Source organism: Stutzerimonas degradans (genome assembly GCF_024448505.1).
Taxonomy (GTDB): Bacteria; Pseudomonadota; Gammaproteobacteria; order Pseudomonadales; family Pseudomonadaceae; genus Stutzerimonas; species Stutzerimonas degradans.
Genome location: NZ_JAMOHV010000008.1, coordinates 57,672 through 169,373 on the forward strand (window position 1 = coordinate 57,672; position 111,702 = coordinate 169,373).

At 65.0% G+C, this 111,702-nt stretch carries 103 protein-coding genes, 3 tRNA genes and 2 pseudogenes (2 of these 108 running past the window's edge); 52 read left to right on the top strand and 56 right to left on the bottom strand.

The window, feature by feature from the left end; genetic code table 11:
* From NAV27_RS11935 to rpsA, 3 genes are all read left to right on the top strand, one after another.
* On the top strand, positions 1-536 hold the end of the coding sequence (locus NAV27_RS11935) for a bifunctional prephenate dehydrogenase/3-phosphoshikimate 1-carboxyvinyltransferase (protein ID WP_102828506.1). The gene continues 1,708 nt to the left of window position 1, outside the view; the window shows 536 of its 2,244 coding nt (coding positions 1,709-2,244); the start codon falls outside the window, past its left edge; its stop codon occupies positions 534-536.
* On the top strand, positions 533-1,219 hold the full coding sequence (cmk, locus tag NAV27_RS11940; protein ID WP_102828505.1) for a (d)CMP kinase: 687 nt from the start codon (positions 533-535) through the stop codon (positions 1,217-1,219). The genes NAV27_RS11935 and cmk overlap by 4 nt, the downstream gene beginning before the upstream one ends.
* A 185-nt stretch (positions 1,220-1,404) precedes the next feature.
* The gene (rpsA, locus tag NAV27_RS11945) at positions 1,405-3,087 is read left to right on the top strand and encodes a 30S ribosomal protein S1 (RefSeq protein WP_003289660.1); all 1,683 of its coding nucleotides are present in this window, start codon (positions 1,405-1,407) and stop codon (positions 3,085-3,087) included.
* Positions 3,088-3,166: 79 nt separating this feature from the next.
* On the opposite strand, the gene NAV27_RS11950 is transcribed toward rpsA, so the two are convergent.
* On the bottom strand, positions 3,167-3,613 hold the full coding sequence (locus NAV27_RS11950) for a MarR family winged helix-turn-helix transcriptional regulator (RefSeq protein ID WP_102828504.1): 447 nt from the start codon (positions 3,611-3,613) through the stop codon (positions 3,167-3,169).
* Between the two features lie 80 nt (positions 3,614-3,693).
* Between NAV27_RS11950 and NAV27_RS11955 the strand changes: the two genes are divergently transcribed.
* Positions 3,694-4,860 carry an aminotransferase-like domain-containing protein gene (locus tag NAV27_RS11955; RefSeq protein ID WP_102828503.1) on the top strand — a complete coding sequence of 389 codons (1,167 nt, stop codon included), beginning with the start codon at positions 3,694-3,696 and terminating at the stop codon, positions 4,858-4,860.
* Between the two features lie 33 nt (positions 4,861-4,893).
* Positions 4,894-5,496 carry a glutathione S-transferase family protein gene (locus NAV27_RS11960; RefSeq protein WP_102828502.1) on the top strand — a complete coding sequence of 201 codons (603 nt, stop codon included), beginning with the start codon at positions 4,894-4,896 and terminating at the stop codon, positions 5,494-5,496.
* 78 nt (positions 5,497-5,574) lie between these two features.
* On the opposite strand, the gene folE is transcribed toward NAV27_RS11960, so the two are convergent.
* From folE to NAV27_RS11980, 4 genes are all read right to left on the bottom strand, one after another.
* On the bottom strand, positions 5,575-6,120 hold the full coding sequence (gene folE / locus NAV27_RS11965; protein ID WP_008567122.1) for a GTP cyclohydrolase I FolE: 546 nt from the start codon (positions 6,118-6,120) through the stop codon (positions 5,575-5,577).
* 113 nt (positions 6,121-6,233) lie between these two features.
* On the bottom strand, positions 6,234-6,794 hold the full coding sequence (locus tag NAV27_RS11970; RefSeq protein ID WP_102828501.1) for a Smr/MutS family protein: 561 nt from the start codon (positions 6,792-6,794) through the stop codon (positions 6,234-6,236).
* 79 nt (positions 6,795-6,873) lie between these two features.
* Positions 6,874-7,191 carry a hypothetical protein gene (locus NAV27_RS11975; protein WP_102828500.1) on the bottom strand — a complete coding sequence of 106 codons (318 nt, stop codon included), beginning with the start codon at positions 7,189-7,191 and terminating at the stop codon, positions 6,874-6,876.
* A gap of 85 nt (positions 7,192-7,276) precedes the next feature.
* Positions 7,277-7,873 carry a cysteine hydrolase family protein gene (locus NAV27_RS11980; protein ID WP_008567125.1) on the bottom strand — a complete coding sequence of 199 codons (597 nt, stop codon included), beginning with the start codon at positions 7,871-7,873 and terminating at the stop codon, positions 7,277-7,279.
* Positions 7,874-8,158: 285 nt separating this feature from the next.
* On the opposite strand from NAV27_RS11980, the gene prmB reads away from it, so the two are divergent.
* Complete coding sequence (prmB, locus tag NAV27_RS11985; protein WP_102828499.1) at positions 8,159-9,082, top strand: 50S ribosomal protein L3 N(5)-glutamine methyltransferase; 924 nt, start codon at positions 8,159-8,161, stop codon at positions 9,080-9,082.
* Here prmB and NAV27_RS11990 read toward each other — a convergent pair whose 3' ends face one another.
* Positions 9,083-9,844 carry a hypothetical protein gene (locus tag NAV27_RS11990; protein WP_102828498.1) on the bottom strand — a complete coding sequence of 254 codons (762 nt, stop codon included), beginning with the start codon at positions 9,842-9,844 and terminating at the stop codon, positions 9,083-9,085. It abuts the gene before it with no gap.
* Between the two features lie 55 nt (positions 9,845-9,899).
* On the bottom strand, positions 9,900-10,883 hold the full coding sequence (locus tag NAV27_RS11995) for an alpha/beta hydrolase (protein WP_102828668.1): 984 nt from the start codon (positions 10,881-10,883) through the stop codon (positions 9,900-9,902).
* A gap of 158 nt (positions 10,884-11,041) precedes the next feature.
* Between NAV27_RS11995 and aroC the strand changes: the two genes are divergently transcribed.
* From aroC to NAV27_RS12025, 6 genes are all read left to right on the top strand, one after another.
* Positions 11,042-12,133 carry a chorismate synthase gene (gene aroC, locus NAV27_RS12000; protein WP_054094793.1) on the top strand — a complete coding sequence of 364 codons (1,092 nt, stop codon included), beginning with the start codon at positions 11,042-11,044 and terminating at the stop codon, positions 12,131-12,133.
* Between the two features lie 68 nt (positions 12,134-12,201).
* On the top strand, positions 12,202-13,350 hold the full coding sequence (locus NAV27_RS12005; protein ID WP_102828497.1) for an MFS transporter: 1,149 nt from the start codon (positions 12,202-12,204) through the stop codon (positions 13,348-13,350).
* 61 nt (positions 13,351-13,411) lie between these two features.
* A complete protein-coding gene (locus tag NAV27_RS12010) occupies positions 13,412-13,957 on the top strand; it encodes a 1,2-dihydroxy-3-keto-5-methylthiopentene dioxygenase (RefSeq protein WP_043298555.1) in 546 nt (181 codons plus the stop codon).
* Positions 13,958-14,118: 161 nt separating this feature from the next.
* Positions 14,119-14,427: a hexameric tyrosine-coordinated heme protein gene (locus NAV27_RS12015; protein WP_232249119.1), complete on the top strand. Its 309-nt coding sequence runs from the start codon at positions 14,119-14,121 to the stop codon at positions 14,425-14,427.
* A gap of 129 nt (positions 14,428-14,556) precedes the next feature.
* Positions 14,557-14,760, top strand: a complete 204-nt coding sequence (locus tag NAV27_RS12020; protein ID WP_043298557.1) for a PLD nuclease N-terminal domain-containing protein — start codon at positions 14,557-14,559, stop codon at positions 14,758-14,760.
* A 7-nt stretch (positions 14,761-14,767) separates the two neighbouring features.
* A complete protein-coding gene (locus NAV27_RS12025) occupies positions 14,768-14,959 on the top strand; it encodes a PLDc N-terminal domain-containing protein (RefSeq protein ID WP_054094791.1) in 192 nt (63 codons plus the stop codon).
* On the opposite strand, the gene NAV27_RS12030 is transcribed toward NAV27_RS12025, so the two are convergent.
* Positions 14,956-15,861 carry a DNA-3-methyladenine glycosylase family protein gene (locus NAV27_RS12030; protein ID WP_102828496.1) on the bottom strand — a complete coding sequence of 302 codons (906 nt, stop codon included), beginning with the start codon at positions 15,859-15,861 and terminating at the stop codon, positions 14,956-14,958. The two genes, NAV27_RS12025 and NAV27_RS12030, sit on opposite strands and share 4 nt — an antisense overlap.
* 241 nt (positions 15,862-16,102) lie before the next feature.
* Between NAV27_RS12030 and speE the strand changes: the two genes are divergently transcribed.
* Entirely contained in the window at positions 16,103-16,951 is an 849-nt protein-coding gene (gene speE / locus NAV27_RS12035; RefSeq protein ID WP_102828495.1) for a polyamine aminopropyltransferase, read from the top strand.
* Between the two features lie 164 nt (positions 16,952-17,115).
* Complete coding sequence (locus NAV27_RS12040) at positions 17,116-17,457, top strand: ribonuclease E inhibitor RraB (RefSeq protein ID WP_008567138.1); 342 nt, start codon at positions 17,116-17,118, stop codon at positions 17,455-17,457.
* A gap of 16 nt (positions 17,458-17,473) precedes the next feature.
* On the opposite strand, the gene NAV27_RS12045 is transcribed toward NAV27_RS12040, so the two are convergent.
* Positions 17,474-18,430: a LysR family transcriptional regulator gene (locus NAV27_RS12045; RefSeq protein WP_102828494.1), complete on the bottom strand. Its 957-nt coding sequence runs from the start codon at positions 18,428-18,430 to the stop codon at positions 17,474-17,476.
* 105 nt (positions 18,431-18,535) lie between these two features.
* On the opposite strand from NAV27_RS12045, the gene NAV27_RS12050 reads away from it, so the two are divergent.
* A complete protein-coding gene (locus tag NAV27_RS12050; protein WP_102828493.1) occupies positions 18,536-19,291 on the top strand; it encodes a sulfite exporter TauE/SafE family protein in 756 nt (251 codons plus the stop codon).
* 91 nt (positions 19,292-19,382) lie between these two features.
* Positions 19,383-20,480: a cell division protein ZapE gene (zapE, locus tag NAV27_RS12055; RefSeq protein ID WP_102828492.1), complete on the top strand. Its 1,098-nt coding sequence runs from the start codon at positions 19,383-19,385 to the stop codon at positions 20,478-20,480.
* A 1-nt stretch (position 20,481) separates the two neighbouring features.
* Here zapE and NAV27_RS12060 read toward each other — a convergent pair whose 3' ends face one another.
* Positions 20,482-20,760 (bottom strand): peptidylprolyl isomerase, encoded by a 279-nt coding sequence (locus NAV27_RS12060; RefSeq protein ID WP_003289747.1) that lies wholly within the window; start codon positions 20,758-20,760, stop codon positions 20,482-20,484.
* A 186-nt stretch (positions 20,761-20,946) separates the two neighbouring features.
* Between NAV27_RS12060 and NAV27_RS12065 the strand changes: the two are divergent.
* A pseudogene (locus NAV27_RS12065) lies at positions 20,947-21,423 on the top strand (gluconokinase); the annotation flags it as partial.
* Between the two features lie 19 nt (positions 21,424-21,442).
* Here the strand turns inward: NAV27_RS12065 and NAV27_RS12070 are convergent.
* Positions 21,443-22,360, bottom strand: a complete 918-nt coding sequence (locus tag NAV27_RS12070; RefSeq protein ID WP_043298575.1) for a LysR family transcriptional regulator — start codon at positions 22,358-22,360, stop codon at positions 21,443-21,445.
* A gap of 146 nt (positions 22,361-22,506) precedes the next feature.
* Here NAV27_RS12070 and NAV27_RS12075 point away from each other — a divergent pair, with 146 nt between their 5' ends.
* The gene (locus NAV27_RS12075) at positions 22,507-23,733 is read left to right on the top strand and encodes an acyl-CoA dehydrogenase (protein WP_102828490.1); all 1,227 of its coding nucleotides are present in this window, start codon (positions 22,507-22,509) and stop codon (positions 23,731-23,733) included.
* 56 nt (positions 23,734-23,789) lie between these two features.
* Here the strand turns inward: NAV27_RS12075 and NAV27_RS12080 are convergent, their stop codons facing one another.
* Both NAV27_RS12080 and xthA read right to left on the bottom strand, forming a co-directional pair.
* Positions 23,790-25,160 (bottom strand): phosphate ABC transporter substrate-binding/OmpA family protein, encoded by a 1,371-nt coding sequence (locus NAV27_RS12080; protein WP_102828489.1) that lies wholly within the window; start codon positions 25,158-25,160, stop codon positions 23,790-23,792.
* Positions 25,161-25,305: 145 nt separating this feature from the next.
* On the bottom strand, positions 25,306-26,118 hold the full coding sequence (gene xthA / locus NAV27_RS12085; protein ID WP_102828488.1) for an exodeoxyribonuclease III: 813 nt from the start codon (positions 26,116-26,118) through the stop codon (positions 25,306-25,308).
* Between the two features lie 175 nt (positions 26,119-26,293).
* On the opposite strand from xthA, the gene NAV27_RS12090 reads away from it, so the two are divergent.
* The 6 genes from NAV27_RS12090 (at position 26,294) to NAV27_RS12115 (ending at position 36,129) form a co-directional block, all read left to right on the top strand.
* Positions 26,294-26,941 carry a GNAT family N-acetyltransferase gene (locus NAV27_RS12090; protein WP_054094780.1) on the top strand — a complete coding sequence of 216 codons (648 nt, stop codon included), beginning with the start codon at positions 26,294-26,296 and terminating at the stop codon, positions 26,939-26,941.
* 120 nt (positions 26,942-27,061) lie between these two features.
* Entirely contained in the window at positions 27,062-28,786 is a 1,725-nt protein-coding gene (locus NAV27_RS12095) for an autotransporter assembly complex protein TamA (protein WP_102828487.1), read from the top strand.
* On the top strand, positions 28,783-32,451 hold the full coding sequence (locus tag NAV27_RS12100) for a translocation/assembly module TamB domain-containing protein (RefSeq protein WP_102828486.1): 3,669 nt from the start codon (positions 28,783-28,785) through the stop codon (positions 32,449-32,451). Before NAV27_RS12095 ends, NAV27_RS12100 begins: the two co-directional genes overlap by 4 nt.
* Positions 32,452-32,717: 266 nt before the next feature.
* Positions 32,718-34,061 (top strand): alanine/glycine:cation symporter family protein, encoded by a 1,344-nt coding sequence (locus NAV27_RS12105; RefSeq protein ID WP_102828485.1) that lies wholly within the window; start codon positions 32,718-32,720, stop codon positions 34,059-34,061.
* Between the two features lie 90 nt (positions 34,062-34,151).
* A complete protein-coding gene (gene tpx, locus NAV27_RS12110) occupies positions 34,152-34,652 on the top strand; it encodes a thiol peroxidase (protein WP_102828484.1) in 501 nt (166 codons plus the stop codon).
* A 301-nt stretch (positions 34,653-34,953) separates the two neighbouring features.
* Entirely contained in the window at positions 34,954-36,129 is a 1,176-nt protein-coding gene (locus NAV27_RS12115) for an NAD(P)-dependent oxidoreductase (RefSeq protein ID WP_102828667.1), read from the top strand.
* A gap of 82 nt (positions 36,130-36,211) precedes the next feature.
* On the opposite strand, the gene NAV27_RS12120 is transcribed toward NAV27_RS12115, so the two are convergent.
* Positions 36,212-37,450: an ABC transporter substrate-binding protein gene (locus NAV27_RS12120; RefSeq protein ID WP_102828483.1), complete on the bottom strand. Its 1,239-nt coding sequence runs from the start codon at positions 37,448-37,450 to the stop codon at positions 36,212-36,214.
* A 289-nt stretch (positions 37,451-37,739) separates the two neighbouring features.
* Here NAV27_RS12120 and NAV27_RS12125 point away from each other — a divergent pair, with 289 nt between their 5' ends.
* A complete protein-coding gene (locus NAV27_RS12125; protein WP_102828482.1) occupies positions 37,740-39,512 on the top strand; it encodes a PQQ-dependent methanol/ethanol family dehydrogenase in 1,773 nt (590 codons plus the stop codon).
* Between the two features lie 50 nt (positions 39,513-39,562).
* Here NAV27_RS12125 and NAV27_RS12130 read toward each other — a convergent pair whose 3' ends face one another.
* The 6 genes from NAV27_RS12130 to NAV27_RS12155 all read right to left on the bottom strand — a co-directional run bounded on the left by NAV27_RS12130 (position 39,563) and on the right by NAV27_RS12155 (position 45,995).
* Positions 39,563-40,549 carry a lysylphosphatidylglycerol synthase domain-containing protein gene (locus tag NAV27_RS12130; RefSeq protein WP_102828481.1) on the bottom strand — a complete coding sequence of 329 codons (987 nt, stop codon included), beginning with the start codon at positions 40,547-40,549 and terminating at the stop codon, positions 39,563-39,565.
* Positions 40,546-41,811 carry a cardiolipin synthase ClsB gene (gene clsB, locus NAV27_RS12135; protein WP_102828480.1) on the bottom strand — a complete coding sequence of 422 codons (1,266 nt, stop codon included), beginning with the start codon at positions 41,809-41,811 and terminating at the stop codon, positions 40,546-40,548. Before clsB ends, NAV27_RS12130 begins: the two co-directional genes overlap by 4 nt.
* Positions 41,808-42,560 carry an endonuclease/exonuclease/phosphatase family protein gene (locus NAV27_RS12140; protein WP_155552010.1) on the bottom strand — a complete coding sequence of 251 codons (753 nt, stop codon included), beginning with the start codon at positions 42,558-42,560 and terminating at the stop codon, positions 41,808-41,810. The genes clsB and NAV27_RS12140 overlap by 4 nt, the downstream gene beginning before the upstream one ends.
* A gap of 50 nt (positions 42,561-42,610) precedes the next feature.
* A complete protein-coding gene (locus tag NAV27_RS12145; RefSeq protein ID WP_102828478.1) occupies positions 42,611-43,528 on the bottom strand; it encodes a DUF72 domain-containing protein in 918 nt (305 codons plus the stop codon).
* A gap of 20 nt (positions 43,529-43,548) precedes the next feature.
* Entirely contained in the window at positions 43,549-44,826 is a 1,278-nt protein-coding gene (locus NAV27_RS12150; protein WP_102828477.1) for a zinc-dependent alcohol dehydrogenase, read from the bottom strand.
* 248 nt (positions 44,827-45,074) lie between these two features.
* A complete protein-coding gene (locus NAV27_RS12155) occupies positions 45,075-45,995 on the bottom strand; it encodes a LysR family transcriptional regulator (protein ID WP_102828476.1) in 921 nt (306 codons plus the stop codon).
* 104 nt (positions 45,996-46,099) lie between these two features.
* Here NAV27_RS12155 and NAV27_RS12160 point away from each other — a divergent pair, with 104 nt between their 5' ends.
* The 3 genes and pseudogenes from NAV27_RS12160 (at position 46,100) to NAV27_RS12170 (ending at position 48,586) form a co-directional block, all read left to right on the top strand.
* Positions 46,100-46,936 (top strand): DODA-type extradiol aromatic ring-opening family dioxygenase, encoded by an 837-nt coding sequence (locus NAV27_RS12160; RefSeq protein WP_102828475.1) that lies wholly within the window; start codon positions 46,100-46,102, stop codon positions 46,934-46,936.
* 10 nt (positions 46,937-46,946) lie between these two features.
* Positions 46,947-47,742, top strand: a pseudogene (locus NAV27_RS12165) (SDR family NAD(P)-dependent oxidoreductase).
* Entirely contained in the window at positions 47,726-48,586 is an 861-nt protein-coding gene (locus tag NAV27_RS12170) for a DUF2218 domain-containing protein (protein ID WP_102828474.1), read from the top strand. Before NAV27_RS12165 ends, NAV27_RS12170 begins: the two are co-directional and overlap by 17 nt.
* A 3-nt stretch (positions 48,587-48,589) precedes the next feature.
* Here NAV27_RS12170 and NAV27_RS19150 read toward each other — a convergent pair whose 3' ends face one another.
* The 7 genes from NAV27_RS19150 to glgA form a co-directional block, all read right to left on the bottom strand.
* Entirely contained in the window at positions 48,590-49,459 is an 870-nt protein-coding gene (locus NAV27_RS19150) for a M23 family metallopeptidase (protein ID WP_102828473.1), read from the bottom strand.
* 194 nt (positions 49,460-49,653) lie between these two features.
* Positions 49,654-51,807 (bottom strand): glycogen debranching protein GlgX, encoded by a 2,154-nt coding sequence (gene glgX, locus NAV27_RS12180; RefSeq protein ID WP_102828472.1) that lies wholly within the window; start codon positions 51,805-51,807, stop codon positions 49,654-49,656.
* Between the two features lie 81 nt (positions 51,808-51,888).
* Positions 51,889-52,227, bottom strand: a complete 339-nt coding sequence (locus NAV27_RS12185; protein WP_102828471.1) for a DUF2934 domain-containing protein — start codon at positions 52,225-52,227, stop codon at positions 51,889-51,891.
* Complete coding sequence (locus tag NAV27_RS12190) at positions 52,224-55,034, bottom strand: malto-oligosyltrehalose synthase (RefSeq protein WP_102828470.1); 2,811 nt, start codon at positions 55,032-55,034, stop codon at positions 52,224-52,226. Before NAV27_RS12190 ends, NAV27_RS12185 begins: the two co-directional genes overlap by 4 nt.
* Positions 55,031-57,106 (bottom strand): 4-alpha-glucanotransferase, encoded by a 2,076-nt coding sequence (gene malQ / locus NAV27_RS12195; protein ID WP_102828469.1) that lies wholly within the window; start codon positions 57,104-57,106, stop codon positions 55,031-55,033. Before malQ ends, NAV27_RS12190 begins: the two co-directional genes overlap by 4 nt.
* The gene (treZ, locus tag NAV27_RS12200; RefSeq protein ID WP_102828468.1) at positions 57,099-58,871 is read right to left on the bottom strand and encodes a malto-oligosyltrehalose trehalohydrolase; all 1,773 of its coding nucleotides are present in this window, start codon (positions 58,869-58,871) and stop codon (positions 57,099-57,101) included. The genes malQ and treZ overlap by 8 nt, the downstream gene beginning before the upstream one ends.
* A 24-nt stretch (positions 58,872-58,895) precedes the next feature.
* A complete protein-coding gene (gene glgA, locus NAV27_RS12205) occupies positions 58,896-60,446 on the bottom strand; it encodes a glycogen synthase GlgA (protein WP_102828467.1) in 1,551 nt (516 codons plus the stop codon).
* A gap of 278 nt (positions 60,447-60,724) precedes the next feature.
* On the opposite strand from glgA, the gene NAV27_RS12210 reads away from it, so the two are divergent.
* The 3 genes from NAV27_RS12210 to NAV27_RS12220 all read left to right on the top strand — a co-directional run bounded on the left by NAV27_RS12210 (position 60,725) and on the right by NAV27_RS12220 (position 62,246).
* Positions 60,725-61,225 carry a CinA family protein gene (locus NAV27_RS12210; protein ID WP_102828466.1) on the top strand — a complete coding sequence of 167 codons (501 nt, stop codon included), beginning with the start codon at positions 60,725-60,727 and terminating at the stop codon, positions 61,223-61,225.
* Positions 61,226-61,322: 97 nt separating this feature from the next.
* Complete coding sequence (locus tag NAV27_RS12215) at positions 61,323-61,853, top strand: ferritin-like domain-containing protein (protein ID WP_102828465.1); 531 nt, start codon at positions 61,323-61,325, stop codon at positions 61,851-61,853.
* A 105-nt stretch (positions 61,854-61,958) separates the two neighbouring features.
* Entirely contained in the window at positions 61,959-62,246 is a 288-nt protein-coding gene (locus tag NAV27_RS12220) for a DUF2061 domain-containing protein (RefSeq protein ID WP_102828464.1), read from the top strand.
* Here NAV27_RS12220 and NAV27_RS12225 read toward each other — a convergent pair.
* On the bottom strand, positions 62,230-62,505 hold the full coding sequence (locus NAV27_RS12225; protein ID WP_102828463.1) for a DUF1652 domain-containing protein: 276 nt from the start codon (positions 62,503-62,505) through the stop codon (positions 62,230-62,232). The two genes, NAV27_RS12220 and NAV27_RS12225, sit on opposite strands and share 17 nt — an antisense overlap.
* 265 nt (positions 62,506-62,770) lie before the next feature.
* Here NAV27_RS12225 and NAV27_RS12230 point away from each other — a divergent pair, with 265 nt between their 5' ends.
* From NAV27_RS12230 to NAV27_RS12240, 3 genes are read left to right on the top strand one after another with little or no spacing between them, the layout of a single operon-like run.
* Positions 62,771-63,073 carry a hypothetical protein gene (locus NAV27_RS12230; RefSeq protein WP_102828462.1) on the top strand — a complete coding sequence of 101 codons (303 nt, stop codon included), beginning with the start codon at positions 62,771-62,773 and terminating at the stop codon, positions 63,071-63,073.
* Complete coding sequence (ligD, locus tag NAV27_RS12235; RefSeq protein WP_102828461.1) at positions 63,070-65,646, top strand: DNA ligase D; 2,577 nt, start codon at positions 63,070-63,072, stop codon at positions 65,644-65,646. The genes NAV27_RS12230 and ligD overlap by 4 nt, the downstream gene beginning before the upstream one ends.
* Positions 65,647-65,683: 37 nt before the next feature.
* A complete protein-coding gene (locus tag NAV27_RS12240) occupies positions 65,684-65,953 on the top strand; it encodes a cold-shock protein (protein WP_102828460.1) in 270 nt (89 codons plus the stop codon).
* A 75-nt stretch (positions 65,954-66,028) separates the two neighbouring features.
* Here NAV27_RS12240 and NAV27_RS12245 read toward each other — a convergent pair whose 3' ends face one another.
* A complete protein-coding gene (locus NAV27_RS12245; RefSeq protein ID WP_102828459.1) occupies positions 66,029-66,265 on the bottom strand; it encodes a DUF2790 domain-containing protein in 237 nt (78 codons plus the stop codon).
* A gap of 271 nt (positions 66,266-66,536) precedes the next feature.
* On the bottom strand, positions 66,537-67,472 hold the full coding sequence (locus NAV27_RS12250) for a LysR family transcriptional regulator (protein WP_102828458.1): 936 nt from the start codon (positions 67,470-67,472) through the stop codon (positions 66,537-66,539).
* A gap of 174 nt (positions 67,473-67,646) precedes the next feature.
* Between NAV27_RS12250 and NAV27_RS12255 the strand changes: the two genes are divergently transcribed.
* Positions 67,647-68,045, top strand: a complete 399-nt coding sequence (locus NAV27_RS12255) for a YkvA family protein (protein WP_102828457.1) — start codon at positions 67,647-67,649, stop codon at positions 68,043-68,045.
* Between the two features lie 21 nt (positions 68,046-68,066).
* Positions 68,067-68,393, top strand: a complete 327-nt coding sequence (locus NAV27_RS12260; protein WP_178099679.1) for a YnfA family protein — start codon at positions 68,067-68,069, stop codon at positions 68,391-68,393.
* Between the two features lie 4 nt (positions 68,394-68,397).
* On the opposite strand, the gene NAV27_RS12265 is transcribed toward NAV27_RS12260, so the two are convergent.
* Genes NAV27_RS12265 through NAV27_RS12280 form a run of 4 tightly spaced genes read right to left on the bottom strand, consistent with a single transcriptional unit; the run spans position 68,398 to position 73,010 of the window.
* The gene (locus NAV27_RS12265) at positions 68,398-69,852 is read right to left on the bottom strand and encodes an efflux transporter outer membrane subunit (protein WP_102828456.1); all 1,455 of its coding nucleotides are present in this window, start codon (positions 69,850-69,852) and stop codon (positions 68,398-68,400) included.
* On the bottom strand, positions 69,849-70,751 hold the full coding sequence (locus tag NAV27_RS12270; protein ID WP_102828455.1) for an efflux RND transporter periplasmic adaptor subunit: 903 nt from the start codon (positions 70,749-70,751) through the stop codon (positions 69,849-69,851). Before NAV27_RS12270 ends, NAV27_RS12265 begins: the two co-directional genes overlap by 4 nt.
* Before the next feature lie 4 nt (positions 70,752-70,755).
* Entirely contained in the window at positions 70,756-70,959 is a 204-nt protein-coding gene (locus NAV27_RS12275) for a DUF1656 domain-containing protein (protein WP_043296772.1), read from the bottom strand.
* On the bottom strand, positions 70,956-73,010 hold the full coding sequence (locus tag NAV27_RS12280; protein ID WP_043296770.1) for an FUSC family protein: 2,055 nt from the start codon (positions 73,008-73,010) through the stop codon (positions 70,956-70,958). The genes NAV27_RS12275 and NAV27_RS12280 overlap by 4 nt, the downstream gene beginning before the upstream one ends.
* Before the next feature lie 183 nt (positions 73,011-73,193).
* Here NAV27_RS12280 and NAV27_RS12285 point away from each other — a divergent pair, with 183 nt between their 5' ends.
* Both NAV27_RS12285 and NAV27_RS12290 read left to right on the top strand, forming a co-directional pair.
* Complete coding sequence (locus NAV27_RS12285; protein WP_102828454.1) at positions 73,194-74,081, top strand: helix-turn-helix domain-containing protein; 888 nt, start codon at positions 73,194-73,196, stop codon at positions 74,079-74,081.
* Positions 74,082-74,383: 302 nt separating this feature from the next.
* Positions 74,384-74,887 (top strand): copper chaperone PCu(A)C, encoded by a 504-nt coding sequence (locus NAV27_RS12290; protein ID WP_102828453.1) that lies wholly within the window; start codon positions 74,384-74,386, stop codon positions 74,885-74,887.
* 58 nt (positions 74,888-74,945) lie between these two features.
* Here the strand turns inward: NAV27_RS12290 and gorA are convergent, their stop codons facing one another.
* Positions 74,946-76,304: a glutathione-disulfide reductase gene (gene gorA, locus NAV27_RS12295; protein WP_008568724.1), complete on the bottom strand. Its 1,359-nt coding sequence runs from the start codon at positions 76,302-76,304 to the stop codon at positions 74,946-74,948.
* 72 nt (positions 76,305-76,376) lie between these two features.
* On the opposite strand from gorA, the gene NAV27_RS12300 reads away from it, so the two are divergent.
* The gene (locus tag NAV27_RS12300) at positions 76,377-76,799 is read left to right on the top strand and encodes a VOC family protein (RefSeq protein WP_102828452.1); all 423 of its coding nucleotides are present in this window, start codon (positions 76,377-76,379) and stop codon (positions 76,797-76,799) included.
* 54 nt (positions 76,800-76,853) lie between these two features.
* Here NAV27_RS12300 and galU read toward each other — a convergent pair whose 3' ends face one another.
* The gene (galU, locus tag NAV27_RS12305) at positions 76,854-77,693 is read right to left on the bottom strand and encodes a UTP--glucose-1-phosphate uridylyltransferase GalU (protein ID WP_008568722.1); all 840 of its coding nucleotides are present in this window, start codon (positions 77,691-77,693) and stop codon (positions 76,854-76,856) included.
* Between the two features lie 558 nt (positions 77,694-78,251).
* On the opposite strand from galU, the gene NAV27_RS12310 reads away from it, so the two are divergent.
* The 5 genes from NAV27_RS12310 (at position 78,252) to NAV27_RS12330 (ending at position 85,891) form a co-directional block, all read left to right on the top strand.
* Positions 78,252-79,874, top strand: coding sequence for a methyl-accepting chemotaxis protein (locus tag NAV27_RS12310; protein WP_102828451.1), 1,623 nt, complete (start codon positions 78,252-78,254; stop codon positions 79,872-79,874).
* Between the two features lie 193 nt (positions 79,875-80,067).
* Complete coding sequence (hemN, locus tag NAV27_RS12315) at positions 80,068-81,456, top strand: oxygen-independent coproporphyrinogen III oxidase (protein ID WP_102828450.1); 1,389 nt, start codon at positions 80,068-80,070, stop codon at positions 81,454-81,456.
* Positions 81,457-81,589: 133 nt separating this feature from the next.
* On the top strand, positions 81,590-83,233 hold the full coding sequence (locus NAV27_RS12320; protein ID WP_102828449.1) for a VRR-NUC domain-containing protein: 1,644 nt from the start codon (positions 81,590-81,592) through the stop codon (positions 83,231-83,233).
* On the top strand, positions 83,230-85,491 hold the full coding sequence (locus NAV27_RS12325; RefSeq protein ID WP_102828448.1) for an ATP-dependent DNA helicase: 2,262 nt from the start codon (positions 83,230-83,232) through the stop codon (positions 85,489-85,491). Before NAV27_RS12320 ends, NAV27_RS12325 begins: the two co-directional genes overlap by 4 nt.
* A gap of 154 nt (positions 85,492-85,645) precedes the next feature.
* The gene (locus NAV27_RS12330) at positions 85,646-85,891 is read left to right on the top strand and encodes a PA2433 domain-containing protein (protein ID WP_102828447.1); all 246 of its coding nucleotides are present in this window, start codon (positions 85,646-85,648) and stop codon (positions 85,889-85,891) included.
* Between the two features lie 38 nt (positions 85,892-85,929).
* On the opposite strand, the gene NAV27_RS12335 is transcribed toward NAV27_RS12330, so the two are convergent.
* The 10 genes from NAV27_RS12335 to NAV27_RS12380 all read right to left on the bottom strand — a co-directional run bounded on the left by NAV27_RS12335 (position 85,930) and on the right by NAV27_RS12380 (position 94,184).
* Positions 85,930-86,145 (bottom strand): TOBE domain-containing protein, encoded by a 216-nt coding sequence (locus NAV27_RS12335; protein WP_102828446.1) that lies wholly within the window; start codon positions 86,143-86,145, stop codon positions 85,930-85,932.
* Positions 86,146-86,181: 36 nt separating this feature from the next.
* Positions 86,182-86,997, bottom strand: a complete 816-nt coding sequence (gene ssuB, locus NAV27_RS12340) for an aliphatic sulfonates ABC transporter ATP-binding protein (protein ID WP_102828445.1) — start codon at positions 86,995-86,997, stop codon at positions 86,182-86,184.
* Complete coding sequence (gene ssuC / locus NAV27_RS12345) at positions 86,994-87,779, bottom strand: aliphatic sulfonate ABC transporter permease SsuC (RefSeq protein WP_102828444.1); 786 nt, start codon at positions 87,777-87,779, stop codon at positions 86,994-86,996. Before ssuC ends, ssuB begins: the two co-directional genes overlap by 4 nt.
* A 116-nt stretch (positions 87,780-87,895) precedes the next feature.
* Entirely contained in the window at positions 87,896-89,044 is a 1,149-nt protein-coding gene (gene ssuD, locus NAV27_RS12350; RefSeq protein WP_102828443.1) for an FMNH2-dependent alkanesulfonate monooxygenase, read from the bottom strand.
* A 66-nt stretch (positions 89,045-89,110) separates the two neighbouring features.
* Positions 89,111-90,094, bottom strand: coding sequence for a sulfonate ABC transporter substrate-binding protein (locus NAV27_RS12355; RefSeq protein ID WP_102828442.1), 984 nt, complete (start codon positions 90,092-90,094; stop codon positions 89,111-89,113).
* Between the two features lie 133 nt (positions 90,095-90,227).
* Positions 90,228-90,821 (bottom strand): NADPH-dependent FMN reductase, encoded by a 594-nt coding sequence (gene ssuE, locus NAV27_RS12360; protein ID WP_008568710.1) that lies wholly within the window; start codon positions 90,819-90,821, stop codon positions 90,228-90,230.
* Positions 90,822-90,845: 24 nt separating this feature from the next.
* Positions 90,846-91,484 (bottom strand): peroxiredoxin, encoded by a 639-nt coding sequence (locus NAV27_RS12365; RefSeq protein WP_102828441.1) that lies wholly within the window; start codon positions 91,482-91,484, stop codon positions 90,846-90,848.
* 96 nt (positions 91,485-91,580) lie between these two features.
* Positions 91,581-92,135 (bottom strand): aminotransferase-like domain-containing protein, encoded by a 555-nt coding sequence (locus NAV27_RS12370; RefSeq protein WP_232249120.1) that lies wholly within the window; start codon positions 92,133-92,135, stop codon positions 91,581-91,583.
* Positions 92,136-92,238: 103 nt separating this feature from the next.
* Positions 92,239-93,462: an MFS transporter gene (locus tag NAV27_RS12375; protein WP_102828440.1), complete on the bottom strand. Its 1,224-nt coding sequence runs from the start codon at positions 93,460-93,462 to the stop codon at positions 92,239-92,241.
* Positions 93,463-93,602: 140 nt separating this feature from the next.
* Positions 93,603-94,184, bottom strand: coding sequence for an alpha/beta hydrolase (locus NAV27_RS12380; RefSeq protein ID WP_102828439.1), 582 nt, complete (start codon positions 94,182-94,184; stop codon positions 93,603-93,605).
* 256 nt (positions 94,185-94,440) lie between these two features.
* Between NAV27_RS12380 and oscA the strand changes: the two genes are divergently transcribed.
* The 7 genes from oscA (at position 94,441) to NAV27_RS12415 (ending at position 101,521) form a co-directional block, all read left to right on the top strand.
* The gene (oscA, locus tag NAV27_RS12385) at positions 94,441-94,620 is read left to right on the top strand and encodes a sulfur starvation response protein OscA (protein ID WP_102828438.1); all 180 of its coding nucleotides are present in this window, start codon (positions 94,441-94,443) and stop codon (positions 94,618-94,620) included.
* A 169-nt stretch (positions 94,621-94,789) separates the two neighbouring features.
* Positions 94,790-95,788 (top strand): sulfate ABC transporter substrate-binding protein, encoded by a 999-nt coding sequence (locus NAV27_RS12390; protein ID WP_102828437.1) that lies wholly within the window; start codon positions 94,790-94,792, stop codon positions 95,786-95,788.
* 166 nt (positions 95,789-95,954) lie between these two features.
* Complete coding sequence (cysT, locus tag NAV27_RS12395; RefSeq protein WP_102828436.1) at positions 95,955-96,773, top strand: sulfate ABC transporter permease subunit CysT; 819 nt, start codon at positions 95,955-95,957, stop codon at positions 96,771-96,773.
* Positions 96,774-96,783: 10 nt separating this feature from the next.
* Complete coding sequence (cysW, locus tag NAV27_RS12400) at positions 96,784-97,659, top strand: sulfate ABC transporter permease subunit CysW (protein WP_102828435.1); 876 nt, start codon at positions 96,784-96,786, stop codon at positions 97,657-97,659.
* The gene (locus NAV27_RS12405) at positions 97,656-98,651 is read left to right on the top strand and encodes a sulfate/molybdate ABC transporter ATP-binding protein (RefSeq protein ID WP_102828434.1); all 996 of its coding nucleotides are present in this window, start codon (positions 97,656-97,658) and stop codon (positions 98,649-98,651) included. Before cysW ends, NAV27_RS12405 begins: the two co-directional genes overlap by 4 nt.
* Before the next feature lie 169 nt (positions 98,652-98,820).
* The gene (locus NAV27_RS12410) at positions 98,821-100,749 is read left to right on the top strand and encodes an alkaline phosphatase D family protein (RefSeq protein WP_102828433.1); all 1,929 of its coding nucleotides are present in this window, start codon (positions 98,821-98,823) and stop codon (positions 100,747-100,749) included.
* 163 nt (positions 100,750-100,912) lie between these two features.
* Positions 100,913-101,521 carry a DedA family protein gene (locus tag NAV27_RS12415; RefSeq protein WP_102828432.1) on the top strand — a complete coding sequence of 203 codons (609 nt, stop codon included), beginning with the start codon at positions 100,913-100,915 and terminating at the stop codon, positions 101,519-101,521.
* A 21-nt stretch (positions 101,522-101,542) separates the two neighbouring features.
* Here the strand turns inward: NAV27_RS12415 and NAV27_RS12420 are convergent, their stop codons facing one another.
* From NAV27_RS12420 to NAV27_RS12430, 3 genes are all read right to left on the bottom strand, one after another.
* Entirely contained in the window at positions 101,543-101,836 is a 294-nt protein-coding gene (locus NAV27_RS12420; protein ID WP_102828666.1) for a hypothetical protein, read from the bottom strand.
* A gap of 84 nt (positions 101,837-101,920) precedes the next feature.
* Positions 101,921-103,021, bottom strand: a complete 1,101-nt coding sequence (locus NAV27_RS12425) for an HD domain-containing phosphohydrolase (RefSeq protein ID WP_102828431.1) — start codon at positions 103,019-103,021, stop codon at positions 101,921-101,923.
* Positions 103,011-105,899: an ATP-binding protein gene (locus tag NAV27_RS12430; RefSeq protein WP_102828430.1), complete on the bottom strand. Its 2,889-nt coding sequence runs from the start codon at positions 105,897-105,899 to the stop codon at positions 103,011-103,013. Before NAV27_RS12430 ends, NAV27_RS12425 begins: the two co-directional genes overlap by 11 nt.
* Before the next feature lie 433 nt (positions 105,900-106,332).
* On the opposite strand from NAV27_RS12430, the gene NAV27_RS12435 reads away from it, so the two are divergent.
* Positions 106,333-107,157 (top strand): MinD/ParA family protein, encoded by an 825-nt coding sequence (locus NAV27_RS12435; RefSeq protein WP_102828665.1) that lies wholly within the window; start codon positions 106,333-106,335, stop codon positions 107,155-107,157.
* A 21-nt stretch (positions 107,158-107,178) separates the two neighbouring features.
* On the opposite strand, the gene NAV27_RS12440 is transcribed toward NAV27_RS12435, so the two are convergent.
* The 7 genes from NAV27_RS12440 to uvrC form a co-directional block, all read right to left on the bottom strand.
* Positions 107,179-107,991, bottom strand: coding sequence for a response regulator (locus tag NAV27_RS12440; protein WP_102828429.1), 813 nt, complete (start codon positions 107,989-107,991; stop codon positions 107,179-107,181).
* A 38-nt stretch (positions 107,992-108,029) separates the two neighbouring features.
* A complete protein-coding gene (locus NAV27_RS12445) occupies positions 108,030-108,656 on the bottom strand; it encodes a response regulator transcription factor (RefSeq protein ID WP_102828428.1) in 627 nt (208 codons plus the stop codon).
* Positions 108,657-109,066: 410 nt separating this feature from the next.
* Positions 109,067-109,153, bottom strand: a tRNA-Leu gene (locus tag NAV27_RS12450).
* Positions 109,154-109,348: 195 nt separating this feature from the next.
* Positions 109,349-109,422 (bottom strand) — tRNA-Cys (locus NAV27_RS12455).
* Between the two features lie 46 nt (positions 109,423-109,468).
* Positions 109,469-109,544 (bottom strand) — tRNA-Gly (locus NAV27_RS12460).
* 68 nt (positions 109,545-109,612) lie between these two features.
* Positions 109,613-110,167 (bottom strand): CDP-diacylglycerol--glycerol-3-phosphate 3-phosphatidyltransferase, encoded by a 555-nt coding sequence (pgsA, locus tag NAV27_RS12465; protein ID WP_102828427.1) that lies wholly within the window; start codon positions 110,165-110,167, stop codon positions 109,613-109,615.
* A 33-nt stretch (positions 110,168-110,200) separates the two neighbouring features.
* Positions 110,201-111,702: the 3' portion of an excinuclease ABC subunit UvrC gene (gene uvrC / locus NAV27_RS12470; RefSeq protein ID WP_102828426.1), read on the bottom strand. Its footprint extends 322 nt past the window's final position; the window shows 1,502 of its 1,824 coding nt (coding positions 323-1,824); its start codon lies beyond the right edge, outside the window; its stop codon occupies positions 110,201-110,203.

A 111,702-nucleotide genomic window follows, 5' to 3' on the forward strand; every position in this document is an offset into this window, starting at 1 on the left:
GCATCAACCCGACGCGGACTGGCGTGATCGATATCCTCAAGCTGATGGGTGCCGATATCACACTGGAAAACCAGCGTGAGGTCGGTGGTGAGCCGGTCGCCGATATTCGCGTGCGGGCAGCCGAGCTCAACGGCATCGATATTCCCGAGGAACTGGTGCCGCTGGCGATCGACGAGTTCCCGGTGCTTTTCGTGGCCGCGGCCTGCGCCCAAGGTCGTACCACGCTACGTGGTGCCGAGGAGCTGCGGGTCAAGGAATCCGACCGCATCCAGGTGATGGCCGACGGTTTGCAAACCTTGGGCGTACAGGCGCAGCCGACGCCCGACGGGATCGTCATCGAAGGCGGCCCGATGGGTGGCGGTGAAGTCTGGGCGCACGGCGACCATCGTATCGCCATGTCCTTCAGCGTGGCCGCGTTGCGAGCCAGCGCGCCGATTCGAATTCATGACTGTGCCAACGTCGCCACTTCGTTCCCCAATTTTCTCGTCCTGGCCGAACGCGCCGGGATGCGCGTACACGCGGAGGGTGGATCATGATTGCTGCGGCTCCCGTCATCAGCATCGATGGGCCGAGCGGCTCCGGCAAGGGCACGGTCGCGGCGTTGCTGGCCGGCAAGCTCGGCTGGAAGTTTCTCGACTCCGGTGCGCTGTATCGGCTGCTGGCGTTCGCCGCGCGCAACCACGGCGTCGATCTGACCAATGAGGAAGCGCTGAAGGTCCTGGCGGCGCACCTGGATGTGCAGTTCGATAGTGCACACGACGGACATGGCATGGTCATCATTCTCGAAGGCGAGGATGTCACCGAGTCCATTCGCAACGAACAGGTCGGCGCCGGCGCCTCGCAGGTCGCTGCGCTGCCGGCGGTCCGCGAAGCGCTGTTGCAGCGACAGAAGGCATTCCGCGAAATGCCCGGCCTGGTGGCCGACGGTCGGGACATGGGCACGGTGGTATTTCCCGACGCGCCACTCAAGATTTTCCTTACCGCGAGCGCCGAAGAGCGTGCACGCCGCCGGTACCTGCAGTTGAAGGCACGTGGCGATGATGTTAACCTCGCGAGTCTTCTCGAGGAGATTCTGGCTCGCGACGAGCGCGATACCCAGCGTGCGGTGGCACCGCTGAAACCGGCAGTCGATGCTATTCAGCTGGATTCCACTACACTTTCCATCGAGCAGGTGCTGGAACAAATTATGGCCGAGGTCGCCAAGCGCGATTTGGCCTGATGAACGGAACGCCGAAAGGCGGCCAGACAGACCGGCGAGACGAGTGATTGCCGCACCGGCTGTTAACAAGGAGGCATGTGGGAGACCAGACCCAGTCCCACAGGCCTTTTTTTATATGAATGAACCCATATCGTCTGGGATGTGGAGATTGGGCGGATCCTCGTCCGAAAACAGCAGGAATCAACATGAGCGAAAGCTTCGCAGAACTTTTTGAAGAAAGCCTGAAATCCCTCGACATGCAGCCGGGTGCCATCATCACCGGTCTGGTGGTCGACATCGATGGTGACTGGGTCACTGTCCATGCCGGTCTGAAATCCGAGGGCGTCATCCCGGTCGAGCAGTTCTATAACGAACAGGGCGAGCTGACCATCAAGGTGGGTGACGAGGTCCACGTTGCTCTGGACGCGGTGGAAGATGGCTTTGGCGAAACCAAGCTGTCCCGTGAAAAGGCCAAGCGCGCGGAATCCTGGATTGTTCTGGAAGCGGCTTTCGCTGCAGAAGAAGTGGTCAAGGGCGTCATCAACGGCAAGGTCAAAGGTGGCTTCACCGTCGACGTCAACGGCATCCGTGCGTTCCTGCCGGGTTCGCTGGTCGATGTCCGTCCGGTGCGCGATACCGCTCACCTGGAAGGCAAAGAGCTGGAATTCAAGGTCATCAAGCTCGACCAGAAGCGCAACAACGTTGTCGTTTCCCGCCGCAGCGTCCTGGAAGCCGAGAACAGCGCCGAGCGCGAAGCTCTGCTGGAATCCCTGCAGGAAGGCCAGCAGGTCAAGGGTATCGTCAAGAACCTCACCGACTACGGTGCGTTCGTTGACCTGGGCGGCGTCGATGGTCTGTTGCACATCACCGACATGGCCTGGAAGCGCATCAAGCATCCGTCCGAGATCGTCAATGTTGGCGACGAGATCGATGTCAAGGTACTGAAGTTCGACCGCGAGCGCAACCGCGTATCGCTGGGTCTGAAGCAGCTGGGCGAAGATCCTTGGGTTGCCATCAAAGCCCGTTACCCGGAAAACACCCGCGTAATGGCTCGCGTCACCAACCTGACCGACTACGGTTGCTTCGCCGAGCTGGAAGAAGGCGTCGAGGGTCTGGTGCACGTCTCCGAAATGGACTGGACCAACAAGAACATCCATCCGTCGAAGGTCGTACAGGTCGGCGACGAAGTGGAAGTCATGGTTCTGGACATCGACGAAGAGCGTCGTCGTATTTCCCTGGGCATCAAGCAGTGCAAGTCCAACCCCTGGGAAGACTTCTCCAGCCAGTTCAACAAGGGCGACCGCATCTCCGGCACCATCAAGTCGATCACCGATTTCGGTATCTTCATCGGTCTGGACGGCGGCATCGACGGTCTGGTTCACCTGTCCGACATTTCCTGGAACGAAGCCGGTGAAGAAGCCGTGCGTCGCTTCAAGAAGGGCGACGAGCTGGATACCGTCATTCTGTCGGTCGATCCGGAGCGCGAGCGCATCTCCCTGGGCATCAAGCAGCTGGAAGACGATCCGTTCTCCAACTACGCCGCCGTCAACGACAAGGGCAGCATCGTTCGTGGCACTGTGAAAGAAGTTGACGCCAAAGGCGCCATCATCGATCTGGGCAACGACATCGAAGCGACCCTGAAAGCGTCCGAAATCAGCCGTGATCGCGTCGAAGATGCGCGCAACGTACTGAAGGAAGGCGACGAAGTCGAAGCCAAGATCATCAGCATCGACCGCAAGTCCCGCGTGATCAGCCTGTCCATCAAGTCCAAAGACGTCGAAGACGAAAAGGATGCGATGAAAGAGCTGCGCACCAAGCAGGAAGTTGAAAGCACCGGCCCGACCACCATTGGTGATCTGATCCGTGCTCAGATGGAAAACCAGAACTAAGTTCAGGCTTTTCGTTAAAAAGGGCGACCTCGGTCGCCCTTTTTTGTGGCTGTGATTTCGCCATCTAGTGACTGGTGGGTCAGTGCGTCTTGTGTGCGCGAGCTGCCAGCGCGTGATTGACTTGCAGCCAATTCTCCACGGCTTCAGCGCCGATTTCGCCGAACACCTTCTCCAGCAAGCGAACCTGTTCGCGCCGCAACTGCTGTTCCAGTTTTGCGCCCTCGTCGGTGAAGCGCAGCATGCGCTTGCGCTTGTCGTCCTCGGCAGTAAGGCTTTCCACCAGATGCATTTCGACCAACTGGCGCAAGGGCGTATTGAGCGCCTGCTTGCTTACGCCCAGATAGCCGAGCAGTTCCTTCACGCTGAGTCCTGGGTAGCTGCCGATGAAGAAGAGAATGCGATGGTGCACGCGTGAAAGACCGCGGCGAGCGAGGATCGTGTCAGGTTTGGCGGTGAAGGCCTGGTAACCAAGAAAGAAGGTTTCCATGATTCGTCGCTGGGTGTTGCTTTTTTTTAGGTCAGTCATATTGACGTATTTATTCTGACGAGAGTAGTTTTGGTCAAGAAGTTTGACTCATTTTGCTTGCCTTCGCATCTGGTGCCCCAATGGCCTTCTCCGAACGTATCGACCGCCTGAAAAGCTCTCTCATCCGCGAAATTCTTGCTGCTGCGCAACGACCGGAAGTCATGTCGTTCGCCGGCGGTCTTCCGGCCGAACCGATGCTGCCGAAAGTCGACTGGGCGCAGATGCCGACCAGCATGGGGCAGTACGGCATGAGCGAAGGCGAGCCCATGCTGCGCGAGCTGATCGCGGCACAGGCGCGTGAGCTGGGCATTCAATGCGAAGGGAGCCAGGTGTTGATCGTCAGCGGTTCTCAGCAGACCTTGGACCTGGCATCGAAACTGTTCATCGATCCCGGCACCGAGGTGCTGGTCGAAGCGCCGACCTACCTTGCCGCGCTGCAGGCTTTCCAGCTGTTCGGCGCGCACTGTCTGGAGGTGCCGCAGGAGGCCGATGGTCCTGAGTTGGGCGTCTTGCGACAGCGGTTGGAGCAGCACAAGCCGGCTTTCGCTTACCTGATTCCGACCTTTCAGAACCCATCCGCGGTGCGTTATAGCGAGGCCAAGCGGGAGGCCGTGGCTGCTCTGCTCGACGAGTTCGGTGTAACGCTGATCGAGGATGAGCCATATCGCGAGCTGGTGTTCGACCAGGGTAGCGCCACCCCGATCGTCAGCCGTTTGCGCAGTGCCAGCTGGATCTATACGGGTACAGTGTCGAAGACGCTGCTGCCAGGCTTGCGCGTTGGTTATCTGATAGCCAGTCCGGACCTGTTTCCCTACCTGTTGCGATTGAAGCAGTCGGCGGACCTGCACACCAATCGCATTGGCCAGTGGCAGGCTTTGCAATGGCTGGGAAGCCAACGCTACAACGAACACCTGGCCGAGCTGCGCGACTTCTACCGTCTGCGCCGAGATGCCATGCAGGCCGCGCTTGTCGAATACTTCTCCGACCTCGCAACTTGGGAAACGCCGCAGGGTGGTCTGTTCTTCTGGCTGGCTCTCAGGCAACCGCTGGACACCCGCACGTTGCTTAAACCCGCGCTGGAGCAGGATGTGGTTTTCATGCCGGGCGAACCGTTCTTCAGTGAGCCGGATCGGCACCCGGGTTATCTGCGGCTGAATTTCAGTCATGTTGCGCCGGAGCGGCTCGGAGAAGGTCTGCGCCGCCTGGCCGGGGTAATTCGCGACGCGTTGGCTGTCGAGGCGGCTTGAAAGGTCGCCGTGGTGATTTTAGGGGATGCGAGCATGTACAAGGTTTATGGCGATTACCGTTCCGGCAACTGCTACAAGATCAAGCTAATGCTGCATCTGCTCGATCAGCCGTACGAGTGGGTGCCGGTCAACATCCTGCGCGGGGAGACGCGCTCTGAGGAGTTTCTGAAGAAGAACCCGAACGGCAAGATTCCCGTGCTCGAGCTGGAAGATGGCTCATGCTTGTGGGAGTCCAATGCGATCCTGAATTATCTGGCGGAAGGCAGTGAATTCCTGCCCAGCGATCCGCGGTTGCGCACTCAGGTGTTGCAGTGGCAGTTTTTCGAGCAATACAGCCATGAGCCCTTCCTCGCCGTGGCCCGTTACATCAAGGTGTATCTCGGCATGCCGGAGGAGCGCCGCGAAGAGTACGAAGCCAAGCAGCTGGACGGCTACCACGCGCTCAATGTGATGGAGCAGCAATTGCTGCGTACCCCGTACCTGGTCGGCGATCGTTATTCGATTGCGGATGTCGCGCTCTATGCCTACACACACGTGGCGGAGGAGGGAGGCTTCGATCTTTCAGGCTATCCGGCGATTCGTGCCTGGCTGCAGCGCGTTGCCAGCCATCCCCGGCATGTGGGGATGTTCGACTGATCGATACCTGAGCCGAATTGGATGGGTGGTGAGCAGGCAGCCCTGAGCGGGCTGCCGATGCTCTGCTGAAGCAGGGACTTACTTGACCAGGCCGAGGAACTCGGCGCGGGTTGCAGCGTTGTTGCGGAACTGTCCGAGCATCACCGAAGTGACCATCGACGAATTCTGCTTCTCCACACCACGCATCATCATGCACATGTGCTGCGCCTCAATGACCACCGCTACGCCCGCGGCATTGGTGACCTGCTGCACGGCTTCGGCGATTTGGCGGGTCAGGTTTTCCTGAATCTGCAGGCGTCGCGCATACATGTCGACGATCCGAGCTACCTTCGAAAGCCCCAGCACCTTGCCGTTAGGCAGGTAGGCGACGTGAGCCTTGCCGATGAAGGGCAGCATGTGGTGCTCGCATAGCGAATACAGTTCGATGTTCTTCACCAGCACCATTTCGCTATTGTCGGAGCTGAACAGCGCGTCGTTGGTGACTTCCTCGAGGGTTTGCTGGTAGCCCTTGCACAGATACTGCATGGCTTTGGCGGCACGCTTGGGCGTGTCGAGCAAGCCTTCGCGGGTAACGTCCTCGCCAAGTTGGGCGAGAATCTCGGTGTACTGTTGTTCCAGGGACATTGAACTACCTGTCAGGCTGCATGGGAGCGCAAACGCGAAAGGGTAGGCGGCAGTCGTTCGGCTGGCAAGTGCCAAGCAGGTTACGAATCGGCCATTACTCTGTGGCAATGGCGCTATTCGTCCCGGCCTTCCAGCATCGTGCGCTTGAGCATGACGTAGACCGCGCCGGCACCACCGTGGCGAGGCGTGCAGGAAGCGAAGCCGAGCACCTGGGGGTGCTGGCGTAACCAGGTGTTGACGTGGCTCTTGATCAGCGGGCGCTTGCCATCAAGACGCGCCGCCTTGCCGTGAGTGACGCGAACACAGCGGATTTCGTATTTGCTGGCTTCGGCGATGAAATCCCAGAGCTGCTCGCGGGCACGTTCAACTGAAAGACCATGCAGATCGAGGCTGCCCTCGAACGGAATCTGTCCCGCCTTCAGTTTGCGCATCTGCGCATCCTGCACACCCGGGCGAGCCCAGTAGAGTTCATCTTCGGCGCCCACGTCGATGACGAACTGATCGGATAGGCCGTCGATGCGGACTTGTTCGACGCTGACCTGCGCGTTGGCGCGGCGTTTGGCGATCTGCTCGCGATTGTCGCGCGGCTTGCCGGTTTCGGCGCGCGCATGGGTGATCGGTTTGACGCCCTTCACGGCGGACTTGAACAGGGAAAAATCGTCGTCTTCTTGCATGGGACCTCCGGCAGCGCGTCAGTTTATCCCAGGTTGCGGGCCAAGGGGTCGGCCTGGCCTGGAACGGGCCGCCTCGAGGTTAGTCGCGTCTTTTCATCAGGCCGGGAGAAAGACTCAACTCGCTTGAACGACGGAGCCGGCTTCGGCACCAGCGCCAGAGAAGCATGGCAATTGCGATCAACACCAGGCCAAGCACCAGCGCCGTCAGCGCGGCGTCTCTGGCTGCCAGGGCGCCGAGCGAGCCGCCATAGCCAGCCAGAGATGCCCCACCGGCGACAAGCAGCAGCACACCGACAACGGCGAGCAGCGCAGCAATCGCGACGATCAGGCGTCGGCCCCAGCTCTTTCGTTCGGACGGGCGCAGGCGGCGGGCATCGAATCCATCGGAAAGCTTCATTGCGGTTACCTCTCGATGAACAGGCTATGACCGGCATGCAACCGGTCAGGTTCATTCGCCAGGGCGGTACCGCCGGCCGCGGCGTTCAGCGGGCCAAGGCCTCGACGTTCGGTACGCAAACCGCGAAATTGTCGGCCAGGATGGTCATTTCCATGCGATGGACCTGATCGGCATCCACGCTGCCTTCACCCATCGGCAGATTGCGCGTCGCGCATGCGCTATCGACCAGCGTGCAGCGGTAGCCATAATCCTTGGCGGCCCGCACCGTGGTGCTGATGCTGGAATGGGTCATGAAGCCGCATACGATGAGGTCCAGACGGCCGTGCTTCTGCAGCAGGTCATGCAGGTCGGTGCCGGCGAACGCATTGGGCAGGCGCTTCGCAACTACTGCTTCGCCCGGCAGTGGTGCGGCTTCCGGCATGATCTGACCGCGAAAGCCCTGCGGATCGAACAGGCCGCCAGTGATGCCCAGATGATGAACGTGTACCACCGGAGCACCGGCTTCGCGGGCGGCTGCCAGCAGGCGGGTAATTTCCGGCAGCGCGGTGGGCAGCGCCGGCAAAGCCAGCACGCCAGTGCGATATTCCTCTTGAGCGTCAATGACCAGCAGAGTGGCGTTCGCCAATGTTGCAGGCGCGTAGCTGCGGCCACTGAGTTGAAGCATGGTCTGTGGCGTGGTCATTATCGACTCCTTTTAAATGGGGGGCTGATTGTGGCGCCAGAATGCGGCGATGTGAACCATCTTGACCGCACGCGGGGCAGGATGGGGCCGCCCGGCGCTGATCAGCATGGTTTGCCGGAGGCGGGCAGGGTACTGCGCGGCGGCACGATAGTGGTGCAATCAAAGTGCGTATTTACAAAGCCGTGCGCGTCGCGCCGGCACTTCACGGGCAGGGTATCGAGCACGCGCTCGCAGCCGCTCGCGGGGCCCTGTTAAACTCCGCGCCCTTTTACCGGAGATGTCGTCATGAGCGCTTCGCCCTCACGTCTGCGCACCCTGCGCGACTACGTTCGCTGGGCCGTCAGCCAGTTTCACCGCGCGCAGCTGTTCTTCGGTCATGGCACCGACAACGCCTGGGATGAGGCACGCCAATTGGTGCTCGGCGCTCTGCATCTGCCGTGGGCTATGTCCGATGCCTATCTGGATTGCCGCCTGGAAGACGATGAATGCGCGCATCTTGAGGCGCTGCTGCGCAGGCGCATCGAGGAGCGCGTGCCGGCGGCGTATCTGCTCGGCGAGGCCTGGTTCTGCGGCTTGCCGTTCATCGTCGATGAGCGTGTGCTCATTCCGCGCTCACCCATCGCCGAGCTGATCGAGCAGCGCTTCCGTCCCTGGCTCGCGCACGAACCCACGCGGATTCTCGACCTATGTACCGGCTCAGGCTGCATCGGCATCGCCTGTGCCTACGAGTTTCCTGAAGCCGAGGTCGTGCTCGCCGATCTCTCTTTCGATGCGCTGGAAGTGGCCAACCAGAATATCGAGCAGCACGAACTGGAAGAGCGGGTCTATACGGTGCAGAGCGATGGCTTCGATGGCCTGCCGGGGCAGCGTTTCGATCTGATCGTGTCCAATCCGCCGTATGTCGATGCGGAGGACTTCGCCGACATGCCGGCCGAATACCATCACGAGCCCGCGCTGGGGCTAGCCTGCGGGGATGACGGCCTGAATCTGGTGCGTCGCATGCTGGCTGAAGCGGCCGATCACTTGAGCGAGCACGGCACGCTGATCGTCGAAGTGGGCAACAGTCAGGTGCATGTCGCCGAACTGTATCCGGAAGTGGATTTCACCTGGCTGGAGTTCGCCAAGGGCGGGCATGGCGTATTCCTGCTGGCCGCCCGGCAATGTCGGGAGCATCAGGCGTTGTTCCGCGAGCGCCTGACGCAGCGCTGATCAGCGCGTCGCCATCCAGATCAGCAGACCGGCCTGGAACAACGCGAAGACGATCAGACAGACGATGGTGAAGCGCAACGCGCCGTCTTCGCGACGCAAACGGCTCATGCGTTCCTGCATCTGGCGAATGTGCGTGTCCTGCTCCTGCAGATTGCGATCGGCCTGTTCGAGCATCGCCGCCGCGTCGAGCAGCTCGATGATCTGCACCTTTTCGGCATTCCAGTCGCCACGCAGTGCACTCACGCGTGGTGCTCCGTAGGTGGCTTTCGGCGATGTCTGCGGGTAGTCGACGTCGAAGCCCTGGGTACGCAGGCAATGATCGCGGCGCAGCCGTGCGTCCTCGCTGGCCGAGTCGTTCGCCAGCGAACCGCCTTCGACGAGGTAGTGCGACCAGCGTTTCTGCGCCCAGGCGATGCCTTGGGCGAGCAGAAAACGGCCCAACCCGCGGTTGACGGGTTCGAGATTCAGTCCGCTGTCCGGGCCGAAGCGCAGCTCCTTGCTGCGATGGTCCGCCCAGACTTCCAGCACGTTGCGCTTTCGCGAGAGGACCTGCCCCGGCAAATTGATGTGCAGGCGCAGCAGGCTCTGGTCCGCGCTGTGTCGCTCCACTCGTGCCAGCTCCACGAAACGCAGCGGCCGCGGCCCGCCATCGCGCTCGGTCGGCAGCGGCGCCAGACGTAGCAGGTGGAATCGTTCGGGCACTAGATCGGCCCACGGATGCTGTGGCAGCGGCGTGGTGTCGGGGGCGTTGGTATCAGTCATCGGCGCGTTCCTTGGCTGCGCTGACTCGCAAGCGGTTTGCGGTTGAGTCGCCGACTTATCGGCCGGTAGCGCTCGGACTGGATACTGGCAGGATGCCATTTCGCTCCAGAAAACGCGTGATGCCCTGCAATAGCGCATCGGCGATAGGCAGTTGCGGCGCATCGTAAGAGGCCAGTTGCTGGTGCCCGGTCGCCGGGACGATACGCAACACGTGGTTCATGCTCTCGATCAGCGCGAGCTCGGCATCCGGCTTGGCGCGCTTGAGCGCCTGCGCGTCACGTGCGCCCACCTGGATGTCGTGTGTGCCCTGGACGATCAGCGTCGGCACCTCGACGGCGGCGATAGCGGCGGCCGGGTCTTGGGCAAACAGCGAAATCAGATAGGGTTGCACGCTGGGCCGGAACAGCACCTGCAGCGGTTCCGGGATATCGGCATGGCTGCGGCCGGCCTCCAGTTCATCGATGAGGAAATGGCTGGTGGCCAGCAACGCCGGCGGCAGGCGCCCCTGCAGCTGTTCGCGCAGCACGTCGCCGATGGGGCGGCCACTGCCGGCGATGCTGATCAACGCCGCGGCGTCTGACTGCGGCGCCGCGAGGCTGGCGATCAGAGCACCTTCGCTGTGGCCGATGAGGATCAGCTTGCCCAGACGCGGATCCTCGCGCAGGCGAGCGCTCCAGGCCAGCACGTCGCGGACGTAGGCATCTACGCTGAGGTCGCGTTCCAGCGGGGCTGCCGACAGGCTGGCGCCGACGCCGCGCTTGTCATAACGCAGGCTCGCCACGCCTTGTTTGGCCAGCCCTTGCGCCAGTCGCTTGAGGCTGTCGTTGCGGCCGGCGGGGTTGTTGCCGTCACGGTCGGTCGGCCCGGAGCCGGCGATCAGCAGCGCCACCGGCACCGGTTGCACGCTTTTCGGCAATATCAGACTGCCTTGCAGCACACCGTGGCCGGTATCCAATGTCAGCGTCTGGTTGAGCAGGGTGCGCGCCTGGACGAGCGGGGTGATCAGGGTCATCAGCAGTACGATCAGCAGGATGCGCATGGAAAGGGGCTTCGCCGGAAACGGAGGCGGTTCGATGCGGCCGCTGCCGCAAGGTTCACCGTTACGCCAGTATGCGCGCCCATCGGGGGCGGTGAAACCGCGCATGGCTCAGGTATACTCCGGCGCCTGTTTTCAAGGTCGATCGCGGAGCGTCCTGCATGTCCGGCAATACCTACGGCAAGCTGTTCACCGTCACCACCGCTGGCGAAAGCCACGGCCCTGCGCTGGTGGCCATCGTCGACGGCTGCCCGCCTGGGCTGGACCTGTCGCTGGAAGACTTGCAGCGCGATCTCGACCGCCGCAAGCCCGGCACCAGCCGGCACACCACCCAGCGCCAGGAAGCCGATGAAGTGGAAATTCTCTCCGGCGTATTCGAGGGTAAAACCACCGGTTGCCCGATCGGCCTGCTGATTCGCAACACCGACCAAAAGTCCAAGGACTACTCGGCGATCAAGGACCTGTTCCGCCCGGCCCATGCCGACTACAGCTACCACCACAAGTACGGCCTGCGCGACTACCGTGGCGGCGGCCGCAGCTCGGCGCGCGAGACAGCCATGCGCGTCGCCGCCGGCGCCATCGCCAAGAAGGTCCTGGCGGGCATGGGCATCAGCGTACGCGGCTACATGAGCCAGCTCGGGCCGATCGAGATTCCGTTCAAGACCTGGGATTCGGTGGAAGAGAATGCTTTCTTCAGTCCCGATCCGGACAAGGTGGCGGAGCTGGAGGCCTACATGGACCAGCTGCGTCGCGACCAGGATTCGGTCGGCGCGAAGATCACTGTGGTCGCCGAGGGCGTGCCGCCGGGGCTCGGTGAGCCGATCTTCGATCGCCTCGACGCCGAGCTGGCCCATGCGCTGATGAGCATCAACGCGGTGAAGGGCGTGGAGATCGGCGCCGGTTTCGCCTGCGTCGCTCAGCGCGGCACCGAGCACCGCGACGAACTGACCCCGCAAGGCTTCCTGTCCAACCATGCCGGCGGCATCCTCGGTGGTATCTCCAGCGGCCAGCCGATCGTCGCGCATCTGGCGCTCAAGCCGACATCCAGCATCACCACACCCGGCCGTTCGATCGATATCGACGGCAACCCGGTCGAGGTGATCACCAAAGGTCGTCACGATCCGTGCGTGGGCATCCGCGCAACGCCGATTGCCGAGGCGATGATGGCCATCGTGCTGCTGGATCACCTGCTGCGTCATCGCGCACAGAACGCTGACGTGCGGGTGACCACGCCAGTGCTGGGGCAGCTCTAAGCGCCAGGTTCCGAGCTGCGGCCGGCGGTCTGCAGCTCGACTCACCCGTCGCTTGAGGCTCGCGACTCATGGCTAGACTCCCTTACTGGCGCCTCTCCGGTTTCTATCTGTTCTATTTCGCCCTGCTGGGCGCGACGGCGCCGTTTCTCGGTCTGTATTTCGAGCACCTGGGGTTTTCGCCAGCGCGCATCGGCGAGCTGGTGGCGATTCCCATGCTGATGCGCTGCATCGCGCCCAATCTGTGGGGGTGGCTGGGCGACGTCACCGGCCAGCGCCTGCGCATCGTGCGCCTCGGTGCGCTGTGCACGCTGTTGTCGTTCGGGTTGATTCTGGTCGACAAGAGCTACGCCTGGCTGGCGTTGGTGATGGCCTTGCATGCGTTCTTCTGGCATGCGGTGCTGCCGCAGTTCGAGGTCATCACGTTGGCGCACTTGCACGGGCAGGCCGCGCGCTACAGCCAGATCCGCCTGTGGGGTAGCATCGGTTTCATCCTGGCGGTGGTCGGTCTGGGCCTGGCCTTCGAGCGGTTGGGGCTGGACGTCTATCCGGCGGTGGTGCTGCTGATCATGGCCGGCATCGTCACGAGCAGCCTCTGGGTGCCCAATGCCGAGCCCGTGCAGCAAGCGGAGGCGGCCGGGCAGGGCGGTTTCCTGCGTCAGCTGTGGCGCCCCGGCGTGCTGGCGTTCTACCTCTGCGTAGGGCTGATGCAGCTGTCGCACGGGCCGTACTACACCTTCCTCAGCATCCACCTGGAGGCGCTCGGTTACACGCGCACCACCATTGGCCTGCTCTGGGCGCTGGGCGTGGTGGCGGAAATTCTGCTGTTTCTGGTGATGGTGCGGCTGCTCGAGCGCTACAGCCTGCGCCAGGTATTGGCCGCGAGCTTTCTGCTGGCGGCGTTGCGCTGGCTGCTGCTGGGCAACTTGGCCGATCATCTGCTGGTACTGGTGATCGCCCAGGTAATGCATGCCGCCACCTTCGGGAGCTTCCATGCCGCGGCGATCCATTTCGTCCAGCGCAGTTTCGGCCATCGCCAGCAGGGCCAGGGGCAGGCGCTGTACGCCACTCTCGCCGGTGTTGGCGGCGCGCTTGGCGCGCTCTACTCCGGCTATGCCTGGAACAGCCTCGGTCCGGCGTGGACCTTCACCATCGCCAGCCTGGCGGCGCTGGCCGCAGCCGTTATCATTGCCGCACGTATGCGGGACCAGCCGACGTAAAAACCATGCCGTCAATGGCAGTCCCCCCGCATCCCCACACCTGCCTCCCGGAGAGTCGTACATGAGCGTCCTCAGCGTCTATCACCAGAATCGCCCCGAACAACCGCTCAAGGTGTTGACCCACCACGACGATATCGCCGCGACCCTGGCCGAGGCCGGAGTGCGCCTCGAGCGTCTGGATGCCCGCGCGGCGCTCGACGCGGATGCCGGCCCGGATGAGGTGCTGCTGGCCTACCGTCCGCAGATCGACCGCCTGCAGGCCGAGCGTGACTTCGCCAGCGCCGACGTGCTGCGCGTGACCGGCAATGATCGTCAGCAGAATGAGCTGCGTGCGCGCTTTCTCGAGGAGCACCGCCATGCCGAGGACGAGGTGCGCTTCATCGTCGCTGGCCGCGGCTTGTTCTCCTTGCGTTTCGGCGAGCTGGTTTACGCCGTGCTTTGCGAAAAGGGCGACCTGTTGACGGTGCCCGCCGGCATTCGTCATTGGCTCGATATGGGTGAACACCCGCATCTGGTCGCCATCCGCCTGTTCCGCAACAGCGAAGGCTGGAGCGCCGAGTTCACCGGTGACGACATCGCCAGCCGTTTTCCGCGGCTGGAAGACTGACCACCGCCGAAAAGCATAGAGCGGAAGGGCCTAAAGAGGTATTGAGCGCCTGATCGTTTCAGTCCACTAATGCCTGACTTCACTCCGTATTGGTGAAGCCAGCGAGGCGATGATGCCTTCGCGCAGATCTGCCCCATGACAAAAAAATGGAGAGAAACGGTATGACAATAAAAACCAAGATTGCCGCTGGAATTGCCGTCCTGGCGCTGGGAATGCCACTTGCGCTCCACGCGCAGGACAAGGCGGCTGAGAGCTGGCTGCCGAGTCTGATCACCTCCACGCCCCAGGAGGGATTCGAGCTGGCCGTCAAGCTATCCAGGATGGGCGTCAAGAGCACTCAGCCAAACAAGGAGGTGCTGTTTCGCGAGCGCGGCAAGTACGCTGAGAGCGGCGAAGCACTGATCCAGGCCTCGCATGTAGTGGCCGTGCATTTCCAGACGATCGCCGCGGCGAACGACTACTGGAAATAATTCAATCCGCCGGGTGGATGTGGATCATCCACCCCTCCCGAATCACCACTGGCGATCCGTTCCGCACGCTGAACCCTCGAACCCTTCCGGCATCTCAAGTACATCGTCACCGTAATCAGGAGCCATCCCATGAGCGATGCTTTCGGCGGCCTATTCGGCCTGATCATCCTCGCGCTGGATATCTGGGCGATCGTCAGCGTGGTCCGTAGCGACGCCAGCAGCGGCAAGAAGGTGATGTGGGTGCTTCTGATCGTCATCCTGCCCGTGCTTGGCCTGGTCCTTTGGGGCCTGATGGGGCCGCGCGGCAACCGTCCGGACCAGCGCGCACTCTGAGGTCGCGATGGACAACTGGAATACGCTGCTGGCCGTTCTGCTCCTGCTGGTCGACCTGCTGGCCATCCTCCACGTCTGGCGCCAATCGATCGAAACCGGACGCAAGGTGGTCTGGAGCCTGGTCATTCTGCTGCTGCCGGTCGTCGGGCTGATCATGTGGGCGATAGCTGCGGCGCCCTTTGGCAAGGTGCGACTCTAGAGCGTGCCGCTCGTGCGCGCTTCAGGGGTACGTGAGGTCGCATAGTCCTGCCAGATGTGGACGGCCGCATAGGCGCGCCACGGCCGCCACGCTTCGGCGCGTGCGGCCAAAGCCTTGGCGCTGATGCCGGTGGCGCCCCACAGCGGGGCCTTGAGCAGGCCGAGATCGCCTGCGGGAAAGGCATCGGCCGCGCCGAAACCACGTAGCGCGATGTATTCGGCCGTCCATGGGCCGATGCCGGGCAGTTCGCGCAAACGTCGCACCAGCGCCTCGGCGCCATCCTCCACATGCAGACCCAGAGCACCTTCGGCTACCGCTGCCGCCAAGCGCCGCAACGCCTGCACCCGCTTGAGCGGCATGCCGATGCGCTCCAGCGGGTCTTCAGCGATGGCCCGCGGGGTAGGAAACAGTACAGACAGCCCGGGCGGTCCGTCTGCCAGCGGCTCGTCGAGGCGTTCCAGCAGGCGCCGGGTGATGGTCACCGCGGCCTTGACCGTCACCTGCTGGCCGACGATGGCCCGCACCGCCTGCTCGAACGGATCGAACGCGGCCGGCAGGCGCAGTCCGGGATTGGCCGCCACCCGTGGCCCCAGCAGCGGATCGGCAGCGAAATGCTCAGCGATGGCGCGCGGATCGGCATCGAGGTCGAACATCTTGCGCACCTTTTCGACGAGCAGTCGCCGATATGGCTGCAGCCGCTCGCTGCAGGTCAGTTCCAGCGCTGGCTGTTCGGTCAGCGGCCGCACGCTGAACCAACCCTCGACGCCGCCCAGGCGCAGGCTGCGGCTGTAGCGATCCACCGCGAGATGTTCGACTCCGGGCAACAGCCGCAGGGCGAAATGCTGCTGGAACTGCTGCCAGTCCCACGGCGCGAGGTAGGGCAACAACAGCGGTGCGGACATGCGGATACTCCTGGCTATGACGGTGCGTGCCCGGCGGGACGGTCGCTCTGCCCACCCTAGCCGGCGGCGCGTCGCTTGTCGTTCCAAAGTGTGCTTACGAACCCGATGGTTTCCGCTGTCACAAAGGCCAACGTAGAATTCCGGTCCTTTTCGGGGGTGGCGCTGCTGTGCCGCCCGTCACGCCAACCCGCCACGGACCGTCGATGCGCTGTACGCTCGACGACCAACCAAGGGGACTCCCATGAGCGAATTCCAGGAAACTCTCTACGAGGGATACGGCCAGCGCCTGCAGATGGATCGTCTGCTGCACGAAGTACGCAGCGAGCAACAACACCTGGTCATCTTCGAGAATGCCCGCATGGGCCGTGTGATGGCGCTCGATGGCGTCATCCGTACCGCCGAGGCGGACGACTTCATTGGCCACGAAATGCTTGCGCATGTGCCGATCTTCGCTCACGGGCTGGCGCGCCGCGTGCTGATCATCGGCGGTGACGACGGTGGCATCCTGCGCGAGGTTGCGCGTCATCGCGATATCGAAAGCATCACGCTGCTCGGGACCGACCCGGCCGTGGTGGCGCTGTGCCGGGAGTTTCTGCCGAATCATTCGGCCGGTGCCTTCGATGATCCGCGGCTGCAGATATCGCATGAAGATGTCCTGCAGTTTCTCGCCACCACCGAACAGCGCTTCGACGTCATTCTTGGCGCATCCACGGCGGGTGAAGTCCTCTCTTCGGAGGAGTTCTACCACGCCAGCCGGCGCTGCCTGAACGACGACGGCATCCTGGTGGTGCGCACCGGCGTGCCGTTCATGCAGCTGGGCGAACTGCAGTCCGCCGCCAAGCGCATGCAGGGCCTGTTTGCCGACTGGCACTTTTACCAGGCTGCCGCACCGACCTGCATCGGCGGAGCGCTGGCGTTCGCCTGGGGTGCCTGCAGCGTGGAGAGCCGCAAGCTGCCGCTGGAAACCCTGGCGCAGCGCTTTGCCGGCAGCGGCATCGTCACCCGTTACTACAATCCGCACATCCACGTCGGCGCATTCGCGCTGCCGCAGTACGTCCTGCAGGCGATCGGCAAGCCAAGCAACGACTGACGTCTCGCGCCCGCCGCCCGGCGGGCGCTGCCGTTCATGCCGCAAAAAAAGCCCATGGCATGAACACCCCCGGCATCCCATACTCAGATCAGGTGAGGGCGGTGAGACCCACGTGCTCACCTGCCGAAGCGTTTTCCGTCCATCGATCGAGAGGAGGTTGAATCATGAGTACCACCTTCCACGAGGATGTCAGCAGCAACGTTCTTCGCCAGATGAAAGAAGGCGGCTTCGATTTCACCCGGGTTCATCCCATCGAGTTCTATGCGGTCTTCGAGGACCGCGATGGTGCCCACACGGCCGCGCGCAACTTTCGCGGCGAATCCATCAATGCGCAGATCCTGCCGCGCGAGGACGGCACCTGGAATCTGCAGGTCAGCAAGGTCATGTACGCCACCTTCGACAGCATCGGCAACTTCGAGCAGGACCTGGAGGAGCTGGTGGAGCCGCTTGGAGGTGTGCTCGACGGCTGGGGCGTGACCCAGGAACTCGGCGGCGGCGGTTTCTAAGCACGCCTGCCGGCGTTCAGCTTCGCAGCAACCCGCTCTGCAGCGCCTGGTCCCACGGTGGGACCGGGCCGAAGCGCTCCTTGAGAAATTCCAGCAGCAGGCGCGTGCGCGAGTCCGCTTCGCGGGTCAGGCGCAGCGCATAGATGCCACTGGCTTCCGGGCGCGGCAGCCCGTGCGTGCAGAACAGCGGTAACAACTCGCCACGCAGCAGGTATTCGCTGATCAGCCAGGTCGGCAAGTGGGCGATGCCCAGCCCCGCGAGCACCCCGGACAGCAGCGCCTCGGCGTTATTGGCGACCATGCGCAGGCGTCGCGGGCGGAACAGCTTGGCTTCACCATCCTGCTCGAAACGCCAGGCATGCGGTGGCGCCAGCGCATCCCAGTCGAGGCCGTCGTGGCCGGGCAACTCGTGCGGTTGCGTGGGCGTGCCGCGCCGCTGCAGGTACTCCGGGCTGGCACAGGCGATGCGCACCATCGGCGCCAGTGGCGTGGCCACCAGACGGGTGTCGGCCAGTGGGCCGATGCGCAGCACCAGATCGACCTTGCCCAGATGCTCGCCATGCAGGTCGATGAAGCTGTCGATCAGGCGCAACTGCACATCCACACCGGGATAGGCGCAGAGAAAGTCGGCAAGCGCCGGGGCCAGATGGCGACGGCCGAACGGCGTCGGTGCGTCGATACGGATCAGCCCTTCGGGCGTAGCGTCCAGTGCGCTGGCTTCGGCGCGGGCCAGTTGCAGTTCGCGCACGATGCGCCGAGCGCGCTCGGCGAAGGCCTGGGCGGCGGGCGTGCTGCGGATGCCGTGCGTGCTGCGGCTGAACAGCGTGCAGCCCAGCGAGTGCTCCAGCGCATCGATGCGCCGCGCGACAGAGGACGGTGTCAAACCGTGCAGGCGCGCAGCGGCGGAGAAATTGCCGGCTTCCAGCACGTCGAGGAACAGACGCAGTTGATCGGCGAAGGAGTGTGGCTGCATTGGCGATCCTCTGTTTTGCGATATGCGCAAAGCCATTGTGCGCGGCTGTGCGTATCGAGGCCAGGCGCACAGCCTTACCATTGCGTTTTTCGACGGAGCGACGCCGTGCCTGTATTCGATATCGGCTTGAACGTACTGCTTGGGCTGGCGCTCGGTGCGCTCGGTGGTTTGTTCGGCATCGGCGGCGGGCTGATCGCGATCCCGGTGCTCGGCGTGCTGTTCGGCCTGGATCAGCAACTCGCACAGGGCACGGCATTGGTGATGGTGGTGCCGAACGTGCTGCTGGCGATCTGGCGTTACCATCAGCGCAACCGCATCGATTTCCGCCACGCGGCGGCGCTGGCGCTGCCGAGCTTCTGCTTCGCCATCTTCGGCGCGGCGTTGGCCGTATCGCTGGATGCCAGCCGCGTGCGCCTGGCCTTCGTCGGCTTCCTCTTCGCGTTGGCGGCCCACACGCTGCTGCGGGCGTTTCGCCGTACCGCGCCGGGTAGCGGACAACTGCGTCATCCCTGGCCGTGGCTCGGTGTGCTGGGCGCAGGTGCCGGCGCGCTCGGCGGCCTGTTCGGTGTCGGTGGTGCGGTGCTGGCGACGCCGGTGCTGACCAGCGTGTTCGGCACCAGTCAGGTTGTTGCCCAGGGGCTATCGCTGTCGCTGGCGGCGCCGAGTACCGGGGTCACGCTGGCAACCTATGCGCTGCACGGACAGGTCGACTGGATGCTCGGGTTGCCGCTGGCGGTCGGCGGTCTGCTCAGCATCAGCCTCGGCGTGCGGCTGGCGCACGCCTTGCCGGAGCGTCTGCTGCGCGTGCTGTTCAGCGGCTTCCTGGTGGTCAGCGGCGTACTGCTGGCACTGGAAGCCTGAGGTGTCCGCCGGCCGCGTCTGTGCCGCGCGGCTGCCGCCGGTTGCGGCGCTGGGGTAACATCGCCGCCTTCTCAGGTTGCGGTCCGTAGTCATGGATCAGTCGTCGCCACTTGCCCTGTACCGGCAAGCCATCGCCCGCGAGGGTTTCGTCAGTGATGCCGCCCAGTTGCGCGCCGTCGATCTGCTGCAGCACTGCCATGAGCAGGTGCACGCGGGTGAGGTGCCAGGCGGTGTCTACCTGTGGGGGCCGGTAGGGCGCGGCAAGACATGGCTGATGGACATGTTCCATGCCAGCTTGCGCGTACCGGCGCGGCGTCAGCATTTTCATCACTTCATGCGCTGGGTGCATATGCGCCTGTTCCAGCTCAACGGCACGGCCGATCCGCTGCGGGCGCTGGCCTGCGAGCTGGCCGGCGAGGTGCGGGTGCTGTGCTTCGACGAGCTGTTCGTCGGCGACATCGGCGATGCGATCATTCTCGGGCGACTGTTCCGGGTGATGTTCGAGGAAGGCGTGGTCATCGTCGCGACGTCCAACCAGCCGCCGGATCAGCTGTACGCCGATGGCTACAACCGTGAGCGCTTTCTGCCGGCGATCGAGGCTATCGAGCGCCACATGCATGTCGTCGACGTGGATGGCGGTACGGACCATCGCCTGCGTCCCGGTGCGGCGTTGCAGCGTTACTGGGTCGCCGCGCCGGATGCGCTGCAGCAAGCCTTCGCGGGGTTGGCCGAAGGCGAGGGCAGCACCGCGCCGCTGGAACTCGGCCATCGTCTGTTGCAGGTGAAGCGGCGTAGCGACAGGGTGCTCTGGTGTCGTTTCGCCGAACTGTGCGAGCAGCCGTTCTCCGCGCTGGATTTCATCGAACTGTGCGATCGCCACGAGGCGATCCTGCTCGATGGTGTGCCCCAGCTGGGCGGCGTGCAACGCGAGGGACGCATCGCCCGCGGCACCGAGGACGCGGTCACGCAGGTCAAGGCCGGCGACCGCCAGCTACCGCGGCTGGCCGCGCATGACGATGCGGTGCGGCGCTTCATCGCGCTGGTGGACGAGTGCTACGACCGGCGCGTGCCGCTGTATATCGAGGCGCAGGTGGCGCTGGAGGATCTGTACGTCGAGGGCTATCTGGCCTTCGCCTTCCGCCGCACGCTCAGCCGCTTGCGCGAGATGCAGTTGCGGCGCTTCGGTTGAATCAGTCGCGGTAGAACACCTGCACCAGGTGGTAGCCGAACTGGCTTTTCACCGGCCCGTGTACCTCGCGCAGCGGCTTCTTGAAGATCACCTGATCGATGCTGCGCACCATCTGCCCCGGGCGCACCTCGCCGAGGTCGCCGCCTTTCTTGCCGGACGGGCAGGTGGAGTACTTGCGCGCCAGCACGTCGAATGCCTCGCCATTGGCGATACGCTTCTTCAGCTGCGCAGCTTCCGCTTCGGTCTTGACCAGAATGTGGCGCGCCATGGCTTTGGGCATTGCGAGGGTCCTCGGGTTGCGGGCTGGCGATTGTAGTGCGCTGGCCGCGGATGTCGACCGGTGCGTTAGCCGCATGAACGATGGGCGGTAGTTTCACCCGCGCCGCGGATACCGCCACCATCACCCTGTCCGGCGCAGTAGGGGGAACACATGACGGCGAGCGCTCGCGAACCGACCCTGGTGGTGATGGGCGTCAGCGGCTGCGGCAAGACGCAGACCAGCCGGGCGCTCGCCGCTGAGCTGGGCGTGCGCTATATCGAGGCGGACGACTTCCATCCGACGGAAAACCTTGCGCAGATGCGCGCCGGCCTGCCGCTGGCCGATGCCCAGCGTATCGGCTGGCTGCAGGCACTGGGCGATGAAATGCGGCGGGCCGTCGATGATGGCTGCGGCTTCGTGCTGGCCTGCTCGGCGCTCAGGCGCAGCTATCGCCAGGTGCTGCGCGATGCGGTGCCCGGGCTGCGCTTCGTCCATCTGGTCGTAGACCCGGAAACGGCACGCCAGCGGGTTGGCGCTCGGGTCGGACATTTCATGCCGGGCAGCCTGGTCGACAGCCAGTTCGCCACGCTCGAATCGCCCGCCGGCGAACCCGGCGTGCTGAGCGTGGACGCTCGCCAGCCGCCCGAGGAGGTACGTCAGCGGATCATCGATTGGCTGCGCGGCGAAGGCTCGATGCTGGCTGCTAGGCCGGCACGTCCTGACGCGCGCTGATCTGCTGGGCGATCTCGATCATCTGTTCGCGCATCCAGCGGTTGGCCGGGTCCTGATCGGTGCTTTCGTGCCAGTAGATGTGGGTCTCCAGCGGGGCGATTTCCACCGGCAGATCGGCCTGATGCAGGTTGTGGCGGCGGGCGAAACGTTCCGGCACGGTGACCACCATGTCGGTCTGTTCGATCACCTGGGTCGCCATCAGGTAGTGCTGCGAGCGCAGGGCGATCTTGCGCTGCAGGCCCATCTTGCCCAGCGCCAGGTCGACCAGACCCAGACCGCTGCGGCGGCTGGAGATATGCACGTGCGACAGCCCCAGGTACTGCTCCAGGCTCAGCTTGTCCTTGGCCAGCGGATGGCCGGGGCGCATTGCGCAGATGTAGCGGTCCTCCAACAGACGCACGTGGCGTACCTGCGGGTCGGTGTTGAGCGGGGCGTCCATGGCGAAATCCAGGCGGCCGGCGGCCAGTTCCTTGGTCGTCTCACGGCGCTTGGCCAGCATGCTCTCGATCTTCACGTTCGGCGCCAGGCGACGCAGACGCTGGAACAGCGGCGGCAACATCACGGCCTCGGTGAGGTCGGTCATGCTGACGCGAAACACCTTGTTCGCCTGCGCCGGATTGAAGGTGCGGCTTTCCTGTACCGACACACGCAACAACTGCAAGGCGTTGCGCACCGGGCCGATGATGTTCTGCGCCATCGGCGTCGGCACCATGCCCTGCGCGGTGCGCACGAACAGCGGATCGTTGAAGGTCTCGCGCAGGCGGGCGAGGGCGTTGGAAACGGCGGGCTGGGTGATGCCGACGATCTGCCCAGCGCGGGTCAGATTGGCCTCGGTGTAGATGGCATCGAAGACGATGAACAGATTCAGATCGACCTTGTTCAGGTTCATTGTTGTGCTCTCCGGCGTGCATCGGAATTCGCCGATCATATATCGGTGATGAATGTTTATACACGAGGAAAATAGCTTAGATAAATCTCAGGGCCTCCTCTAGCATCCAAAACTACAAAACATTACCTGCCAGAAGGTTGTCGCCCATGGATTTCGCCTACTCCCCGAAGGTTCAAGAGCTGAGAGAGCGCGTGCAGGCGTTCATGGACGCTCACGTCTACCCCGCCGAAAAAGTCTTCTATCAGCAGGTCGCCGAAGGTAATCGCTGGCAGCCGACCGCCATCGTCGAGGAACTCAAGGCCAAGGCACGGGCGGAAGGCTTGTGGAACCTGTTCCTGCCGGATTCGGAGCTGGGCTTCGGGCTGACCAATCTGGAATACGCGCCACTCGCCGAGATCATGGGCAGTTCGGGCCTCGGCCCGGAGGCGTTCAACTGCTCCGCGCCGGATACCGGCAACATGGAAGTGCTGGTGCGCTACGGCAGCGAGGCGCAGAAGCGCCAATGGCTGCAGCCGCTGCTCGCCGGCGAGATCCGCTCCTGCTTCGGCATGACCGAACCGGGCGTGGCCTCCTCGGACGCCACCAACATGCAGGCCCGCGCAGTGCGCGAGGGTGACGAGTGGGTGATCAACGGGCGCAAGTGGTGGACCTCAGGCGCCAACGACCCGCGCTGCAAGATCATGATCTTCATGGGTCTGACCAACCCGGAAGCGCCGCGGCACGCGCAGCATTCGATGATTCTGGTGCCGATGGACGCGCCGGGCGTCACCGTGCTGCGTCACCTGCCGGTGTTCGGCTACGACGACGCGCCGCATGGCCACGCCGAAGTGCTGCTGGAGAACGTGCGGGTGCCATATGAGAACGTGCTGCTCGGCGAGGGGCGCGGCTTCGAGATCGCCCAGGGCCGCCTCGGGCCGGGACGCATCCATCACTGCATGCGCTCGATCGGTGTCGCCGAACGTGCGTTGAAGATGATGTGCGAGCGCTCGGTGGCGCGCACGGCGTTCGGCAAGCCGCTGGCGCGACTGGGCGGTAACCTCGATCACATCGCCGATTCGCGCATCGAGATCAACATGGCACGGCTGCTGACGCTCAACGCCGCGCACATGATGGACACGGTCGGCAACAAGGTCGCCGCGAGCGAAATCGCCCAGATCAAGGTGGTGGCGCCGAACGTGGCGCTTAAGGTGATCGACCGCGCCATCCAGATGCACGGCGGCGCCGGTGTCTCCGACGATTTCCCGCTGGCCTACTGGTATGCCGGACAGCGCACGCTGCGCCTGGCCGACGGCCCGGACGAGGTGCATCGGGCTTCCATCGGCAAGCACGAACTGGGCAAGTACGTGCCGCGGGAACTGCTGCGCGGCCATTGATCGAGTAAGCGACCTGTCGAGCGGGCCCTGCACCAGCGTGCCGGGCCCGTTCGCGTTCAATAGACCCAGATTTCCACCCGGCGATTCTTCACCCGGCCGCTACCCTCGTTAGAAGCCACGGGAAGTTCGGCGCCCATCCCGTTGATATCTCTAAAGTAAACATCGAAGCGATTCAGTTCCCGACGCACCGTCATGGCGCGCAGTTTGGACAGCAGGGCGGCGCGCGCCGGATCGCTCTGTTCATCGCCGAAACCGACCAGCACCGCGCTGTGGGTGAGCTTGCCGTGGCTGCGCAGGTAGTTGGCCACGCGTGCGAGATCGCGCTGCGCCTTGTTGTCCAGCTGCGCGCTGCCTTCCTCGAAGCGGAAATTCACGGTCAGCCGGTGCGCCTCGTTGGCCAGCTGCTGGTAGAAGGCCGGCATGTCGGCCTGCGGCTCCTGCTTGACCGCCTCGACATGCTGCGCGACGTAGCCGGATTGCTCGACGATGCGCTGGCCGGCGATGCTGTGGATGAACTCGATGTAGGCCTGCGTCCAGGGCGTCTGGTCACTGGGGCGGGCATACAGAAACAAACGACGCGACAGCGGATAGTCCTCGGTCGCGACCAGTGCACTGTGCGGCGGCATCGGCTGCGACTGGCCGTCGGCAATCGCCAGTGCCTTGGCCTTGCCCAGCGAGGCGAGGCCGGTAAAGCCGATTGCGCCGGGGTTCATGCTCACGGCGCGGGCCAGATCGTCGTTGGATTCGTAGCGCCGGGCACGTTCGGCGAGGGTCTTGCCCTGGCGCGCCAGGACCAGTTCGTTGAAGGTGTCCCAGGTGCCGGAGCGGCTGTCGCGGGCATGCAGTTGCACTGTCAGATCTGGCCCGCCCAGCTCGCGCCAGTTGGCGATCTCGCCGGCGAACAGGCCGGCCAGCTGCGCGGTGTTCAAGGACTGCACGGGATTGTCCGGGTGCACCACGATGGCCAGGCCGTCGATCGCGATGACCTGTTCGGCCTGGGCGCTGCGCATGTCGCCGAGGGCGGCAAGCGCGTCGCGCTCGCTGCTCTTGATCGGCCGCGAGGCCGCCGCCAGATCGCCGCTACCGTCTTTGAGGCCGGCGAAGCCGGTGCCCGTGCCATGTGCCGCCACCGTCGCCTGCACGGGTTTGCCCGCCGAAGTGCTGGCGACGATGCGCTGTTCGTTCTCCACCTCGGTCGGCTCGATGCGCACATCTTTCAGGCCCTGGGCCTCGAACAGGCCGGCGATCAGCATCGGCGCGAGCTTGGCGCCCACGGTGTTGGAGCCGTGAATCCGCAGCACTGGGCTGCCGTCGTCCGCCACCGGCAGTTCGCCGACGGCGTGCAACGAAACGCTGCAACCGAGACCGAGCACAAGCAGTGACAACGCCCGTCTGCATAACCCGCCCAGCACCACCCGTGATGTCATCTCGCTACCTCCCCTGTGAAGGCCGCGAGATTAAGTCAGTTGGATGACTGAAATATGACAGCGGGCGCTCTACGAGGCGGGCTGTGAGCCATGTGGCAGTTGCGCGGTCAGAGGCTTGACGCCGCGTCGAAACGCGGCGAGGGCGTCAGGCGCAGTCGATCCACACCGGGCAGTGGTCGGATGGCTTGTCCATCGCGCGGATGTCGTAATCCACGCCGCAGTCGCGGACCCGCGTGTGCAGCGGCGCGGTGGTGAGGATGTAATCGATGCGCAGGCCACGTCGCGGATCGTCTTCGAAGCCGCGGCTGCGGTAGTCGAACCAGCTGAAGCGGTCGGTGACGGCCGGGTTGAGTGTGCGGAAGCTGTCCTGCAGGCCCCAGGCCTTGAGACGACCGAGCCACTCGCGCTCTTCCGGCAGGAAGCTGCACTTGCCGGTACGCAGCCAGCGCTTGGCGTTCACCTCGCCGATGCCGATGTCGCAATCTTCCGGCGAGATATTGAAGTCGCCCATCAGCGCCAGCGCCTCGCCGGGCGTGAAGTGCTGTTCGAGCAGCGCCAGCAGGTCCGCGTAGAACTTGCTCTTGGCGGGAAATTTGACCGGATGCGCGCGGCTTTCGCCCTGCGGGAAATACCCGTTCATGACCGTTACCGGCTGGCCGCTGGCGTCGGCGAAGCGGCCCCAGATGAAGCGCTTCTGCGAATCCTCACCGTCGTCGGGAAAGCCCTTGTGGATTTCCAGCGGCGCCTGGCGCGAGAGCAGGGCGACGCCGTAGTGTCCCTTCTGCCCATGAAAATGCACGTGGTAGCCGAGCGCCTCGATGTCCGCCTGAGGGAATTGCTCGTCGGCGACCTTGGTTTCCTGCAGGCCGATGACATCCGGCTGGTGACGGTCGATCAGCGCCGCCAGCTGATGCGGTCGCGCGCGAAGACCATTGATGTTGAACGAGACGATTTTCATGAGCAGAGCAGGTTCCGGCGAAAAAACGCAGAGTTTAACAGGCGTTTTGAGCCTGTCAGGCCTCGCTGCGCCCGCCAGCGAGTGTGCGCCGGCCAGTCGCAACCGACCGGAAAGCCTGCAATGGCCGGACGCCAGTGCTAACGTGCTTCTCAACCGCACGACAAGAGAGCCGACCATGACGGATACGTTGGAAATCAGGACGCTGGACAGCGGCTACGCCCGCGAAGCCCGTTCCCTGCTGTACCACGCCTACCGCCACGACCCTACCTTCGCCTACCTGTTCGACGTCGATCGCCCCGGCTACGACCAGCGTGTGCGCGCCACGGTGCGCGAGCTGGTCAACCAGCACTTCCTGCAGGACCAACCGGCGCTGGGCCTGTTTCTCGAGGACCGGCTGATCGGCGTGGCGCTGATCGCGCCGCCGCAGCGCCGCCTGGACGTCACCGAAAGCTGGGTCTGGCGCCTGCGCATGCTGTTGACCGCTGGCCTGCGCTGCACCCGGCGCTATCTCGACTACCATGCCACGGTGCTGAGCTGCCTGCCGCCCGGCGCGTTCCATGTGCTACCGCTGCTGGGTGTGCATCCGCAGTTCCAGGGCCGACGCTACGGTGAGCGGTTGCTCGAAGCGCTGCACAACTGGTGCGCCGACGATCCGGCTTCCGAAGGGTTGGTCATCGACACCGGCAACGCGCGCTACCTCAATTTCTATGAGCGTCAGGGCTATGAGGAAATCGGCCAGGTCGCGATCGGCCCGGTGATTGAGCACGTGTTCTTCCATCCCGCACCGCAGCGCGTCACCGCGTCCGATCCCGTCGTCGAGTGAATTACCGTGCGGTTTCGCCGGTCTCATCCGGCGAATCCACACATAGGCCGTCCTTGTTCCGCCGTCCCGTCATCCGGCCATATGCCGCATGCGAGAGCGTGCGGTGCTAGCATTCCTGCCATGCCGATCTCGATCAGACGCAGCATCGCCTGCGCCGTACTTCTCTGTCTGACCTGCGCCAGCGCCTGGGCAGCGGAACTGGACGTGCGGCTGGAACCGGACAACCGCGCGCTGCGCCAGAACGTCGAGAACTACATCGGGGCGCTGGGCGAGCGTGACGAGCGCGAACTGCTGCGCTACAGCCGCATCGCCCATCGTCAGGCGGAGAAGGCCTTGCAGGCGCTCGGCTATTACCAGGCGCAGATCGACAGCCAGGTACAGGGCGGCGAGACGCCGCGGCTGATCCTGCGCATCCAGCCCGGCGAGCCGGTGCGTCTGCGCAACGTGCGTGTGCAGGTCGAGGGACCGGCGGCGCAGCAGGCGACGTTCCGTGTGCCGCAACGGCTGCACAGCGGCGAGGTGCTCGATCACGGGCGCTACGAAGAGACCAAGCAGCAGCTGCTGAACCAGGCCTCGCGCTACGGTTATTTCGATGGTCGCTTCAGCCGACAGCGCCTGGATATCGACCCCCGGCAGGGTTATGCCGATATCGATCTGGTATTCGACAGCGGCCCGCGCTATCGCCTCGGCGAGGTGGAGTTCGCCGGCGATACGCCTTTCGACGAGGACCTGCTGGCGCGCATGGTGCCGTTCGCCGCTGACACCCCCTACGATTCCGACCTGATCGCCGAACTGAACCGCGCGCTGCAATCGAGCGGCTACTTCGAGGGCGTACGGGTGGACGCCAACCCGGCCAGCGCACACGCGCAGCGGATTCCCGTCGCCGTCCAGCTGACCACGCGCAAGCCGCGCACGATGGGCATCGGCCTGGGCTTTTCCACCGACGTCGGTCCGCGGGTTCGGCTGAACTGGACGCGCCACTGGGTCAACCCGCAGGGCCACAGCTACGGTGCGGAAACCGAGCTGTCGGCACCGCGGCAGAACGTCGGCCTGTACTACGACGTACCGCTGGACCCGCCACTGACCGACAAGCTGCGCTACGTCGCCGGCTACCAGTACGAAGAGCTGGCCGACACCGACAGCCTGAGTCGCCTGCTCAAGCTCGGGCCGGAATGGCACAGCGAGCTGCCCAGCGGCTGGCAGCGCGTGCTCTCGCTGAAATGGCAGCACGAGGAGTATCGCCTCGGCGACGACTCCGGCCTGAGCACGCTGTTGATGCCCGGCGTGGCCTACAGCTACCTGCGCAGCGACAGCCGCATCGACCCCAGCGAAGGTTATCGCCTGCAGTTCGAGCTGGCGGCGGCCAAGGACGGCGTGCTGTCGGATGCCAATCTGGTGCACGCCAACGCCCAGCTGCGCGGGCTGACCACGCTTGGCAAGCGCCATCGTTTCCTCGGCCGCGTGCAGCTGGGTGGCAACTGGACCGACGAGTACGTCAACGTGCCGCCGTCGCTGCGCTATTTCGCGGGCGGCGACCAGAGCGTGCGCGGCTACGACTACCAGAGCCTGTCGCCCACCAACTCCGACGGCGACCGCATCGGTGGCCGCTACCAGTTCGCCGCGAGCGCCGAATACCAGTACTCGATCGCCGAGCGCTGGCGCGTGGCGACCTTCGTCGACCAGGGCAATGCCTTCAACTCGCTGGACTTCCCGACGCTCAAGAGCAGCGTCGGCGTCGGCCTGCGCTGGGTGTCGCCGGTCGGACCGATCCGCATTGATCTGGCCCATCCACTGGACGGCGATACCGGCGTGCGCCTGCACTTCTCGATGGGGCCGGAGCTGTGAGGCGTTTCGGCTGGTCGTTGCTTGCACTGCTGCTCCTGCTCGGCGTGGCGCTGGGCGGGCTGTTCGGCACCACCGCCGGTAGCCGCTGGCTGCTCCAGCGTGTGCCCGGGGTGCAGGTCGAGGGGGTTGCCGGCCATCTCGCGGGGCGCTGGCAGGCCGAGCGCTTGCGCTGGCAGCGGGGCGAGCAACGCGTCGAGCTGCTGGCGCCGCGCTTCGCCTGGTCGCCGGGCTGCCTGTTGCGGCTGACGCTGTGCATCGACGAACTGGTTGCCGAAGACGTGCAGCTGCATTTCCCGCCGGGCGCCGAAGATACCGACAGCGCGCCGTTCAGCCTGCCGGACATTCAATTACCGCTGGCGCTGCGCGTGGAGCGCATTGAACTCGGCCGTGTTCGGCTGAATGAGATCGAGCAAGTGCAGGGCCTGCAGCTGCGTGCCGACTGGCGAGGTGAGGGGCTGGATATCCAGGCGCTGCACCTGCGCCGCGCCGATGGCGAGCTGCAGCTCAGTGGTCGCCTGCAACCGAGCGGCGCCTGGCCGCTGGCGCTGGCCGGCGAGGCGCAGCTCGGTCTGATCGAAGGGCAGCCGTGGACGCTGGCGCTGCGCCTCGATGGCGAGTTGCGCGACCGGCTGACGCTCACCGTCGACAGTCGCGGCTATCTGGACGGCACGCTCAGCGGCTACCTGCAACCGCTGGCCGAGCACCTGCCGGCGACCCTGCGCCTGCAGGCCGAGGGCTTTCGCGCCACGCCGGAACTGCCCGACAGCCTGCGCCTGGACGCCGTCGAACTGACCGCCAGCGGCAATCTGCAGGACGGCTATCGGCTGCTCGGCAACGCCGAATTGCCGGGCGAGGGCGGGGTGGTGCGACTGGCGCTGGACGGTCTGCTCAAGGCCAGCGGCGCGACACTCGATGTGCTCGAGCTGGATGCTGGCGACGGGCAGTACGTGCGCCTGCACGGCCAGCTCGACTGGCAGCAGGCGCTGGCGGGCGAGGCGAATTTGGCCTGGCGCAACTTTCCCTGGCAGCGACTCTACCCGCTGGCAGAGCCGCCCGCGGTCAGCCTGCGTGAGCTGGACGCTCAGCTGCAGTACGACGATGGCGCCTACCTTGGTCACTTCGAGTCGGCGCTGAGCGGTCCGGCCGGCGATTTCAGCCTGGACAGCCCGCTCAGTGGCAACCTTGAAGTGGTACACCTGCCGCAGCTGCAACTGCGCGCTGGGCAGGGTGCCGCTACCGGCAGCCTGAGCGTCGGTTTCGCTGATGGCGTCGACTGGAAGGCCAACCTGCAACTGAGCGAGCTGGACCCGGCGTATTGGCTGGCGCAGCTGCCCGGCCAGCTCGGCGGTACGCTCAGGAGCCGTGGCGCACTGCGCGACGAAACGCTGCAGGCCGAGGCGGAGCTGGACCTTGCCGGCCAGCTGCGCGGCCAGTCGAGCCAGCTGCAACTCTCGGCGGCCGGGCAGGGCCCGAGCTGGGACGTCCCGCGCCTCGACTTGCGCGTCGGGGCCAATCGTATTCATGGCTCCGGGCGCTGGAGCGAGAAGCTGGACGGCGAACTGAGTGTGCAACTGCCGCGTCTGGCACAGCTCTGGCCCGGGCTCCGGGGCCAGCTCGACGGTCTGGTGCAACTGGCCGGCACCGCGGTCGCGCCACAGGGTTCGGCGCGGCTGAACGGACGGGCATTGGCTTATCAGGCCAACCGGGTGGAGCGCCTGCGTCTCGATGCGGCGCTTGGCGAAGGCGAACGGGCGACGCTGCGGCTGGTCGCCGACGCGCTGCAGCTGAGCGACAACGACATGGGCAAGCTGCAGCTCGATGCCAGCGGCACGCGCGCGCGTCATCAGGCTGAGCTGCGGCTCGATGGGCCGACGCTGGACTTCGCCGCCGCGCTCGACGGCAGCCTGCAGGATGCCGACTGGCAAGGCCGCCTGCTGCGCGCGACGCTCCAGGCGCGCGAACAGCGCTGGGCCTTGCAGAGCCCGGCAGCGATCCGCCGCCGTGCCGATGGCCGCGTGGAGCTGGGCGCACACTGCTGGCTGGCCGCCCCGGCATCGCTCTGCGCCGAGGAGCAGCGGCTGCTGCCGGAGCCGCAGTTGCGTTACCGGCTGCGCGATTTCCCGCTGGACAGTCTTGCCGGCTTCTTCCCCGAGGATTTTGCCTGGCAGGGCGAGCTGAACGCCGATCTGCGTCTGGACCTGCCGGAGGCCGGGCCGAGCGGCGAGCTGCGCATCGACGCAGGCGCCGGCGTGCTGCGCCTGCGCGAGGGTGAGGCCTGGCACGATTTCCCCTACCGCACGCTGACGCTCGACAGCCGCCTGCGGCCTGAGCGCATCGACAGCCAGCTGCGCTTCGACGGCGGCGAGCTGGGTGAAGTGGACGTCAGCACGCGCATCGATCCGCGCCGTGCGATCAAACCGCTGGAGGGTGAGTTCCGCCTGCGTGGCCTCGATCTGGCGGTCGCGCGACCGTTCGCGCCGATGGTCGAACGCCTGCAGGGCGAACTGAACGGCAGCGGACGGCTGGCAGGCAGCCTGCAGGAACCCGAGCTGCAGGGGGAGTTGCGCCTGAGTGGCGGCGAGCTTGCCGGCAGCGAACTGCCCGTGACCCTGGAGCAATTGCAGGCGCGCCTGCTGATCAATGGCCAGCAGCTGCGGATCGACGGCGACTGGCGCAGCGGCGAGCAGGGGCGTGGTGCCTTGAGCGGTACGCTGGACTGGCACGCCGCGCCGGACCTCGATCTGCGCCTGACCGGCGAACGCCTGCCGGTGGTGGTCGAGCCCTATGCCGATCTGGAAGTCGATCCCGCGCTGCGCATCAGTCTGGCGGACGAGCAGCTGGCGATCACCGGAACGGTGCGCGTCCCGCGTGGTGCGATCACGGTGCGCGAGCTGCCGCCGGCGACGGTCAAGGTTTCCGAGGACGCACGCATCGTCGGCACCGAGCAGGCGCCGGCGCAGACGCCGCTGGCGGTGAAGATGGACATCGACGTGGAGGTCGGCCAGGAGCGCCTGCGCTTCGCAGGCTTCGGTCTCACCGCGGATCTTGCCGGCCGTCTGCACATTGGCGACAACCTCGATGCCCGCGGCGAGCTGAATCTGAACAACGGCCGCTATCGCGCCTATGGCCAGCGCCTGACCATCCGCCGCGCGCAGCTGCTGTTCACCGGCGTGCTTACCCAGCCGTATCTGGATATCGAGGCGATTCGCACCGTACAGGCGCATGACGTGGTGGCCGGCCTGCGCATCACCGGCAGTGCCGAGCAGCCGCGAGTGGACGTCTTCTCCGAGCCGGCGATGAGTCAGGAGCAGGCGCTGTCCTATCTCGTGCTCGGTCGGCCGCTAGGTGCCGACAGCGGCGACAGCAACCTGCTGGCCCAGGCCGCGCTGGGGCTCGGGCTGGCCGGCAGTGCCTCGATCACCGGCGGGCTGGCGCAGCGCCTGGGAATCGAGGAATTCCAGCTCGATACCGAAGGCAGCGGCGCCGCCACCAGTGTGGTTGCCAGCGGCCGGCTGTCCGAGCGCTTGACGCTGCGTTACGGGGTCGGGGTGTTCGAACCTTCCAATACCATCGCGCTGCGCTATCAGTTGACCCGGCGCCTGTTCCTCGAGGCGGCGAGCGGTCTGGCCAGTTCGCTCGATCTGTTCTATCGGCGCGATTTCTGAGCGGTGGCGTTGTCGTACTCAGTCCGGGGCGCCCGTTCGACGCCCGTCCAGATTGGTGCTCGTCATTGATTACGATCCTGACCGTCTAGTCTGGATCGGACTGTCAAAAAATCACCAAAGCAGCGTGATTCAAGACTCGCAGCGATATCGTGCGGTGCTAGCATTTGCGTCGTCTCGCAAGCCTTCTGGGACCTCGCCGCGCTGATGATCGGCACCGGACGGTCGCGTAATCCAAGGCTCCCGCTCAAGAACAAAAGGTGCATCGAATGGAATTCCTGCAAAACCTGGTCAATGACGTAAACGCTTTCATCTGGGGACCGCCGATGCTGGTGCTGATCCTCGGTACCGGCCTGATCCTGATGGTGATGCTCAAGTTCATGCCGCTGCTGCGTATCGGCACCGGCTTCGCTCTGCTGTGGCGCGGCCGCAGCCGGGGCGCCGACGAAAGCGGTGAGATCACCCCGTTCCAGGCACTGATGACCGCGCTGGCCGCGACGGTGGGCACCGGCAATATCGCCGGTGTGGCCACCGCGATCTTCCTCGGCGGCCCCGGTGCGTTGTTCTGGATGTGGTGCACGGCACTGGTAGGCATGGCCACCAAGTACTGCGAGGTGGTGCTGGCCGTGCATTACCGCGAGAAGGACAGCCGCGGCGAACACGTCGGCGGACCTATGTATGCGATCAAGAACGGCCTGGGCAAGAAGTGGGTCTGGCTCGGCACGGCGTTCGCCATCTTCGGCGGCCTGGCGGGTTTCGGCATCGGTAACATGGTGCAGGTCAACAGCATGGCGCATGCGCTGGAAACCACCTTCGCGGTACCGCTGTGGGTTACCGGCGTGGCCACGATGGTGATCGTCGGCCTGGTGATTCTCGGCGGTATCCGTCGGATCGGCGTGGTTGCCGCTTCGCTGGTGCCGTTCATGTGCGCGGCCTACATCATCGCTGCCATCGTGGTGCTGGTGGTCAACGCCGAGGCGCTGCCGGCGACGTTCGAGTTGATCTTCACCCACGCCTTCACGCCGATCGCCGCGACTGGCGGCTTTGCCGGTGCGGCAGTGATGGCGGCGATCCGTTTCGGCGTAGCGCGCGGCATCTTCTCCAACGAGGCCGGGCTGGGTACGGCCGGTATCGCTCAGGCGGCGGGTACCACCTCCAGTTCGGTACGCTCGGGGCTGATCGGCATGCTCGGCACCTTCATCGATACCATCATCGTCTGCTCCATGACCGGCCTGGCGATCATCTGCACCGGCGTCTGGACCAGCGGCGAGAGCGGCTCGGCATTGTCGGCCGCGGCGTTCGAGTCGGCCATGCCGGGTGTCGGCGGGATCATCCTGACGCTGTCGCTGGTGGTCTTTGCCTTCACCACCATTTTGGGCTGGAGCTACTTCGGCGAGAAGTGCTGGGAGTTCCTGGTCGGCACCAAGGCGATCCTGCCGTTCCGGGTGATCTGGGTGATTGCCGTGCCGTTCGGCGCCATCGCCCAGCTGGATTTCGCCTGGCTGCTGGCCGACACGTTGAACGGCTTGATGGCCATCCCCAACCTGATTTCGCTCTTGCTGCTGAGCCCGGTAGTGCTCAAGCTGACCCGGGAATATTTCGCGCGCCGCTGAGGCCGCGTGTCCGTTGTCTGTCCTGCCGCGCGGCGTGTCCGCGCGGTACGGTTTCACCCATGCGTGTCTATCAAAAAAAAGGAACAATCCATGAGCGAAGTGACCCTGCACGGTACCCCCATCCAGGTGGTCGGCGACTTTCCGCAAACTGGCCAGCAGGCCAAGGCTTTCCGCCTCGTCGGCACCGATCTGGCCGATGTCGAACTGGGCAGCTTTTCCGGCAAGCGCAAGGTGTTGAACATCTTCCCGAGCATCGATACGCCGACCTGCGCGACCTCGGTGCGCACCTTCAACGCCAAGGCCAATGCGCTGCAGAACACCGTGGTGCTGTGCATCTCGGCGGACCTGCCGTTCGCGCAGAAGCGCTTCTGCGGCGCCGAGGGGCTGGAGAACGTGGTGAACCTGTCCACCATGCGTGGTGCCGAGTTCCTCGTCGATTACGGCGTGGCGATTGCCAACGGCCCGCTGGCGGGTGTCGCCGCGCGGGCGGTAGTCGTGCTCGATGAGCAGGATCGCGTGCTGCACAGTGAACTGGTCCGCGAAATCGGCCAGGAGCCGGACTACAACGCCGCGCTCGCAGTGCTCGGCTAATAGCAGTTCATGACGGATGCCGTGCAACGCGGCGTCCGTCCTCTTTCTGACGACATAAAACCAGCGACCATGTCTCCGCCGCCTGTCGCGCTCAATTGGTAGCCCGCTGCGCTAGGGTCTAGCGTTCCCCCGTTACCATCGATTCGATGGTGTCCAGGCCCGCGTAGTGGCAAAACACGATTAATCTGCCAGGCAGCAAAATCTTTTTGCCCCACAGCGGTCATAGAGCTGATTGCCAAAAGAATGGATTCACTTTATGCCCACCTCGCACGTAAAAAAGATTGGTGTCAGCGGTACCGGGATGATCGCCAGGGGTTTTATTCGGCTGATCAAACAGCACTATCAAGACATGGAAATCTCGCGTGTCCTCACGCGACGACCGCTCGCCACACTGACCGATTTTCCTCTTGCGGAGCGACTCACCAATTCGCTCGATGAGCTCATCGACCATTGCGATCTGCTGGTCGAATGCAGCGGTGACGTGTTCCACGGCACCGAGGTGATCGAACGGGCATTCCAGGCCGGACTGCCGGTGGTGACGGTGAACGCGGAACTGCAGGTCACCACGGGTTCCTACCTGGCCGGCAAGGGCTTTCTCACCGAGGCCGAAGGCGACCAGCCCGGCTCGCTTGCGGCGCTGCATGAAGATGCGCTGCAGATGGGCTTCCAGCCGCTGGTCTACGGCAACATGAAAGGCTATCTGAACCATGATCCCTCGCCCGAGGACATGGCTTACTGGGCCAATCGCCAGGGCATCAGCATCGATCAGACGACATCGTTCACCGACGGCACCAAGGTGCAGATCGAACAGGTGATTGTCGGCAACGGCCTGGGTGCCACCATCACCCGTCAGGGGCTGGAGGGGCTGGCCTCGACCAATCTGGACGACAGCGCCAGTCTGCTCGGCATGATGGCCGAGCGCCTCGGCCAGCCGATCGTCGATTACGTGGTGCCGTCCGGCTATGCCGCCGGTGGCGTGTTCCTGGTTTGCCGGCACGACGCCGAGCAGGCGCCGGCGATCGAGTACTTCAAGCTCGGCTGCGGGCCGTACTACACGCTGGTGCGGCCGTTCCACCTGTGTTCGCTGGAAGTCGGCAAGACGGTACGGCGGGTACTCGCCGGTGGCGGGGTGCTGCTGAACAACTCGACCGCGCCGACGCTGGGCGTGGCGGCCATCGCCAAGCGTGCGATGAAGTCGGGCGAGCTGATCGAGCGCGGCATCGGTGGTTTCCAGTTCCGTGGCGAGGCGATCAAGCTCGACCAGCATCCCAACCACGTGCCCATCGGCCTGCTGCGCAAGACCGCGCTGCGTCGGGCGGTGGAGCCGGGGCAAATCATCACCTTCGACGACATCGATATCCTGCCCAGCCGTGCGCTGGATATCGTGATGGAGCAGCGCCGCGCGCCGGTCAAGTCGACGCCAGAGTGGGATGCATCGCTGCTGCCGCCCATGGGCATGGTCGCCATCGGCGGCTGAAACACCGCTGACTAGTGGAAGGCCGCCGCGAGCGGCCTTCTGCGTTCTGGTGTTCGCGCTGGTTATCGGGCTTCATCGCGCTTCATTGCAGGGTCAGATCGTCGCCGCGCTCCTGCTGCCAGTCGTCCAGTCCCGGCGCGGCTTCCTCACCCGCCATGCGGTGGATGATGGTGAAGTAGTCCTGCTTGAAGCGGTCCTGCATGATCTCGCTGCGATTCTTCACCCGTACGGCATAGATGGTCTGCACGTTCTGGTGATCGAAATCGCGCCAGTACTGCTCGTCCTTGAGCAGGCGATAGTGATGGTTTTCCAGGGCGGCGATCACCGCTTCGCTGTCGGCGCTGCCGGCACGCTGCACGGCGGCAGCCCACTGACGCACGATGCCGTAGGCCGTGGCCGCGGTGCTGCCGGGGTAGGCCTGGTGCTGACGGATGAACTCGTCGACGAAGGCCTGGCCCTCGACGCTCTTCTCCAGTTTGGGCACCTGCCAGTTCCACGCCTCGGTGCCAATCACATGCTCCATCACCAGCGGCCCGGCCTGCTCGACGATGCTCTGGGTCAGGTTCGGCGCGATGATCTGCATGCGCTTGCCCAGTCCCATGTCGTTGGCCAGACGCATGGTCTGCACCAGGTCCTGGCCCAGTAGCACGATCACCAGCATGTCCGCCTCGCTGGCGGCTGCCTTCTTCAGGGCTGTCAGATAGTCGCTGCGGCGCGCGCCGTGCGCGGCGATCTTCGAGTAGCCGTGGCGGGCGCGGTCGCGGCTCTTGGTCGCTTCGCGCAGCGCCTGCTCCATGCTGGCGCCCCAGGCGTCGTCGAGGCTGATGTAGTGATAGCGACGGTTGGGCATGTGCCAGCTCAGGTACTGGCCCAGCACCTTGGCGCTCATCCAGGCGCTGTTCGATTCGCGGAATAGATGGCGATGGCCGTCGTGGCCGGTGATCTCGTTGGCGTAGGCCAGCGTTGGGAAATACAGCAGGCCCAACTCGCGGGCGCGCTGGCCGGCGGCAAGGGCTTCTTCGCTGTTGGCGCCGCCGAAGATCATGTGCACGTTCTGTGCGGCGAAGCGCTCGACGTTAGCCGTGGCCTTTTCGGCGCGGGCGGCGGAGTTGAGGCTGATCAGCTGCAGTGGCCGGCCGAGCACGCCACCCTGGCTGTTGATCTGGTCGATGGCGAGCAGGGCGCCGCGGCGCAGCTCCAGTCCTTCGGACTTGTAGTTGCCGGTACTCGGGTAGTTCAAACCCAGCCGCAGCGGCTCGACGGCCTGCAGCGGCGCGACGACGCAGAACAGTAACAGGGCAACCAGGACGTGACGGAACATGGCTCGTTTCCTTGTGAGCGAGGGACTGCATGTTGTAGGCGGCGCCGTGGTGCGTCGAAATAGTCTTTTCCGGCCAAACGCATGCGACTTCGGTGCCGAGCCGGTGCAGGCTCGGTGCCATCTCGCGCCGCCAGCCCTGATGTGGCGCGGCCTGCGGCGCGGTATTGCTACCAAGGGAGGAGAAAAATCGACACTGCGGGCAATTGTTGCTGGGGCGGGGCGAACCAAGAATCTGCAACAGACCGGGAAAATTTCCCGGCATAACAATGAACCCGCAGAGGTAGCCGCAATGAAGCACACCGGTCTTCGCAAGCCCTTCGCCCTGACGGCGCTATGCGCTGCAATGGCGATGTCCAGCCTGTCGGCCTGGGCCGTCACCGACCAGGAAATCCTCGACGACGCCAAAACCACCAACCAGATCGTCACCAATGGCATGGGGCTGCAGGGCCAGCGCTACAGCCCGCTGAGCACCCTCAACACCGAGAACGTCCAGCAGCTGCGTCCGGTTTGGGCATTCTCCCTGGGCGGCGAGAAGCAGCGCGGTCAGGAAGCGCAGCCGCTGATCAAGGACGGCGTGATGTACATCACCGGCTCCTATTCGCGCGTCTATGCCGTCGATGCACGCACCGGCAAGGAACTGTGGCAGTACGACGCGCGTCTGCCCGACGGCATCATGCCGTGCTGCGACGTGATCAACCGTGGTGTGGCTCTGTATGACGACCTGGTGATCTTCGGCACCCTCGACGCCAAGCTGGTCGCGCTGAACAAGGACACCGGCAAGGTGGTCTGGAAGAAGACCGTCGCCGACTACAAGGCCGGCTACTCGCTGACTGCGGCGCCGCTGATCGTCAAAGGCAAGCTGATCACCGGCGTATCCGGTGGTGAATTCGGCGTGGTGGGCAAGGTGGAAGCCTACAATCCGAAGAATGGCGAGCTGCTGTGGACCCGTCCGACCGTCGAAGGTCACATGGGCTACGTCTGGAAGGATGGCAAGAAGGTCGAAAGCGGCATCTCCGGCGGCGAAGCCGGCAAGACCTGGCCGGGCGACCTGTGGAAAACCGGTGGCGCAGCCACCTGGCTGGGCGGCTACTACGACCCGGACACCGACTCGCTGCTGTTCGGCACCGGCAACCCGTCGCCGTGGAACTCGCACCTGCGTCCGGGCGACAACCTGTATTCCTCCTCGCGTCTGGCCATCGACCCGGATGACGGCTCGATCAAGTGGCACTTCCAGTCCACCCCGCATGATGGCTGGGACTACGACGGCGTCAACGAGCTGATCTCCTTCGATTACCAGGAAGGCGGCAAGACCATCAAGGCAGCCGGCACCGCCGACCGCAACGGCTTCTTCTACGTACTGGACCGCACCAACGGCAAGTTCATCCGCGGCTTCCCCTTCGTCGACAAGATCACCTGGGCCAAGGGCCTGGACAAGAACGGTCGTCCGATCTACGACGACGCCAACCGTCCCGGCGCGCCGGGCGCCGACAAGGGCAAGTCCGTCACCGTCGCGCCGTCGTTCCTCGGCGGCAAGAACTGGATGCCGATGGCCTACAGCCAGGACACCGGACTGTTCTATGTGCCGTCCAACGAGTGGGCGATGGACATCTGGAACGAGAACGTCGCCTACAAGAAGGGCGCGGCCTATCTGGGTGCCGGCTTCACCATCCATCCGCTGAACGACGAATACATCGGCGTACTGCGCGCCATCGATCCGAAGACCGGCAAGGAAGTCTGGCGCTACAAGAACTACGCACCGCTGTGGGGCGGCGTGCTGGCCACCAAGGGCAACCTGGTGTTCACCGGCAACCCGGAAGGCTACCTGATGGCCTTCGACGCCAAGACCGGCAAGAAGGTGTACGAGTTCAACACCGGCTCCGGCGTGATCGGCTCCCCGGTCACCTGGGAAATGGACGGCGAGCAGTACGTCTCCGTGCTGTCCGGTTGGGGTGGTGCGGTCCCGCTGTGGGGCGGCGAAGTCGCCAAGCGCATCAAGGACTTCAACCAGGGCGGTACGCTGTGGACCTTCAAACTGCCGAAGGACATGGTCGCCAAGCGTTGATCGTGTAACCGCAAGCGAAAAGGCCGGCTCAAGTAGCCGGCCTTTTCATTTCAGGCCGCCGGCGCGTCGGAGCGGTTGTTGCGCCGCAGCTTCTTCGCCCGCGCTTCGAGCAACACATAGACCAGCGTGGCGAACAACAACGGAATCAGGAAATACACCACCCGGTAGCCAATCAGGCCGCCGACGATCGCCCCGCGACTCATCTGGTCCGACAGCAGGGCGACGAATACCGCCTCGATCACCCCCAGCCCGGCCGGAATATGCGTCACCACACCGGCGATGCTGCTGATCATCAGCACGCCGAGCACCTGCGGATAGGCGATCTTCTGCGACAGCATGAAGTACACCACCAGCGCCATCAGCCCCCAGTTCAATGCCCCCAGCAGCAGCTGCACCAGTGCCAGGCGCAGTGAAGGCAGCTCGATCGCGTGTCGGCGGATGGTCCACGAGCGCTGCTTGGAAAATCCGCACAGCCCCAGGTAGATCAGGCACACGCCCATCAGCACCACGCCGAGCAGGCGCAGCGCCGTAGCGCCGATCTCCCATTCCGGCGGCGGGGTGATCCAACCCATCGCGAAGATCAGGCCTGCCAGCCACATATAACCCAGCCAGTTGGTCAGCAGGCTCAGGGTGAACACCCGGGTGATCTGCGCGGGACGCAAGCCCAGGCGCGAGTAGAGCCGGTAGCGCAGCGCGATGCCACCGACCCAGGCGCTGAGGTTGAGGTTGAAGGCGTAACAGACGAAGGTTACCGGCAGGATCTGCCGCACCGGCAGCGCGTGACGCACGTAGCGTTTACCCAGCACGTCGAAGAAGCAGTACACCACGTAACTGCCGAGCATCGCCGCCCCGGCCATCCACAGTGTCTCGGCCTTGTAGTTGCGTAACGTGCGCAGCACCTCCTGCCAGTCCAGCGTGCGCGCCAGGCTGACCAGCAGTACGACCACCAGGACGAAGAACACGTAGGTGAGGATCTTCTTCAGCAGCGGCCAGCGCTTGCGCCAGCCACTGCGCTGCGCGGCATGGGAATGGCTCATTGATGCTCTCGCTGCAAGGGTTGGGCGGTTGGCACGGCAGAGGGGGGTGCCTCGACCGTCGCCGGGGCGATCACCTGATCGATCGGCTTGAGTTTCGGCTTGTGCGCCGGGAACAGCCCGACCAGCTCGGGGAAGTGCCGCAGGAAATGGAAGATCAGGAACGCCAGCGGCGCGCGCCACCAATAGCCGCGCACCATTCGCTCCAGCGGAATGCGCCGGCAGTGGTGCTGCATCAGCGTGTCCAGCTTCTCGTGCAGCTGACGGTTGAAGCTGTGGTCGCGGATGATCAGGTTGGCTTCCAGATTGAGCGACAGGCTCAGCGGATCGAGGTTGCTCGAACCCACCGTCGACCACTCGTAGTCGGCCAGCGCGACCTTGCCGTGCAGCGGGCGGCGGCAGTATTCGTGGATCTCCACGCCGTCGCGCATCAGGTAGTTGTAGAGCATGCGCGCACCGAACTTGGCGATCGGCATGTCCGGCTCGCCCTGGAGGATCAGTCGCACCCGGACACCGCGTCGCGCGGCGTTGCGGATCTCGCGCAGCACGCGATAGCCAGGGAAGAAATAAGCGTTGGCAATCAAAAGCCTGGAGCGTGCATCTCGAATCGCTTGCAGGTATTGCTGCTCGATATCGTTGCGATGCTCGTCGTTATCGCGCGTCACCAGCAGCGCCCGCGCCTCGCCGCGGCTGGTGCCGGCATAGCCGCTGGCCTGGGTGTACGGCCGGCGCTGCCACCAGCGGCGCGGCGCCTGGACCGGCCCCAGCGCCGCGATGGCGAAGCGGTGGATGTCGTGCACCACCGGACCTTCGACGCGCATGGCGTAGTCCTGCTTGGCGGCGGGGCCGAAGTCCTCCAGATGGTCGGCGGAGAAGTTGATGCCGCCGATGAAGGCGATCTCGCCATCGACCACCACGATCTTGCGATGCAGGCGGCGGAACACGTTCAGCCGCGTGCCGAGAAAGCGTTTGCCCGGATCGAACATGTGGATGCGTATGCCAACCTGGGTCATCGCCAGGACGAACTCGCCGTGAAGGTCGGCCGAGCCATAGCCGTCCACGGTGACGTCGACGCTGGCGCCGTTCTCGGCGGCGCGAATCAGCGCGCGCTGCAAATCGGCGCCGACCTTGTCCTCGAACAGGATGAATGTCTCCAGCAGCACCTCTTTTTCCGCGCTGGCGATGGCCTCGAACACGGAGGGGAAGAACTCCTCGCCGTTCTCTAGCAACTGCAGTCGGTTTCCGTCTCGCCAATGGAAGTTCATAGCTGTATCTCCACCGCCAGGGGCAGATGATCCGACAAGTGCGTCCAGGGTTTGGTGCCCAGAATCGTGGCGCCGCGGGTGGCCGCGTTGCGCACGTAGATGCGGTCCAGACGCAGCATCGGCCAGCGTGCCGGGAAGGTCTTGGCGACCTCGCCGTGGGCGACGGCAAAGGCTTCGTGCAGGCCGGCGCAGCGATCCAGCGTCCGCGTCGCGCGCAACCGCCAGTCGTTGAAGTCGCCGGCCACCACTACCGGCGCACCTTCGGGCAGGCTGTCGAGCAGATCGCACAGCAGCTCAAGCTGTCGCGCACGATGCGCCTCGCGCAACCCGAGATGCACGCAAATGGCGTGGAATTCGGCGTGCCCGGGGACCTGCAGCACGCTGTGCAGCAGGCCGCGGCGCTCGGGACCGGCGATGGATACGTCGAGGTTTTCGTAACGCAGGATGGGGAATTTCGACAGCAGCGCATTGCCGTGGTCGCCGTCGGGGTACACCGCGTTACGGCCGTAGGCGAAGTCGGTCCAGATGCTGTCGGCGAGAAATTCGTACTGCGGGGTCTGCGGCCAGTCGTGAAAGCGCAGTGCGTGCTTCTCATGGGTGCCGAGCACTTCCTGCAGAAACACGATGTCCGCCGACACCGCGCGTACGGCCTCGCGCAGCTCCGGCAGGATGAACCGGCGGTTCAGCGCGGTAAAACCTTTGTGAGTGTTCACCGTCAGCACGTGAATCGAGTGCACGGCGGTGGCCATGTGGGCATCTAGATCGCTGGTATCGAGCAGGTGGTCTTTCTTTTCCAGGGTCACGGGAATGTTCCTTCGAGCTGGCCCGGGGTGGTCGACAGGGTTCCGTCCAGGCCCAGGCGCTGCAGCAGCTGGCGCGCGTCATACGGCGCCCGGACCTTCACGTCGTTGTCGAAATAGCAGTAGACCTCGCGCGGCTGCCGCGTTGGTGTCTGCTGCGGGTCGATGAGCTGCGCATCGTCCGGCTGCGTGCCCTCGTTCCAGCGGCGAATGCGCCGGCACCAGCGTTCCAGCGCCTCGTCGGTATAGCCGCTGGTGTAGAGCTTTTCGGCGCCGTGCAGGCGGATGTAGACGAAATCGCCGGTAAGGTCCTCGCGATAGGGCCACTTGCCGGCGGTATCCGCCACCACCAGCGCTACCCGGTACTTGCGCAGCAGCGCGACGAAGGCGGGGTCGACGAAGCTCTCATGTCGGATTTCCACGGCGTGGCGCAGCGGACGCTTGCGGTCGATCTGCAGCAGGCTGCGCCCCTCCATGCGCGGCTCACAGGTTGCGGCGATGGCCAGCGCTGCCTCGGTGTCGTGCGGCAGCTGTGCCAGAAACGCCTCGAACAGTGGCGGATCGAAGCGGAACGACGGCGGAAACTGCCAGAGCAGCGGGCCGAGCTTCTCCTGCAGGGCGAACAGGCCCGAGGCGAAGAAGTTGGCGATGGGCTTCTCGACCTCGCGCAGGCGCTTGATGTGAGTGATGAAGCGCGGCGCCTTGACGCTGAAAACGAAGCCTTCCGGCGTGTCGGCGTACCAGTCGGCGTAGCGCTCCGGCGTCTGCAGCGCATAGAACGAGCCGTTGATCTCAATGCTGCCGACTGCCCGCGAGGCAAAGTGCAGTTCGTGCTTCTGCGCCAGCCCCTCGGGATAGAAGTCGCCGCGCCAAGGCGCGTAGCGCCAGCCGGAAATGCCGATGTGGATGCCTGCCATCGTCGCCCTCGAATCGGCGGTTAACGCGGATTTTGCGGTGCGGTCGGATCGCTGGCCGGGAAGGTCTGCTCGATGGCTTCGTCGAGTTTTTCCTCCCCCTGGCCCGAGCTTGCAGCCTCGCCCCCCGAACTGGCTTGGGGCTGCAGCTCGACCTTGATCCAGCCGTTCTCGCGGCGATCGAATGCCTCGAATGCGGCGATCGCGTCGGTCATCGGCTTGACCTGCGTAAGCACCTTGGCCGGATCGATGCGCCGCGCCTGGATCATCTCGATCAGCCGCGGGATGTACTTGCGGTGGTGGCAGTTGCCCATGTTGATGGTGAGGTTCTTGTTCATCGCCTGGCCGATGGGAAAACGCATCGCCTCCGGCGAATAGACACCGATGATCGACAGCGTGCCGGCTTTCGCCAGCGCCTGTACCGCCCATTCCAGCGCCTGGGACGGCGCGTCGCCCGGCTGCCACTGGGCGTTGTCGTTGGGCGCCGGTGCATGGCCGGTGGGCTGCTCGCCGCAGCAGCCGTGCTCGGCGTCAATGCCGACGGCATCGATGGCACGGTCCACGCCAATGCCGCCGGTCAGCCGCTGGAGCGTTGCGATCGGGTCTTCGCGGTTGAAATCGATGATCTCCGCGCCCTGACGCTGGGCGGCGCGCAAGCGGTCGGGGTACTGATCGATGGCGAACACGCGGCCGGCACCCAGCAAGCGGGCGCTGGCGATGGCGAACAGGCCGACCGGGCCGCAGCCGAACACCGCAACGGTATCGCCCGGGCGGATTTCGGCCATCTCGGCGCCGAAATAGCCGGTGGGGAAGATGTCCGAGAGCAGGATCGCCTGATCGTCGCTGATATCCGAGGGCAGTCGCACCAGGCCGATGTTGGCGAACGGCACACGGGCCTTTTCCGCCTGCAGGCCGTGGAACGGCCCGGTACCGGCGGGGCCGCCGTAGAACGCCGTGCCGGCCTGCTTGCCGTTGGGGTTGGCGACGTCGCACTGGGCGAAGTAGCCGGCGCGGCAGTAGGCGCAGTTGCCGCAAGCGATGGTCGAGGGAATCACCACACGGTCGCCGACCTGCAGGTTGCGCACGTCCTCACCGAGTTCCTCGACGATGCCGACGCCCTCGTGGCCAAGGATGGTGCCCGGCTGCATGCCGCCGACGGTGCCGCGCACGAAGTGCAGGTCGGTGCCGCAAATCGCCGACGCGGTGAGGCGCACGATGGCGTCGGTGGGGGCCTGAAGGCGTGGCTCGGGAACATCTTCCAGGCGAATGTCGCCGACCGCGTGATAGACAACAGCTTTCATAACCACTCCAGCTCGCCAGGCGCGTGGCGTGCACGGCTGCGAGTCGATGGGGCGGAGGGAACGAGCAGTTCGCGTGCTGCAGGATGAACGGCGCGATGCTCGATTCGCGGCTCCGCGGGATCGGAAGAATTCGAACGGACGTGGCGTCTTTGCCACCGCTCACATCTGTTCGGACTTTTTCCGACTGGGGCGGTTCATCTTTTTTTGCGAATGGCGTCGGCGCGCAACGACGGCCGCAGGGCGGCGATTCATTCGCGTGTCAGGCTCCACGGCGGCTCGCCGGCGAAGGCCTGGACCAGGAAATCGATCATTGCCCGCACCTTGGCCGGTGGCCGACGGTCGGGCGGATAGACCGCATAGATGCCGCCCAGCGTGACGCATGGATGGTCCAGTTCCAGCGCGACCAGCGCGCCGCTGCGCAGCGCCTCGGCAACGATGAACTGCGGCTGGTAGATCACACCCTGACCGCCGATGGCGGCGGCCAGCAGCGCAGTACCGTTGTTGGCGACCAGATCGCCGCTGATCGCGACGCTGACATCGCCCTCGTCGCCGAACGTCCAGCGCTTGGCGCCGACCCGCGAGGACAGGCTGTAGCCCAGGCAGTTGTGCTGAGCCAGCTCGGCGACACGGCGGGGAATGCCGCGCGCGTCGAGGTAGCTCGGCGCGGCGCAGACCTGCAGCGGGCAGTCGGCCAGGCGCCGCGCCTGCAACGGGCTGTCTTCCAGCTTGCCGATGCGCACCGCCAGGTCCCAGCCGTCATCGAGCAGGTCGACATGGCTGTCGGTCAGGCCCAGCTCCACGCGCACCGCCGGATGGCGCTGGCTGAACTGCGGCATCAGCGGAGCGATGAAGCCTACGCCGAACGACAGCGGCACGTTCATGCGCAACAGGCCGGTGGCCTCGATGCGCTGCGAGGCGACGCTGGCTTCGGCCTCGTCGATATCCGGCAGGATGCGCTGGCAGGCTTCCAGATAGTCGCTGCCGGCTTCGGTGAGGCTCAGCCGGCGGGTGCTGCGGTGGAACAGCTTGACGCCCAGGCGCCGCTCCAGCGCGTCGACATGCTTGGTCGCCATCGCCGGCGACATGTCCAGCTGGCGGGAGGCGCCGGACAGGCTGCCGACGCTGGCGGCGCGCACGAAAACCCGCATGCTGGTGATTCGATCGAGCATCTCAGTTCCTACTCCGGGTAATAAGTCTTCCCTTCGAGCGACACATTCTCACACGCCTGACTGTAGTCCATGCTGGTGCGTACTTTCATTTGCGGAGTAGCACCATGACCGATGTCATCGTCTCACCCCCGGAACAGCGCATGCCGACGCTGTTCGTTCCGCACGGCGCCGGGCCCTGTTTCTTCATGGACTGGAATCCACCGACCGCATGGAACGCCATGGCCGATTTCCTCAAGGGCGTCGCTGCCACGCTGCCGGCTCGCCCGCGCGCGATCCTGATGGTGTCGGCGCACTGGCTGCAACCGGCCTTCAGCGTCACCGGCGCGGCGCGGCCGGAACTGATCTACGACTACCACGGCTTTCCCGCGCACACCTACGAGCTGCGTTACCCGGCGCCGGGCGAGCCGCAACTGGCGGCGCGCGTAGCGACGCTGCTCGGGCAGGCGGCGCTGGCGAACGCCACAGACCCGCAGCGCGGCTTCGACCACGGCATGTTCATCCCGCTGAAGCTGATGTTCCCGGAAGCGGACATTCCGGTGGTACAGCTCTCGCTGCGCAGCGATCTCGATCCGCAGGCGCACCTCGACGCTGGCCGCGCGCTGGAGCCGCTGCGCGACGAGGGTGTGCTGATCGTCGGCAGTGGCATGAGTTTTCACAACATGCGTGGTTACGGTGATGCGCGCTTCACGCCGATTTCCGCCGAGTTCGATCACTGGCTGAGCGCTGCGGTCGAAGCCGCACCGGCACAGCGCGATCACGCGTTGCAGCACTGGGAACAGGCGCCATCGGCGCGGCTCTGCCATCCGGCGCGCGCCGAAGAGCATCTGCTGCCGCTGCTGGTCGCCGTCGGAGCGGCGGGGCAATCGAGCGGGCGCAAGCTGTTCGGCGACCGGGTCATGGAGACCGAGCTATCCGCATACGGTTTTGGTTACGACGACTGAGGAGCAGGCAATGCATATCGATCTATCGGGCAAGAAGGCCATCGTCACCGGTTCCACCGACGGCATCGGCCTGGCCATCGCCATCGGCCTGGCCAAGGCGGGCGCCAGCGTGGTGCTGGTGGGCCGCGAGCAGGGGCGCCTGGACGCGGCGCTGGCACAGCTGCGTGAAAGCAGCGGCCGCGACGACGCCGTCGGCGTGGTTGCCGATGCCGGCACCGCGGCGGGCTGCCAGACGCTGATCGCCGCCCAGCCGGAGGCCGACATTCTGGTCAACAACCTCGGCATCTACGGCGCCCGGCCGTTCTTCGAGATCGGCGACGAGGAGTGGCAGCAGATGTTCGAGGTGAACGTGCTCAGCGGCGTGCGCCTGTCGCGGCATTACGCCCGCGGCATGCAGGCGCGCGGTTGGGGGCGCATCCAGTTCATCTCCAGCGAATCGGCGCTGAACATCCCCCGCGGAAATGGTCCACTACGGCGTCAGCAAGGCCGCGCTGCAGGGCGTCTCGCGCGGGCTGGCCAAGGTACTCGCCGGCAGCGGCGTGACCGTCAACAGCATCCTGCCGGGACCGACGCGCACCCACGGCGCGCTGGCGATGATGGCGGCGATGGCCGAGGAGCGCGGCGTGTCGGTGAGCGAGATGGAAGCGCTGTTCCTCGAGGAAAACCGTCCCTCTACGCTGCTCAAGCGTTTTGCCACGCCCGAGGAAGTGGCCAACCTGTGCGTCTATGCAGCCTCGCCGCAGGCGAGCGCGACGACCGGCGCGGCACTGCGTGTCGAAGGAGGCATCGTTGAAAGCATCGCCTGAGCTGCACTACCCGTGCAGCAGCGCCGCCACGGTGGCGACCGCCAATCCGTCGCGGCTGATCAACCGGCTGTGCAAGCACTGGGCGCACAAGTTTCCGGTGCGCCACGACGAGCAGGGCGGCGAGATCACGCTCGGCATCGGCGAGTGTCGCTTGCGCGCCACCGAGGCTGGCTTGGAGGTCCGCCTGCACGCCGCCAACCCCGCACAGCTGCGACAGCTGCAACAGGTGGTCGCCGACCATCTGCTGCGCATGGCGTCCGGCGAGGCCCTGGCATTCGCCTGGCACGCCGGCGTCGGCGCGGCACCGAGCGAGGAGCCAAACGGGCTGCATGACACGCGAGAACGCTACGGCAGGATCAGCCGTGGCTTCCATTGGCTGATGGCCGGGCTGATCGTCTGGCAGTTCCTCAAGCTCGGCGACCGCATCGACGAAGGCGAGCACTGGATCGGCCAGACGCTGGTGCCCTGGCACATCTCCATCGGCGCCTTGCTGCTGGTGCTGGTGGTGCTGCGCGTGGTCTGGGCCTCGACCCAGCGCGGCAAACGTCCGCTGCCGGCTCCGGCCACGGCTGCGCTGGTCAAGGGCGGCCATCTGGCGCTGTACGCGTGCATGCTGTTGCTGCCGGTCAGCGGCATCCTGTTCATGCTAGGCAATGGCTACGGGCTGGAGGTGTTCGGCGTGCAGCTGGCGGCGAAAGGGCCGGAAATCGCCTGGGCGGCGTCGCTGGGTAGCGTCCATTCGCCGCTCGCCTGGCTGACGGTGCTGCTGGTGGTCGGCCACGCCGGTATCGCGCTGTTGCATCACCTCGTCCGGCATGATGGTGTGCTGCAACGCATGCTGTGAACGCTACGGCTCGCTCATCGCGAAGTTCGGCAGCGAATCGACCGGCTGGGCGAAACGGAAGGGGATGGACGCGAGTTCGTCCCCGACTTTTTTCTGCACCACGAAATGCAGGTGCGGCCCGGTACTGCGTCCGGTGTTGCCGGATTCGCCGAGACGCGTGCCGACCTTGACCTGCTGTCCGGGGCTAACCTGCAATGAGCCGCGACGCAGGTGCAGGTAGGCACTGTGGGTGCCGTCGGCATGCTCGATGCGCACGTAGTTGCCGGCCGGATCGGGAAAGCGCCCGCGCTGGCCGTCGCGCACCTTCACCACCGTCCCGGCGCGCGCCGCGACGATCGGCGTGCCCACCGGCATGGCGATATCCACCGCATAGCGGCCTTTGGTTGTGTTGTGGCTGTAGTCGCCGCCGGCGCCCTGGGAGATGCGGAACGGCCCGCCTTTCCAGGGCAGGGCGTAGGCGTGCCCGCCGATGTGGCCGCCGGCCATGCGGCGCGACGGATCGGGCGCATAGATCATTCCGTAGCTGAAACTGTGGCGGTACATCAGCGGATAGCCGACCTGCCGCTTGACCAGCGTCGCCACGCGCAGCTGGCTGCGCGGCGGCACCGTCTTGCGGATCACGCCGTCGCGCAGCCCCGCCACGTTGACCAACCGGCTCAGACGCAGCGTGGCTTCGACCGGCACGTCCAGCTCGTTGCGCACATCCAGCACCTTGCCGGAGCGCGTCGGGTTTACCAGCAGACGCACCGTGGCGGCGCGATGGCTCGGGACTTCGATGGGTTTCGCTGCGCTGCTGGCCGTGGCGGCGCTCGGTGCGAGCGTGGTGCCCAGCGAGAGCAGCAGCGCCAGGGCTAGGGGTGGGATTGCGTACATGGGCCTGTGATCCGTCACGAAATAAAGGACTGTTCGCCTGCGCCTGGCAGGTGAATCGGGTGGTCGCCACGGCGTTCGAGGGCGCGAGGCGGCCACAGGTTCACTGCCATACGTCGTGAAGCGGTTTCAGCCAGTGGCGCCGTGGAGCGTCGAGCAAGCTGACCGACCCGCTCATCCGCGCGTCCGGCGCCGGCTCATTCGTCCTCCTTGATCAGCTCCAGCAGCAGCAGCGAACGCCCGGTCACCGCGTACTCGTCGTTGAAGTCGAAACGCTCCGGGCGCACCAGCGGCTGGTTGGTATCGATCAGGCGATTCCAGAAGATGCCCTGCGGCACCTCCGGCAGGGTGAAGTTCACCAGGTCGTGGTGGGCGTTGACGATCAGCAGCAGCGTCACGTCCGAACCCGCGCGGCGAATGCCGGTGGGCTGCGCGCGGCCGTCGAGCAGCATGCCCATGCAGCGGTTGTGGGCATCCTGCCATTGCTCGATGCTCATCTCATCGCCGTTGGGCGCCAGCCAGGTCACGTCCTTGACGCCCAATTCCTCGTTGTAGGCGCCGACCAGGAAGCGGGTGCGGCGCAGCATGGGGAAGCGCTGACGCAGGCGGATCAGCTTGCGCACGAAGGCCAGTAGCCCGTAGCTGTCCTCACTGATGTCCCAATTGACCCAGCCAATCTCGCTGTCCTGGCAGTAGGCATTGTTGTTGCCGTGCTGGGTGCGGGCGAACTCGTCACCGGCGACGATCATCGGCGTGCCCTGGGCGAACAGCAGCGTGGCGAAGAAGTTGCGCATCTGCCGGTAGCGCAGGGTGACGATTTCCGGATCATGCGAGGGACCTTCGACGCCGTGGTTCCACGACAGGTTGTTGTCGCTGCCGTCGCGGTTGCCCTCGTCGTTATCCTCGTTGTGCTTGTGGTTGTAGGACACCAGGTCCTTCAAGGTGAAGCCATCGTGCGCGGTGACGAAGTTGACCGAGCTGAATGGCCGCCGTCCGCGCTGGTTGTACAGATCGCCGGAGCCGGTCAGCCGTGCGGCGAAGTCGGCGAGCTTGCCGTCGTCGCCTTTCCAGAACGCGCGCACGGTGTCGCGGAATTGATCGTTCCACTCGGCCCAGCCGGGCGGAAAGCCGCCGACCTGATAGCCGCCGGGGCCGCAGTCCCAGGGTTCGGCGATGAGTTTGGTCTTGGCCAGTACCGGGTCCTGACGGCAGGCGACGAGAAAGCTGTGGCGCTCGTCGAAGCCCGCGTGTTCGCGGCCGAGGATGGTTGCCAGGTCGAAGCGGAACCCGTCGACGTGCATCTCCGTGGCCCAGTAGCGCAGCGAGTCGGTGACCATCTGCAGGACACACGGGTGGCTCATGTCCAGCGTGTTGCCGGTGCCTGAATCGTTGACGTAATAGCGCTTGTCGTCCGGCATCAGGCGGTAGTAGGAGGCATTGTCGATGCCGCGCATGGACAGCGTCGGGCCCAGCTCGTTGCCCTCGGCGGTGTGGTTGTAGACCACGTCGAGGATGACTTCGAGATCGGCGTTGTGCAGGTGCGCGACGGTTTCCTTGAACTCGCTGATCTTGCCGCTGGCCAGGTAACGCGGGTGCGGTGCGAAGAAGGCGATGCTGTTGTAGCCCCAGTAGTTGGTCATGCCCTTTTCCAGCAGGTGCTGGTCCTGGACGAACGCATGAATCGGCAGGAATTCGATGGACGACACGCCGAGCTTGCGGATGTAGTCGATCACTTCCGGCGTCTTGAACGCCGCGAAGGTGCCGCGCGCCTCGTCGGCGACCGCCGGGTGGCGCATGGTGTAACCGCGCACGTGGGTCTCGTAGATGATGGTCTTGTCCCACGGCACTTGCACCGGATGGTCGCGACCCCAGGTGAAGGCCGGGTCGATCACCTTGCACTTGGGCACGAAGGGCGCGCTGTCGCGCTCATCGAAGCTCAGGTCGCCATCGGGGTGGCCGATGGTGTAGCCGAACAGCGCTTCCGACCAGCGCAGCTCGCCCACCAGCTGCTTGGCGTAGGGGTCGATCAGCAGCTTGTTGGGGTTGAAGCGATGCCCGGCTTCCGGCTCGTACGGGCCGTGCACGCGGTAGCCGTAGATCAGCCCCGGATGCGCGTCGGGCAGGTAGCCGTGCCAGATTTCGTCGGTGTATTCCGGCAGCTCGATGCGCTCGATCTCGGTCTCGCCCTTGTCGTCGAACAGGCACAGTTCGACCTTGGTGGCGTGGGCCGAGAAGATCGCGAAGTTCACCCCCAGGCCATCCCAGGTCGCGCCCAGCGGAAACGGCAGGCCCTCTCGAACCCGCGAAGGCGTGACGACCGGGGAAGCAGGACTCTTTTTCTGAAGGCTCATGGAAACTCCGTGATTAGCGCATGAAATAACGGCCCGGCCGGACAGGCTGGCCGGGACACTGCAGCGGCTGCGGGACGCTTGTCAGGCGTCTTTCTTGGCTCGCGGGCTGCGTGGTTTCCTGGTCGGTTGAGGCGCCGGTTGGGGCGCATCGCCGGCAGCGGCCGGGCTGGCGACTTTCTTCGTCGTCGCGCGGGCGGCGCGTGGCTTGCTGGCCGGTGCGCCGGCGCCGGCTGCCACCTCGGTGGGTTTGCTGGCCGGTTTGCGGGCGCGACTGGCCAGCTTGGCGCTGGGCGCGCTCTGCTGCGCTTCCACCAGCTTGCGTGCCATTTCCCAATGGCGCTCCTCCTGGCCGTGCGGACAGCCTTCGGATTGCCAGATCTGGTAGGCGAATTCGCGGATGCGTTGTTCTTCTGGGTTCATTGTTCGGATTCTCCTGATGACCATCCGGTTGTGTGCAGGACCTCTACCGACAGCTCGTCGAGTACCTGCGCCACGCTCAAACCGGCTCGTTGGAATGTGACTGCGGTTGAAGAAAAAAGTCGCTGCAGCGGCCGACCGTCCAGCGCTTCGGGCAAAACCACGCGGGTATCGCCCCAGCGATCGGCGGCGATGCGCGGCAGCGGGCTGCCGTCCAGCAGGGCGCTACTCAGGCGCGGTACCAGCACCACCAGCCAGTCGCCATCCGCCTCGCGGGCGAAGGCGAGCAGATGCTTGGCCTGCGCGCCCTCGACCGCCAGCGGCTGGTAGCGCCCGCCGGTGAACAGCTGCGGCCGGGCGAGGCGCAGGTTCAGCGTGCGCGCGATCAGCCATTGCTTGATGCGGCCGTCATGCCAGGCGGCCAGCAGCTCGGCGGACGAGGCGTCAGGGTCGAAGCTGGCGCGGCGGGCGGCGAAGTCCACCGGCCGGCGGTTGTCCGGGTCGACCAGACTGAAGTCCCAGTAATCGGCGCCCTGGTAGAGGTCCGGTACGCCGGGTGTGGTCATGCGCAGCAGCGTCTGGGCGAGGCTGTTGAGCGCGCCGGCGGGCGCCAGTTCGAGCGCCGCGGCGGCGATGGCCTGACGCAGGCGGGCGTCATCGCCCAGCAGCAGGCGTTCGACGTACTGCTGACAGGCGCCTTCATACGCCTCGTTGGGCGCGGCCCAGGTGCTGCGTAGCTTGGCTTCGCGCACGGCCTTGCGCTGCCATTGCAGGATGCGTTCGCAGTAGCCACTCAGGCCTTCGCGATCATCCGCGCGCAGCTCCAGCGGCCAGCTGCCGAGCAGGGTCTGGATCAGCAGCAGCTCGTCGGCAGGCGAGGGCGCCAGACCATCGTCCAGTGTCTGCAACAGGTCGGCGGCCAGCGCGCGCCATTCCTGCACCTTGCCAGCGAACCAGTGCGCGCGTTCGCTGAGTACGGCGATGCGCGCGCGGGTGTCTTCGCCGCGTTTATGGTCGTGGGTGGCAGTGGTCAGCAGGTTGTGCGGCAGGTGCTCGGCGCGCTGCATGCATTCGGCGTGGAAGTCGGCCGGCGAGGCGCTGAAGCGTTGCGGATCGAAGCCGACATCGTTGCGCGACAGCAGCACCGCGGAACGGTAGCAGGCGGTGTCCTCCACCGCCTTGGCTGCCGCGGGTGAGGTGAGCTGCTGGAAGCGTGCGCAGGCGTAGCGGCGCAGCTTGCGCTGTGGCCCCGGTGGCAGATCGCGCAGGCTTTCACCGCCCAGCCAGCGCTGCAGGTGCTCGAGCAGCGGCCAGTCGCTTTCGCCCAGCGTGGTGCGCGCGCCTTCCAGCGCCTGCTGGAAGAACGGCTCGTCGGCCGCGCGCCGGCCCGGCGCGGCGATGTAGGTGCGGTAGACCGGGAAGTGCACGATCAGCTCCAGCAACGCCCGGCGGATCTGCCCGAGTGTGATGTCGCGGGTCATCACGTCACCGCGCGCCACCTGCAGCAGCGCCTGCGCCACGGCCTCGAAGTCGCCGGCCAGCGGCCCGGTGAGCACCAGCTGGCGTGCCTGCCGGGCTTCTTCGAGGAAGTCCGCCGGGCGCCCGCTGGTGTCGCTCCAGAGCGCGCAAAGCGGCGCCTGCCCGGCCGGGTCGTGCTGCAGCAGCGACACCTGGTTCATGAATTCATAGCCGGTGGTGCCGTCCACGCCCCAGTCGTCGTGCAGATGCTCGCCGGCGGCGAGGATCTTCTCCACGTAGATCGGCACGTGATCCTGCACTGCCTCGGGCGGGCGCGCGGCGTTCAGCCGGTCGACCCGCCGACGCAGGCGCCGGCAGTAGCCGCGCGGGTCGGCGAGGCCGTCGATGTGGTCGATGCGCAGGCCGTCCACCAGGCCGTCGGCCAGCAGCTGGAAGACCTTTGCGTGGGTCTGCTCGAACACCACCGGGCGCTCGACGCGCAGGCCGCCCAGCTCGTTGATGTCGAAGAAGCGCCGCCAGTTGATGTCGTCGGCGGCGGTGCGCCAGCTCGCCAGACGGTAATGCTGGCGTTCGAGCAGCGCGTGCAGGCGCTGAAAGCCCTCGGCGTTAGTCGCATCGTAGCGGGACAGCGCCTGCTCCAGCTGCTGGCGGGTGTCGGCGTCTTCGAGCTGCTGGGCGAGGTCCGCACGCAACCTTTGCGCGGCGAGGTAGGGCGCCGGCTCGGTCTTCAGTGCATCGAAATGCTGGGCAAGCGCGCGCAGTTGCGGGTGTTCGGTCTGGCGCAGCACTTCACCGTAGCTCGGTGGCGTCAGCGGGAAACGGTGCTCGTAGTGCTCGGCATAGAGCGCACCGTTTTCCACGTCCAGGCGCAGCACGACGTTGCCCTGCTGCAGGGCTTCGCCGTAGTCGCTGCCGAGGAAGGGCACCAGCAGCTGCCCTTCGAGCAGCGGGTCCGGCGAGTTCCATTCGATGTCGTAGAACTGCGCATAGGGGCTGCGCTTGCCCCATTCGAGCACGTCAAGCCACCAGGGATTGCCGGCGCCGCCGACCGCCATGTGGTTGGAAACGATGTCGAGGATCAGCCCCATGCCGCGCGCCCGCAGTGCATCGACCAAGCGCCGCAGTGCCGCCTCGCCGCCCAGTTCGGGATTGATGCGGGTCGGGTCGATCACGTCGTAGCCGTGCATCGAGCCGGGGCGGGCGGTCAGCAACGGCGAGGCGTAAAGATGGCTGATGCCGAGCGCGGCGAAGTAGTCGACCAGCGCAGTGGCGTCGTCGAGGGTGAAGTCGCGGTGGAACTGCAGGCGCAGCGTGGCAGTAAGCGGCTTCATCGACGGCTCCCTTCGCGGTGATCGTGGCGGGCCTTGTTCAGGCAATGCAGGCGGCGGCTGCAGCAGGCCTGGTCGAGCAGGGCGGCGCTGTCGTGCGGGTAGCGCCGTCGCCAGTTCGGATGGACTTCGACGATGCCGGGCATGTTGGTCTGCTCGCTGAGGCCGAGCGCATCCTCCACCGGCAGCAGCGCCAGTGGTGCGGGGGTATGACCGAGGAAACAGGCGGCGGCATCGACCGCCTCTTGAACCTCCAGCAGCTGCCCGGGATCGCGTCCGCTGTCTTCGCAGAGCACGCGGTTCAGCTCGGCGCGCTCGTGCTCGCGGGCGCGCCACTGCGACTCGCGATCCGCTTCGCTGAGCTGGCCGATTCTGATCCGCCAGTCGATGTCATGCCCGCTCCACCAGCCGGCGAGCGGTGGGATGTCATGGGTGGTGCTGGTCGCCAGCGCCTGATCGGAATACTGCCCGGCGCGCTGAAAATGGCCGTGGTGCTGCTCGAACAGCAGCACGCGCATGCCGAGTATGCCGCGCGCGGCGAGCACCTCGCGCAGGCCTTCGGGAATGGTGCCGAGGTCTTCGCCGAGGATCACCGCACGGTGCCGCCAGGCCTCCAGGCAGAGCAGGCGCAGCATGTCGTCGAAGGGGTAGTTGAGGTACACGCCGCGCTTCGGATCGGCGCCGGCCGGCATCACCCACAGGCGCTTGAGGCCCAGCACGTGGTCGATGCGCATGCCGCCGGCGTGCGCGAGGTTGGCGCGCAGCATCTCGATGTAGGCGCGAAAGCCGTGGCGCTGCAGGCCCCAGGGTGAGAACGCGGAAATACCCCAGTTCTGCCCGGCGCGATTCATCACGTCCGGTGGCGCGCCGACGCTGAGCGCAGCCAGGAGTTCGGCCTGCCGGCTCCAGGCCTGACTGCCGCCGCCATCGGCGCCGACGGCCAGATCCGAGATCAGGCCGATGCGCATGCCGGCGCTACGCGCGGCGACATGGGCGCGTTGCAGGCCGCGCGCCATCAGCCATTGGCCGAAGGCGTGGTAGCTGATCGCATCGGCGTGTTCGCGGGCAAAGGCGGCCACCGCCGGGCTGGCCGGGTCGCGGTACTCGGCCGGCCAGGCATTCCAGTGCTGCGGGTTGCCCTCGGCGTCGCGCAGGTGGTCGTGCAGCGCCTCGAAGCGGCAGTGGTTCTCCAGCGCTTCGCCACCGCTGGCGCGGAAGCTGTCGAAATCGACCTGCTGCGCGTTGCCGCCGCGACTGAAATCCTCGAACAGCTGATGCAGCAGGCGCTGACGGCTGAGCGCCACCGCAGGCCAGTCGATCAGCTCCAGCTGCTCCAGGCGTTCCCGCTCGCGGCCCAGCTCGCAGGTTTCGATGGCCTGCTGTACCGGGCGCTCACCGAGGATCGCGCCGGGCGCGGCGTGCAGCACGTTGAGGAACAGCCGGCTGGATGGCGAGTAGGGGCTGTACTGATGCGGGTAGGCACTGAACATGGCGTGCACCGGGCTGATGCCCAGCGCGTCGGCGCCATGGGTGGCGGCACTGCGGGCCAGGGTTTCCAGCGCCTGGGTATCGCCCAGACCGCCGTCGCCCGGCCGGCGCAGGGCATACAGCTGCACGGTGAGGCCCCAGGCGTCGGCGCCGGCGATCTCCGCGACGGTCGGGCAGGCATGCGGCGCCACGGCGACGGTCAGCTGATGCTCGGCGATGTTCAGCTGGTAGTAGCCGGGATTGCCGATCGCCGGGAGCCGCGCCTGCTCATCGAGCTGACCGTGCCGGGCTTCGCCGTCCTCGGACGTCAGCTGGTAGTGGCTCGCCGGCGCGAAATAGCCGCCCAGCTCCAGCGCGGCGTGCTGGTCGCAGGTCAACAGGGGCGGCACGCCGCCATGGTTGTACTGCTGCGCGAGCAGCTCGAGGCTGGCCTGGACGTCGGCCTCACTGTGCGCGGCCAGCCCGAGGCAGCCGAGCACTTCGCGAAGCACCTGTGGCTCGACGCGTTGCCGGCGGTTGTCGGCATCCGTCCAGTCGACGGACAGCCCCGCGGCAGTAGCCAGGCGGATCAGCGATTCGTCACTCATGGTCTTTCTCCAGATACAGCCTGGCCAGACGCGGCGCCAACGCATCGCGCGCATCGACCGTCTCGCGGCTGGCGAACAGCAGTTCGGCTCCCGGCGCGGCCTCCGACAGCGCTGCGACCTGCTCGCCGAGGTTCAGCTCCAGCCGCAACCGGCAGCCGTCGCCGAGGCGCCAGTGCACCAGCACCGCCGCGTCGCCCAGCACGCGGGCATCGAGAAAACGTGCGCCCGGCAGGCGCGGCACGATCTCGCGCCGGCGAATGTCCAGCAGCTGGTTGTACAGCGCATGCCATTCGGCATGTCCGGGCTCCTGACGCGCGCCGAAATCCGGGCGCGAGGCGTCGAAGGTGGCGATGGCGTTGGGGTCCGGGATGCGCTCGCGGGTGTTCTCGTCGGCAAATTCGGCGAACTCGGCGAACTCGTTGCGGCGGCCTTCGCGCACGGCGTCAGCCAGTTCGCCGTGATGGCTGGTGAAGAACAGGAACGGCTGGCGCGCGCCCCATTCTTCGCCCATGAACAGCAGCGGAATCATTGGTGAGAGCAACAGCACGGCGGTCGCGGCGCGCAGCGATTGCGGGTCGGTGAGGCTGATCAGGCGTTCGCCGAAGGCGCGGTTGCCGATCTGGTCGTGGTTCTGCAGGAACAGCACAAAGGCCGTCGGCGGCAGATGGCCGCTGGGTTCGCCGCGCGTCTCGCCATGGCGGTTGGCCTCGCCCTGGTAGATGAAACCCTCGCCGAGAAAGCGCGCCAGCTTGGCACTGGCGTTGCCGTGGTAGTCGGCGTAGTAGCCCTGGTGTTCGCCGGTGAGCAGGCAGTGCAGGACGTTGTGGCCGTCGTCGTTCCACTGCGCGGTGAAGCCCTGGGCCAGCAGGCTGGCGCGGTTGTCCTCGTTCTCCAGCACCAGGTGGACGTGCCGGCCAGGCTCGGTGGCCTCGCGTACCCGGGCCGCCAGTTCGGTGAGGAAGCTGCGTTCGGGGATGGCGTGCACGGCGTCCAGGCGCAGGCCGTCGAAACGGTACTCCTGCAGCCACATCAGTGCGTTGTCGATGAAGAAATCGCGAACCTCACGGCGGCGGAAGTCGATGGCATCGCCCCAGGGGGTCTGCTGGTCGTGGCGGAAGAAGTGTTTGGCGTAACGGCCGAGGTAGTTGCCGTCCGGGCCGAAGTGGTTGTAGACCACATCGAGGAAGACCATCAGCCCGTGACCGTGGGCGCTGTCGATCAGCTGCTTGAGTTCGGCCGGCGAGCCGTAGGCCGCCTCCGGTGCGTAGGGCAGGACACCGTCGTAGCCCCAGTTGCGCTCGCCGGGAAACTCCGCCAGCGGCATCAGTTCGATGGCGGTGACGCCCAGGGCAGCGAGGTCCGCCAGGTGTTGCTCGACCCCGGCAAAGCCACCGAGCAGGCCGACATGCAGTTCGTAGAGCACCGTTTCGTGCCACGGGCGGCCCTGCCAGTCGGCGTGACGCCACAGGTAGTCGTTGGGGTCGACCACCACGCTGGGGTCGTGCACATCGCCGGCCTGCGCGCGGGACGCCGGGTCGGGCACCTGCAGTTCGCCGTCGATGGCAAAGCGGTACAGCGTACCCGCACCATACGGAGCGTCCACGCCGTACCAGCCGTTCGCTTCGGGCTGCATCGGCAGCGTTTCGCCGCCAACGATAACCAGCGCCACGCTTGCGGCATCCGGCGCCCAGAGCCTGAAGCGGGTGGTGTTGCAGTCCAGCAGTTGTGGGCCGTGTCGTCCGATGGGGGCACGCATGGATGGCATTGACAGTCCTCGGGGTTGGCGCACTCAGGAAATGGCGTGGGCGACCTCGCGGTGTACCCCCAGCAGTTGCTGGTACAGGTGGTCGTACGGGGCGATGGCGTGGCGCCAGAAGAACCCGGTGGCCATCGCCCGGCAGCGCATGCCGCAGAGCAGGTCCGGCCGCTGGTGAATCTCCAGGGCGCGCAGCACCGCGTGGCGATAGCTGTCGACGCTGGTCTGGTCGAACAAGAAGCCGGTCAGCCCGTCCTCGATGGAGTCGGCCAGGCCGCCGGTGCGGCGGGCGATCGGCAGCGAGGCGTAGCGCTGGGCATACATCTGGCTGAGGCCGCACGGCTCGTAGCGCGAGGGCATCAGGAGGAAGTCGCTGCCGGCGAACAACCGCCGCGCATCGAGTTCGTTGAAACCGATATGCGCGGCGACGCGGCCCGGATAGCGACGGGCGAGTTCGCGCACCTCTTCTTCGATATGCGGCTCGCCCTGGCCGAGGATGGCCAGCTGGCCGCCGTTGGCGACGATGGTTTCGGCTACGCCGAGGGTCAGGTCGATGCCTTTCTGCTGCACCAGGCGCGACACCACGGCAAACAGCGGACTGGCGTCCGCCTCGAGGCCGAACGCCTGGCGCACATAGGCGGCGTTGGCAGCCTTGCCCTGCCAGTCGCACGCGCTGAAGCCGCGCACCAGATGAGGATCGCTCTGCGGTTCCCAGCTTTCGTCGATGCCGTTGAGCAGGCCACTGAGCAGGCCCTGGCGCGCCTTCATGCGCAGAAAACCTTCCATGCCGCAGCCGAATTCTTCGGTGGTGATTTCCTGCGCATAGGTCGCGCTGACGGTGGTGACATGGCTGGCGTAGGCGATGCCGGCCTTGAGCAGCGAGAGCTTGCCGTAGAATTCCATGCGCTCCACGCCGCAGGCTTCATGCGGCAGCGCCAGTGCGCGGCGCAGGCTCATGTCGATGTTGCCTTGGTAGGCCAGGTTGTGAATGGTGAATACGCTCGGTGTACGCAGCCCGCGCCAGTGCATGTAGGCGGGCGTGAGCCCGGTGGGCCAGTCGTGCGCGTGCACCAGTTCCGGTGTCCAGCGGATGCAGGCGGTGCCGGCGGCGATCTCCGCGGCGGCCAGGCATAGACGGGCAAAGCGCACCGGGTTATCCGGCCAGTCATTGCCGTGGCCGTCGCCGTATGGGTTGCCGTCGCGCTCGTAGAGCTCCGGGCAGATCAGCACGTAGATGATCAGGCCGTCGGGCATGTCCATTCGGCCGATGCGGCAGGCAGGGATCTCCGCCTGGGCGCCGAGGCTGCCGACCACGCGGATCGCATGACCGCTGCGCAGCACCTGCGTGTAGCCGGGAATCAGCACGCGCACGTCGTGCAGCGTACCGAGCGCGCGGGGCAGGGCGGCGGACACATCGGCCAGCCCACCGGTCTTGATCAGATCGGTCAGCTCCGAGGTGACGAAGAGGATTTTCTTTTTCTCGCTGTGACTGCTGCGAACCTGCAGCACCGGGCGCGGCGTTAGCCGAATGGCGGGCTGGGTCTTGTTCAGGCGAATGGAACCGGCGTTCACCGCAATACTCATCACGATCTCCCCAAGTGATCCGGCATCCAGGCGCCGGCGCCAGTTACGAGCATATTTCTCCAGTGCAACGATCTGATGACCGTCACAACCGTGAACACGATAGGCAGGAATCAATATTGCGAGCCGCCGAACGGCGGGGGTGGGGCTACGCTGGCCCTACCAAAAACCAGACCGGGCAGTGTGTGAGAAAGTTCTGGTTTCGCTTGAAAAAGACCGGGTGCGGAACTCGTTTCCGACAGGCTGCTCCGAACGGTAGGCAAACCGTTACGGAGGCGATCATGCAAAGGCTCGAAGAAGTGGTGGCATTCCTGCGCGACCGGCAGCTAGTGCTGAGTACGGCCGAGTCCTGCACCTGCGGGCTGATGGCCTCGCTGCTGGCCGATATTCCGGGCTGCGGGCAGGTGCTCGACAGCGGCTTCGTGGTCTATTCACCGCCGGCCAAACACCGGCTGCTGCAGGTTAGTTTTGCCACCATCGAGCGCTTCGGCCTGACCAGCGAGCAGGTCGCCACCGAAATGGCCACGGGCGCGCTGCATGCCAGCGCGGCGTCGCTCAGTGTGGCCAACACCGGCGTTGCCGACGATGCCCAGGAGGACGAGGGCGGCACCCAGTGCTTCGCCTGGGCGCTGCGCGAGGCTGAGCGGCTGGTGTCGATCAGCGAAACAGTGAAGTTCGATGGTGACCGCGTGGCGATTCGCAAACAGGCCGCGCGCTACGGGCTCGAGCAGTTGCCGCAGCGCTATGCGCAGCTGCAGGGGCTGCTGATCAGTCAGGGCTAGCGGCGTGCAGTCAGTCGGACGGAGGGAACTCCCTGGACAGCGTGCGTTTCACACCCAACACAGGGTCCGACATTCACGCCTTTACAGGAGACGCCCCATGCAAAGTGCCCAGACCGGCCACGACGTCCGTACCGAACGCCTCATCGAATGGCTGCGCGATGCCCACGCGATGGAGGCCCAGGCCGAGACCATGCTCACCAAGCAGGCCAGCCGCATCCAGCACTATCCCGAGCTGAAGGCGCGCATTGAGCAGCACATCACCGAAACCCAGAACCAGTCCCGCTTGATCGAGGGCTGCCTGCGCCGCCACGACAGGTCCTATTCCGGGCTGAAGGACCTGGGCGGCAAGATGATGGCGATGGGGCAGGCGATGGGCGGCATGATGGTCAATGACGAGATCGTCAAAGGCGCGCAGATGGGTTACGTGTTCGAGAACCTGGAAATCGCCTCCTACAAGATTCTCATCGAGGCTGCCGAGGCCGTTGGCGATCTCGAGACCAAGGAAGTCTGCGAACGCATTCTGGTCGAGGAAATCGCGATGGCCGACTGGCTGCGCGACCATCTGGCCGAACTGACCCACGCTTACCTGACGCGCGCCGCCGAGCCGCATGTCGAGGCCAAGCGCTAAGCGCCGCCTCCACCCCGGCGGGAGAGGGAGCGCAGCCCGCCCACATTCAGCGCACCGTTCGCGCAGCCGTCCGGGGGAGTGGCGGCGGCGCGATGGGAACCTTCGATGAAACCCAGACCGCTACTGAAGACCTTCACCTTCGCCATCCTGCATTTCGCCACGGCCTTCATCGTGGTCTACGCATTGACCGGCAATGTCGCGATCAGCGGCGCAGCGGCGCTGATCGAGCCGCTGCTCAATACCGTGGTGTTCTATTTTCATGAACGGGCATGGAACCGCTTCGGTCGGCAGACACCGCAGCAAAGCCACAGTTACGGGCACGACGTGTTCGTTAAATATCTCGCGCGGCGCAAGGGGGCGCGCGCCGAGGCATCGGCTATTCGACGGAGCTGAGCGTTGCGTGCTCGGCCGGCATTTCGCTGCGCGTGACGAGCATCTCGATGCGCAGCTCCTGTGCCAGACGCACGAGATTGGCGGCGTCGCGGCATTGCTCATGGGTCACACCGAGTACCGTCAGCTCTTCATGTTCGGCCTGACCATCGTACAGCCGCACGCTGAGGCCGCTGGGCTGTTCCAGGCATTCGCAGCGATAGGGGCGCAGGTAGTCGTGCAGGATCGCTTCGATCTTGAACAGGGGGAGTCGCGAGCCCATAAAACCCTCCTTTTCGTAGCGGCGGAACATTGCGCAGCAGAACCGTCATCTTGGCGCCACAATGACCGTAGCAGCCGCTTGCCGGTTGTAAATTGCCGTTGGGCGCCAATTGCCGACCATGCGGCAACAGGCCCGTGAGGCGGCGCTTTTCGCCCGCGACCTTTCATCGGAAGGCATGCCGGCCCGGCGATCGGCCTCGCTGAACTTCATACCGCAGGGGGATGACAAAACTGCTAAGGCGGCCCCGAAATCTGCGGAGGACAACATGAAGAAATCATCCCTGGCACTGGCGCTCGCCGGTGCACTGGCCTTGCCCGCGCTGGCGCAGTATCCGGCCGGCACGCCCGGCGACGATCGCGCCTCGCCACCCAGCACGATGGGCAACCCGACGCCACACGAAGAAGTAGAAACCCGCAAGGATGATCAGGGGCGCACGGTCACCGAGGATGGCCGCCCGGTCGTCACGCCCAAGCATGATCGCGAGGCGGAGCCGTCCACCGATCCGACGCGGCACTCGGCACCCGGCGGCCATGACGATCCGTCCACCAGCGCCGGCGAGCTGGATTGACGGGGCGTCATGGCCTCGACGAGTACCAGCGCAAACGTGACTTCGCTGCCACGCCCGAGCCGGCCGGAACGCGTAAGCGCGCGCGGCGCAGCGAGCAGGCGCTGCAGTACTGCATCCAGAAGCATGACGCCACGCGCCTGCATTACGACTTCCGCCTGGAACTCGACGGCACGCTGAAGAGCTGGGCGATTCCCAAGGGACCGAGCCTGGACCCGGCGGTGCGCCGGCTGGCGGTGCATGTCGAGGATCATCCGCTGGACTACGCCAGCTTCGAAGGGCACATCCCAGAAGGACACTACGGCGCCGGTGACGTGATCGTCTGGGATCGGGGCGTCTGGCTGCCCGAGGGCGACCCGCAGGACGGTTATCGCAAGGGCAAGCTGAAATTCACCCTGCAGGGCGAGAAGCTCGCCGGCAGCTGGAACCTGGTGCGTACCCGCATGGCGGGCAAGCAGGAGCAGTGGTTCCTGATCAAGTCGCGCGATGAGGCGGCGCGCGAGCAAGCCGATTACGACGTGACTGCCGCCGAGCCGGACAGCGTGCTCAGCGAGCGTACCCTGGTGCCGCGCCAGCGCGGTACGGCGCGCAAACGCACCGAGGAAGATCCGCCCAAGCCGGTGAAGCGCCCAGGTCGCACGCGAAAGGGCGCGGCGACCAAGGCGCCGCCGCAAGCGCTACCGGGCGCCGTTGCCGCCGACCTGCCGGCCACGCTGACGCCGCAGCTGGCCACGCTGGTGGATGCGGTGCCGAGCGGTGACTGGCGCTACGAAATCAAGTTCGACGGCTACCGTATCCTCGCGCGAATCGATGCGGGGCGGGTGCAGCTGTTTACCCGCAACGGTCACGACTGGACGGCGAAGATGCCGCAGCAGGCTGCCGCGCTGGCCGGGCTCGGACTGCAATCGGGCTGGCTCGATGGCGAGGTGGTGGTGCCCGACGAGAACGGCACGCCGGATTTCCAGGCGCTGCAGAACGCTTTCGAGGCCGGGCGCAGTGGCGGCATCCTCTATTACCTGTTCGATGCGCCGTACCTGCACGGGCTGGACCTGCGCGCGGTGCCGCTGGAGCACCGTCGCGCGGCGTTGTGCGAGGTTCTGGCGCGCAGCGACAGCGATCTGCTGCGGTTTTCCGAGGATTTCACCGAGCAGCCGCAGAGCATTCTCGACAGCGCCTGCCAGATGAAGCTCGAAGGGCTGATCGGCAAGCGCGCCGGCAGCAGCTATGTCGGCAAGCGCAGCAGCAGCTGGATCAAGATCAAGTGCGGCAACCGCCAGGAATTCATCATCGTCGGCTACACCGCCCCCAAGGGCACGCGCACCGGTTTCGGTGCGTTGCTGCTGGGGCTGCATGACGATGACGGGCAACTGCGCTACGCCGGCAAGGTCGGCACCGGCTTCGATCAGGCGACGCTGACCAGCCTGCATCGGCGTTTGCAGGCGCTGGAAATCGCCCGCTGTCCGTTGGCCAAGGCGCCACCGGCGGCCGATGTGCGCGGCGCGCAATGGCTCGAACCGCAACTGATGTGCGAAGTGGCCTATGCTGAGATGACACGCCAGGGCGTGGTGCGGCATGCGGTGTTTCATGGCTTGCGTACCGACAAACCGGCGCAGGCGATCACCCACGAGCGCGCCCGACCGGCCAAGGCGGTACACAGCCGAAGCGGCAAGCGCGATGCGGACGATCCGCTCGCCGGCACCGGTGTGCGCATCTCCAGCCCCGAACGCATCATCGACCCGCACAGCGGCACCACCAAGCTCGAACTGGCGCGCTTCTACGCTCGCATCGCGCCGTGGCTGCTGCCGCAACTGCGCGATCGCCCGCTGGCGCTGGTGCGCGCGCCGGAAGGCATCACCGGCGAGCTGTTCTTCCAGAAACACGCGGATAAGCTGAGCATCCCGCACATCACCCAGCTCGATCCGGCGCTCGACAAGCACGGCGCGCTGCTGGTGATCGACAGCCGCGAAGCGCTGGTCGGCGCGGCGCAGATGGGCACCATCGAGCTGCACGCCTGGAATGCCGTCGCCCCGGGGCTGGAGCACCCGGACCGCTTCGTGCTGGACCTCGACCCCGATCCCGCCTTGCCATGGAAACGCATGGTCGAGGCGACGCAGCTGACCCAGACGCTGCTGGACGAGATCGGCCTGCAGTCGTTTCTCAAGACCAGCGGCGGCAAAGGGCTGCATATCGTGGTGCCGCTGGCGCCGGTGCACGGCTGGAGCGAGGTGAAGTCCTTCAGCCATGCCATCGCCCGCTATCTCGCCAAGTTGCTGCCGGACCACTTTTCCGCCGTCAGCGGACCGAAGAACCGTGTCGGCCGCATCTTCATCGACTACCTGCGCAACAGCCGAGGCGCCAGCACGGTGTCGGCCTATTCGGTTCGCGCACGGCCGGGCCTGCCGGTTTCCGTGCCGATCCACCGCGACGAACTGAGCGAATTGCAGGGCGCCAATCTGTGGACGGTCGGCAACCTGTTCGAGCACCTGCAGGAGCTGGGCGAGGCGGATCCCTGGGCGGAGCTGCCGCAGGTACGACAACGCATCGACGACGACATGCGCGCACGGCTGGGCGCTTGAGCCGCGCGCAGCACCCCATCACAGCGAGGTAAGCGTCATGGACAAACCGTACGACGAGTCACCCAGCGCGCCGACGACCGGCGACGACACGCCTGTGGTGCAGCATCAGGGGCTGGTGATCGAGCTGGACGCCGGGCAGGGGCGTGGCCGGATCGAGACGACCGACGGCCGGCAGTTACCGTTCCACCGCCGCGACGTGGCCGGTGGCGCGTTCGATGGCTTGCGAAAAGGCGATCAGGTGCGCTTCGCCGAGGAGCTGGGCGACGAGGGACCGGAGGCGAGAAAGGTTGAGCGCGGCGAGGTATAGCACGCTCGCCGACAGCGCAAAAAAAAACAGCAACGCCGCCAGTGGCATCGTTGCTGTTCGACACGCTACATGCGGTCAGAAATTGTGGCAGTCCGGCCCCTGGCGCAGATAGGACGTCACATGGGTTTCGCCTTTGGAATCGACGTAGGTCATCTTCGCCTCGACGATCTCGCAGCCGCCGGCTGGAACTTCCAGCGAAACGACCTTGGCGATGTCCAGCTGGTCGCCGTACTGATAGGCCACGGGCGCGGTTTCGGCACTGGCCAGCGGGGCGCACAGCGCCAGACCGGCGATACACAGCAGCTTTTTCATATCGAACCTCTAACGATGTGTCTGGCGGTCGACAGGGCCAAGCCGGGTACCGCCCGAAGCCGGCTCACGTCTGAGGTGCGCCAGCGCAATAAACAGGGCCGCAACGAGGAGAGCGGCCCGAAAGGGGCAATGACCGCGAGAGCGAAGGAGCACTCGATCGGGCGGTCTAGCGGTGCAGGGAAACCGCTGTTGCCACTGACGAAGGATACGCCGCGACGTATCGGTAAAAAATGACGCGCATCGTCATAGACCTTTACCGAATCAGCAACAATCAGGCCCAGTAGTTCGGGTTCTGAATGATCTGGTGATAGCTGTCAAAAGCCTTGGGCAGTTCCAGCTTGAGAAACTCCAGCCAGGTCTTGGTCTTCGCATCGAGAAACCGCCGCGATGGGTACAGCGCGTAGATGTGCTTGCACTGCAGGCGGAAGCCCGGCAACAGGCGCACCAGCGTGCCGCGCTGCAGCGCCGGCGCGGCCACGTAGTCGGGCAGCAGGCAGATGCCCATGCCGGCCTCGGCGGCACTGGCCATTGCCTCGGCGACGTTGACCTTGAAGGTGTCGCCCGGATGGATCAGGTGCACGGCGTCGCCGTCGTTGAATTCCCAGGCATCGGCGAACACCGGATCGACCAGACGCAGGCAACGATGCTGCTGCAGCTCCTGCGGAGTCGTTGGAGTGCCGTGCTGCCTGAGGTAGCTGGGCGCGGCGCAGACCAGGTTGAACACAGAGCCGAGGTTCTGCGCGATCAGCTCGGAATCCGGCAGCTCGCGTGAAAGCGTGATGACCACGTCCAGGCTTTCGCCCAGCAGATCCGGTTGGCGCTGCGAGAGCATCAGCTCCAGATTCACCTCGGGATACTGCTCGCTGTAGCGGCTCGCCAGCGTGGCCAGCATCTGGATGCCGAGCCCAGTGGTGGAGTGCACGCGCAGCCGTCCGCGCGGTGTCAGGTGCGCGCCGCTGGCCTCCAGCCGGGCCTGTTCGAGTTGGGCGAGAATCTGCCGACTCTGCTCGAGGAAGCGCTCGCCGGCTTCGGTCAGCGCCAGCCGCCGGGTGGTGCGATGCAGCAGACGCGCCTGCAACTGGCTTTCCAGCTCGGCGACCTGGCGCGAGACCTGCGCCGTGGAGGTCGCCGACTGCGCCGCGGCCGCGGTGAAGCTGCCGGCGTCGACCACCCGCACGAACGCCCGCATGGCCTGCAGCATATCCATCGATGTTTACCTCTTGGCGCAACTGACGAGGCGAATGGTGCCCGCATCGAGTGAAGGGGAGAAGCGTTGTTTCGTTTTGCGCAAGTATCGTCGCCGCATACATTATCGGCGCTTGACGCGCGCCCGACACCACGCAGACTAGCCGCCTCTGTTGGTTACCGAGACGCTTCGCTCATGATGCTCGACGATCTCCGCCGCTGGGCCAGGCTGCTCAAGCGCCAGGTGATGGTGCTCTGGTTCGCTTGCCGGCATCCACGCACGCCCTGGCTGCCCAAGCTGATCGCCCTGTGCGTGGTGGCTTATGCGCTCAGTCCCATCGACCTGATTCCCGACTTCATCCCGGTATTGGGCTATCTGGACGACCTGCTGCTCCTGCCGCTGGGAATCTGGCTGGCGCTGCGCCTGATGCCCACCGCGCTGCTGGAAGAATGCCGCCAGCAGGCGCTGGCCTGGGAAGCGCAACAGACGCCACGGCCCGTCAACCGGGTTGCGGCGGGGGTGATCGTGCTCATCTGGCTGGGGCTGCTCGCGTGGCTCTGGCATCTCTACGCCGCCAGCCCGGCCGGCCTCTGATCAAGGAACAACTGCGTGGAACTGTTACGTCTGGTTGGCCTGTTTGCCCTGACCGCGCTGGCGGAAATTCTCGGCTGCTATCTGCCCTGGCTGGTCCTGAAGCAAGGCAAGAGCGCGCTGCTGCTGGTGCCGGCCGCGCTTTCGCTGGCGCTGTTCGCCTGGCTGCTGACGCTGCATCCGACCGCGGCCGGGCGCACCTATGCTGCATACGGCGGCATGTACATAGCGGTCGCGCTGCTCTGGCTGCGGCTGGTCGACGGCGTCGCGCTGACGCGCTGGGACATCGCCGGCGCCACCATCGCGCTGGTCGGCATGGCGGTCATCGCGTTGCAACCGACCGCGCACTGATCACTCAATGCGCGGCGGCCACGCCCGGCTCGGCGCCAGCGGCGGTCGTCCAGCCACCACCCAGGGCAAGGAACAGATCGACCTGATCCTGTGACAACCGGGCCTCGGAGGCGGCGAGGGTGGCTTCGCTTGCGGCCAGCGTGCGCTCGGCGTCCAGACTGTCGAGGTAGGCGAGCCGGCCTTCCTGATACAGCGTGCGGCTGTACTCGGCGGCTGCTTTGGCAGCATCGCGCGACTGGCGCAGGGCGCGGTTGCGCTGCAGATCGTCGGCGTAGCGGGCGAGCAGCGTCTGGGTTTCACGCAGCGCTTCGAGCACCACGCCATCGAAGCGGGCGAGCGCGGCGTCGGCACCGGCCTCGGTAGCGCGCACGCGGGCACGGTCGACCTGGGTTGGGAAGTGCCAGGCGATATGCGGGCCGAACGCCCAGCGCCGGGTGATCGGATCGCCCATGTGTTCGAGCATGCCGGTGTAGCCGGCGCTGGCTCCGAGACTGACTTCCGGGTACATCATCGCGGTCGCCACACCGATATCGGCGGTAGCAGCGGCCAGTTGCCGTTCGGCGGCGCGAACATCCGGGCGGCGTTTGAGCAGGGCTGCGCCATCGCCCACCGGAATCGGCTGGCTCAGCTGCGGCGCATGCGTACAGGCAGCGACCGTCGGCGGCAGGTCGCCGGGCGTGCGGCCGAGCAGGGCGGCCAGCCGGTAGAGTGCGGCCGCCTTTTTCGTCTCGAACGGCGGCAGTTCGGCGCGTAGCGCCTCGGTCTGGGCGCGGGCGCGGGCGACGTCGATCTGATTGCCGCGCCCACCGGCGAACAGTCGCTCGGCGACGTCGAGCTGACGTTGCTGGATATCCAGCGACTGCCCGGCGATGTGCAGTTCCTCGGTGGCATGGCAGGCTTCGACGTAATCGCGCACGACCTGCGCCACCACGGTGATACGCGCGGTATCCAGCGCGGCCTGGCTGGACTGGGCGCTGGCGGCGGCCGATTCGGTGGCGCGCTGCAGCTTGCCGAACAGGTCGAGCTGATAGCCAACGGTCAGCCCGGCGTCTGCAAGGTTCATCACCGGCAGCTTTTCATGCAATGCCAGCGCTTCGCTGGACAACTGGCCGCGTGCGAGCGAGCCGCTGCCGCCGATCTCGACCTCCTGCGCGTGATGCGCCATCTGATAGCCCTCGTAGGCACGCCGCAGGTTGTGGTACGCCAGGCGCACGTCGCGGTTGCCGTCGAGCGCCGCGCGCACCAGCTGGTCGAGCAACGGGTCGTCGTACAGTCGCCACCAGTCGTCGGGCAGGGGGCTTGCGCTGACGGCGGCATTGTCGGCGAGGTCGAAGGATTGCTGCGCCTTTTCCTGCTTGATGACCGCCTCGTCAGGCACCTGGTAATCCGGACCGACAGCCGAACAGCCCGACAGCAGGGCGATCAGCGCGAGCGACGCGCAGCGCGACGTGCGGCTCATGGCTTCACCGGCTGCGCATCCGCGGCGGCGGGCCAGGGCAGCACCGAAAGCGTCGCCGTGCGGCCGATGACCATGCGGATGTCGGTCTGCTGGCCCTCGTCCAGCACCACCCGCACCGGAATGCGCTGGGCCAGGCGGACCCAGTTGAAGCTCGGGTCGATGTTGGGCAGCAGCGAATTGCCGCGCGCGCGGTCGCGATCCTCGATGCCTGCGGCAATGCTCTGCACATGGCCCTGCAGGTGCTGCGACTCGCCCATGATGTAAATGTCCACCGGCTGGCCGATGGCGATGGCGTGCAGCTTGGTTTCCTCGAAGTAGCCCTCGACGCGCAGGGAGTCGGTATCGACGATCGACAGCACCGGCGTGCCGGTTTTCACGTAGTCGCCGACGCGCATGGTCTGGTCGCTGAGATAGCCGTCCACCGGGCTCAGCACGCGGGTGCGCTTGAGGTCCAGTCGTGCCACGCCGAGCGCGGCTTCGGCGGTGGCCAGTGCGGCTTCGGCACGCTTGACCTGGGTGTCGCCAATCTCGACGGTTTCGGCGGCGATCAGGTCCTTGAGCACGCGGTTGCGCCTGGCTTCGCGACGCGCCTGGTCGAGCTGCGCGCGGCGCTCCAATACATTGGCCTCGGCTTCGTCGACGGCCAGTTCGAAGCGTGCCTGGTCGATGACGAACAGCACTTGGCCGCGGCTGACCTTCTGGTTGTCACGTACGTGCAGCTCGGTCACCAGCCCGGAAACGTCCGGCGCGACCTGGATGATGTCGGCGTGAACGTGGCCGTCGCGCGTCCAGGGCGCTTCCATGTAGTAGTCCCACAGGTGCAGGCTGACGATAACTGCGGCGCTCACGGCCAGCAGGGTGAGCAGCACCGAGCCGATGGCGGGTATCCAGTTCTTCACGCATTCACATCCTGGGTACGAGGTTGAACAGGGCGCCGAGTACGAGGATGTACAGGGCGAGATTGAACAGCGGCGGGTGCCAGACCCAGCGGTAAAAGCCCAGCCGCCGCAGTACCGCGGCGATCACGCTCTTCGCGCCGTAGGCGGCCAGCATCGCCACCAGCAACACCGGCACGTAGACGCCGTAGACATTCAGATGACCGGTCATGCGAAGGCTCCGGCAAGTTCCGCCGCGGACGGCGGCGGTCGCATCGGCACGCTGGCCGGTGCGTGGGGAAACAACGCCAGGCGCAGGCCGTGCAGTGCCTGTGCGGCCTTGCGGGCGATGCGCGTGGGATCGTCCTGCAGCAGCCGCAGCGTGCTCTCCAGGGCCTGCAGCAATTCTTCGGCGGGCGGCAGCTGGCGATGCGCCCGGGCGCAGGCGAGGAAGTGTTCGCGGAGCTGCTGCAGCACCATTTGCACCTGCTGTTCTTTGCCTCGCGTCAGGTGCAGCTCGCGCAGCTCCAGCAGCCGGAAGCACACGCGCAGCTCGCGCGTGGCATCGTTCAGCGCCTGACCGTCGTCGCCCAGCTGGGTGAGGCGCGGCAGCAGCTGCGCGGTGCGATCGACGAAGCTCGAGGCGACCGTCGCGTAATCCCGCTTGCGGCGCGTCACGGCCAGCTCGGCCAGGCTCAGCCAGCCATGCCGTTCCAGCCGGCGCGCCGCCCAGAACGTGCCGAACGGCCGACTCAGGCGCGCCCAGACCAGCGCGAAGATCACGCCGAGCGCGGTCGACAACGCGATGTCGGCGAACAGCTGGAAGTCCGCGCGATAGCTGTCCTGAATGGTGATATTGGAGATCGTCTGCACGGCCACCAGGATCACCGTGCCGGCATGTTGCGGGCGGCCGGCGAGGGTTCCCAGCACCAGCAGCGGCACGGCGAGGAGGGTGGCCAGGCTGCCGAAGTCGTGCACGTTGGGCATCAGCGCGAACAAATAGATGCCCGCCGCGACGGAGGAAAACAGCGTGGCGATCAGAAACGAGCGGATGAATGGGGCCGGATTGTCCTGACTGGCGAAGAAGCATCCGGCTACCGCGGCGATGAAGACGCCGCTGTAGCCGTACTCCCAGCCGGAAACGAACCACAGCATGCAAAGACAGAAGATCGACAGGGCAACCGACGCGGCGGAGAACGCCAGCAGACCGTAATCGTAGTGGCGCGGACCGCCGATCAGCTGCTGCACGTGGTAGCGCAGTGCCGGCGCCGCATCGGCGTGGCCGTCGCGAAACTGCCGGTGCAGATCGAGACAGTCCTGCCAGAGATCGACCAGCGCGCGCAGCTGACGCAGGCCGCTGTCGATCGCCAACGCGTGGGCCGGATGGGTATCGCAGAGCCAGGCGGCCAGTTGCTGGGCGCGCTCGCGCAGCTGTTCGGCGCTCCCGTCCGGCGCATCGCCCTGAATCCACCGATCGACATCCTGCAGGTATTCCTCCAGTTCCGGCAGCAGGCCATGCAGTTCGTCCTGCAGGCGGTGCAAGGCGTCCGCCGCGGAAATCAGCTGCGGCATCAGCATCGCCATGCGTGCACGAAACTCGCGCGCGTGCGTCGCCGACAGATGACTGCTGCTGTCGTAGCTCAGGTGATTGATCATGCCGTCCAGGCCCATCACATCGACCAGCAGCGCGTTTAGCGCACGCTGATCGGCCTCGCCGAGGTGCCGCGCATTGAGCATGCGGCTGACCGCTGCACGACCATCCTGCAGCAGCACGCCCATCTTCGCGCCGAGCGTGGTGGCGATGCGGCTGGGAAACAGCACGGCATTGACCACGCTGGCGCAGACGATCCCCAGCAGGATCTCCTCGGAGCGCGCCAGTGCGACATCGAAGATCGTCGACGGGTGGTTGACCTCAGCCAGGCTGACCAGCGGCACCGTGTAGGCGGCCAGCATGAAGATGTAGCTGCGCGGCGAGCGGTCCAGCAGCGACAGAAAGAGCAGGGCGCCGATCCACAGCGAGATCACCAGGCTCAGCATCACCGGTTGCTGGGCGAACATCGGCAGCAGCACGACCGACGCCGCAGCACCGAGCAAGGTGCCCAGCGCCCGGTAGATCGCCTTGGAACGCGTCGCGCCGGAGAGCGGATGCGAGACGACATACACCGAGGCCATCGCCCAGTACGGGTTGTCCAGCGGAATCGCCAGGGCAATGTAGAGCGCGAGCAGGGCAGCAATCAGCGCTTTGGCCGAAAACAGCCATTCACGCCAGGTCGGCATGGTCATAGCAAGTCTGTTCTGAAGAAGCGCGCGCCGGGGAGGAGGTGACAGGACGCCACGCAAGCACACAAGAAGTTACATTTAACGCGAATTCGCTATGACAAATTGAACAAGCACTAGGACAATTGCGACCTATCCGGGCGTCCGATGTCGACGTCAACGCCCGTCTTGCCTTGCTGAATCACGACAATGACCAAACGCATACCCAATTACGCGCTGTACGGTCAGGCCGCCTTGCCGAGCTGGCAGAACCTGCTGCATCTGGAGTGGATCAGCACGCGAGGCGAGTCGCATCAGCGCGAAATTCGCCCGCATCAGCACGATTCATTACTACAGATCGTCTACGTGCGTCGGGGGCACGGCGAGGTTTCGCTGGAAAACAGCCGCATGGCGTTCCAGGCGCCGTGCCTGATCCTGCTGCCGCAACGCACCGTGCATGCGTTTCGCTACAGCGCCGAGACTGACGGCCCGGTCATCACGGTGGCACAGCGGCCGCTCGAGTCGACGGCGCGCATTCTCTCCGCCGATCTGCTGGCATTCCTGCAGCGCCCGGTAGTCGTGGCGTTGCCGTGGCCAGCCGATGGCAGCGAGCCGATCTGGCCGCTGTTCGAGCTGATCGAAGCCGAAGCCGAAAGTCAGGCCCCCGGAAGCGTCGCCGCCGGGCAGGCGCTGCTGGCTGCGTTGCTGCTGCGCATCACACGGCTTGAGCGCCCGGCGCCGACACCGATCCAGAGCCGCGGGCGCCGCTCGGCCATGTTGGGGCGGTTTCGCGAGCTGGTCGACACGCATTATCGTCAGCAGTGGTCGCTCGGACGCTATGCGGAGGCGCTCGGCGTCACAGTGGCCACGCTGGGGCGTGCCTGCCGCGAACAATTCGGCGAATCGCCAAGCGCCATCGTCAATGCACGCATCGTCCGCGAGGCGCAGCGGCAACTGGCATACACCAGTTTGGATATCCAGCAGATCGCCCGCGACCTGGGCTTTGCCGATGCGGCTTACTTCAGTCGGTTCTTCCGCAAACAGTCCGGTCTCAAACCCAGCGAGTTTCGCGCCGCGTTCCGTGATGCGCAGTCGTGACCAGCGAAAGTGGATGAAATGCGAAGCGATGCAGAGAGCGCATTTGGTGCCAGTGACTACCCTCAGTTGCTATCTTTGAGTTCTCATAATCTATATTATGTTAAATAGGATATTTATCTCCATCCTGTCACTTGCGGGAATCCTTGGTAGCCCACAATGATATTGAGCCATCGCTAGCCATCCTCCGCCCTTTGATCCTCATCAACGTTAGATGCCGGCCCATGACGCTGTCCGCTGCACTGCCTCGTGGCGTGCAACTGCGCGTGTTATGTTGCGGCGTCCATTTCACCGGGAGTCTTTCCATGCTGCTTCGCCTATTGACCGCGAGCTGTCTGAGTGCGTTTTGCCTGGCTGCTAACGCCCAGGAGCATCATCATTCATCATCTGCACCCGCTCAGGCCGCCACCGTTTCGGTAAGCCAGGCCTGGTCGCGTGCCATGCCGCCGAGCGCCGCTAACGGTGCGGTTTATTTCGTGCTGGACAATGCGGGCGATCGGGATGATCGGCTGATCGCCGCGCACACGTTGCGCGCGGAGAAAGCCGAGCTGCACACCCATGTGCACGAAGGCGACATGATGCGCATGCAACAGGTGGATTCCGTAGCCGTTCCGGCTGGCGAAACGGTCCGTTTTCAACCCAGCGGCAACCACGTGATGCTGTTCGGTCTGAAGCAACCGTTGGCGGCTGGCGAGCGCTTCGAGCTGACGCTCGAGTTTGAACATGCCGGCCAAATCACCACCGATGTCGATATTCTCGATGAAGCACCGGCCGCGCCGCCGGCTGCCAACCCGCACATGCATCACTGATCGAGTATCGTCGGTCGGGCGCCAGATCGGCGCCCTCCTTTCCTGTGGCTTCGCCCGTTCAGATCGACGCAGGCGTGCGCATGGTGACGAACTCTTCCGCCGCCGTGGGATGAATGCCCACGGTTTCGTCGAATACCCGCTTCGTCGCCCCGGCCTTAAGGGCAACGGCCAGCCCCTGCATGATTTCGCCGGCATCGGGTCCAGCCATGTGGCAACCCAGCACGCGATCGGTTTCGGCATCGACCACCAGCTTCATCAGGCTGCGTTCCAGGCTGTCGGTCATGGTCAGTTTCATCGGGCGGAAGCGGCTCTCGAAGACGGTGACCTTGCGGCCCTGCTTGCGCGCCTCCTCCTCGGTCAGGCCGACGGTTGCCATGTTCGGCAGGCTGAACACCGCTGTCGGAATGCAGTTGTAGTCCACCGGACGATAATCTTCCGGCTTGAACAAGCGACGCGCCACCGCCATGCCTTCGGCGAGCGCGACCGGCGTCAGCTGCACGCGGCCAATGACGTCGCCAATGGCAAGAATCGATGGAATCGAAGTGCGAAACTCGTCGTCGACGGCGATGAAGCCACGCTCGTCCAGCGCCACCTCGAGCGTGTCGAGCCCCAGTCCGTCGAGCATCGGCCGGCGGCCGGTCGCGTAGAAGATGCAGTCCGCTTCCAGCGTCCGACCGTCCTTGAGCGTCGCCAGCAGACTGCCGTCCGTTTGCCGGTCGATGCGGGCGATATCCGCATTGAACTGCAGATCGACGCCCTTCTTGATCAGTTCGTCCTTCAGATGATCGCGCAGCGAGCCGTCGAAGCCGCGCAGGAACAGTTCGCCGCGATACAGCAGCGAGGTTTGCGCGCCACAGCCGTGGAAAATCGAGGCGAACTCCACTGCGATGTAGCCGCCACCGACGACCAGCACGCGCCGCGGCAGCGCCTCCAGATAGAACGCCTCGTTAGAGGTGATGGCGTGTTCGCGTCCGGGAATGTCCGGCACCTGCGGCCAGCCGCCGGTGGCGATCAGGATGTGTTCGGCACTGTAGTGTTTGCCGTCCACCTCGACGGTGTGCGCGTCGACCAGGCGCGCATGCGCCTGCAGCAGGGTCACGCCGCTGTCGACCAGCAGGTTGCGATAGATGCCGTTGAGGCGCTGAATCTCGCGGTTCTTGTTGGCGATCAGCGATGTCCAGTCGAAGCTCGCGCCCTCGACGGTCCAGCCGTAGCCCTGTGCCTGGGCGATGTCTTCGGCGTAGTGCGCACCGTAGACCAGCAGTTTCTTCGGCACGCAGCCGACGTTGACGCAGGTGCCCCCCAGATAGCGGCTCTCGGCCACGGCAACCCGTGCGCCGAAGCCCGCCGCGAAGCGCGCTGCGCGCACACCGCCGGAACCGGCGCCGATGACGAATAGATCGAAGTCGTAAGCCATGAGATGTTGTCTCCTTCTAGAGCGGGACAGCATACCCCAGCCATCGCGCACCCATCAGCGGAGGAGTGACGCATGCCCCCTACCCTTACCCACATCGCCCTGCATGTGCCGGATCTCGACGCCTGCATCGATTTCTACTCACGCTTCTGTGGCATGCAGGTATTCCACCAACGCGCGGGCAAGGGCTCGCGCATCGTCTGGATGGCCGAGCCCGGAAAGGAACGTGAGTTCATCTTCGTGATCATGCCGGGTGGGCACGACCGCGCATTGGCCAGCGACGACTACAGCCATTTCGGCTTTGCCCTGGACAGCCGCGCCGCGGTCGATGCGATTGCCGACGAGGCGCGTGCGGCCGGTTGTCTGATCTGGGAGCCGCGCGACGAACCCTATCCGGTCGGCTATTACTGCGGCCTGCGCGATCCTGCGGGTAATTATGTGGAATTCAGCTACGGCCAGCCGCTCGGCCCCGGCGCGCAGGAACTGCCGACCCCCTGAAACGAAATGGGCCACCCGAGGGTGGCCCATTTCATCCAGCACTGCGTTCTGTGATCAGTACGCCTTGCCGGTCAGGTAGAAGTGTTCGTAGCAGAAGTTGGTCGCCGCGATATAACCCTCGGCGCTACCGCAATCGAAACGCTGGCCCTTGAATTTGTAGGCCAGCACGCAGCCGTCCTGCGCCTGCTTCATCAGCGCGTCGGTGATCTGGATCTCGCCGCCCTTGCCCGGCTCGGTCTGCTCGATCAGCTCGAAGATGTCCGGCGTCAGAATATAGCGACCGATGATCGCCAGGTTGGATGGCGCATCTTCGGGCTTGGGCTTCTCGACCATGTGGCTGACGCGGAAGATGTCGTCGCGGATCATTTCGCCGGCGATCACACCGTACTTGCTGGTTTCTTCCGGCGGCACTTCCTGGATCGCCACGATCGAGCAACGGAACTGGTTGTACAGCTTGACCATCTGCGCCAGGACCGGATCGCCATCGAGGTTGATGCACAGGTCGTCTGCCAGCACCACGGCGAACGGCTCGTCACCGATCAGCGGACGGCCGCTGAGGATCGCGTGGCCGAGGCCTTTCATTTCGATCTGGCGGGTGTAGGAGAACGTGCACTCGTCGATCAGGCGGCGGATGCCGACCAGATACTTCTCCTTGTCGGTGTTGCGAATCTGGTGCTCGAGCTCATAGCTGATATCGAAGTGGTCTTCCAGCGAGCGCTTGCCGCGTCCGGTCACCATCGCGATTTCGGTCAGGCCCGCGGCCAGTGCCTCTTCGACCCCGTATTGGATCAGGGGCTTGTTCACCACCGGCAGCATTTCCTTGGGCATGGCTTTGGTTGCAGGTAGAAAACGCGTGCCATAGCCGGCAGCGGGAAAAAGGCATTTCTTGATCATGTGAGTCCTTGAAATAAAGGTTCCAGTTGATGCACTGCCTTGATAGATAGCAGCTGCCCTCGCGGGGTTCGCCGGAAGCCCGACGCAGAGGCTACGACCATGCAAATCACAGGGGGTTCGCCGGGCTGCGGCAAATCCGGGAGTGCGCCGACCTTGCAACCGCCGGGACTACGAGCAAGCCAACAAACAGTCCCGTTCAGCGGGCGCCACGCTAATGGCTATTGGCCTGTCTGTAAATGCTCTACAGCGGTCTCGTGAAACAAAAAATCCTGCCTCGAACGGTGCCCTCAGGCCGCGTTGCAAGCGGCCTGCTGCGGAATCGGCACTTAGCTGATCCAGATCAGCGAACGCGATGATTTCACTGAAGTTTGTCGTTTGGATGACGCTAACTGTACGTACCGCAAATATCATATTGCCACTATCGTTATTGCCCGGCGTGCAGTCTGCCTTTTCCCTTTAAAGAACGCGGCTATTAGGCCGATAGCGAGTCTGCAGTCATTTGGCGCCCGCCTTGCCGCTGCCCGGCATGTGCGCGCAGCAGTAGATCTAAGGACGAACATGACCAACTCCCCCGCTCCTCGACAACTGTCCGTACAGACCAAGATCAACCTGGCGCTGCTGCTCGTGCTGCTGCTGATCATGTCCGCCTCTCTCTACATCGCGGCCAGCGCCGAAAAGAACCTGGTCCTGCACGTGGTCGAACAGCAGACCAAGGATGCCGCCGACTCCTATTTCGACAGCATCAACACCATGATGCTGACTGGCACGATGGCCCAGCGCGATGTGCTGCGGCAGAAAATCCTCGCCCGCCCCGGCGTGATCGATGCGCGCATCGTGCGGGGCGATGCCGTCATCAAGACCTTCGGCGCCGGTTTCGACCATCAGGCGCCGGCCGATGCGCTGGACCGCAGTGCCCTGGCCGGCAAGGCGATCATGGAGGTCACCAAGCAGGACGGTCGCCGGGTGCTGACCGTGATCAACCCGATCCTGGCGCATGCCGATTATCGCGGCACCAACTGCCTGACTTGTCACCAGGTGGCCGAGAACACCGTGATGGGCGCCGTGCGCATCAGTTATGACCTCAAGGCGCTGGACGCCGAAGTCGAACGCAACATCTGGCTGCTCGGCGGCATCCAGCTGCTCCTGCTGCTCGCCGGCGTTGGCGTGATGATCTACACCGTGCGCCGCGTGATCATCAGCCGCATCCATGCCATGCGCCACACGATGGAAGCGATGACCCGCGACGAAGACCTGAGCCGCAGCGTGTCGATCGGCGCGCAGGACGAGATCGGCGCGATGGGCAACGCGTTCAACCGCATGATCGAGAAATTCCGCCACAGCCTCGAAGCCGTGGCCGGCGTGACGCGCCAGCTGGGTGACGTCTCCGACCGGGTATCCCATGTCGCGGAGAAAACCCTCGGCGCGGTCATGGAGCAGCGCAGCGAGACCGACATGGTCGCCTCGGCGATGAATGAAATGAGCGCCACCGTGCAGGAAGTCGCGCGCAACGCCAACCAGACCGCCACCGCCTCCAACGATGCCGACCGCGAGTCCAAGTCCGGCGTGCATGTGGCCGGTGAAGCGCTGGACGGCATCGACAGCCTCATTCAGGACATCGAAAAAGCGGCCGTCGTCGTCCGCCAGCTGGAAGCGGACAGCGCCAGCATCGACACGGTGGTAGGGGTCATCAACGGCATCGCCGAGCAGACCAACCTGCTGGCCCTGAACGCGGCCATCGAGGCTGCGCGGGCCGGCGAGCAGGGCCGCGGCTTCGCCGTGGTCGCCGACGAAGTGCGCACCCTCGCCTCGCGCACGCAGAAGTCCACCGAAGAAATCCAGCGCATGATCGAGCAGCTGCAACAGGGCGTGGGCAATGCCGTGCAGGCGATGATCGCCGCCCAGTCGCGCGCCCGCTCGGGTTCCGATTGCGTGGCCCGCGCGGCGCAGAGCCTCGGCGCCATCGCCGACGAAGTCGGCACGATCAACGAGATGAACACCCAGATCGCCACCGCCGCCGAGCAGCAGAGCGCCGTCGCCGAAGAGATCAACCGCAACATCACCAACATCAGCCGGATCGCCGACACCACTTCGGCCGATGCCACCCAGACCTCGCAGATCAGCGAGGAACTGGTGCGTCTGGCCGCCGAGCTGAACCGTCTGGTCGGCCAGTTCAAGCTCTGAACGCCGAGCGCGGGGCACCCTGCCCCGCGCCGTTACTGCAGCGGGAGCGTCGACCCGGCGTTCGCCGCCGTACTTCTTGATCGGAAACAGTCGGCTCGCGTGCGCGAATCGGCGATAATCCGCGCCAGCCTCTCGGCCGGACCGGCGTATGCCGCGGCCTTCCCCTCTTTCAACCCGCAAGGTGAAACCGAACATGGACCAAACGCCGAGCTTCAACCGCGCCCTGGTCGAGAAATATGACCGCCCGGGTCCGCGCTACACCTCGTATCCCACCGCGCCGCAGTTTCACCAGGCCTTCGCCGCCGACGATTACCGCAACGCCGCGCGCGCCAGCAACGAGGCGCCGACGCCCAAGCCGCTGTCGGTGTACATCCACATCCCGTTCTGCAAAAGCCTCTGCTACTACTGCGCCTGCAACAAGATCATCACCCACAAGACCGAGCGCGCCGTCGAGTATCTCGAATACCTCAAGCGCGAGATCGCCATGCAGGCCGCGCTGTTCGATCGCTCGCGCAAGCTGACCCAGCTGCACCTGGGCGGCGGTACGCCGACCTATTTCACCAGCGAGCAACTGGCCGATCTGATGGCGACGCTGCACCAGGCGTTCAACATGGACGACAGCGACGATCACGAGTTTTCGCTGGAAGTCGACCCGCGCACCGTCACCCCGGAGCAGATCCACACGCTGCGCAAACTCGGCTTCAACCGCCTGAGCTTCGGCGTGCAGGACTTCGATGCCAACGTGCAGGCCGCGGTCAACCGCATCCAGACCGAGGAACAGACCCGCGAGTTGGTGCAGGCCGCGCGCGACGCGCGATTCAAATCGGTCAGCGTCGATCTGATCTACGGCCTGCCGCTGCAGACCGTGGAAAGTTTCAACACCACGCTGAACAAGATCATCGACATCCGTCCGGATCGCATCGCCGCTTACAGCTATGCGCACCTGCCGGACCTGGTACGCGCACAGAAACTGATCCGCCCGGAAGACATGCCGCCGCCCGAGCGCAAGCTGGAGTTGCTGGAGCTGACCATCCAGCGCCTGACCGCCGCCGGTTACGTCTACATCGGCATGGACCACTTCTCGCTGCCGGATGACGAACTGACCCTCGCGCGCGCTAATGGCACGCTGCAGCGCAACTTCCAGGGCTATTCGACCCACGCCGACTGCGACCTGATTGGTCTCGGCATCTCCTCGATCGGCAAGGTCGGCGACAGCTACAGCCAGAACGTCAAGGAGCTGTCGCAGTACTACGCGCGCCTCAACGAAGGCATCCTGCCGGTGCAGCGCGGCTATCAGCTCAGCGCCGACGATCGTCTGCGCCGCGACGTGATCATTTCGCTGATGTGCCACGGTCGCATCGATTACCCGGCGATCGAGCGCAAGCACGGCATCAACTTCCGCGAGTACTTCGCCGATTCGCTGGCCCAGCTGGCCGAGCATGTCGCCGATGGTCTGGTGGAGCTGCGTGACGACGCACTGATCCTGCTGCCGCAAGGGCAGCTGATGATGCGCAACGTCGCCATGGCCTTCGACGCCTACCTCGGCGGCGAGCAGCGCGGACGTTTCTCCCGCACCGTCTGAGCCCATCCACGGAGCGGGCTTTTGCCCGCTTCGTCTTTCCGCCGATCGTTCCGGCGTTGCCAAAACACGTCATAACTGGATAAATAGCCAGTCTTAAGCCGGGCGCTTCTCGCCCCGTGTGAGCAGACGTGCGATGCGCCAGCCTCTGGAAAACCCCTTCTATTACCTCGACAACTTCGAGCGCGTGCTTGCCTGGGTCGGTCAGCACCATGGCGATCTGTTGGACGAGGACGAGCGCGCCTTTCTGGACGCGTTCCCTCAGTTGCCGCGGCCTTCGCGTGCACTGCTGGTGCGCATGGTGATGCGCAAGGGTGAGCTGTTTCGCGCGAGCAAGCTGCGCTACGCCGAGATCGGCTGCGTCGTGCAGGCGAGCGAACCGCTGATCGCGCGCGGCTGGGTCGACCCGGAGCCGGCGTTGGGTCTAGAGCAGCTGTTTGCATTGCTCAAGAAGGATGAACTGTTACAGGTCTTCGATTCAGCCGCCGCCGGGCTGCGCAAAACTGAGCTGCTGGAGTGTCTGCGCGCCAGCCACGCCATCGCGCAGACGCTGCACCAATGGCACCCGGCGCTGGGTGACCGGATATTTGCCTTGCGCATCAGCGCATTCAGCGAACGCCTGCGGTTGATGTTTTTCGGCAACGCCCATCAGGATTGGTCGGAATTCGTCCTGGCCGATCTCAGCATCCATCGCTACGAGCAGGTGCCCTTCTCCCCCGCCTCACGGGCCTTCGCCAGTCGCGCGGAGGTGGATGCCTACCTGCACCTGCAGCGCTGCCGCGAACGCTTCGATGCCGGCGAGTCGCTGGCGGAGCTGCTCGCCGATGTCCCCGCGCAGGCCTTCGCCAATCCCTGGCTGGAGAGCCGACGCGGTAAATTGCTGCTGCGCATCGGTCAGCAGCTCGAACGCCAGGGCGAGTTCGGGCACGCGCTGCGTGTGCATGCGGGCAACAGCTATCCCGGCGCGCGCGAGCGGGCCATTCGTGTGCTCGAACGGTGCGGGCAGCCTGAGGCCGCGCTGACGCTGGCATTGCAAGCCGCCGCCGCACCGGAATCCGAGCACGAAGCCCAGCAACTGACGCGCATCCTGCCGCGCCTGCAGCGCAGTCTCGGTTTGCAGTCTGCAGCGCGACGGTATTCGGCGACGGTGGAGCGCATCGACTTGCTCCTGCCGCGTCCGGCAAGTGCAGTCCGCGTGGAACAGGCCGTGCGTGTCCACCTGAGCACGGCCGACGCGCCCGTGCATTATGTGGAAAACACCCTGCTCGGTTCGCTGTTCGGCCTGCTGTGCTGGGACGCGCTGTTCGCACCGCTACCGGGCGCGTTCTTTCATCCATTCCACTGGGCGCCGGCGGACCTCGACCGCCCTGATTTCCATCAGCGTCGCGCCGAGCTTTTCGCCGGCTGCCTCGCTCACCTGGATGGCGACGGCTATCGCGAGTGCATCCGACGCACCTTTAGCGCGAAGTACGGCGTCCACAACGCCTTCGTCAGTTGGGGCATGCTCGACGAGGCGCTGCTACAGCAGGCGCTGGACTGCCTGCCGGCAGCGCATCTCAAGCTGATCTTCCAGCGCATGCTCGCCGACATCGGCAGCAATCGCAGCGGCCTGCCGGACCTGATCCAGTTCTGGCCGGCCGAGCGGCGCTACCGGATGATCGAAGTCAAAGGCCCCGGCGACCGCCTGCAGGACAACCAGCTGCGCTGGCTGGCCTTCGCCGATGAGCACGGCCTGCCGGTCAGCGTGTGCTACGTGCAGTGGGCAGAAAGCGCAGCGTGAACTATCAGATTGCCGTGCGGGCGCTCTGCGAGTTCACCGCCAAGCAGGGCGATCTGGACCTGCGCTTCACGCCCTCGCCCACCGCGCTGGAAGGCATCGCCGGTCACGCCCAGGTCACCGCGCGCCGGGGCGCGGGCTACGAGCGCGAGGTCGCCCTGGAAGGCACCTTCAGTGCGCTCACCGTGCGCGGTCGGGCCGATGGCTACGATCCGCAGCGCAACCGCCTGGAGGAGATCAAGATCTTCCGCGGCGACCTCTCCCGCCAGCCGGCCAACCATCGCCTGCTGCATTGGGCGCAAGCCAAGGTCTACGGCTGGCTGCTCTGCCAGACGCGCGGACTGGCGGAAATCGAGCTGGCGCTGGTGTATTTCGACGTGCTCAGTCAGAAGGAAACGCTGCTGATCGAACGTCACCGCGCCGACGAGCTGCGCCAGTTCTTCGAGGCGCAGTGCACGCGCTTCCTCGCCTGGGCCGAGCAGGAGATGTCCCACCGCGCGCAGCGTGATCTGGCGCTGCACGCGCTGAAATTCCCCTATGGCGAATTCCGCCACGGCCAGCGCCAGCTAGCCGAAGCGACATACAAGGCGGCCTGCACCGGCACCGTGTTGATGGCGCAGGCGCCGACCGGCATCGGCAAGACGCTGGGCACGCTGTTCCCGCTGCTCAAGGCGATGCCGGGCCAGCAGTTGGACAAACTGTTCTTCCTCGCCGCCAAGACCTCCGGACGACGCCTGGCGCTGGACGCACTGCAGACGTTGCAGCGCTCCGGCGCGGACCAGGTGCGCGTGCTGGAGCTGATCGCCCGCGACAAGGCCTGCGAACACCCGGACAAGGCCTGTCACGGCGAGTCCTGTCCGCTGGCACGCGGCTTCTATGACCGGCTGCCAGCGGCGCGCCAGGCCGCGCTGGCGCACCCGCAGCTGGATCAGGCGACGCTGCGCGAGGTGGCGCTGACCCATGATGTCTGCCCGTACTACCTCAGCCAGGAGATGGCGCGCTGGGCCGATGTGGTGATCGGCGATTACAACTACTACTTCGATGTCAGCGCCCTGCTCCACGGGCTGACGCTGACCAATCAGTGGCGCGTCTGCGTGCTGGTGGATGAAGCGCACAACCTCCTCGAGCGCGCCCGCAGCATGTACAGCGCCGAGCTGGATCAGCGAGATTTCAAAGGCTTGCGCGCCAAAGCTCCCGCACAACTGCACAAGTCGCTCAGCCGCATCCAGCGCTGCTGGAACGAGCTGCACCGCGACCAGGCAGGCGAGTACCGCGTGCTGGCGGAACTGCCGCAGGCGCTGATCGGCGCGCTGCAGCAATTGGTCAGCGCCGTCACCGATTACCTGGGCGAGAACCCCACCGGCGTGGACGCTGCCGTGCTCAACGCCTACTTCCAGGCCATGCACCTATGCCGGATGGCTGAACTGTTCGGCGAGCATTCGCTGGTCGATTGCACATTGCTGCCGTCCGCCGGTTCGGCTCGCGGCAAGGTTTCGCGGCTGTGCCTGCGCAACGTGATCCCGGCGCCGTTCCTCGCGCCACGACTGGCGCAGGCGCGCTCCTGCGTGCTGTTTTCCGCCACGCTCAGCCCGCGCCGGTTCTACGCCGACACCCTGGGTTTGCCGTCGGCCAGCGCCTGGATCGACGTGGATTCGCCCTTTCGCGGCGAGCAGCTGCAGGTACAGCTGGCGCGGCATATCTCCACCCGTTACCAGGACCGCGAGCGTTCCCTGGCGCCGATCGTTGCGCTGCTGGCCGATCAGTATCGTCGGCGGCAGGGCAATTACCTGGCGTTCTTCAGCAGCTTCGACTACCTGCAACAGGTCGCTGCGCTGTTCGCCGAATGCCACCCCGACGTGCCGTTCTGGCAACAGACCCGCGGCATGCAGGAGAGCGCCCGGGAGGCGTTTCTCGCGCGCTTCGAGTCGGATGGACGTGGTATCGGCTTCGCGGTGCTCGGTGGTGCGTTCGCCGAGGGCATCGATCTGCCGGGCAATCGGCTGATCGGCGCGTTCGTCGCCACCCTTGGCCTGCCGCAGGTCAACCCGGTCAACGAACAGCTGAGGGCGCGAATGGAGGCGGTGTTTGGCAGCGGCTACGACTACACCTATCTCTACCCCGGCCTGCAGAAGGTAGTGCAGGCTGCCGGACGGGTGATTCGCACCACCCAGGACGAAGGCGTCATCCACCTGATCGACGATCGTTTTGCCCGCGCACAGGTACGCCGTCTGTTGCCGTCGTGGTGGGAAGTCCGCAGTTAAGCTGCCGCTCAAACCTGACGCTTTATATCAAGATGACGACATAACTATCTGAATTTACAACTAATAGCGTTCGGCGATTCACGCGGATCGCAAACGCATAGGCCGTCGCGGGATCGCTTCTATACTCGAATCGAACCCATCGGAGGATCCCGCCATGCGTCGCCTTCTCAGTTTCGCCGTTGCCGTTCTCTTCAGTGCCCCGCTCTGGGCCATGCATTGTCCGATGGACATGGCCAAGATCGACGAACAGGTCGCCGCCAATCCGCCCAGCGACGCCGCCACCCTCGAACGCGTCAAGCAGCTGCGCGCCGAGGGCGAACAGCTGCACAACGCCGGCGATCACGCCCAGTCGGTCAAGGTGCTGGGCGAAGCGCTCGACCTGCTCGGCGTCAAATCTTGAGTCGTAAGCGCCCTGCAGTTATTGCCAGGGCGCCCTTCTCACAGCTTGGCGATCGACACTTCGGTGGATTTGACGAACGCGATCACCTCGCTGCCGACCGCCAGCTCCAGCTCACGCACCGAGCGGGTGGTGATCACCGAGGTGACGATGCCGGCGGCGGTCTGCACGTCGATCTCCGACAGCACGTCGCCCTGGACGATCTCGCGAACGGTGCCCCGGAACTGATTGCGTACGTTGATGGCCTTGATGGTCATGGTTTTGCTCCGTCTGAGTGGGTGGGTTCTGAATGGTCAAAGCGCCCAGCGCAGTTGCGTGGGCAAGGGTGAAACGGGTTCGGCCCGTGGCGGCAGTTCCGGCAGCGCGAGTACGCGGTTGAGCACCTGTTCTTCCAGCGCGGCGAGGCTGGCCGAGCCGCGATTGCGCGGGCGTGGGATATTCACGGCGAGATCCAGACCGATCTGGCCGTCCTCGATGAGAATCACCCGGTCCGCGACCGCCACCGCCTCGCTGACATCGTGAGTAACCAGCAACACGGTGAAGCCGTGCCGCTGCCACAACCGCTCGATCAGTTGCTGCATCTCGATACGCGTCAGCGCGTCCAGCGCGCCGAGCGGCTCGTCGAGCAGCAGCAGGCGCGGCTGATGGATCAGCGCGCGGGCCAGCGCCACACGCTGCTTCTGCCCGCCGGACAGTGCCGCGGGCCAGTCGTTGGCGCGCTCGGCGAGCCCTACCGCCGCCAGCGCATCGGCCGCTTGCGACCTCCAGTCGCCGCTCAGACCGAGGCCGACGTTGTCGATCACCCGCCTCCACGGCAACAGACGGGCGTCCTGGAACATCAGCCGAATGGCGTCGCGCGCGGTGCCAAGCGAGTCAGTGTCGGCGCCGAGCGAACCACGGCTGGGTTGTTCTAGCCCGGCCAGCAAGCGCAGCAGCGTGCTCTTGCCGCAACCGCTGCGCCCGACCACGGCGACGAACTGCCCGGCCGGGATCTGCAGATCGATGCCCCTGAGCACCTCGCGCTGGCCGAAGGCCTTGCCGACGCCCTCGATGGTCAACGGGATGCCGCCGGGCGCAGCGCTCTGCTGGATACGATGCAATGCGGTCATTGCGCACCTGCCTTGGTCTGATAGGTCGGGTGCCAGCGCAGCCACGAGCGTTCCAGCGCGCGCGCCGCAAGGTCGGCCAGCTTGCCGAGCACGGCATAGAGCAGGATCGCCAGCACCACCACGTCGGTCTGCAGGAACTCGCGGGCGTTCATCGCCAGATAACCGATGCCGGCGCTCGCCGAGATGGTTTCGGCGACGATCAGGGTCAGCCACATGAAGCCGAGCGCGAAGCGCACGCCGACCAGAATCGACGGCAGCGCGCCGGGCAGGATCACCTGGCGGAACAGCGCGAAACCGGACAGTCCATAGCTGCGCGCCATCTCCACCAGCCCGGCATCGACGCTGCGGATGCCGTGATAGGTGTTCAGGTAGATGGGAAACAGCGTGCCGAGCGCAACGAGGAAGATCTTTGCGCTCTCGTCGATGCCGAACCAAAGGATCACCAGCGGAATCAGCGCCAGATGCGGCACGTTGCGGATCATCTGTACCGAGCTGTCGAGCAGGCGCTCGCCCCAGTTCGACAGGCCGGTGATGAAGCCCAGCGCCAGGCCGATACCGCCGCCGATGGCGAAGCCGATGCCAGCGCGCCAACCGCTGATGGCCAGATGGGTCCAGAGATCGCCGCTGGCGATCAGCGTCCAGCCCGCCGCCACCACCGCGCTCGGTGCCGGCAGGATGCGCGTGGACAGCAACCCGAAGGCCACCGCGCCCTGCCAGGCTGCCAGCAACGCCAACGGCAGCAGCCAGGGGGCCAGGCGCTGGCCGAAAGAATGAAGGGTCATAGTTTTGCTCCGTTCTGCTCATGCACTTCGTAGGCTGGAAATCGCGCAATTCGCTTTTCCAGCACCAGGTGGGAAAGACCTGCGGCCGTTTCCCACCCTACGTTGCCGGTATCGATTCAACTGGCCGCCGCGGCCTTCGGCAGGATGTCGCTGGAGATCATTTCGCCGAACGGGCTGACATAGCCGCGGCTTTCCGGCCGCTGCGGCTGGGCGATATCCAGATGCGGGAACAGCAGCTCGGCGACGCGGTAGCTCTCCTCCAGATGCGGATAGCCGGAGAAGACGAACGTATCGATGCCCAGCTCGGCGTACTCCCGGACCCGCGCGGCCACGGTGGGGCCGTCGCCGACCAGTGCCGTGCCGGCACCGCCGCGCACCAGCCCGACCCCGGCCCAGAGATTCGGCGCCACCACCAGCCGGTCCCTGCGCCCACCATGCAGCGCGGCCATGCGCTGCTGGCCGACCGAATCGAAGCGCGCCAGCGAGGCCTGCGCCTTGGCGATGGTGTCGTCGTCGAGATGGCTGATAAGCCGCTCGGCGGCGGCCCAGGCCTCGTCGTTGGTTTCGCGCACGATCACATGCAGGCGGATGCCGAATCGTACGGCGCGACCGTGCCGCGCGGCGCGTTTACGCACATCGGCGATCTTTTCGGCAACGGCGTCCAGCGGCTCGCCCCAGGTCAGATACAGCTCGACCTGCTCGGCCGCCAGCTCATGCGCGGCCTCGGACGAGCCGCCGAAGTACAGCGGCGGGCGCGGCTTCTGGATGGGCGGATAGAGCAGCTTGGCGCCCTTGACCTGAAGGTGCTTGCCGTCCAGGTCGACGGTCTCGCCCTCCAGCACGCGGCGCCAGATGCGCGTGAATTCGACGGCGGCTTCATAGCGCTCGGCGTGGCTCAGATTCAGCCCGTCGGCTGCCAGCTCGTCAGGGTCGCCACCGGTGACCAGATTGAACAGCGCACGGCCGTTGGAAAGCCGGTCCAGGGTCGCCGCCTGCCGCGCTGCGACGGTCGGTGAGATGATTCCCGGACGCAGGGCGACGAGGAATTTCAGACGCTGCGTCACCGGGATCAGCGAGGCGGCGACCAGCCAGGAATCCTCGCAGGAGCGTCCGGTGGGGATCAGCACGCCACCGAAACCTAGGCGGTCGGCAGCCTGGGCGATCTGCGTGAGGTAGCCGTGGTCGACCGCGCGAGCGCCTTCCGCCGTGCCTAGGTAGTTACCGTCGCCGTGGGTCGGCAGGAACCAGAAGATGTTAAGACTCATGGGAATGCTCCATATCCATTGGGGTGCGCGACGTCTGCGCCGCGCGAAAAAATCGGTGGAGATGCGTTATTCGGCGTGCTGGGCGATGCGCTTGGGCGGCGTCCAGACGACGCTCTCGATAACCAGCTGTCTGGGAATCAGCTTGAGCGCTGTGAAGGTGTCGGCGATGGCCTGCTGCGCGCGCACCACCTCCGGCGTGATCGGCCGCGCGCCATAGCCCTGACGGATCACCGCCTTGCGGGTGATCTCGCTCGGCAGGCCAAGCAGTGGCGCAACCTGCGCGGTGGCTTCGTCGACGTTGTCCTCGACCCACTCGCCGATATCGCGGATTTCCTCGACCAGCACACCGAGCACCACGGGATTGCGCTCGGCGAAGGGCCGTGCGGCGAGGTAGAACTGGTGATTGCTGACCAGGCCCTGGCCGTCACGCAGGGTACGCGCCTGCAACTGTTGCTCTGCGGCAGCCTGGAATGGATCCCAGATCACCCAGGCATCCACGCTGCCACGCTCGAAGGCGGCGCGGGCATCGGCCGGCGGCAGATAGATTGGCTGGATATCGGTGTAGCTCAGCCCCGCCGATTGCAACGCGCGCACCAGCAGGTAGTGCACGTTGGAGCCCTTGTTCAAGGCGATCTTCTTGCCTTTGAGTTCGGCCAGCGAGCGGATCGGCGAATCCTTGGGCAGCAGGATTGCCTCGCCACTCGGCGCCGGGGGTTCATGCGCGACGTAGAGCAAATCGGCACCGGCGGCTTGGGCGAATACCGGCGGGGTTTCACCGGTTACGCCGAAGTCAATGGAACCGACATTGAGTCCTTCGAGCAGCTGCGGGCCGCCAGGAAACTCCGTCCATTGCACGGTGAAGCCCTGCTCGGCGAGCCGTTTTTCCAGCGTGCCGCGGGCCTTGAGCAGCACCAACGTGCCGTACTTCTGATAGCCGATACGCAGGACGTGGTCCGCTTGCGGCTGGGCCTGAGCCTGAGTGATGGCGCCGAAGGAAATGGCCGCGGCAAACAGGGCGACCAGTCCTCGACGCAAGGTATTGGTGCGCATGGCACTCTCCTTTGCAGTCTGGGTTTGGATTTACGGCCTGCTTGCCCGTTGGCGGGCGAGTGAGACTGTAGAACCGCCGTCAGGCGGATGTTGCGCAGGTAACCCGGTGGCAATCCGGGAATACGGTTGGGGGTTAGATGCTCCAGCGCGCGCTGGCTAATCGCTCAGGCAGCAGCTGCGGGTTAAGCGGTTGCGGTCGTCTGGCGAGGGCGGCATACAGCTGCTGCAGCGATTCGACCAGCCGTTCGTGCAGCTCCGGCGCCAGACGGGCCGGGCGCTGCGGCTCGGCATAAGCGATCTGGGCATCTGTCGCGTACACGCCATGGAGGATTTCCTGAGCCTTGAGCGCGGCGAGCACCGGCTTCAGCGAGTAATCGACCGCCAGCATGTGCGCCACGCTGCCGCCGGTAGCCAGCGGCAAAACCGCCTTGTGCGCCAAGGCACGCTCGGGCAACAGGTCCAGCAGGGTTTTCAGCGCACCGGCGACGGAGGCCTTATACACTGGCGTGGCGATCAGCAGAGCGTCCGCCCGCGCGACATGCTCGAGCAGTTGCTGTACTCGTGGGCTGTCGAAGCGTGCGTGCAGCAGGTCCGCGGCATCGAAGTCACGCACGCCATAGCGCACCACTTCGACGCCTCGCTGGTGCAACCAGTCGCCGGCGATATCCAGCAGCACCGCCGAGCGCGAGCGCTGGCTGGGGCTGCCGGCGAGAGAAACAACCAACATGCAGGAATTCCTTCTCGTACTCGCTCAGCGATTGGGCTGCGGGGTCAGGCGCAAGTACGGCTTGACGGCGCGATAGCCTTTGGGGAAACGCTGCTTGAGCTCTTCCTCGTCCTTGATCGACGGCACGATCACCACCTCGTCGCCGTCCTGCCAGTTGGCCGGGGTCGCGACCTTGTGGTTGTCGGTGAGCTGCAGCGAATCGATCACCCGCAGGATCTCGTGGAAGTTGCGCCCGGTGCTCGCCGGGTAGGTGATGGTCAGACGCACCTTCTTGTTCGGGTCGATGACGAACAATGAGCGCACCGTCAGGGTGTCGTTGGCATTGGGATGAATCAGGTCGTACAGCTCGGAGACCTTGCGATCGGCGTCAGCCAGGATGGGGAAGTTGACGCGGGTGTTCTGCGTCTCGTTGATGTCGTCGATCCACTTGATGTGCGAATCCACCGGGTCCACGGACAGGGCGATGGCCTTGACGTTGCGCTTGGCGAACTCGTCCTTCAGCTTGGCGGTGAAGCCCAGCTCGGTGGTGCACACCGGGGTGAAGTCGGCCGGGTGCGAGAACAGCACACCCCAGCTGTCACCCAGCCACTCGTGGAAGCGGATGCGGCCTTCGCTGGAATCCTGTTCGAAATCGGGGGCGATGTCGCCGAGGCGGATGCTCATAGTTCTGCTCCTTCAGTGGTTCGTTGAGGTGGGCACACTATGCGCATTGCCGGTGCGAATTAAAAAGAATAAATAATGATTTATCTATAACCAAAACTATTGATAGACGCTATGCCCTTTCCGGCTGCCGGTCTCTAAGGAATACTGGCGGATAAGCTGCTGGAGGCGCTCGCAAGCGGCAGCAAGGCGCTCCTCGCTTGCGCGGGCGACACCGAGAAGCAGCCCCGGTCGTTGTGGGTCGGCCGGAGAGAACCATGTCGACAGCGGCGATGGCGCCAGTCCGAAGGCCAGCGCCTCACGAGCGATAACGCTATCGCGTGCCCCTTCGGGCAGCCAAAGCAGTACGCCGAGTCCCGCCGGACGCACCGGATAATCCATCGCCTGCAACGTCGCGTGCAGCGCGGCGCTGCGACTCGCATAGACACGCTTCATGCGACGCAGATGCCGCAGGTAATGGCCGTCGCGCATGAACTCGGCGGTGGCGGTTTGCACGGCGGGGCCGGGAGCCGGTGCGAGACACATCACCGCTTCGGCGAACCGCGGAACCAGTGCCGCCGGGACGACGGCGAAACCAAGCCTCAGCGTAGGGCTGATGGTCTTGCTGAACGAGCCGATGTGGATGACGCGGCCGGCGCCGTCGAGCGATGCCAACGCCGGTGCCGCGCGCCGCTTCAGCTGGCGAGATCAATACCTGGAACCGCCTGATGATCGCTTCGCGCACCCCACCGGCGTTGTAACCGTCATCCCAGCCGGATCAGCGCGCCGCATCCTCGAAGCGATTGACCTGGCGCAGGCTCTTGAAGCCCAGCGCCCAGCCGCCGGTGACTGCCAGGGTGCAGGCGCAACCCAGCAGCGCTGCCGGCACCGCGCCGAGCCAGGCGGCGCTGAGGCCGGCGCGGAATTCGCCCAGCTCGTTGGATGAACCGATGAACAGCATGTTCACCGCATTGACCCGGCCACGCATGGCATCCGGCGTGGAGAACTGGATCAGCGAGGAGCGGATATACACGCTGACCATGTCCGCCGCACCCGCCACCACCAGCGCGGCGAACGACAGCCAGAACAGCGTGGACAGCGCGAACACCAGGTTGGCCAGGCCGAACAGCGCCACGGCGATGAACATCACCCGCCCGACATGCCGGTCGAACGGCCGCACGCTGAGGTACAACCCCACCGCCACTTCGCCGATCGCCATCGCGCTGCGCAGCAGGCCGAGGCCGGTGGGGCCGACTTCGAGCACGTCCTGCGCGTAGATCGGCAGCAGCGCCACCACGCCGCCGAGCAGTACGGCGAACAGGTCCAGGGAGATCGTGCCGAGGATGATCGGCCGCGAGCGAATGAAACCAATGCCCGCGGTAAAACGCGTCCAGGCACCGGTTGTCGGCGTCTCGCGGCGTTCGGCGAAGCGTACCGGTACGCGCCACAGCAGCAGCGTGCCGACCACGAAACCGACCAGGCAGGTGCCGTAGGTCAGCGCGCCGCCGCCCAGTGCGTAGAGCGCGCCGCCCAGCACCGGGCCGCCGATGGTGGCCACGCGCATGATCATGCTGTTGGCGGCGATGGCCGCAGCCAGACGCTTGCGCGGCACTATCTGCGGCAGCAGGCTGGATAATGCCGGCCCGGTGAAGGCCCGCGCGCAGCCATATAGCACCAACACGCCGTAGTAGTAGCTCACCGCCTCGCCCTGCAGCGACAGCCAGAGCAGCGCCGCGGCGCAGGCGGCTTCGAGCAGCCAGCTCAGCGCCAGGATCAGCTTACGGTCGTAGCGGTCGATCAGGTCACCCGCCGGCAGCAGCAGGCACAGCATCGGCACGAACTGCGCCAGGCCGACATAGGCCAGCGATAGCGGATCGCGGGTGATGTCGTAGACCTGCCAGGCAACGACCACTGCCTGGATCTGCATGGCGAACACCGCCAGCAGGCGAGCGGCGAGAAAGGCGGCGAAACCGGGAAGACGGTAGACGGATGAGGTGGTCAAGGCTGGAATCCGCGCGGCAATTGCAGCGCCCGCGCCGCAACGGCCGGGCGAAAGCGGATCAGCCTACTGGAGCGCACGGGCCGCAGGCAAACCGGGGCACGACGTTCCACGCCCCAGTCGTCGGGCGATTCCGCTTCGGCTCAGGCGGCTCGACGGCGGCTCTGGTCGATGCGCTTCTGCAGGCGATACAGGTAGCCGAAGCCCTGCTCCCAGCGGTGGTGGCCGGATTGCACGTTGATGTGGCCGACGCCCGGAAGGATCACCGTCTCGCTGCCCCAGTCGATTCCCAGAACACGGGCGCGCTCGGCGCTGGCGGCGGTGTCGTTGTCGGAACCGACCAGTTGGCTGGGGAACGGCAGCGCCTGGCGCGGGATCGGCGTGAAGTCGCGCAGCGCCCCGGGGCAGTTGCCGCGCTCGACATCCGCCGGCGCCACCAGCAGTGCACCGCGTACGCGCCGCAGTGACGCCGGATCGGCCGTCTGCGCCCAATGCGCCACGGTCACGCAGCCCAGGCTGTGGGCGATGAGAATGGTCGGCTGGTCGCTGGCGTCGATGCTGCGTTGCAATTCGGCTACCCAGTCAACGCGGCGCGGCTGGAGCCAGTCGTGCTGCTCGACGCGCGCGCTGTTCGGCAGGCTGCGCTGCCAGTGGCTCTGCCAGTGATCGTCCGGCGAGCCTCCCCAGCCCGGCACGATCAGATAACGGATGGAATCGCTGTACATCACCTGCCCTCCTGTCGATGCGGCGCAGTCTAGGTCAGGCCTTACGAGATCAAAAAGAATAAAAAATGATTTACTTATTCCATTCATCAGGAAAGCAGCGATGCACATCAAGCTGATGATGTAATTCGATTGGGTTATATAAATGTTCTTAAACGATATTTTTAAGCATATAACCTCACACCTATTATCCGCCCCACACCTCCCCTGGCTGCGTTTCATCCCGAAGCGCATGGAGGTTTTTCATGGAGAGCAACTGATGAGCGCGACCCTTCGCAACCTGGAAGGTCAGGACGAAGCCAGCATCCTGCGCGAAATTCACAGTGCCTTGAACGGCCTGAAGTTCGGCTCGGTGGAAATCACCGTGCACAACGGTCAGGTCGTACAGATCGAGCGCAAGGAGAAATTCCGCCTGCAACCAACTGGCAAGACCGCCTGATTCGCTAGAACCGAACCAAGCCCGACTGGACCACCGGAGGGCGTGCAAATGAGAACGACACCATGACCACGCGCCGGTACTGCCGCTGTCAACCGCGAATGCGGAGCTGACCAACCTGAACACCCACAAGCCAACGCAGAAAAACGATTTCTTCATTCAGGAGCTGCACATGTCCATTCGTCGCTTTGCCCTCGCCGCCTTGGCGAGCGCTCTCCTCGCCGGCCCCGCCGTGGCCGCCGAGTCTCTGCTCAACGTGTCCTACGACCCGACCCGTGAGCTGTATGTGGAATTCAACCAGGCCTTCAACAAACACTGGCAGGCTCAGGGCCACGAGCCGATCAAGATCCAGCAGTCCCATGGCGGCTCGGGCAAGCAGGCCCGCGCGGTGATCGACGGTCTGCGCGCCGACGTGGTGACGCTGGCGCTGGCCGGCGACATCGACGAGCTGCAGCGCATCGCCAAGCTGATCCCCGAGGACTGGCAGTCCCGCCTGCCGCAAGCCAGCACGCCCTATACCTCGACCATCGTGTTCCTGGTGCGCAAGGGCAACCCGAAAGGCATCAAGGACTGGGATGACCTGGTCAAGCCGGGCGTCGAGGTGATCACGCCGAACCCGAAGACCTCTGGCGGCGCCCGCTGGAACTTCCTCGCTGCCTGGGCCTTCGCCCAGCAGAAATTCGGCGACGAAGCGCAAGCTCAATCCTTCGTCGAGAAGCTCTACAAGAATGTGCCGGTGCTGGATACCGGCGCCCGCGGCTCGACCGTCACCTTCGCCAACAACGGCATCGGCGACGTGCTGCTGGCCTGGGAGAACGAGGCCTTCCTGGCGCTCAAGGAGGAAGGCGGCGGCAATTTCGAGATCGTCGCACCGAGCCTGTCGATCCTCGCGGAGCCGCCGGTGGCGGTGGTCGACAAGAACGTCGAGCGCAAGGGCACGCGCGAAGTCGCCAAGGCGTACCTGAACTACCTGTACAGCGCGGAAGGTCAGCGCATCGCCGCGAAGAACTTCTACCGCCCGCGTAACGAGGCCGTGGCGGCCGAGTTCAAGGATCAGTTCCCGGCGCTGAAGCTGGTCACCATCGACGGGGATTTCGGCGGCTGGAAGGTCGCGCAGCCGAAGTTCTTCAATGATGGCGGGATCTTCGACCAGATCTACCAGGCGCAGTAAGCGGCAATTCGTAGGGTGGATGGCCGAAGCCATCCACGCGTCCGAGGCGCTGGCCTGCATACGACAGGCTCAGGCGCGAGGCGCGTGGAAAATCGCTTCACGCGTTTTCCACCCTACGGCGTCCCCGCTTCCGGCTTCCAACTGCCAAACCGACCGAGTCTCAAACATGTCTAGCCGATCTACCTCCGTCATACCCGGCTTCGGCCTGACGCTGGGCTACGCCCTGGTGTACCTCAGCCTGTTGGTGCTGATTCCCCTGGGTGCGCTGTTTCTCAAGACCACCGAACTCAGCTGGGACCAGTTCGTCGCCATCATCAGCGCGCCGCGCGTGCTGGCGGCGCTGAAACTTAGTTTCGGCACCGCCTTCGTCGCGGCGCTGCTCAATGGCGTGATCGGCACGCTGTTGGCCTGGGTGCTGGTGCGCTACCGCTTCCCGGGCCGCAAGGTCATCGAGGCGATGATCGACCTGCCCTTCGCGCTGCCCACCGCCGTGGCCGGCATCGCGCTGACCGCGCTGTACGCGCCCAACGGGCCGGTTGGCCAGTTCGCCACCGCGCTGGGTTTCAAGATCGCCTACAGCCCGCTGGGCATCACCCTGGCGCTGACCTTCGTCACCCTGCCATTCGTGGTGCGCACGCTGCAGCCGGTGCTGGCCGACATTCCCCGTGAAGTCGAGGAAGCCGCCGCCTGTCTCGGTGCCAAGCCTTGGCAGGTGGCGCGCCATGTGCTGCTACCAGCGCTGCTGCCGGCCTGGCTGACCGGCTTCGCGCTGGCCTTTGCCCGCGGCGTCGGCGAGTACGGCTCGGTGATCTTCATCGCCGGCAACATGCCGATGAAGACCGAGATCCTGCCGCTGCTGATCATGGTCAAGCTGGATCAGTACGACTACGCCGGCGCCACCGCCATCGGCGTGCTGATGCTGGTGGTGGCCTTCATCCTGCTGCTGGCGATCAACCTGCTGCAGCGCCGCATCGCGCGTTCCTGAGGAGTCCGGCATGTCTTCCGTTTCGATAACCACGACCGCCAGCACCACTGCCAACGCCGCGCGGCGCGGCAATGCCTGGGGCCGGCGGGTGCTGATCCTCGCCGCCTGGCTGGTGTTCGCGCTGTTCCTGCTGCTGCCGCTGCTGATCGTCATCAGTGAGGCGCTGAAGCAGGGTTTCGGCACCTTCTTCGAGGCGATCTTCGAGCCCGACGCCATTGCCGCACTGCAACTCACGCTGCTGGCCGTGGGCATCTCGGTGCCGCTGAACCTGGTATTCGGCGTGGCCGCCGCCTGGTGCGTGAGCAAGTACGAATTTCGCGGCAAGAGCCTGCTGGTGACGCTGATCGACCTGCCGTTCTCGGTGTCGCCGGTGATCGCCGGCCTGATCTACGTGCTGCTGTTCGGCGCCCAAGGCTACTTTGGCGAGTGGCTGATGGACCGCGATATCCAGATCGTCTTCGCCGTGCCGGGCATCGTGCTGGCGACGCTGTTCGTCACCGTGCCCTTCGTCGCCCGCGAGCTGATCCCGCTGATGCAGGGACAGGGCAGCACCGAGGAAGAAGCCGCGCGGCTGCTCGGCGCCAGCGGCTGGCAGATGTTCTGGCACATCACCCTGCCGAACATCAAATGGGGCCTGATCTACGGCGTGGTGCTCTGCACCGCGCGGGCGATGGGCGAGTTCGGCGCGGTGTCGGTGGTCTCCGGACATATCCGCGGGCTGACCAACACCCTGCCGCTGCATGTCGAGATTCTCTACAACGAATACAACCACGTCGCCGCGTTCAGCGTGGCCAGCCTGCTGCTGGCCCTGGCGCTGGTGATCCTGCTGCTCAAGCAGTGGAGCGAATCGCGCCTCGCGCGCCTGCAAACCGGAGCACATGCATGAGTATCGAAGTTCGCAACGTCAACAAGCGCTTCGGCCAGTTCCAGGCGCTGAACAGCATCAACCTCGACATCCACAGCGGCGAGCTGGTGGCCCTGCTCGGCCCGTCCGGCTGCGGCAAGACCAGCCTGCTGCGCATCATCGCCGGGCTGGAGACGCCGGACACCGGCAGTATCGCGTTCCACGGCGAGGACGTTTCCGGCCACGACGTGCGCGACCGCAACGTCGGCTTCGTCTTCCAGCACTACGCACTGTTCCGCCACATGACGGTGTTCGACAACGTCGCCTTCGGCCTGCGCATGAAGCCGAAGAAGCAGCGACCGAGCGAAGCCGTGATTGCCCAGAAAGTCCACGAACTGCTCGGCCTGGTGCAGCTGGACTGGCTCGCCGACCGCTATCCGGAGCAGCTATCCGGCGGCCAGCGCCAGCGTATTGCCCTGGCCCGCGCGCTGGCGGTCGAGCCGCGTGTACTGCTGCTCGATGAGCCGTTCGGCGCGCTGGATGCCAAGGTGCGCAAGGAGCTGCGTCGTTGGCTGGCACGGCTGCACGAGGACGTGCACCTGACCTCGGTGTTCGTCACCCACGACCAGGAAGAGGCGATGGAGGTGGCCGACCGCATCGTGGTGATGAATAAGGGCGTGATCGAGCAGGTCGGCACCCCGGCAGAGGTCTACCGCAACCCGGCCAGCGAGTTCGTCTACGACTTTCTCGGCGATGCCAATCGCCTGCAGTTGGGCGACCGGCCGCTGGTGTTCCGCCCGCACGAGGTGCTGCTGTCGCGCGAGGCGGTGGCTGACTACCAGATCGGCGAGGTGCGCGACATCCGCCCGCTGGGCGCAATCACCCGCGTGACGCTGCGCGTGAACGGCCAGGACGAGCCGATCGAGGCGGAAGTCGGCAACGACCACGCCAGCCTGATCGGCGTGCAACGCGGCGCGACGTTGTATTTCCAACCTTGCCCCGTCGCCCAGCGATACGGCGTCGCGCACGCCTGACGCGCCGCGCCGGGCGCTTGTCGCGGCGGCCGGCCTTTCGCGCAATCGGGTAACCTGGCGTCGAATCTCGTCATAGTGCTCGCGGTGACGGGCTTGAATGCTTCATCGCCGCCGCAATCTTCTGCGATTGAAGCACTCTGATAGCTGGCGTTTACCCTTTGAGCATTGCATGAACGAACCCACCTCCTCCCCGAGCCCGGCGCTGCCGCCGGTGCTCGCCGGGCCGCTGTTGCGCCGCGTCGAAACCACCCGGCTGGTGTTCTGGCTGGTCGGCAGCGAAGCGCTGACACTGCGCCTGCAGCTGGATGTCGACGGTGAGCCGGAACGCGTGCGGGCCCTCAGCGACGACGAGTGCACGCGAATACGGGTCGGCACGTCGGCGTGGCTGCATCTGATCGATGTGACGTTCGACGAGCCACTGCCCCACGACCGGCCGATCCGCTACGACCTGCGTCTGCTCGGCCACGCTGCCGAGCCTGGCATCGCGCAGTGGGCGCCGCATCTGCTGCACGAAGGCGAACGTATGCCGCTGTTCGTGATTCGGCCGCGCTTCGACAACCTGCTGCACGGCTCCTGCCGCAAGCCGCATCACGCCTCAGCTGACGGGCTCGTCTGCGTCGATCGCCTGCTCGACGAGGCGCGGCAGGCGCCGGAGCAATGGCCGGCGGCCTTACTGATGACCGGCGACCAGATCTACGCCGACGATGTCGCCGGGCCGATGCTGGTGGCGATCCACGCGCTGATCCGTCGCCTGGGGCTCTACGGCGAATGCCTGGAGGGCGCGCTGGTGGCCGATAGCGCCGAGTTGCTGGCGCACCCGGCAACCTATTACCGGCGCGAACAACTGCTGCCGGCATTCAAGGCCAGCGAGGCGTTGCGCGAGCGTTTCTTCGGCGGCGCGGAGAAACCGGTGTTCACCACCGCCAATGCCCACAATCACCTGGTGACCCTATCCGAGGTGCTGGCGATGTACCTACTGGTGTGGTCGCCGGTGCCGTGGCAGCTGATCGATCCGGTCGCACCGTCGCTCGAAGACGAACTGGCGCAGCGCTATGCGCGCGAAGCCGAGCAGATCGACGCGTTCCGCCGAACCCTGCCGCGCGCGGCGCGGGCGCTGGCGCACGTGCCGACGCTGATGATCTTCGATGACCACGACATCACCGACGACTGGAATCTATCCGCACGCTGGGAGGAAACCGCTTACGGCCATCCGTTCTCCCGCCGCATCATCGGCAATGCGCTGGCGGCCTATCTGCTCTGCCAGGGCTGGGGCAACCAGCCCGAAGCGTTCACCACGGTGCTCGCACCGCTGCAGCGGTTACTGAATAGCGCGCGCGACGGTGCGCTCGACTGCCAGGCTCAGAACGATGCGGTCGACGCCCTGCTCGCCTTCGCGAATTGGGGGTATGTGTTGCCCGGCGAGCCGGCGCTGGTGGTGCTCGACACCCGCACTCGACGCTGGCGCAGCGAGCGCAATCTGAGTCGACCTTCGGGTCTGATGGACTGGGAAGCGCTCACCGACTTCCAGCACGCGTTGCTCGATCATCACTCGGCGGTGATCGTCTCGCCGGCGCCGATGTTCGGCGTCAAGCTGATCGAGACGGTACAGCGGGTGTTCAGCTGGCTCGGCTACTCGCTACTGGTCGATGCGGAAAACTGGATGGCCCATCGTGGTGCGGCGCAGGTGATGCTCAACATCTTTCGCCACACGCGCACACCGGGCAACTACGTGATTCTCTCCGGCGACGTGCATTACTCGTTCGCCTACGAAATCCGCATCCGTGGCCGGCGCAGCCGTCCGCAGCTGTGGCAGATCACCAGCAGCGGCGTGAAAAACGAGTTTCCGCGCCGCCTGCTGGATATCTTCGACCGCCTGAATCGCTGGCTCTACTCGCCGCGTTCGCCGCTGAACTGGCTGACCAAACGCCGAAGGGTCAAGGTACAGCCCTGGCTGCCCAACCGTAGCAGCGCCGGCGAGCGTCTGTGGAATGCCGCAGGGATCGGCCATGTGCGACTGGATGCCGAAGGCCGTCCGGCGCTGGTGGAGCAGATCAACGCCGACGGTTCGCCGCCGGTTCAGTTCCGAGCGCAAGTCTGATGGTCGGTCACTTGGCCGCATGCGACGCTGCGCGCCACGCGGTGTAACGATTTAACGGCGCGGCGGCCGGAACCGGCCACGCGCGGCAGGTTCAAACCGCGAGCCATAGGCCGGCGACCGGCTGAGCGGTGGCGTTTTCCCTTTCGGTTACAAGGATTTTTACGTGTTCGATTCGATTACCGGGCTGATCAGCCAAGGCGGCTACTTCGGCATTCTCGCGCTGATGCTGCTGGAGAACCTGTTCCCGCCGATTCCCTCGGAAGTGATCATGCCGCTGGCCGGGTTTCTCGCCGCACGTGGCGAGCTGAACATCATTGGCGTGGTGATCGCCGGGACGCTCGGTTCGTTCCTCGGCGCGCTGCCCTGGTACTACGCCGGCGCCCTGCTCGGCGAAAAGCGCATGCGGCGGCTGGCCCAGCGCTACGGTCGCTGGCTGACGATATCGGGTGACGATGTCACCGAGGCCGGCATCTGGTTTCGCGCGCACGGGCGCAAGGCGGTGTTCTTCGGCCGTCTGGTGCCGGCGATCCGCACGCTGATTTCAGTGCCCGCCGGCATCGCGCATATGCCGTTCCGTTCCTTCGCCTTCTATACCCTGGCGGGTTCGGCGATCTGGACCTTCTTGCTGGCGCTGGCCGGCTACCTGCTGCATGCCGAATACGACCGCGTCGCCGAGTACCTGGACCCGGGTTCGAAGATCGTGCTCGGCGTCATCGTGCTGGTCTACCTGTATCGCCTCGTGCGCAACGGCCACGCGTTGCGCCAGCGGTAAGGCGAACGGGGCCGCAACGCCTCAGTCCCGCGGCTGGCCACGGCCGCTGAGCAGAATCGCCCGGCTGCGTTTGCCCTTCATCAATGTCTTCATGAGACTGCGTCGGGCCTGTTCGTCCAGGAAGAACGCATCCGGATCGGGCAAGTCGCCTTCGCGCAGAAACTGCCCGTCCGGTTCGGCTGGCTCCACCACTTCCACCACCGTCGCGGCGCCCGCGCCACGGATGGCGTCCCAACCCTTGCCGTGGCCTTCGACCAGCACCGGTGTATCACCGGGGTAGCCCTGCAGGATCGCTATCAGTTCAGCCGCTGTCATCGTCCGTACCATCGCCAGTGAGCGCGCAGGCGCAATGAGCGGCATCTTATCCGCTTCGCTGCGGTTATCCGTAGGCGTGGGGAGTCAGGCAGGAATGGACTGGTATGCCGGCCCCGGCAACTCGCTGCTCGCGTCGGCCAGTCGGGTCTGCGTGTTTTCCAGCAACGGGAAGATACCCTCCAGCACGGCCACCAGCTGCGGATCGAAATGCACGCCCGCCTGTTCGCGCACGTACTGCTGGGCGCGCTCGGCCGGCCACGACTGTTTGTAGGGGCGCGGTGAACGCAGCGCGTCGTACACATCGCACAAGGCGACGATGCGCGCCGACAGCGGAATTTCCTCTCCCTTGAGGCCTTGTGGGTATCCCGTGCCATCCCATTTTTCATGGTGGGACAGGGCAATCTGCGCCGCCATTTCGAGCAATGGCGAATCTTCGCCGTCGCTCAGGATCGCATGGCCGATCTGCGTGTGCTGCTGCATGACGCGACGCTCTTCGACCGTGAGCGCCGCTGGCTTGAGCAGGATGCAGTCGGGGATGCCGATCTTGCCGACGTCATGCATCGGCGCCGCCAGACCTATCAACTCCACCCACTCCGGCGCCTGCCCCAGGGCCGTGGCAATCAGCGCGGCCGACTCGCCGATCCGTCGAATGTGCTGGCCGGTCTCCTCGTCCTTGTGCTGCGCGGCGCGCAGCAAGCTGCGCACCACCGACTGGTAACTGGCATTCAGCTGCGCGGTGCGCTCGAGCACCTTTCGTTCGAGACTCTCGCGTTCCTGGTTGAGCTGTCGGGCGGCCTGGCTCATCTGCAGCTGATTGCGCACGCGTAGCAGCAGCTCAGGCAGATCCAGCGGCTTGCTGATGAAGTCGTTGGCGCCCAGCTCCAGACCGCGATGACGGCTGGTGCGGTCGGTCAGTGCGCTGACCATGACGATCATCGAACGGGCACGGTCGCGCCCGGACAGCTCGCGGAGGATATCGAAGCCATTCGGGCGGGGCATATCCACATCGAGCAGCAGCAGGTCCCAGTCGTTTTGCTGCAGCCAGGCCAGCCCGAGGGATGAATCGCTGAAGGCCAGGACGCGCCGCACGCCAAGGGCTCGCACGGTCGACTCGAGCAAACGCAGGTTCGAGGCGATATCGTCGATAACGACGATGGTGGCCTGGCGTATGGCTTCAATCGGCATGCTTCAACTCCTCTGCCAGCAAGGCTTCCACCAGGCTACGCAGCTCCTGCATATCCAGCGGCTTGCTGAGCAACCCCTGGCAGTCCAGAGCGGCGGCGCGCAGCACCTCGGCGCCGCTCACCGCGCTGAGAATCACGACGGGCAGTCCCTGCAGCTTCGGGTCACTGCGCAGACGTGCCAGCAGCTCCTCGCCGTCCATGCCGGGCAGTTTGAGATCGAGCAGCACCAGATCCGGCGGCGCGGCCGCTATCAGCTGCAGCGCCGCCACGCCGTTACTGGCGACCTCGACCTCGGCGATGTCGTTCAGCACCGCGCGCACCAGGAACTGGCTGGCTGGATTGTCCTCGGCATAGACGATGCGCGGCTGCGACCGAGGCGGCTTTGCAGGCGCGGTCGAGGGCTTGCTGTCGTACAGTGCCAGTTCGATCCAGAAGCTGCTGCCGATGCCCTCCTCGCTGTGCAGGCCCATGCGCCCGTGCATCAGCGAGGCCAGCTCCCGGCAGAGCGACAGGCCGATACCGGTGCCCTGGATCATGCTGTTCTCGCGACCGAGGCGCTGGAACGGCTCGAAAACCTTGTGCTGCAGGTCGCTGGCGATGCCGAGTCCGGTGTCCTCCACCAGCAGCCGAAGCTGGCCGGCGGCGACCTGATAGCTCAGCGTCACCTGCCCGTCCGGTTTGTTGTACTTGATCGCGTTGGACAACAGGTTGAGCAGCACCTGACGCAGCCGCCGCGGCTCGGCCCACACCTGCAGTTTCGCCTCGGGTAGATCAAGGTTCAGCCGCAGGCCACGCTCGTTCATCTCGGCCCGAACCAGTTCGGCGCTCTCACGCATCAGCTCGCCAACGTCGACCAGTCCCAGCTCCAGAGGCGCGGACTGTAGCTGCGTTCCCGACCATTCGAGAATGTCGCCCACCAGATGATTGAGGTGACGGCTGGCGCGCAGGATCTCCATGAGGAAATCGCCCTGTTCCTGCTCCTGTCCCTTCGCGCGCGCCTGCATCTGCATCAACTGGGCGAACCCCTGAATGGCGTTGAGCGGCGTGCGCAGTTCGTGGCTCATGCTGGAAATGAACCGCGACTTGGCCTGGTTGGCGACCTGCGCATCGAGCATCGCCTGGCGCAGCTCGCCCTCGATACGCTTGATTTCGGCGATATCCACATGCGTGCCGGCAGCCAGACTGGCCAAGCCGGATTCCGGGTGCTGCTCCAGCACCCTGCCCCGGCTGAGCAGCCAGTGATACTGGCCCTGCGCATCGGCGAAGCGGAACTCGCCCGAATAGCTGTCACACGCGCCTTGGGTCAGCTGCTGATGCGCCTGACGAATACGCGGTTCGTCGTCCGGATGAATGCGCTGGAAGAACTCCTCGAGCGGCAGCTCGCTGGCCAAGCCGAAGCGCTCGCAGAAGCGTCCGCGCAGCTTGACCAGACCGGTTTCATAGCGGATTTCCCAGAGGCTTTCGGTCGCGCTTTCCAGTACCAGCTCCAGGCGCCGGTGGGTTTGCTCGCGTTGCGCTTCGCTGTGTTCGAGCTGGCCGCCTACACCGCAGATGTGCTCGGCCATCTGGTCGAGTTCGCGGATTTCCGATCTGACCTGCTGCGGCAAGCGGTTGCCCTTGCCTATCTGATCGATCATCTGCGAGATGCCGGCGATAGGCTTCAGCAGCAGCTGACTGAGCCGACGCGCGCGCGCCCACATGAAGGCGAAGAACAGCAGGTAGAACAGCACCAGGCCGGCGATCAGCAGATAGCCGATCTGCTGGTAACGGCTGGCCAGCGCGTTGGTCTGGCTGAAAATGTCGGCTTCGTCCACCACCGTCAACAGGTGCCAGCCGGTCGGTTCGATGGTTTCCCACGCCACCAGATGGGTACGCCCGCCGAGCGTCACAGGCTGTACGCCACGTGACTTCGCATTGATGGCTTTGGCCAGCAGCTCGGTTTGCGGGTTGTGATCGAGCTTGAACGTATCCGGTTTGAGTATTTCGCGGTGCACGGCCTCCTCGTAGGAATAGTCGGTCAGTTCGCGCAGGCCGAAGGCCTGCTCGCCCGCTTTTGGCAGCGCGAGGATGTTCAGATCGGCGCCCACCAGCATCGCGTAACCATTCCACGGAACCTGCAGGCGGCTGATCTGCTCGAGAATGCCGCTCACGGTGATATCGACGCCAACCACGCCCTCGAGAAAATCGCCGCGATAAACCGGGGCGACGGCCGACATCATCCAGCCGAGCCCCGCCGGATCGACATAGACATCGGTCCAGACCACCTTGCGCTCCGGGTTGTGCGACGCATCGGCCAGGTAATAGAAGTTGTATTCAGGGATGACCATATCGTGCGGGTACTGGTCCGGCGTCAGGAACCAGGGATAGATATGGTTGAGGCTGTCCCAGCTGTTGAAATACAGGCTGTCGATCAGTGGAGTGTTGTTCTCGATCTGCTGCATCAGCGGGTCGAGCCGCGTCAGCTTGCCGATCTTCTGCAGGTCCTGGCGTTCGGCCGGGGTCGAGTTGGCGTAGAACACCGCGGCACCGCCGTCGTTGCGCGGCGTGTAGCGAACGCCGTCGTCCGTCAGCGCCAGCGTGGTCGGCATCACCTCATCTTCCATCAGAACGCGTGTGGTTAGGTTGCGATAGATTTCAGCCTGAGCACGAACCTGCCTGAGCTGCTCGTCGATGATGCGCGCTTCCTGAGTGGCGGTGGCTTCGAGATCGATCACCGCGTTGTTGCGCAGGTGTTCGATCTGCGCATCGCGAATCGCACTGTTGGTCAGCAGATAGACGGCAATCAGCACGGTCTCTACAAGAATTAGAGGGATTAGTGCGCTTTGTACGAATGCACGCCAGATCCACTGACGCAGACCGAAAGAACGTTTCGACCACATGAACGGGCGCTCCGGGAAACATTTGCCTGATGAATTGAGAAAGTGCGCGAGCAGCAGCCAAACGACTTCTATCTATATCTATCGAAAGATATGTGCATCGAATGGGGGCTCTAGCCGCGGCATTCATGCATGAACGCGCGACGCGGAGAGAAGCACAGGGACCATCGAGTCCTGGACTGTAGTCAATTGCACGGCGAGTCTGCGGTCCGCGTGTTTACGATTCAAGAGATCGCCAGCGAATAAGAAGTTTCCTACAAATGCGTAGGACGTTTCTGCGTTATCCGGCCCGGTAACTCTGCCAGCATGTCCTCACACAACTACCTACAGAACGATGCGCAGTAAGGCCGTTTATGGCGCCGACAGGGTTCCCCGGTTTTACCGCGGGCCTCGCCTTCAGGTCGTGACCCTGTTCGTCTTCGTGAGGACAAGCCAGATGAATCCCGTGCAGGTCATCGCCGTTGCAGGCGGCAGGGGCGGAAGCGGTAAAACCAATGTTGCGGTCAACCTCGCGCTCGGTTTGGCCGATCTCGGACGCCGGACGATGGTCCTGGACGCCGACCTGGCGACGGCCAACGTTCACGAGCTGCTGGGATTGTCCCCGCACCGCACCCTGGCCGACGTATTGCGCGGTCACTGCTCGATCGAGCAAGTGGTGTTGCAACTGGGCGGCGGCATACGGATCCTGCCCGGAAGCTGCGGCGATCTGGACATGACGCAGCTGAGTCTGACGCAACAGGCCGGTCTGATTCACGCCGTCAGCGACATGCAGGATGCCCCGGACGTCCTGCTCATCGATACGGCGTCGGGCATTACTGAGTCGACGCTGAATTTCATCCACGCCTCCAGGCATGTAATGGTCGTCGTTCGCGACGAGCCTGCCTCCATCAATGACGCATACAGTTTTATCAAGCTGCTGAATCGCAACTATGGAATATCCCGATTCCATATATTGGCCAGCATGGTCCACAGCCGTTATGAGGGGCGCGCGCTGTTTAATACACTTCTTAAAATAACCGATTCAGCTCTAAGTGTTGTATTGGAGTATCTGGGGGATATTCCCTTCGATGAAAACGTTCGGCATGCCGCAAAGAAACGTCGTGCCGTATACGATGCCTATCCAACCTCAAAGAGCACGAGCGCCTACAGGAAAATTGCAAACAAGATAGATAACTGGCTATTGCCGTCCAATCCGACTGCTCATCTGGAGTTCTTTGGCGATAGACTGTTTTGCGCTCCCAGGGCACGCCTGGCCTGCTGACCGATCGCGGCGTAACGATCGTCAGGCCTGATGCAGACGGCCCAGGTCGGCAGTCAGTTCGCGCATCCTCTGTAGTAGCACCTCGGCCTGGCATAGCAAAGCGTCCTGCGAAGCGCCATTCGCATACGCCTGCTCCAGCGTCAGACAGCAGGTCACGAGCGCCTCTGCGCCAATCAGGCCAGCCGCGCCTCTGATCCGGTGCGCAAAGTCAGGCAGGCTTTCGGCGTCGCGCGCCGCCAGCAAGTTCTGCAAACGCTCGCAATCGGCCTGATTGCTACTTCGCAGGGAATCGACAAGCCGTCGCTGGATGTCCGAATTCTGCCCCGCCAATGCCCACAACCGGGCGCCAAGCGCCTCAGACTGGGTGGTTTCGATGATCTCATGTGTCGGCACAGCAACATCGCGCTGGCCCAAGTAACGATCGAGCTCGATCAGATCCATCGGCTTGAAAAAGCACTCGTCCATACCAGCGGCCAGACAGCGTGCGCGCTCTTCCGGCACCGCGTTGGCAGTGATGCCGATGATCAGGCAGCGCGGTCGTCCATTGCTCTGCTCGTGCTGGCGAATCGCCTGGGCCAGCTCGCAACCATCCATCAGTGGCATTCGCGAATCGGTGAGCACGGCGTCGAAATCATCGGCGAGCCATTGGTCGAAAGCCTCCTTGCCGTCGGTAGCGGCAATCACCCGGTGACCAAGGAAACTGAACTGCTGCTTGAGCAGCATGAGACCGGGCGGATAGTCATCCACCACCAGCAAGGTGAGCGATCTTTTGTGGTCGTCGCGCTTACCGGCCGTAGGGCCGCCAGCTGCTGCGGAAGAAGGTTCGGTGCCCATCGGGTTCGCCCTTTCGCTGAATGAATGCCGACACCCCGTCAGGTGACGGAGTTGCGCTTGGCGAACTCGACCAGATCGACCAGCGTTTCGATCTGCAACTTTTCCATGATGCGGGTTTTGTAGCAGCTGATTGTCTTGTTGCTGAGGGCCAGGTCATCGCCGATCTGCTTGTTGCTGCGCCCCTGGGCCAATTGTCGTAGCACGGTGATTTCGCGGTCCGACAGCGTGTTGATCATCTCCGTTTCGGACATGCGCGCATCGCTCTGGTTGACTGAGGCGGAGCTTAGGCTGGGGAAGTACTCGTAGCCGGATCTGATGGCCTGGACCGCATTGGTCAGCTCGCTCATGTCGCCGCTTTTGCACACATACCCCGCCGCCCCCGCCTGCCGACAGCGCATGGAAAAAAGGTTGGCCGGCTGAGAACTCAGCACCAGAACTTTCAGCGAATCGCTCAGCAAGCGCAAACGCATGATCACCGACAGACCGTCCAGCTTCGGGATACCGATATCGACTACGACCAGATCCGGGCTGTGCACCTTGGCATGCTGAATCGCATCGACCCCGTTATCGGCCTCCGCCACGACGCGATATCCGTCGCGCTCAAGCAGCGTACGGACTGCCAGGCAAATGAACGGGTGATCATCGACAATTAGAACGGTTCTCATACATGCACCAAAATCGCATCTACGTCCTATGACAATCCTGAATTGTCACCGTATTTGTGACGAGCGCTACAAGTTCATTATTGCAATTTAATTGGATTGGCACTACCCAAATTCCGAATTACATTCCCAAGAGTTTGATGCTGCATTTGAGGTTAGTTCTCACCTGAGAACGTTAATTCTGCAGTCAGCAAACTTTCAATAACTCATAAAACCGAACTATTGAATTAGACCTAAGGCGTCTGTTGCATACACAAGAACCCGCATACGCGCGAACATGTATTCGGAAATAGCGAAAGAAGATGAATTGCGGATGGCCGTATAGCCAACGATCTACCGCGGCATAAGGCGCGGTAAAGCAGTACGGAGCGCGGAACTAGGGTCACTTGGACAGGTGAAGCGGGAATGCTCATTGGTGCCCGGAGCGGGGGTCGAACCCGCATACCCTTTCGGATGAGGGATTTTAAGTCCCTTGCGTATACCAATTTCGCCATCCGGGCGTAGCGCTGTAGCTGGCCGCCAAGGTGGATCGCGGCGGCGCAGGACTATAACCAGCTACCCGGCTTCACGCAACCGCGCGGGTCGTGCATGGGCGGAGGGCTGGCCGGGTTGATATGCGAGCTATGAGGCCGACTGTGTTTGTCATGCCTCAAACAAAAAGCCCCGCAGGCGTTAACTTGCGGGGCTTTCGATACTGGAGGCCGATGTCGGAATCGAACCGGCGTACACGGATTTGCAATCCGCTGCATAACCACTCTGCCAACCGGCCTCAAAACAATGACGCCGCATTCTCTGCGGCGTCATCTACAACAAATTGGAGCGGGAAACGAGACTCGAACTCGCGACCCCGACCTTGGCAAGGTCGTGCTCTACCAACTGAGCTATTCCCGCGTTGTCTTGGTGACGGGCGCCATTTTATAGGATCAGAGCGCGGCGTCAAGCCCTTGATTAAAAAAGTTTTATTTCTTTTCGGCGCTCAGATGAGGCAAGGCCGCGTTCAGGTAGTTGATCATCGACCACAGCGTCAGTCCGGCTGCGATGAAGAGCAACGCGTAGCCCAGGCTGACCCAGATCGTCAGAGCTGGCGGATTGGCCAGCAGGATCACCAGCGCCACCATTTGCGCTGCGGTTTTCCATTTACCGAGATTGGAGACGGCTACCTGCGCGCGCGCACCCAGTTCGGCCATCCACTCGCGCAGCGCCGAGACGACGATCTCACGCCCGATGATGATGGCTGCCGGTAGCGTCAGCCACAGGTTGGCATGCTCGCCGACCAGCAGCACCAGGGCGACGGCCACCATCAGCTTGTCCGCCACCGGATCGAGGAAGGCGCCGAATGGGGTGCTCTGCTCCAGGCGACGGGCCAGGTAGCCATCGAGCCAATCGGTCACTGCGGCAATGGTGAACACTGCGCTGGCGGCCAGATAGCTCCAGTGAAATGGCAGGTAGAACAGCAGAATGAAGATTGGGATCAGCAGCACGCGCAGCACGGTGAGCAGGTTTGGAATATTCATCGGTACCACTGATCAGCGAAATTGGCGGTGATTCTACTCACTGTGCAGAGCGGCATAAATCGACTCGGCAAGCTTTTTACTGATACCCGGCGCCTTGGCGATCTCGTCCAGGCTGGCACGGCAGAGTTCCTGAAGACCACCGAAGTGCTTGAGCAGTTCGCGTCGCCGCTTCGGTCCGATGCCTGCCACGTCTTCCAGGCTCGATGTGCGCCGAGCCTTGCCGCGTCGCGCACGGTGGCCGGTAATGGCGAAACGGTGGGCCTCGTCCCGCACCTGCTGGATGAGATGCAGCGCCGGCGAGTCGGCCGGCAGCGTGAATTCGTGCGCCGCGTCGTTGAGATACAAGGTTTCCAGGCCGGGCTTGCGGGTGACGCCCTTGGCCACGCCGAGCAGGATCAACTCGGGCACCGCCAGCTCTTCCAGCACTTCGCGCGCCATGTTGAGCTGGCCCTTGCCACCGTCCACCAAGAGGATGTCGGGCAGCTTGCCCTCGCCTTCGGCCGCCTTGCGAAAACGCCGCGAGAGCGCCTGGTGCATCGCCGCATAATCGTCTCCAGCGGTGACGCCTTCGATGTTGTAGCGGCGGTAGTCCGACTTCAGCGGCCCCTCGGGGCCGAACACCACGCAGGACGCCACCGTTGCCTCGCCGCTGGAATGGCTGATATCGAAACATTCCAGGCGTGATGGCAGTTCGTCGAGCTTCAGCGCCTCGGCCAGCGCTTCGAAACGCGCCGACAGGTGCTGGCGATTGGCGAGTCGTGCCGACAGCGCCTGCTCGGCATTGGTCAGCGCCAGCTGTTGCCAGCGGGCGCGCGTGCCGCGTACGCGATGCACGATGCTCAGCTCGCTGCCGCGCAATTCCGCGATCGCGCTGACCAGCGTGGGAAAGTCCTCATGCACGGCATTGACGATAAGCTCGCCCGGCAAGTCGCGCTCACTCGAGCCGAGGTAATACTGCTCAAGAAACGCCTGCAGCACGTCGCTGACGCTCTCCTCAATGGCAACCTGGGGGAAGAAATTCTTGCTGCCGAGCACCCGCCCGCCACGCACACTGATCAGATGCACGCATGCACCGCCCGGGCTTACGGCGGCGGCGACGATATCGACGTTGCCATTGCCGCCTTCCATGCTCTGTTGGTCCTGAACGCGCCGCAGGATGCCGATCTGGTCGCGAATCTCGGCGGCACGCTCGAACTCGAGGTTCATCGCCGCCTGCTCCATGTTGCGTGACAGCTCTTCGGCCAGCGCATTGCTGCGCCCTTCGAGGAACATCACCGAGTGACGCACATCTTCGGCGTACTCGGTCGGATCCACCAGTTTTACGCAGGGCGCCTTGCAGCGCTTGATCTGGTATTGCAGACACGGCCGCGTGCGATTGCGGAAATAGCTGTCCTCGCACTGACGCACGAGGAAGGCCTTCTGCAAGAGCCCCAGGCTCTCGCGAATCGCCCCGGCACTCGGATACGGACCGAAATAGCGCCCGGGTTCCTTCTTCGCGCCACGATGAATGCTCAGCCGCGGAAACTCGCCGGCAG

Excerpts from the sequence above, each read along its gene's own strand:
- cmk (WP_102828505.1), top strand. The coding sequence starts at position 533 with ATGATTGCTGCGGCTCCCGTCATCAGCATCGATGGGCCGAGCGGCTCC.
- rpsA (WP_003289660.1), top strand. The coding sequence starts at position 1,405 with ATGAGCGAAAGCTTCGCAGAACTTTTTGAAGAAAGCCTGAAATCCCTC.
- NAV27_RS11950 (WP_102828504.1), bottom strand. The coding sequence starts at position 3,613 with ATGACTGACCTAAAAAAAAGCAACACCCAGCGACGAATCATGGAAACC.
- NAV27_RS11955 (WP_102828503.1), top strand. The coding sequence starts at position 3,694 with ATGGCCTTCTCCGAACGTATCGACCGCCTGAAAAGCTCTCTCATCCGC.
- NAV27_RS11960 (WP_102828502.1), top strand. The coding sequence starts at position 4,894 with ATGTACAAGGTTTATGGCGATTACCGTTCCGGCAACTGCTACAAGATC.
- folE (WP_008567122.1), bottom strand. The coding sequence starts at position 6,120 with ATGTCCCTGGAACAACAGTACACCGAGATTCTCGCCCAACTTGGCGAG.
- NAV27_RS11970 (WP_102828501.1), bottom strand. The coding sequence starts at position 6,794 with ATGCAAGAAGACGACGATTTTTCCCTGTTCAAGTCCGCCGTGAAGGGC.
- NAV27_RS11975 (WP_102828500.1), bottom strand. The coding sequence starts at position 7,191 with ATGAAGCTTTCCGATGGATTCGATGCCCGCCGCCTGCGCCCGTCCGAA.
- NAV27_RS11980 (WP_008567125.1), bottom strand. The coding sequence starts at position 7,873 with ATGACCACGCCACAGACCATGCTTCAACTCAGTGGCCGCAGCTACGCG.
- prmB (WP_102828499.1), top strand. The coding sequence starts at position 8,159 with ATGAGCGCTTCGCCCTCACGTCTGCGCACCCTGCGCGACTACGTTCGC.
- NAV27_RS11990 (WP_102828498.1), bottom strand. The coding sequence starts at position 9,844 with ATGACTGATACCAACGCCCCCGACACCACGCCGCTGCCACAGCATCCG.
- NAV27_RS11995 (WP_102828668.1), bottom strand. The coding sequence starts at position 10,883 with ATGCGCATCCTGCTGATCGTACTGCTGATGACCCTGATCACCCCGCTC.
- aroC (WP_054094793.1), top strand. The coding sequence starts at position 11,042 with ATGTCCGGCAATACCTACGGCAAGCTGTTCACCGTCACCACCGCTGGC.
- NAV27_RS12005 (WP_102828497.1), top strand. The coding sequence starts at position 12,202 with ATGGCTAGACTCCCTTACTGGCGCCTCTCCGGTTTCTATCTGTTCTAT.
- NAV27_RS12010 (WP_043298555.1), top strand. The coding sequence starts at position 13,412 with ATGAGCGTCCTCAGCGTCTATCACCAGAATCGCCCCGAACAACCGCTC.
- NAV27_RS12015 (WP_232249119.1), top strand. The coding sequence starts at position 14,119 with ATGACAATAAAAACCAAGATTGCCGCTGGAATTGCCGTCCTGGCGCTG.
- NAV27_RS12020 (WP_043298557.1), top strand. The coding sequence starts at position 14,557 with ATGAGCGATGCTTTCGGCGGCCTATTCGGCCTGATCATCCTCGCGCTG.
- NAV27_RS12025 (WP_054094791.1), top strand. The coding sequence starts at position 14,768 with ATGGACAACTGGAATACGCTGCTGGCCGTTCTGCTCCTGCTGGTCGAC.
- NAV27_RS12030 (WP_102828496.1), bottom strand. The coding sequence starts at position 15,861 with ATGTCCGCACCGCTGTTGTTGCCCTACCTCGCGCCGTGGGACTGGCAG.
- speE (WP_102828495.1), top strand. The coding sequence starts at position 16,103 with ATGAGCGAATTCCAGGAAACTCTCTACGAGGGATACGGCCAGCGCCTG.
- NAV27_RS12040 (WP_008567138.1), top strand. The coding sequence starts at position 17,116 with ATGAGTACCACCTTCCACGAGGATGTCAGCAGCAACGTTCTTCGCCAG.
- NAV27_RS12045 (WP_102828494.1), bottom strand. The coding sequence starts at position 18,430 with ATGCAGCCACACTCCTTCGCCGATCAACTGCGTCTGTTCCTCGACGTG.
- zapE (WP_102828492.1), top strand. The coding sequence starts at position 19,383 with ATGGATCAGTCGTCGCCACTTGCCCTGTACCGGCAAGCCATCGCCCGC.
- NAV27_RS12060 (WP_003289747.1), bottom strand. The coding sequence starts at position 20,760 with ATGCCCAAAGCCATGGCGCGCCACATTCTGGTCAAGACCGAAGCGGAA.
- NAV27_RS12070 (WP_043298575.1), bottom strand. The coding sequence starts at position 22,360 with ATGAACCTGAACAAGGTCGATCTGAATCTGTTCATCGTCTTCGATGCC.
- NAV27_RS12075 (WP_102828490.1), top strand. The coding sequence starts at position 22,507 with ATGGATTTCGCCTACTCCCCGAAGGTTCAAGAGCTGAGAGAGCGCGTG.
- NAV27_RS12080 (WP_102828489.1), bottom strand. The coding sequence starts at position 25,160 with ATGACATCACGGGTGGTGCTGGGCGGGTTATGCAGACGGGCGTTGTCA.
- xthA (WP_102828488.1), bottom strand. The coding sequence starts at position 26,118 with ATGAAAATCGTCTCGTTCAACATCAATGGTCTTCGCGCGCGACCGCAT.
- NAV27_RS12090 (WP_054094780.1), top strand. The coding sequence starts at position 26,294 with ATGACGGATACGTTGGAAATCAGGACGCTGGACAGCGGCTACGCCCGC.
- NAV27_RS12095 (WP_102828487.1), top strand. The coding sequence starts at position 27,062 with ATGCCGATCTCGATCAGACGCAGCATCGCCTGCGCCGTACTTCTCTGT.
- NAV27_RS12105 (WP_102828485.1), top strand. The coding sequence starts at position 32,718 with ATGGAATTCCTGCAAAACCTGGTCAATGACGTAAACGCTTTCATCTGG.
- tpx (WP_102828484.1), top strand. The coding sequence starts at position 34,152 with ATGAGCGAAGTGACCCTGCACGGTACCCCCATCCAGGTGGTCGGCGAC.
- NAV27_RS12115 (WP_102828667.1), top strand. The coding sequence starts at position 34,954 with ATGATCGCCAGGGGTTTTATTCGGCTGATCAAACAGCACTATCAAGAC.
- NAV27_RS12120 (WP_102828483.1), bottom strand. The coding sequence starts at position 37,450 with ATGTTCCGTCACGTCCTGGTTGCCCTGTTACTGTTCTGCGTCGTCGCG.
- NAV27_RS12125 (WP_102828482.1), top strand. The coding sequence starts at position 37,740 with ATGAAGCACACCGGTCTTCGCAAGCCCTTCGCCCTGACGGCGCTATGC.
- NAV27_RS12130 (WP_102828481.1), bottom strand. The coding sequence starts at position 40,549 with ATGAGCCATTCCCATGCCGCGCAGCGCAGTGGCTGGCGCAAGCGCTGG.
- clsB (WP_102828480.1), bottom strand. The coding sequence starts at position 41,811 with ATGAACTTCCATTGGCGAGACGGAAACCGACTGCAGTTGCTAGAGAAC.
- NAV27_RS12140 (WP_155552010.1), bottom strand. The coding sequence starts at position 42,560 with ATGGCCACCGCCGTGCACTCGATTCACGTGCTGACGGTGAACACTCAC.
- NAV27_RS12145 (WP_102828478.1), bottom strand. The coding sequence starts at position 43,528 with ATGGCAGGCATCCACATCGGCATTTCCGGCTGGCGCTACGCGCCTTGG.
- NAV27_RS12150 (WP_102828477.1), bottom strand. The coding sequence starts at position 44,826 with ATGAAAGCTGTTGTCTATCACGCGGTCGGCGACATTCGCCTGGAAGAT.
- NAV27_RS12155 (WP_102828476.1), bottom strand. The coding sequence starts at position 45,995 with ATGCTCGATCGAATCACCAGCATGCGGGTTTTCGTGCGCGCCGCCAGC.
- NAV27_RS12160 (WP_102828475.1), top strand. The coding sequence starts at position 46,100 with ATGACCGATGTCATCGTCTCACCCCCGGAACAGCGCATGCCGACGCTG.
- NAV27_RS19150 (WP_102828473.1), bottom strand. The coding sequence starts at position 49,459 with ATGTACGCAATCCCACCCCTAGCCCTGGCGCTGCTGCTCTCGCTGGGC.
- glgX (WP_102828472.1), bottom strand. The coding sequence starts at position 51,807 with ATGAGCCTTCAGAAAAAGAGTCCTGCTTCCCCGGTCGTCACGCCTTCG.
- NAV27_RS12185 (WP_102828471.1), bottom strand. The coding sequence starts at position 52,227 with ATGAACCCAGAAGAACAACGCATCCGCGAATTCGCCTACCAGATCTGG.
- NAV27_RS12190 (WP_102828470.1), bottom strand. The coding sequence starts at position 55,034 with ATGAAGCCGCTTACTGCCACGCTGCGCCTGCAGTTCCACCGCGACTTC.
- malQ (WP_102828469.1), bottom strand. The coding sequence starts at position 57,106 with ATGAGTGACGAATCGCTGATCCGCCTGGCTACTGCCGCGGGGCTGTCC.
- treZ (WP_102828468.1), bottom strand. The coding sequence starts at position 58,871 with ATGCCATCCATGCGTGCCCCCATCGGACGACACGGCCCACAACTGCTG.
- glgA (WP_102828467.1), bottom strand. The coding sequence starts at position 60,446 with ATGAGTATTGCGGTGAACGCCGGTTCCATTCGCCTGAACAAGACCCAG.
- NAV27_RS12210 (WP_102828466.1), top strand. The coding sequence starts at position 60,725 with ATGCAAAGGCTCGAAGAAGTGGTGGCATTCCTGCGCGACCGGCAGCTA.
- NAV27_RS12215 (WP_102828465.1), top strand. The coding sequence starts at position 61,323 with ATGCAAAGTGCCCAGACCGGCCACGACGTCCGTACCGAACGCCTCATC.
- NAV27_RS12220 (WP_102828464.1), top strand. The coding sequence starts at position 61,959 with ATGAAACCCAGACCGCTACTGAAGACCTTCACCTTCGCCATCCTGCAT.
- NAV27_RS12225 (WP_102828463.1), bottom strand. The coding sequence starts at position 62,505 with ATGGGCTCGCGACTCCCCCTGTTCAAGATCGAAGCGATCCTGCACGAC.
- NAV27_RS12230 (WP_102828462.1), top strand. The coding sequence starts at position 62,771 with ATGAAGAAATCATCCCTGGCACTGGCGCTCGCCGGTGCACTGGCCTTG.
- NAV27_RS12240 (WP_102828460.1), top strand. The coding sequence starts at position 65,684 with ATGGACAAACCGTACGACGAGTCACCCAGCGCGCCGACGACCGGCGAC.
- NAV27_RS12245 (WP_102828459.1), bottom strand. The coding sequence starts at position 66,265 with ATGAAAAAGCTGCTGTGTATCGCCGGTCTGGCGCTGTGCGCCCCGCTG.
- NAV27_RS12250 (WP_102828458.1), bottom strand. The coding sequence starts at position 67,472 with ATGGATATGCTGCAGGCCATGCGGGCGTTCGTGCGGGTGGTCGACGCC.
- NAV27_RS12255 (WP_102828457.1), top strand. The coding sequence starts at position 67,647 with ATGATGCTCGACGATCTCCGCCGCTGGGCCAGGCTGCTCAAGCGCCAG.
- NAV27_RS12265 (WP_102828456.1), bottom strand. The coding sequence starts at position 69,852 with ATGAGCCGCACGTCGCGCTGCGCGTCGCTCGCGCTGATCGCCCTGCTG.
- NAV27_RS12275 (WP_043296772.1), bottom strand. The coding sequence starts at position 70,959 with ATGACCGGTCATCTGAATGTCTACGGCGTCTACGTGCCGGTGTTGCTG.
- NAV27_RS12280 (WP_043296770.1), bottom strand. The coding sequence starts at position 73,010 with ATGACCATGCCGACCTGGCGTGAATGGCTGTTTTCGGCCAAAGCGCTG.
- NAV27_RS12285 (WP_102828454.1), top strand. The coding sequence starts at position 73,194 with ATGACCAAACGCATACCCAATTACGCGCTGTACGGTCAGGCCGCCTTG.
- NAV27_RS12290 (WP_102828453.1), top strand. The coding sequence starts at position 74,384 with ATGCTGCTTCGCCTATTGACCGCGAGCTGTCTGAGTGCGTTTTGCCTG.
- gorA (WP_008568724.1), bottom strand. The coding sequence starts at position 76,304 with ATGGCTTACGACTTCGATCTATTCGTCATCGGCGCCGGTTCCGGCGGT.
- NAV27_RS12300 (WP_102828452.1), top strand. The coding sequence starts at position 76,377 with ATGCCCCCTACCCTTACCCACATCGCCCTGCATGTGCCGGATCTCGAC.
- galU (WP_008568722.1), bottom strand. The coding sequence starts at position 77,693 with ATGATCAAGAAATGCCTTTTTCCCGCTGCCGGCTATGGCACGCGTTTT.
- NAV27_RS12310 (WP_102828451.1), top strand. The coding sequence starts at position 78,252 with ATGACCAACTCCCCCGCTCCTCGACAACTGTCCGTACAGACCAAGATC.
- hemN (WP_102828450.1), top strand. The coding sequence starts at position 80,068 with ATGGACCAAACGCCGAGCTTCAACCGCGCCCTGGTCGAGAAATATGAC.
- NAV27_RS12320 (WP_102828449.1), top strand. The coding sequence starts at position 81,590 with ATGCGCCAGCCTCTGGAAAACCCCTTCTATTACCTCGACAACTTCGAG.
- NAV27_RS12330 (WP_102828447.1), top strand. The coding sequence starts at position 85,646 with ATGCGTCGCCTTCTCAGTTTCGCCGTTGCCGTTCTCTTCAGTGCCCCG.
- NAV27_RS12335 (WP_102828446.1), bottom strand. The coding sequence starts at position 86,145 with ATGACCATCAAGGCCATCAACGTACGCAATCAGTTCCGGGGCACCGTT.
- ssuB (WP_102828445.1), bottom strand. The coding sequence starts at position 86,997 with ATGACCGCATTGCATCGTATCCAGCAGAGCGCTGCGCCCGGCGGCATC.
- ssuC (WP_102828444.1), bottom strand. The coding sequence starts at position 87,779 with ATGACCCTTCATTCTTTCGGCCAGCGCCTGGCCCCCTGGCTGCTGCCG.
- ssuD (WP_102828443.1), bottom strand. The coding sequence starts at position 89,044 with ATGAGTCTTAACATCTTCTGGTTCCTGCCGACCCACGGCGACGGTAAC.
- NAV27_RS12355 (WP_102828442.1), bottom strand. The coding sequence starts at position 90,094 with ATGCGCACCAATACCTTGCGTCGAGGACTGGTCGCCCTGTTTGCCGCG.
- ssuE (WP_008568710.1), bottom strand. The coding sequence starts at position 90,821 with ATGTTGGTTGTTTCTCTCGCCGGCAGCCCCAGCCAGCGCTCGCGCTCG.
- NAV27_RS12365 (WP_102828441.1), bottom strand. The coding sequence starts at position 91,484 with ATGAGCATCCGCCTCGGCGACATCGCCCCCGATTTCGAACAGGATTCC.
- NAV27_RS12380 (WP_102828439.1), bottom strand. The coding sequence starts at position 94,184 with ATGTACAGCGATTCCATCCGTTATCTGATCGTGCCGGGCTGGGGAGGC.
- oscA (WP_102828438.1), top strand. The coding sequence starts at position 94,441 with ATGAGCGCGACCCTTCGCAACCTGGAAGGTCAGGACGAAGCCAGCATC.
- NAV27_RS12390 (WP_102828437.1), top strand. The coding sequence starts at position 94,790 with ATGTCCATTCGTCGCTTTGCCCTCGCCGCCTTGGCGAGCGCTCTCCTC.
- cysT (WP_102828436.1), top strand. The coding sequence starts at position 95,955 with ATGTCTAGCCGATCTACCTCCGTCATACCCGGCTTCGGCCTGACGCTG.
- cysW (WP_102828435.1), top strand. The coding sequence starts at position 96,784 with ATGTCTTCCGTTTCGATAACCACGACCGCCAGCACCACTGCCAACGCC.
- NAV27_RS12405 (WP_102828434.1), top strand. The coding sequence starts at position 97,656 with ATGAGTATCGAAGTTCGCAACGTCAACAAGCGCTTCGGCCAGTTCCAG.
- NAV27_RS12410 (WP_102828433.1), top strand. The coding sequence starts at position 98,821 with ATGAACGAACCCACCTCCTCCCCGAGCCCGGCGCTGCCGCCGGTGCTC.
- NAV27_RS12420 (WP_102828666.1), bottom strand. The coding sequence starts at position 101,836 with ATGACAGCGGCTGAACTGATAGCGATCCTGCAGGGCTACCCCGGTGAT.
- NAV27_RS12425 (WP_102828431.1), bottom strand. The coding sequence starts at position 103,021 with ATGCCGATTGAAGCCATACGCCAGGCCACCATCGTCGTTATCGACGAT.
- NAV27_RS12430 (WP_102828430.1), bottom strand. The coding sequence starts at position 105,899 with ATGTGGTCGAAACGTTCTTTCGGTCTGCGTCAGTGGATCTGGCGTGCA.
- NAV27_RS12435 (WP_102828665.1), top strand. The coding sequence starts at position 106,333 with ATGAATCCCGTGCAGGTCATCGCCGTTGCAGGCGGCAGGGGCGGAAGC.
- NAV27_RS12440 (WP_102828429.1), bottom strand. The coding sequence starts at position 107,991 with ATGGGCACCGAACCTTCTTCCGCAGCAGCTGGCGGCCCTACGGCCGGT.
- NAV27_RS12445 (WP_102828428.1), bottom strand. The coding sequence starts at position 108,656 with ATGAGAACCGTTCTAATTGTCGATGATCACCCGTTCATTTGCCTGGCA.
- pgsA (WP_102828427.1), bottom strand. The coding sequence starts at position 110,167 with ATGAATATTCCAAACCTGCTCACCGTGCTGCGCGTGCTGCTGATCCCA.